The organism is Nonomuraea sp. NPDC049141 (genome assembly GCF_040648415.1).
Classification (GTDB): domain Bacteria; phylum Actinomycetota; class Actinomycetes; order Streptosporangiales; family Streptosporangiaceae; genus Nonomuraea.
The window spans coordinates 509208-621842 of the sequence record NZ_JBEZDR010000004.1 but is presented as its reverse complement, the minus strand read 5'-3'; the positions used below and the strand labels follow the sequence as shown (position 1 = coordinate 621842).

Genomic DNA, 112635 nt, shown 5'->3' with positions numbered 1-112635 from the left:
CCGGGAAGCCAGCCCCGCTCACGCGCGTCGTCGAGCACGTCCTGGAACGTCTCGGCGACGATCGAGGAGACGGGGATACCCTCGGGGTCCACCACGGTCATCTCGTGGCGGCCGGGGTAGGCGCGGATCCTCTTCTCTGCGGCGGCGCTGATGTGCTGGCCGAGTCGGACGCTCACGGGCAGAGGACCGTCAGCGGCGGCCTGCTCGTACAGGGTGCCGTCGAGGAGAGCGCTCTCGATGGCGCGGTAGGTGTGCGCGGCCCGCTCGTACCAGGTGTCGGCGGTGGCGGCGGTGAGGAGCCGGAGGGCGTGCGCGCGGACGGCGGCGGTGGGGATGAGGGGGTGGTGGTGATCCTGGACCTCGATGATGAGGGCGTCGGCGACTTGCTGGATCTGCTGGGCGGGGGTGGCTCCTTCGGCTTCGGCCTGTTCGCCGATTTCGGCGGGGGCGGTGCAGTCGCCTGCGATGTGGTACTCGGGGGTGGACAGGTTCACGGGGTCTCCTTGATGGGGCGTTTTACCTGGTCACTGCCTTTTTGATCTTGCGTGCTGCCACTTCAAGTCTACCTCTTTACGCACGTATATATATGTAAGGGATCGGCGCAGTTCAGTGCCGTTTGACTCCTTAACGATCTTGTCTGTATGCGATCCTGAGCCAAGATCATCATTGGCGGAACCGACAACACCAGACGACGGCCGTTCGCCTGCGAGCGGCCACCATGAAGACCATTCTTGACGTGCTGGCACGACCGCGCCGACGCGCGCAACCATCCCGCTGGGAAGCCGGGCGAGCCCCGCGCCTTTACTAGGTAGATCTGATCTTGTCGCGCGACATAAGTGGGTCATCTCCAGACGTTCCAGGTGACGCCACAGTCCGGCTCCAGGCACGCGTAGGTCTCGCTGATGGCCTCCAGGTCGGCGACCGCGTGCCTGCCTACTATCTGGTTCCGCTCGCTGCCACACCCTTCGCACGACACGGCAGCGGCCTCCTCCTCGGCCGCGCGAACCGTGCTGGGGTTCCTGCTCACTAGGCCACCACCCGCACGCCCGCCGACGCCAGCGCCGTCAGCTCGGCCGCCGACAGCATCGCGCCCTCCTGCACGAACACCACCCGCACGCCGAGCTCCTCCAGCGCGCCCGACGACATCGTGTGCGTCTCGGCCAGCGACAGCGGCAGCCCGGCGCTCTCCGCCATGACGTCCGTCACCTGCCGCCACTGCCCGTCCGTCAGCGTCCCGGCCCGGAACGCCTCCACGGGCACGCCGGCCAGCGTCGCGATCAGCCAGAGCCGGAAGTCGTTCAGCGGGGTGGGCGTCACCAGGCACGCCGAGGTGCCTTCCGCCCCGGCCGCCAGCCAGGCGTCCACCATCGCGTCACCCGTCGCCGCCGGTGACGCCGTCTGCATGTTCTCCAGCATGTTCATCGTGGCGTTCTCCTTCTGTCTCGTTGATCGATTCAGGGGTCTCATGCTCGGCCCCTGGCGTGAGCGGGAAGCGTGCTTACTCGGCCGCTCGCAGCCGGGGTTGGTGAACCTCCGTCATCACCCGGCCGGACTTGGTCACGCATGGGCGGCCGGGTACCGCTCGGCACGTCGAGCACGCCTGCCGGTACGCGGCGACCAGACGTTCGCGCTGCTCGCGTGTGGAGCTCGACCTCCAGACACGAGAGGACACGTACGGCTCGGCCTGGGCCGCGCTCCTAACTCCGTCCAGATAGGGGATGCTGTCCTCGCTGCGGTGCCGCGACCCCGCCAGGGCCAGCAGCTGGTGCAAGGTGAGCACCGCGCCAGGCTCGGCCGCGTCACCCCACGGCATCCCGTCGTGAAGGGTACGCGCCACCGGCTGGCCCTCCCGGATCACCCGGTCGGCCTTGCTGATCTGGTCGGCGAACGTCTCCAGGAGCTGCGCGGACTCCTCCACCTTGTAGCAGACCGGGCCCAGCTCCAGCGGGGAGGTGACCACCTCGGCTTGTAGTACCAGCTCACGCAGCCCGACTGCCGCCATCATCAGGTTGCTGGCCAGGTCGGGCAGGTTGGTTGCTGTCATGCTCTCGCTCATTGTGCGCTCCTTCACCGTCTCGTTGCCGGTCAGCGCGGTCGGCCTTCTCCTGCCGCGCCCGGTCTCGTGCTCGGGCCAGCGACGTGGCCCGCCGCAGCGCCTCCTTGGCCGCCTCGATCTCCGCCTGCCTCGGTTCGACCACCGCCTCGGGTTCCGTCACCCACTCGGCTCGTGCCAGGGACTCATCGGCCTCCAGGTCAGCCCGCATCCACCGCCACGGATCGCTAGGCCGCGACGTACGACGACGCCTGGCGGCCTCCTGCTCACGCTCCCGCATCGCGCGAGCCGCCCCCGGCACGAGGCTGCCAGCCGCTCACGCGCCAGCTCCGACCACTCGCGGGCATCCGCCATCACGACGCCCTCCCCGACCGCCGGACGACGAGCATCTCCAGTTCGGCCGCGTCCCGTACGCGACGGCGCTCCATCTCCGCCCGCACCCGCCGAAACTCCTCGTTCGGCCCCACCGCACGCCCGGCGGGCGCCACCACGGTCTCGAAACCCGCCACCGCGGCGTCCTCGGCGTGCGTGGCCGGGCGCGGCGAGTCCAGCCAGCCGACCGCCGACCGCATCCTCTCCCACTCCCGGCGCCGGGCCTCCTGCTCAGCACGACGCCGAGCGTCGGCCGCCGCGCGACGCTGCGACGGCAGCGGCAGCACCTGGCCGTCCGCCCCGATCCACGCCGACAGCCGGTGCCGCACCCAACCCGCCGGGTGCCGGATCTCCCGCGCGCTCTGCCACGCGTAGGTCCACCGGCTGTCGTCCTCGCGCACGTCGAGCCCGTGCAGCACGTCCGCCGCCGTCCCCCCGGCGTCGATGATGGGTTTGAGCAGCCAGCGCAGATACCACGGGGTCATCAGCCGCAGGACGGGTGACTCCTGCCGGAGCCGCTCGCACATCGAAAGTCGATCACGTTTGGTCCGTGGCGTCGCGTGCAGGCCCCATGTCGGCGAAATACGTGGCCTGCCTGGTCTGCTTGGTGATCTTCTCTCGCGCGCGTGCGTGGGATAGTCGGTTTCTTCCCTACGGGAAGAAACCGTTAGGGGTTCACTTGTCTGTTCGCGCTGGTCAGAGGCTTGACCTTGGCTTTCTTGATCACGCTTGTGGTGGTCGTACACGCGGCGGTTCCTCACGGATCGGCGCGGCACGCACAGCACCCACACCGCCGCGCGATTGCCCAGCGTTTCGGACGCGCGGCCCTGCTGGACCACGCCGAGCCAACCTCGCTCCCGCAGCCAGCGCACCCACCGCTTCACAGTCGGCTTGGACAGGCCGGTCCGTTTAACGATGCCGTCGATGGTGGGGCGGGAGGTCTTGGTCTCCCAGTTCATGTGCCAGACGATGTCCCTGGCGACAAGCATGAGGTTGGCGTAGCCGTCACAGCGCAAGTCCAGGACGTCGGCGTCCTCTTTGAGGGTGCGCAGGAAGGTGCGCTGATCCGGGGTGCGGCACATCCGGCGCGGCACGCTGGCCAGGATGACCGCCTTCGACGGCGGCACGAGCATGTCGGGCAGGTCCGACATGCCGGTGACGCGCCGCCAGGTGTGTGTGCTCTCCCCCACGGGCGCGGGCCGATCTGGTGTGTCGCGCTGGAGCTGTCGTGATCGGCCCGCGCCGGCCGCCATCACCGCCCCGCACCCATAGACGCGGGCGTCAAGATCATTCCGCAGGCATTCCGCAACCAGCGGCACGCACAGGCACCGACTGGCACACGTTGGCATACGCCAAACGTGGACGGGCTGCCGTTACCGCAGGCCAGGTGGGCGATTCTGACTGGTGCGGCGGGTACACACGACGTGATCAAACCCCACACCAGCCGGATAGTCTGTACCAGTGGCTCTGGAGGAAGAGCTGGCGGGGATCGCCGGCGCTTATGGCGGCAGGGGCGACCTCGTGCGTCACCCGACGCGTACGGACGTGGTGGTTCTGCGCCGGGGCGAGGTGGTGGTGAAGGCGCACTCGGTGCGCGACCAGGTGGAGTCGCTTCGGCCGAGGCTGCGCGCGGCCGCGTCGGCGGCGTTGAGCGGCCTGATGCTGGCGCCGCTGGACCCCGAGGTGCTGACGGTGGCGGGCCGCGCCGTCACAGTGTGGCCCGCGGGCCGTCCGGTATCCCAGGACGACCCCGACGCCGCGCCCTGGGAAGAGGGCGCCAGGCTGCTCGCCCGGCTGCACGCCGTACCCCTGACGTTCTTACCGGCGCTGCCCGCGGCGGGAGGGCCGGCGCGGGCCGCCCGGGCGGTGCGGCGGATGCCCGGCGACGGTCCCGTCGAGCAGCTCATACGGCGAGCGTTCAGTGAGCTTCCCGAGCCCGAGCCGGGGCCGGGGCTGCTCACCCACGGCGACTGGCACCTGGGTCAGCTCGTCTGCCGCGACCGCTGGTTACTCATCGACGTCGATGACCTCGGCGTCGGCGACCCCGCCTGGGACCTGGCCAGACCGGCCGCCTGGTACGCCGCGGGGCTGCTCGACCCGGTCATCTGGGACCGGTTCCTCGGCGCCTATCTCGCCTCCGGCGGGCCCGCGCTCGGCCGGGGCGACGACCCGTGGCAGTGGCTGGACCTTCCGGCGCGGGCGCTGACCGTCCAACTGGCCGCCGTGGCGGTGCTCAACGCCGAGCGGGAGGGTCGGGAACTGGACGAGGTGGAGCATTCGTTGGTCGAGTCGTGCAACAGAATCGTCCGAGCGTGACGGGGTCACGCGCGGTAGGTTCTTCCCTAAACTCCAAAGCCGAGGAGAGCGCGACATGCAGTGCCCGAAGTGCCGCGGCAATATGCGGACATATGAGCGTAATGGCGTCCACATCGAGCAGTGCGACAACTGCCGTGGGATCTTCCTCGACTACGGCGAGCTCGAGACGCTGACCCGGATGGAGTCGCAGTACCACGCCGCTCCCCCGCCCGCGCCCGGCCCGGCGTGGGGCGCACCCCACGGCGCTCCTCACGGAGGCCACTACGGCCACCACCGCGGCCAGCGCAGCTGGGTGGGCATGCTGTTCTCGACCTGATCCGGTTCGAGCGCCTTAAACGGCGGGCCGCGCACTCCAGGTGCGCGGCCCCGGCCTGTTCAGCTGGGGAACTGCTCCGGATCCACGTCGGAGGTGCGGGCGTTGCCGCCGGAGATGGCGTGCAGCGTGACCCGCCAGTCGTGCCAGAGGATCTGCGTCGAGGTGAACGTGGTCTTGAACTTCACCGACTTCTGGAACCGCTCGAAACTGCACTCACGGGTGAACGACTTGCTCTTGCCGTCCCAGTCCACGCCGTGCGTGAAGAAGATCTTGTACGTGCCGTCGCGCACGCCCCTGACCTTGAACTTCGACTTCTTGCGCACGTACACGCTGAACGCCCTGGACTTGCCCTTCATGACGGAGACGACGGCGTCGCGGGTGCCGCCGTTGTCGATCTGCAGCGAGCTACGACCCGTCATGCTGCCCTTGCGCAGGTAGTGGCCGTTGCCGAGCCGCCTCGTCTGCTTGCCCTTGGCCTTGACCGTGACGACGTCGGCCGGATAGCCGCCGGCGCCCTGGAGCGCCTCGCCCGCCTTGTCGAGGGCGTTGAGCCGGCTGCCCAGGTCGGTCAGCACGGCCGACGAGGTGCACAGGTTGCGGCTGCCGACCTTGCCCGCGGTGGTGCCGAGCTGGGTGGCGAACTCGCGCAGGCTGCTCACGTACGCGTCGTGCTGGGCGCGCACCTCCTGGGGCGGCGTCATGGCGGCCAGCTCGTTGGCGGCCCCCAGCAGCTGCTCTTGGGCGCGCTGCACACGCTGGTCGAGCGTCTTGAAGGTGCGTGCGCCGGCCATGGCGTTGATCGCGTCGAGCATGGCCTTGTGCTTGGTGCCCAACTCGCTCTTGTACGCCTCGGCGGTCAGCGCGGTGGGGCCGGTGCTCTGGGGGGTGGCGGGGCCGGAGTTCGCGGTGATCGAGCCGGTGCCGCCGCCGACACCGCTCACGCTGGCCTCGCCGCCACTCGGCCGCTGCGGCGTGGCGGAGCACGCGGCCAGCGTGAGGGTCGCGAGCGCGAGCGCGGAAGAGATCAAGCGAGGGGCAGCCACCTGCCACACTATCGCCGGATTGATCCCCGCCCGTCAATCACGATTCAGTCAGTCCCTCGTCGCGGTCCTGGCGCAGCCACCTGGTCAAACCAAGCATTTCCAGGAATGGCAGATCATGGCTGGCCACGATCAGCGCGCCCCGGTAGGCGGCGAGTGCCTGCGCGAGCTGGCGGACGCTGGGCAGGTCGAGGTTGTTGGTCGGCTCGTCGAGCAGGAGCAACTGCGGCGGGGGCTCCGCCGACAGCAGCGCCGCCAGGGTCGCGCGGAACCGCTCCCCACCCGACAGCGTGCCCGCCGGCCGCGAAACCCGGTCACCCCTGAACAGGAACCGCGCCAGACGACCGCGCACCTCGGGCACCGGGGCGGCCGGCGCCAAGGCGCGGACGTTGTCGAGCACGCTGAGTGAGTCGTCGAGCAGGTCGAGCCGCTGTGCCAGGTAGCGGACCGGGACGTTCGCACCATGCTCGGCGATCCGGCGCAGCAGGGTGGTCTTGCCGGACCCGTTCGGGCCGAGCAGCGCGATCCGCTCGGGGCCACGGACGACCAACTCCTCCAGCGCCCGGCCCGGCCCGCCGCCGGCACCTTCCGGACCAGCGCCTGCCGGATCGGTGCTGGTCCGGAAGGTGTCACGCAGCGGGAGTTCCAGGACCACGCGGCCGGCGGGCACCGCGGTGCCCGGCAGTTCGATGCGGATCTCCGCGTCGTCGCGGACGGCCTGCTCGGCCTCGGTCAGCCGGTCACGGGCCTCCTCCAGTTTCTCGATGTGCATGTTGCGGTGCTTGCCGGCCGACACCTGGGCCTGACGTTTGCGCGCCTGCATGATGATCTTCGGTTCGCGCTTGTTCGCGTACATCTTCTTGCCGTACCGCTGGCGGCGGTCGAGCTTGGTGCGGGCCTCGACGAGGTCGCGTCGCTGCCGCTTGACGTCGGCCTCGGCGACCCGGACGCCGCGTTCGGCGGCCTCCTGCTCGGCGGCGAGCATCTCCTCGTAGTCGCTCAGGTTGCCGCCGTAGCGGCGGACCGCGCCCTCGCGCAGGTCGGCGATCTGGTCGACGAGTTCGAGCAGCGCCCTGTCGTGGCTGACGATCAGCATCACGCCGGGCCAGGCGGCGACCGCGGCGTAGAGCCGCCGCCGCGCGTCGAGGTCGAGGTTGTTGGTGGGCTCGTCGAGCAGCAGGACGTCGGGCCGCTTGAGGAACTGGGCGGCCAGCGCGACCATGACGGTCTCGCCGCCCGACAGCGTGGCGACGGTACGGTCGAGCCCGACGTGGTCGAGGCCGAGCCGGTCCAGTTCGGCCCGGGCGCGTTCCTCCACGTCCCAGTCGTCGCCGACGGCCGCGAAGTGCTCCTCGGCGACGTCACCGGCCTCGATGGCGTGCAGCGCCGACCGGGCCGCGCTGATGCCGAGCAGGTCGGACACGGTACGGGTGGCCTTCAGGGAGAGGTTCTGCGGCAGGTGGCCCACCTCCCCCACGACGGAGACCGACCCGGTACGCGGGACCAGCTCGCCGGCGATGATCCTGAGCAGGGTGGACTTGCCGGAGCCGTTGGCCCCGATCAGGCCGGTACGCCCGGCCGGGAAGGCGGCGTCGAGGCCGTCGAGCACAGGGGTGCCGTCGGCCCAGGCGAAGGACACGCCGTCGACGACAATGGAAAAAGACATGAGGTGGCTCCCGTCACAAAGATCGAAATTTCGTGACTTGGCGGGAAAACACCGCTGAATACGCCAAAGGATCGTACGCCGAAGGAATCGGCCAGGTGCGGTGCCCGCGACCTCAGATCCTCACGTCAACTGCCCCCAGGGCTCGGCGATACGTCGCAGAGGAGAGTACCCTCCCCGAACCTACCCGGCAAGGCCCCTGGCCCGATGGGCCGCCACGTTCACCCTGTTGGAGCAGGCCAGCGAGCAGAACCGGCGGCGCCCGTTGCGCGAGGTGTCGACGTAGACCGTGTCGCACCCGGCCCTGTCGCACCGGCCGAGTCGGCGCCCGTCGGAGAACGAGATGGCCATGGCCAGCCCGCCCGCGGTGGTGTCCTTCGTCCTGCTGACGATGTCGGCGTCGACGGAGAAGAAGTGCAGGTGCGGCTCGCGGCCGTCGTGCGCGCTCACGTACGGCTTGGAGGCGGTGATGTCGAGCAGGTCGTTGATCAGCTTGATCTGGGTGTCCTGGTCCCGCTCGCCGAAGAGGGGAGCCAGCCGGTGCCGCCACTCCGCCAGCTCGCGCGCCTGACCGGCCGTGACCTGCGGGCGGAGCATGCCGTGCTCCGTGAGCATCGGCTCGATCGCCTCCGGCCGGAAGTCGGTGCCGTTGACCAGAGCGGCCGCCAGGGCGGCGCCGTTGCCTCCGTAAGCATTGAAATGCATAAGACCATTACATCAGGCTGGAGTCATGCCTTCCAGCCATGTTCACGATCCGCTGGCTCTCGCCGTCGTCTCCTCCCACTCCACTTCCGAGGGTGTCGTGTCCTACCTGCGCTGCGCCTGCGGAGCGTGGGAGGTGCGGACCGCGCACATGGTCGCCATCACCCGGCCGCGTGGGGACGTACGGCGGGGCTGAAGGGCATCGACTGGCGTGGGGCGCGGGATCTAGAGTCGGCAGCATCACCCCCACCAGGAGGTCAGGCATGTCCAGCATCCCCGCCCTGCTACGCGACCGGGTCGCGGCCACTCCCGACGCGGAGGCCTATCGGGTGCCGTCGGAGGCTGGCTGGACCTCGCTGACCTGGCGGGACGTCGGCGAACGCGTACGCGGGCTCGCGCTCGGCCTGGCCGCCCTGGGCGCCGGTCCGGGCACCCGCGTGTCGATCCTCTGCTCCACCCGGCTCGAATGGGTGCTCACCGACCTCGCGGTGCTGTCCACGGGAGCCGCGACCACCACGATCTACCCGTCCAACACCGCCGCCGAGTCGGCCTTCGTCATCACCGACTCCGGCAGCACGATCGTCGTCGCCGAGAACGACGACCAGGTGGCCAAGCTCAGGTCCGTACAGAAGGAGCTGCCCGACGTCACCCACGTGGTCGTCATCGACGGCGCGCCCGCCGACGACGGCTGGGTGGTCACGCTGGACTCACTGACCACCCAGGACACACAGAGCGACTATGACGCGATGGTCGACGCCATCGGCGAGCACGATCTGGCGACGCTCATCTACACCTCCGGTACGACCGGCCGCCCCAAGGGCGTGGAGCTGACCCACGACAACTGGCTGTACGCCGCCGACGCGGTCCGCAAGATCGACCTGATCTCCGAGGCCGACCTGCACTTCCTCTGGCTGCCGCTGTCCCACTCGTTCGGCAAGCTGCTGCAGGTCGTGATGATCGACCTCGGCGTGGCCACCGTGATCGACGGCCGGCTCGACCGCATCGCCGAGAACCTCGGCACGCTCAGGCCGACCATCATGGCCGCCGCGCCGCGCATCTTCGAGAAGATCCACAACACCGTGGTGTCCACCGTGCAGCGCGAGGGCGGCGTCAAGGCGCGCATCTTCGCCTGGGCCCGGGAGACGGGCATCCGGGTCAGCAAGGCCCGCCAGCGCGGGGCGGCGATCCCGCTCACCACCCGGCTGGAGTACGGGCTGGCGGACCGGCTGGTGTTCGCCAAGCTGCGGGCGAGGTTCGGCGGCCGGATCCGCTACTTCATCTCCGGCTCGGCGCCACTCAACCAGGACATCGGCGAGTTCTTCGACGGGGCGGGCCTGACGATCCTCGAAGGTTACGGACTCACCGAGTCGTCGGCGGGCAGCTTCCTGAACCGGCCGAACTCGGTGCGGTTCGGCACGGTCGGGCCGCCGCTGCCCGGCACCCGGGTGCGGATCGCCGACGACGGGGAGATCCTGATCGGCGGGCGCGGCGTCATGCGCGGCTACCACGGCCTGCCGGAGGAGGCGGCCGCCACGCTGTCCGACGGCTGGCTGCACACCGGCGACATCGGCGAGCTCGACGAGGCCGGGCGGCTGATGATCACCGACCGCAAGAAGGAGCTGATCAAGACCTCAGGCGGCAAGTACGTGGCCCCCACCTACCTGGAGGGCCGGATCAAGGCCGCCTGCCCGTACCTGTCGCACGTCTTCATCCACGGCGACCGGCGCAACTACGTCACGGCGCTGGTGACGCTCGACATGGAGGTCGTCAAGCCGTGGGCCCAGGCCGAAGGGCTGCCCACCGACCCGGAGCAGCTGCGCGAGCATCCGCGCATGCGCGCCGAGGTCGAGAGCGCGGTCAAGCAGGTCAACGCCGACCAGGCCAGCTACGCGACGGTCAAGAAGTTCGCCATCCTGGCCGTGGACTTCACGGTGGAGACGGGCGAGCTCACGCCGAGCCTCAAGGTCAAGCGCAAGGCCGTCGAGGAACGCTATGGCGACACGCTCGACTCGTTCTACGACGGCCCCGCGTAGACCTGTCACAGCACCCGTTTGGCGCCCGGCAGCGACCGCACCAGGTAGGCCAGCCCCCAGCAGACCGGCACCGCGATGACCGCCGCCACGGCGAACTTGACGACCGCGATGGCCTGCAGCCCGGCCAGCGCGTAGGCGATCGGCACCAGGACCAGCGGGTGGATGATGTACACGGTGAACGCCTGGGCCGACAGCCACTTGCCGCGCGGCCCCTGGTGGTTGAACCGCTCCCTGAAGATCACGGTGAGCCCGATGATCAGGCTGACGGCGAAGGCCGACTCCCAGGTGGCGGTCACGGCGGTCGACAGCAGACCCGTGGTGAGCTGCCCGAGCGGCAGCAGTACGACGGTCACCAGGCCCGCGCTGACCAGCCCGAGCACTCCGGCCTTGGCGGGCAGGGCCAGGAACCAGCCGCGCCTGAAGGCGATGAGGCCGACCACGAACATGGCCGCGTACTGCGGCAGGTAGTACGGCGTGGGCAGCCCGAGCACCGGCACGTAGGAGCCGACGGGCACCGGGATCCGCCACAGGGTGGTCGCCACCGCCAGGCCGACGGTGAACAGCACGATCCAGCGCAGCCGCAGCCCAGAGTCCCGCGCTCCGACTTCTACCTCCGCCGGTGCGCGGAAGCGCCGCCACAGCGCGTAGAGCGCGGCGAACACGATCAGCACCTCGACGAACCACATCGGTCCCGGGTCCCACGACCCGAGGTAGTACTGCCAGTACGGCACCGAGGCGTATTCGGACTTGTAGGAGCCGAACGTCACCAACGGCCGCAGCAGCAGCAGGAACACCAGCAGCGGAATGCCCAGCCGGACCAGGCGGTCCCGCAGGAACGCCCGCCCGCCCTTGCGGTCGTAGGAGCCGGGTGTGAAGAAGCCGGAGATCAGGAAGAAGAAGCCCATGAAGAACGCCTGGTTGAACACCACGAGGATGTCCAGCATGACCCCCGACGGGTCCTTGGCGGGCTCGGTGTAGTACCAGAGCGGGATATTTCCGTACGTGACCGCGACATGATGGATGACCACCAGAGCGGTCAGCACGATGCGCAGGTTGTCGATGGCGAAGAGCCGGGTGGTCGTCCTCAGCTCGGTCTTCAATGAACAGCCCTCTCGAATAGGTCGGCCAGCTCTCTGGCGTGCGCGTCCAGGTCGTGGTCGGGGTAGGTCACCCAGTAGCCGAACATGCTGTCGATGGCCGACGACATCGTGACGGCCATCACCCGCACGTCGAACTGCCGGAACTCCCCGCTGCCCTGCCCGGCGAGGTAGATCCGCTCCAGCGCCGCGTAGGTCTCCTCATTGGCCTTGATGCCGTAACGCGGCTGGCCGTCGGCGGTGCGCAGGTTGTAGAAGATCTGGCCGAGCGCCCTGAGCTGCGTCCGATGCGCCCTCATGTGCTCGGCGATCGACAGGATGTACGTCCTGAGCAGGCCCGTGGCCGATTCCTCACCCTTCATCTCGGCCAGCACGTGCTCACCGATCCCGGTGTAGACCTGGTTGACCACCTCCTCCATCAGCTCGTCCTTGCCGGCGAAGTGATAGGAGATGACGCCCTTGCTGATGCCGGCGTGCTTGGCGATCTGGGCCAGCGACGCCGCGGCGAACCCCGACTCGGCGATCACCTCGATCGCGGACGCGACGATCTGGGCCCGCCGCGCCTCCTCGATGAACGAGCGCGCCTTCTGGCCGCCCGACTCAATTTCTGACCGCATGGCCAAAATTTAACACATGCGGCCAGAATGCGCGCATCGCTCTGGTCAGAGCGGGAGCCAGCCCGCCCGGACGTACCAGTTGCCGCCCGTGGCGAGGTGGTCGGCGATGGCCCGCTCCAGCCGGGTGCGGCGGGGCAGTTCGGTGGCGGCGGCCTCGGACCCGAAGACGAAGTCGAGCACGTCACGGGAGTCGGTGCGGTGCAGCAGGTGGAAGCGGCGCTGGAAGGCGACGATGTTGGAGTCCGCGGGCAGGTATCCGGCGAGCTGCTCGTCGAGCAGCCACGAGTGGCACGTCGCGACCGCGAACCGCTCCTCCGGGAAGCAGCGCGGGAAGAACTCCCTGGCCTGCTCGAACGACGCGTCGCAGGCCGCGGGCGTGATGGAGCCCTTGAAGTCGGGAATGTGCACGCCCAGCGCCAGGTCCCCCGGCCCGGCCACCCGGACGCCCTCGCCGGTCCTGCCACCCATCCTGGTGCGTTCGAACTGCAGCCGGCCCAGCTCGTACAGGAGGCCGCGGGCGTGCCGCATGAACCACTTGGGCACGTTCAGGCCGCCGGTGCCGTGCCGCTTGCGGTGCACGGCCAGGTTCCGGCCCAGGTCGGCGAGGGTGGCCCGGGAGACCTCCGCGGGGACGCCGCGTTCGCGGTGATACTCCCTCGTGTACGGCAGGGCGGCGACGAACACGTGCACGAAGAAGTACGGGCCCAGCTCGGGCACCTCGGGAAAGGGCGGGGGCGACACGTCGAGGCTGCCCATCGCCGACACCAGCGAGCGGACGCAGCGCTCCGCCAGCCACCACAGCGGGCCGCCCGGCTCCGGCAGCGCGGCCAGGACGGCGCCGATGTCCTCGTGCGGCACGGCGAGCCTGACCAGCTCGTCCGCGAGGTCTTCGGGGAAGGCGATCGCGATGCCGCCCCCGGACTCGAGGTGGCCGAGCCAGTCGGGGTGGCCGCGGAGCAGGGTCTCGATGTCCATCGGCCTCAGCGTACGCGCGACCGGTAGACCGCCCTGGCCTGTCGCAGCACGGCCAGGTGGTCGGCGAGCTGGTCGCGGCCGGCCAGCCTGGCGTGCTGCCTGATGAGCCCTTCGAGCAGGTCGAGCCAGTCCAGGCACCACCGGACGTCGGCCTGCCTGGCGACCCGCTCGCCGTCGACGTCCACGTGCACGGGGCTGGTCAGGGCGTAGCCGGTGTGGTTGAGCGTGCGCGGGTGCGGGTCGCACAGGGCCTCGGCGATCACGTACGTGGGATCGCCTGCCTCCAGCTCGACCGTCACGCTCAGCACCTCCTCCTCGCCGCGCCGGTGGAGCGTCGGCGGGCGGCCGCCGGCCTCGGCCCAGTCGCCGGGGCTGGTCGCGGGCTCCAGGCCGCGTACCTCGCCGCCCCAGCGCTCGCCCGACGGGAGGCGCTCGGCTCCGGCGTGGACGCCTTCGGCCGTGCGGACGCGGACCGCCGTGACCTCCGGGCCGATGGCGGTGGCGGTGACCGTCAGCCGGTCGCCGGGGCGGGCGTCGATCGTGTCGCCCGGCCCGTACCCGTCGACCGACAGCTCCAGCCAGGGTCCGGTGGTGGCGAACGTACGGCCGGCCCGCACCGCGTCGGCGAACGACGCGGCGGTCAGCGTGCCCTCCACCTGCGCGTAGACGCGGGCCCAGCCCGGCGGGTTCGACTGGTTGCCGGCCCGGGTGAAGGAGATCATCGAGTCGGTGCCCGCGGTGACGGCCAGCCGGTTGCCCGCCCCGATCAGCCGCCGGTACACCGCCGCGGTCCCCGTGATCGAGGAGTGGGTCAGCACGTCGAGGCTGTCGACGAGCCCGAGCGCGGCGTCGGCGACCAGCTCCCTGGCCGCGCAGTTGCGGGGCGCGGGCCACACGATGGACTTGGGCGAGTCGCCGTCGCCGATCGGCTGGTGGAACGGATGGCTGTAGCCGACCAGCGCCCCCAGGCCGCGCAGCTCGCGCAGCCCCTCGGCGTTGGGCGGCCAGTCGGCGTCGCCGTCGAACCCGGTGTGGAAGCGCTCCGGCGCCGCCCGCGGCGCGAAGGCGTAGACATGGCCGAGCAGGTCGTTGCGGTACTCGGCGCCCATCCTGGCCACGTGGGTCGCGTCGGACCAGGGCAGATCTTCGCCGCCCCAGTGGTCGAGCGCCGCCCGGTCGTAGACGCGGGCGCCCGACACGTTGCCGGCCAGCAGGTTGAGCACGTGCAGGTCCTCGCCGTGCTGCGCCGCCGCCGCGTCGGACGGGCCGCCGACCACGTCGCCGGCCCAGTTGAGGTGTACGTGCAGGTCGCCGCCGTACCAGCCGAGGGCCGCGGCGTCGTAGATCCGTTGCGGGACCAGCCGTACCAGGCGCTCCTCGCCCGGTTCCGGGGTGAGCTCCGTGGTGGCCTCGCCGTACTCCATGCCCCTCGTCACCGTGATCGTCAGCGGCTCGGCCGGGACGCGCAGGACGAGGTCGTCGCCGTGGAAGTACGGGCGGCCGTGGAAGTCGTGGCGGTGCGGGACCGCCTCGGGGAACCAGCCCTGGCCGTCGGCGCCGGTGACGCTCCACCGGCAGGGGAATCCGGCGCTCAGCCGTACCGTGGCGGCCGGGGCCGTCCTGACCAGCCCGTCGATCGGCACGGGCGTTCCGTCGACGGTGACCGTGCTGTCGCGGTCGATCTCGACCAGCCAGGCGCCGCGCGGCGCGACGACCCGTTCCGCGCCGTCCACGACGACGGTGCCGGCGGCGTCGCGGCGCGAGTCGACCAGCAACGCGATCCGTGTCCTGGCGTGGTCCACCACCGTCATCGGTTCGCAGTCCAGGACGGCGCCCATGGCCGTCAGGCGCAGGGCGGCCAGGTGGGCGGGCAGTTCGCCGTCGAGCGTGTCACGCAGGAGCTCGTCGAAGTCCGGCTCCGCCAGGCGGGTGGCGAGCTGGTCCAGGGCCTCGCCGGGGTGACGCTCGGCGAGGCGGCGGAAGGCCAGCCGCCAGAACAGGTCCATCTGGGCGGGAGCCAGGATCCTGCGCCTGGCGAAGAGCTTGACGTAGGGAATCTCCGGCTCGCCCCACGTGATGCCGTGCTCGCCGAGCAGCCGCTCGTACTCCTCCAGTGCTCCTGTGACCGCCTGCGGCAGCTCCGATTCCATGGGCCCCTCCCCGCGTTCGATGTGCGCCATGGTGGCATGGATCACGTCACTGATCGGTTACGGCGCGTAGGAGCGGATGGGATATTCCACTCAGCGGAGGAGGAATCTCAACCCGAGGATCACTCACCTCAGCCGGTCGTCGGTCAGGGGCGCTGGAAAGCCTTCAGCAGGCGATCGGCGGCGAGCGAAGGGGTGAGGGTGCCCGCGAGGACGTCCCGTTCGACCTCGTCCGCGATCGCCGCCACCTCCGGCGCGTCCCGGAGCTCGGTGAGCAGCCGGTCGCGGACCAGTGTCCACGTCCACTGCACCTGCTGGCCGCGGCGCTTGGCGGCCAGGTCCAGCGACTTCTGGTGGGCGAGTACCTTCCGCCACAGCTCGTCGAGCCCCGCGCCCGTGAGGCCGCTACACGTCAGGACCGGCGGCGGCGCGGAGTCGGAACGCAGCATGCGCAGCGCCCCCGCGAGCTCCCGCGCCGCCTTACGCGCCGCCAGCTCGTGCTCGCCGTCCGCCTTGTTGACCGCGATGACGTCGGCCAGCTCCAGCACGCCCTTCTTGATGCCCTGCAGCTGGTCCCCGGTACGCGCCAGGCTGAGCAGCAGGAACGTGTCGACCATGTCGGCCACCGCCGTCTCCGACTGGCCGACGCCCACGGTCTCGACGAGCACGACGTCGAACCCGCCCGCCTCCACCACGACCAGGGCCTCCCTGGTCGCCTTGGCGACCCCGCCCAGAGTGCCCGACGTGGGCGAAGGCCTGATGAACGCGCCAGGGTCCACCGAGAGGCGGGCCATGCGCGTCTTGTCGCCCAGGATGCTCCCGCCGGTCCGGGTGGAGGAGGGGTCCACGGCCAGTACGGCGACCTTGTGGCCCTGGCCGGTCAGCATGGTGCCGAGGGCGTCGATGAAGGTGGACTTGCCGACGCCCGGCACCCCGGACACGCCCACCCGGGTGGCATGGCCGGACAGCGGGGTGAGCTCGACCAGCAGCCGCTGGGCGAGCGCGATGTGGTCCGCCCTGGTCGACTCGACGAGCGTGATCGCGCGGGCGATCCACGTACGCGACCCTTCTCGCACGCCGCGGGCATAGTCCTCCAGCGAACGCACTCGTCCCTCCTTTTCTACGCTCGGTAAGCGTAACTTCCACAAATCCTGACTTTTGGCGCTAGGGTGCTGGACGTCTATTCTCGCCTGTCACAGGAGTCACTCCCCTTATGCCCAATGTCGAACCCTTGCGTGCGGGCGACCCGGCAGTGGTGGGGCGCTACCGGCTCGTCGGGCGGCTGGGCGCGGGCGGTCAGGGTGTGGTCTACCTCGGTCAGGCGCGCAACGGGGCGCCGGTCGCGATCAAGGTGCTCCGCGAGGACATCGCGGGCGACGACCGCTTCGCCAAGGAGGTCGCCGCCGCGCGGCGGGTGGAGCCGTTCTGCATCGCGCAGGTGCTCGACGCCTCGACGTCGGGCCGGCCGTACATCGTGACCGAGTACGTGGACGGGCCGTCGCTCCAGGACGCGGGCCGGCACAGCGGGGCGGACCTGCAGCGGCTCGCGGTCGCGACGGCCACCGCGCTGGCCGCCATCCATCAGGCGGGCGTCGTCCACCGGGACTTCACGCCGTCGAACGTGCTGCTCGGGCGGGACGGCCCCCGCGTCATCGACTTCGGCATCGCCCGCGCGCTCGTCTCCGGGGTGACCTCGACGAGCAGCATCGTCGGCACGCCCGCCTACATGGCGCCCGAGCAGCTGGCCGGCCAGGTGGTGGGGGCTCAGGCGGATGTGTTCGCGTGGGCGTCGGTGATCGTGTACGCGGCGTCGGGGGTGCCGCCGTTCGGCGACGACTCGCTGCCCGCGGTGATCAACCGCATCGTGCACAGCGAGCCACAGGTGGGAGAGCTGCCGGAGCCGCTGCGTTCGGTGGTGCTGAGTTGCCTGACCAAGGATCCGGCGCGCCGCCCGTCCATGCAGGACGTGCTGCTGCACCTGCTCGGCGGCCAGTCCCGCCCGGCGACACCGCCGCCGGGCCAAGCCGCGCACGGCGCTGAGGCGAGCTATGCCGGGTACGGCGCCGAGCCTGGCCAAGTCGGGTACGGCGCCGCTCCCGGCCAAGCGGGGCATGGCGCCGAGCAGGACCAGACCACCGCACAAGGGCAGGCGGCCGGGCGCGACGGCGGGCCGGGAGCCGGGCGGGCGCGGCGGCGAGGGAAGACCGCCGTCATCGCGGGCGCCTCCGGCATCTCGGTGCTGGCGCTGGCCGGGGCGATCGTGTGGCTGACCCCGTCGACCCCGCAGCCGAAGAACAAGAACCAGTCGGGCAGCTCCACCAGCACACCGAGCCCGTCCGCCTCGCCGACACGTACGCCACGCCCGAAGAAGACGGACACCTCCCAGCCGACCATGGACCCGGCGAGCCAGAACGGCACCGCCACCGCAAGCCCCGCGACCACGTCCGGGCAGCTCAAGGTCCGGTACGTCCGCGTCGGCGGCGCGCTCGGCAACGGGTGCTACACCGGCGGCCAGGTGACGCTGACCGGCCTGGTCCAGCGCCAGGGCAAGGCGGTGAACTTCGGTTTCACCTGGATCATCGACGGCAAGCCGGTGTCGCGGTCGACGGCCGTCATCCCGAAGGACGGCGAGCTGTACCTGACCTCGCCCCGCACCCTCAAGGGCACCGGCGGCACCCACTCCGCGACTCTGCGGATCACCTCTCCCGTGGCTAGGCAGCGGAGCGTCTCCGTCACGTTGTGCCCGCGTGAGACGCCCTGATGCCGCGCGTCGAACCGCTCCTGCCGGAGGATCCCGGCGCCGTCGGCCCGTACCGGCTGGTAGGGCGGCTGGGTGAGGGCGGTCAGGGCGTGGTGTACCTGGCCGAGGCGCCGGGCGGCGGGCCGGTCGCGGTCAAGGTGCTGCAGGACGGGCTGGCCGGGGACGACCGCTTCGCCAAGGAGGTCGCGGCCGCGCGGCGGGTGGAGCCGTTCTGCATCGCGCAGGTGCTCGACGCTTCGCTGGGCGCCCGGCCGTACATCGTGACCGAGTACGTGGACGGGCCGTCGCTCCAGCAGGCGGGCCGGCACACCGGCGGCGACCTGCAACGGCTGGCCGTGGCGACCGCCACGGCGCTGGCCGCCATCCATGCGGCCGGGATCGTGCACCGCGACTTCAAACCGGCGAACGTGCTGCTCGGGCGGGACGGGCCGCGCGTCATCGACTTCGGCATCGCCCGCGCCACGGACTCCGCGCTGACGGTCACCAGCAGCATCGTCGGCACCCCCGCCTACATGGCGCCCGAGCAGCTTGCCGGGGCGGCCGTCGGGCCGGCGGTGGACGTGTTCGCGTGGGCGTCGGTGATCGTGTACGCGGCCGGCGGGGAGCCGCCGTTCGGGCAGGACGCGCTGCCCGCCGTCATCAGCCGCATCCTCAACAACGAACCCCAGCTCGGCGACCTGCCGCACGGCTTACGGCCGATCGTGTACGCGTGCCTGTCCAAGGACCCGACCCGCCGCCCGACCATGCAGGACGTCCTGCTCGGCCTCCTGGGCGGCCAGCCATCCGGTACTACAGGCGCCGGACCGGGCTTCCCGGCGCCCGCAGCGCATGAACCGCCGGGCACCGGACCGGGCTTCCTGGGATCCGCCGCCCATGGGCCGCTGGGCCCCGGCCATGGCACCCAGCCCAGCGGGCCGATCGGGCCCGGTTCGCCAGGCGGGCATGGACATGGCGCGTCGGGCGGGTCCGAACCCGGCGCTCCGGGCGGGTCCCGGCACGGCGCGCAGCCTTGGGGGCCGGTTCCGGTTGGGGCCGGGCCGGGCACGCAGCCGGGCAGGCGGGCGGCCGGGCACGGGCATGGTGCGGAGCAGGGGCAGGCGGCGGGACGTGGGCGGGTGCTCATCCCGTTACTCGCCGGTGGGGGCAGTGTGGCGATCATGGCGTCCATCGCCACCGCCGTGACGCTCGCTTTCCCGCCGGGCACGGGGACCCAGCCGCCGGCCGCCGCCCCCTCCTCCAGCACCTCCGTGACCGAGGCAGACGTCCCCACCTCGGACGGCACCCCGTCGAAGAGCCACCGGCCGCGCCCGCGCAAGACCACCCACAAGCCCACGCCGAAACCCAGCGCGACCCCCACCCGGACACCCACGACGAGCCCCACGCCCTCCCCCGAACGCACGACACCCACGCCCACCCGCACCACGAAGAAGCCCACCACCACGAGGGCCAACCTCTCGATCCTCGCCATCACCGTCCACGGCGCCCATCCCACGAACGGCTGCCTCATGCCGCCGGTCAACTTCGAAACCCAGGTGGAGACGGACAAGACGCCGGCGGGCGAGTACGGCACTCTGAAGTACAACTTCGCCTGGGTCATCGACAGCAAGACCGTCATGCGCCGCGGGGGCCTGATCGGCCATGGCGAGTACACCGGCTGGGAGGGCTCGCTGGGCTACATGGTGTCGGCCGGCACGCACACGGTCACGTTCAAGCTGACGTCGCCGGTCGCCAAGAGCAGGTCCACCTCGTTCACCGTCTGCTCCATCGAAGACTGATGACGCAGGACGATCCCACCGAGATCGGCCCGTACCGGCTGGCCAGGCGGTTGGGCGCGGGCGGTCAGGGCGTGGTTTACCTGGGGTACGCCCCGGACGGCACGCAGGTGGCCGTCAAGGTGTTGCGGACGGGTTCGGCCCACGACGACCGGCTGGCCAAGGAGATCGCGGCGGCGCGGCGGGTGGAGCCGTTCTGCATCGCGCAGGTGCTCGACGCTTCGCTGAGCGGCCGGCCGTACATCGTGACCGAGTACGTCGAGGGCCCCTCGCTCCAGGAGGCCGGCCGGCACACCGGCGCGGGCCTGCAACGCCTCGCGGTCGCCACGGCCACGGCGCTGGCCGCCATCCACCGTGCGGGCGTCGTGCACCGCGACTTCAAACCGGCGAACGTCCTGCTCGGCCCCGGCGGCCCCCGGGTCATCGACTTCGGCATCGCCCGTGCCTCCGGCGCGGCGCTCACGGTCACCAGCGGCATCGTCGGCACTCCTGCCTATATGGCGCCCGAGCAACTGGGCGGGATGGCTGTCGGGGCTGCGGCGGACGTGTTCGCGTGGGCGTCGGTGATCGTGTACGCGGCGTCGGGGGTGCCGCCGTTCGGCAACGACGCGCTGCCTGCCGTGATCAACCGCATCCTCAACAACGAACCCCAACTCGGCGACCTGCCGCACGGCTTACGGCCGATCGTGTACGCGTGCCTGTCCAAGGACCCCGCCCGCCGCCCTACCATGCAGGACGTCCTGCTGCGACTGCTCGGCGGTACGGCGAACCCGTTGCCAGGCGGTCACGCACCGGGTGCCGGGAGCGGATTCCCGACCCCCGGACCGGCCGGGACCGGCCGCGCGGGCCCCGAGCCGGCCGGAAACGGATATCCAGCCGCATACGGCCTACCCGGCCAACCCCGCTGGCCCAATGCGGCCGGTGCGCCCAACGCGGCGGCACCGCAGGCCGAAAGCGGGCCGTCCAGCGGAGGCGAGCAGTGGAACGGGGGCGGGCCCCAGAACGCGGCCGGGCCGTGGAACGGGGCCGGGCCGTCCAGTGGAGGCGGGCCGCACCGGGGGCGCAACCGGGCGCTGCTCGTGGGCGGTGCGGCGGTGGCCGTGGCGGGAGTGGTGGTGACGGCCGTCGTCTGGGTGGTGCCATCCTTACGCCTCCCGAACATCATCGGCGCCTTCACCACCCCCACGCCCAGCCCCACAGGCCCCTCCCCCACCGGCGCGTCTCCCACCAAGTCCACCGGAGCCAAGAGCAGGCCGTCCACCACGCCCTCCCCCGGACGCAAGCAGCCCACCCGAGCCACGACGACCACCCCGCCGACGACCAAGCCCTCCACCAAACCGAGCGCCAAGCCCAGCACCACCGCGACCGCCACCAAACCCACCGCCGAGCCGACGACCGCGAGCGGCGGGGTCCGGTCCGTGAGTCTGCGCACGGAAGGCGTCGACCTGGGCGGCTGCTGGCGTAGCGACCTCAACGTGTACGCCGTCATCGACGGCCCCAAAGGCCACGCCTTCACCTACCGCTGGCTCGTCGACGGCCAGAACCTGGGCCGCACCCCGGCCGTGACGCCCCACAAGGTCTACCTGCCGGCGGGGTCGTTCAAGACGCAGGGCACGCACCGGGTCGCCTTCAACGTGGTCAGCGGGGGCAGCCGGCAGAGCGCCATCTCCGTGAAGATGTGCGCCCTCGACCGGATGGAGTGAGCCCGGCTCAGTGCCCCAGGCGGGACGCGAGCTCCTCCAGCAGGTCCATGGCGGCGTCGGCGATCACCGTACCGGGAGGGAAGATCGCCGAGGCGCCGGCCGCGCGCAGTTCGTCGAAGTCGCCCGGCGGGACGACGCCGCCGACCACGATCATCACGTCGTCGGCGCCCAGCCCGGCCAGGGCCTCCCGGAGCGCGGGCACCAGGGTCAGGTGGCCGGCCGCCAGCGAGGACACGCCGACGATGTGCACGTCGGCCTCGACGGCCTGCCGCGCCACCTCCTCCGGCGTCTGGAACAGCGGGCCGACGTCCACGTCGAACCCCAGGTCGGCGAACGCGGTGGCGATCACCTTCTGGCCGCGGTCGTGGCCGTCCTGGCCCATCTTGGCCACCAGGATGCGCGGGCGACGGCCCTCGGCGCGCTCGAAGGCGGCGCACGCGTGCCGTACGCGCTCGATGTTGGCGGTCGGGCCCGCCTCGTCGCGATACACGCCGGAGATGGTACGGACCTGCTCGGCGTGGCGCCCGAAGACGCGCTCCAGCGCGTCGGAGATCTCGCCGACGGTGGCCTTGGCGCGGGCGGCGTCGACCGCCAGCTTGAGCAGGTTGTGTTCGAGGCCGGGGGCGGGGTCGCCGGCGGCCTTGGTCAGGGCGTCGAGCGCGTGGGTCACGGCGCCCTCGTCGCGTTCGGCCCGGAGTCTGCGGAGTTTGTCGAGCTGCTGCGCCCGTACGGAGCTGTTGTCGACCTTGAGCACCTCGATCGGCTCGTCGGCGTCGCTGCGGTACTTGTTCACGCCGATCACGGGCTGGCGGCCCGAGTCGATGCGGGCCTGGGCGCGGGCCGCGGCCTCCTCGATGCGGAGCTTGGGCAGGCCGGCCTCGATGGCGCGGGCCATGCCACCGGCGGCCTCGACCTCCTGGATGTGGGCCCAGGCGCGTTCGGCCAGGTCGTGGGTGAGGCGTTCGACGTAGTAGGAGCCGCCCCACGGGTCGATCACCTTGGTGGTGCCGGACTCCTGCTGGAGGAGGAGCTGGGTGTTGCGGGCGATCCGGGCGGAGAAGTCCGTGGGCAGCGCGAGCGCCTCGTCGAGGGCGTTGGTGTGCAGGGACTGGGTGTGGCCCTGAGTGGCGGCCATGGCCTCGACGCAGGTGCGGGCGACGTTGTTGAAGGGGTCCTGCGCGGTGAGGGACCAGCCGGAGGTCTGGGAGTGGGTACGGAGACTCAGCGATTTCGGATTTTTCGCGTTAAATCCGGAAACGAGGTTGGCCCAGAGGAGGCGGGCGGCTCTCAGCTTGGCGACTTCCATGAAGAAGTTCATGCCGATGCACCAGAAGAACGACAGCCGGGGCGCGAACCGGTCGACGTCCATCCCGGCGGCGACGCCCGCCCGCAGGTATTCGACCCCGTCGGCCAGGGTGTAGGCCAGCTCAAGGTCACAGGTGGCCCCGGCCTCCTGAATGTGGTAGCCGGAGATGCTGATGGAATTAAACTTCGGCATCTTTTCACTGGCAAAAGCGAAAATATCCGAAATTATGCGCATTGATGGGGCCGGGGGGTAAATGTAGGTGTTGCGGACCATGAACTCCTTGAGGATGTCGTTCTGGATGGTGCCGGCCAGTTGCTCGGGCGCCACCCCCTGCTCCTCGGCCGCCACGATGTAGAGCGCCAGCACGGGCAGCACCGCGCCGTTCATGGTCATCGACACCGACATCCGGTCCAGCGGGATCCCGTCGAACAACTGCCGCATGTCATAGATCGAGTCGATCGCCACCCCGGCCATGCCCACGTCCCCGGCGACCCGCGGATGATCGGAGTCGTAGCCCCGGTGCGTGGCCAGGTCGAACGCCACCGACAGCCCCTTCTGCCCAGCGGCGAGGTTGCGGCGGTAGAAGGCGTTGGAGTCCTCGGCCGTGGAGAAGCCCGCGTACTGGCGGATCGTCCAGGGCTGGTTGACGTACATGGTCGGATAGGGGCCACGCAGGTACGGCGCGGCGCCCGGATATGTCCCCAGGAAGTCGAGCCCGCCGAGGTCGTCGGCCGTGTAGACGGGCTTGACCGCGATCCCCTCGGGTGTCTCCCAGACCTGGCCCTCACTGACCCCGGCGGGCTCGTCGGGGTCAGGGCCGGTCAGCGGGATGGCCGAGAAGTCCGGGATCATCGCGTCACCTCCAGGTCGTCGAAGGTCGTGCGGAGCACGGCGAGTGCGTCGCACCCGGCGTAGAGGCGGTCGTCGACGCCCTCGTAGTCACCCTTCCCCGCCAGCCAGACCTTTCTCGCGCCCGCCCGTCTCAGCGCGGCGGCGACGGCCTCGGCGTGCAGGCCGTACATCTTGGCGCTGGAACACAGGCAGGCGACGGTCGAGCCGCTGACGGCGAAGGCGGTGGCGATCTGGTCGGGGTCGGTGCCCGGCCCTGCGGACTCGGTGGCGAGGCCGCCAGCCTGGAACAGGTTCGCGGCGAACGCGGCACGGGCCGTGTAGGCGGCGACGGGGCCGATGGTGGCCAGGAACACCACGGGCCGCTCCGGCCGCGCGTCAGCGAGGTCCCGCAGCGCCTCGAACTCCTGGGCGTACCGGATCTCCGGCAACCCCTCAAGGCCCGCCTCGCCCTCGGAAACCCGTTCACGCGAGGGCTGCCCGCCCGCGCCGGCGCTCGGGACGGGCTGTCCGCGGACCGGCTTCTCGGCGAGGTCGGGGAACTCGCTCACGCCGGTGATCGGGAAGCGCCGGTGGGCGATGTCATCGGCACGGCGCTGCCTGGTGTCCGCGATCCGCCCGGCGACCAGCCCGGACGCCGCGCCGATCCCGCCGGCCGCCTCGATCTCCTGGAACCAGGCCCAGGCACGGTCGGCCAGGTCGGCGGTGCGGCGCTCGACGTACCAGGAACCGCCCGCCGGGTCGGCCACCCTCCCGGCTCCAGCCTCCTCCAGCAGCAGCGCCTGCGTGTTGCGCGCCATCCGCCGGGCGAAGGCGTCCGGCGGACCCAGGCACGCGTCGAACGGCTGCACGGTCACCGCGTCCGCACCCCCCACCCCGGCGGCGAAGCAGGCGATGGTGGTGCGGAGCAGGTTCACCCAGGGGTCGCGGGCGGTCATCATGGCGGAACTCGTCACCGCGTGCTGCCGCTGCCCGCCGTCCGCCGCCCCGCACACCTCGGCCACCCGCGCCCAGAGCGTACGCGCGGCCCGCAGCTTGGCGATGGTGGCGAACTGATCGGCGGTGGCGGCATAGCGGAACTCCAGCTGCCCGAACGCCTGCCCGACACTCAGGCCCGCGCCGGTGAGCGCCCGCAGGTGCTCGACCCCCAGCGCGATCGAGCAGCCGAGCTCGTCGGCGTCGCTCCCGCCCGCGTCGTGGTAGGGCGTGGCGTCCAGCATGACGGCCCGCATCCCGGGGAAGCCCTCCGAGCACCGCACCGCCAGCTCGACCGTCGCGTCCCGTCCCGCCGTACCGATCGAGGCGCCCAGGTTGCCCATCGGCGAGACCTCGCGCTCCGCCGCCAGCCCGAACAGGACCTCGGCGGCCTCCCGGGTCTCGGCCCCGGCCTGCAGAACGATCGGCGCGAGGTCCAGATAGACCTCCCGCAGGACGTCGGGGAGCCGCCCGACCGGGATCGCGCCGTCACCCAGGACCAGCCAGAGCGAGGTGACCCCGTGCTCCAGATCGGCCAGCACGGCCTCGGGGTCGGCCATGGAGTGCCGCTGCCGCACGTCCCACCCGGCGCCCGCCGCCCGGCGAGCGCACGGCAGGTGCTCGGGCAGGTCGGCGGCGTCGTAGAGCGGAGCGAGCGTCACCCCGTCGTAGGTGAGGCCGGCCAGCGCCTCCTCCGGCGACCCGGCCTCGACACCCGACTTACGCAGAACCTCGAGCGCCAGGGCCCGCCAATCGTCCCGGTTCGTGGTAGGAAAGCCCGCTGCGAGATGCATGTTTCGGATAGTAGGCGTTGCCCGCCGAACCCAGGAACCCCGGGCTCGCCCCTGACCGACCCCACCATCAGGTCAGCGGTGCCTCCCATGACAGCCGCCAGGTGGTCGGCCCGACGATGCCGTCGTCGTCGATGCCCTGTTCACGCTGGAAACGGAGGCATACGTCGCGGGAGCCGCTGCCGTAGGCGCCGTCGACGTCGATCTCCATGCCGCGTACCTTCATCTGCTGCTGCCACGTACGCACGTCTTCGCCACGCATCACGGGCGGGTACTTCAGCAGGCGCCCGGGGAACGGCGGCGCCGTCGGCGGGTTGGGCGGCGGGGTGGTGTCACCCGGCCGGGGCGCGCCGCGCTTGACCCACGCGTAGAGGGGTTCGCCCGGGCAGTCGGTCGAGTAGCCGTCCCGGTGTCCCTTGATCTCCTTGCCGGCGTTGCCGCGTTCGCGGACGTACTCGACCGCGTCCAGGATCGCGTGGAGCACTCCGTCGGGCGGCTCCACCAGCCCGGCGTTGCCGACCAGGCCGAGCACGGCGTAGTGGCCGGAGTTGAGCCCGGCCCCGTTGGCCGCGGGTAAGTGGTGGAGCCCCCGCCCCTCGAACACCTTGCGATGCGGACACGCCACGAACGAGTAGCCGATGTCGATCCAGCCGTTGCCGTCCATGTGGTAGCCCTGGATCGACCGCACCAGCGACACGCAGACCGCGTGGTCGCCGACGATGCCCGGATCGACCCGGCCGCCCGTGTAATGGACCTTGACTCCCTTGGTGGAGTCGAGCTGTGTGTAGTCGCCGTGCCGCTCACGGGCCTGCCAGTCGCGCCGTAACACGAGGTCGATGGCCACCTTGTGCTCTCCGGGGGTAGGGGAAATGTGACCACTGAGCGTAGCCCGGAGTGCGCGGAAAGGTGGGTAGATCTGGTTATTTTGGCACCTATACCGGCTTAAGGCCTGATCACCCGCTTGTCGGTGACGATCGCGGTGATGAGATCGTGCGGGGTGACGTCGAACGCCGGGTTCAGCGCCCGCGTGCCTTCCGGCGCCACCCGCCGACCCCTGATGGTGACGATCTCGTCGGCGCCTCTGTCCTCGATCTCGATGTGCTCGCCGGACGGGGTGGCTTGGTCGATGGTGGTCTCGGGCGCGACGACGATGAACGGCACCCCGGCCCGCTCCGCCCCGAGCGCCAGCGCGTACGAGCCGATCTTGTTGGCGGTGTCGCCGTTGGCGGCGATGCGGTCGGCACCGATGAGCACCGCGTCGATGCCGCCCTTGGCCAGCAGGTACGGTCCGGCGGAGTCGGCGATGAGCCGGTGCGGCGCGCCCATCCTGGCCAGCTCCCAGGTGGTGAGCCGGGCGCCCTGCAGCAGGGGCCGGGTCTCCAGGGCGAGCACCTCGGCCAGCCGTCCGCGCTCGTGCAGGGTCTGGACGACGCCGAGCGCGGTGCCCCGTTCGACGGCCGCCAGCCCGCCCGTGTTGCACACGGTCATGATGCGCAGCCGGTCGCCTTCGAGGAGGTCGGCGCCCCGCTTGCCCATGGCCTCGCAGGCCGCGATGTCGTCGTCGCGGATCCGCAGCGCTGCCTTGAGCACGGCCTGCCGACCTTGGGACAGGTGGGCGGCGGCCTGGTCGACGCCCCAGGCGAGGTTCACGGCGGTGGGCCTGGCGGCGCGCAGCCTCGCCATGGCGTCCTGGTCGCCGGCCGCCAGCACGACGCCGAGCGCCCCGGCCACGCCGAGCGCGGGCGCCCCGCGCACGGCCAGTCGCCGGATGGCGTCGATCAGGTCCGCGACGGTCTCGATCCGTACCATGACGCACTCGTCCGGCAACCGCGTCTGATCCACCAGCTCGACCGCGCCGTCTACCCAGTCAATCGTCCTCACGCCCAAACCGTAGCCGTCCGCGCGGGGTGCCGGTATGGCCCGGTTCGCAGAGCTGTGTCCGCCGTCGCTGCCGGCCAGGTGATAAAACGTGCGTCACTCGGTGAGTTGACGTGAGGGAGGGTCATGGAGCTGCGTGACATCGAGATCTTCCTGACGCTGGCCGCAGAGCTGCACTTCGGCCGGACCGCCGAGCGGCTCCACGTGACTCCCGCCCGGATCAGTCAGGCGATCAAGAAGCAGGAACGCCAGATCGGCGCCCTCCTGTTCGACCGGACCAGCCGGACGGTCCGGCTGACACCGGTCGGCGAGCAGCTACGCGACGATCTCCGGCCCCTCTACGCGGGACTGATGGACAGCATGCGGCGGGCCAAGCTGGCCGCCCAGGGCAAGACCGCGCGGCTCCGGATCGGCATGATGCCGGTCAACACCCACGACCTGCGTCCCTACTGGGCGACCTTCCGCACCCACCATCCGTACTGCGAACTCCAGCTCCGCCACGCCGCCTTCGTCGACCCCTTCGGCGTCCTGCGGCGTGGCGAGGCCGACATCCTGGTCACCTGGCTGCCCGTCGAGGAGCCCGACCTCACGGTCGGCCCGGCCCTGTTCGCGGACCCCCGCCTGCTGGCCGTCGCCGCCGACCACGAACTGGCCGGGCGATCGGCGGTCTCCGTGGAGGACATCGCCCACTTCCGGCACTCCGGAGCCAGGCCCGTTCCCGCCTACTGGGAGGACGGCTTCGTCCCCTTCCAGACCCCGCGCGGCTACCCGATCGAACGCGGCCCGCTCGTCACGAACATGGACGAGCTGCTCTCCCTCGTCAGCATCAGCGAGATCGTCAACGTCCTGCCCGCCCACTCCGCCCGTTACTTCTCCCGTCCCGACATCACCTGGTTGCCCATCACCGACCTGCGGGCTCTCACCTTCGGCCTGGGCTGGCGGACAGAGGCGGAGAACGACCTCATCCGGGCCTTCGCCCGGGTCGTCACCGATCTCGGCACCCTCCCTACCCGCCTCTGACCCGACCGGCCGCACGCGGGCCAGGGAGGGGACCAGGGTGTCCCACGGGTGCCACCTGCCGCCTTGTGCGCAAACCTGAATCAGACGGCGCGGACGCCGGCCTCGGACGGGAGGAGCGATCGATGGCGAAGCTACTTTTCGTGGTCACCGGAGCCACGTACCTGACGTTGAAGGACGGCACGAGATACGCGACGGGTTACTGGGCCGAGGAGTTCGCGAACCCGTACAAGGCGATCACAGAGGCAGGCCACGAGGTCGTGGTCGCGACACCCAACGGTGTGACGCCGAACGTCGACATGATGAGCCTGCGTCCGGAAATGGCGGGCGGTGTGCAGGGCGCCCTCGATCTGGAGGCCATCATTCGTTCCGCGGAGACGATGCGGCGGCCGATCAGGCTGTCGGACGTCCGCCTCGAAGACTACGACGCGGTCTACCTGCCCGGCGGCCACGGTCCGATGCAGGTGATGAGGAGGAGGGTGTCGGGCTGGCCTCCAGGACGCAGTGGCTGCTGGAGGACGAGCTGAAGGAGAAGGTCGGCGTCGAGTTCAGCCGCGGCGCGATCTGGGAGCCGTACATGGTGGAGGACCGCAACCTGATCACCGGGCAGAATCCCCATTCGGCCGCGGTCCTGGCGGAGCGGCTGTTGAAGGCATTGAAGTAGCCCGGGGAAGAGCATCGCGCAGTTGCCTGCGGGAGGTGATCGACAGCTTGGTGAAGATCTTGCGCAGGTGCCACTCGACCGTCCGCGGGCTGAGGAAGAGCCGGGTGCCGACTTCCGGGTTGGAGAAGCCGTCCCGTACGAGCAGCGCGATCTGCTTCTCCTGCGGCGTCAGCTCGTCACTGGACGACGCCTCGTTCGTGCGCTTGCGGACGGTTTCCCCTGTGGCGAGCAGTTCGTGGCGGGCGCGTTCGGCGAACGCCTCCATCTCGATCGACACGAACATCTCGTACGCCGTACGCAGGTGATCCCGCGCCTCGATCCGCTGACGCTCCCGGCGCAGCCACTCGCCGTACAGCAGGTGAGCACGCGCGAGTTCGGGACGCAGCAGCGTGCGTGCCAGCCGCTCGATCGCCCCGCGATAGAGGCGGTCCGCAGGCGCTCCGTCGCTCAGCAGCGCCCGGGAGCGGGCCAGGATTCCCTGCGCCCAGTCGGTGTCGCACGGCTCCGCCGCGTCCGCCAGTCGTTCGAGCGCGTCACGGGCGACCTTCTCGTCACCGACGCGCGCCGCCGCCTCGACGAGTTCGGGCAGCGCCCAGACCGAGATCCACGGCTGCGCGAGCCGCGTACTGGCCTGGGCGGCCGGCATCGCCTGCTGATAGCGGCCGAGCCCGTTGTAGAGGACCGCGGCCGCCCACTGGGCGACCGCGACCCCCATCGACGGGCCACCCGCACCGGCCTCCTCGATCGTCTCGGCGATGAGCGCCTCGGCCTCGGCGCTCCGGCCCCGCAAGGCGCTGAGCCGGAGCCTGACGTGCGGCGCGCCGGGAACGCCGGTTGCCGCCGCGATGGCTTCGGCCTCGGCGACGGCCGCCGCCGAGGCGGAGAAGTCGCCGGTCCACGTGGCCGCCATCCCCAGCGACGCGAGACAGAGCGGGAGATCGGTCAGGGCCCCCGCGGCGCGTACCACCTCGACCGCCCGGCTGCCCATCATGCGCATGGCCTGGTCGTCCCAGACGGCCGAGCCGACAACGTCGGCCACCCAGCCCCACTTCAGGACGTCGCGCGCCGGAAGGTCCGCGAGCGCGGTCGCTGCCCGCCGCAGTACGGGAACGGCAACGGCCCGGCCGTCGGTGACGAGCAGCGCGCAGCCCTCGATCACGAGATCGAGGGCGTGAGGGGCTCCCGTCGCCGCCGGAAGAGCTCTCATCGCTTGGGAGATCGCCTTGAGGCTGTCCGCGTCCGCGAGCAACGCCGAGGTACCCCAGGCGATCAGGTAGGTCTCGCGCGCGAGGTCCCTGTCGAAGGGCTCCAGCCGCCGCGCGGCCGTCAGCAACGTGCGCGGCGCCTCACTGTCGAGGTCGGCCGCGAACGCGATCCGGCTCCGTACGAGGTGGGCTCGCGCCCGCTGGAACTCGCTCCGGGCGTCCCGCTCCGCGATGTCGGCGAATCTCCGTGCGGCGTCGAGGTCGCCGGCCTCGAAGGTGGCGTCCGCGGCCGCCACCGCGCGGTCCGCGCGCCGCGAGGTGTCGACGGTCAGCGCCACGGAACGCTGCAGGAACGCCGCCGCGGCGGCCAGCCCACCGCGCGCCTGCGCACGGCCAGCGGACCGTTCGAGTTCGGCGGCGACGGACTCGTCCGGCTCGGCCGCGGCGCACGCGAGGTGCCAGGCGCGGCGGTCCGGGTCGACCTGCCTGTCGGTGACCTCCGCCAACGCCAGGTGGGCCGCCCAGCGCTCCTCTTCCGTCGCCGATCGGTACACGGCCGACCGCACGAGCGGATGACGGAACGTCACGCGTACGTCGAACGACAGCAGCCCGTCCGTGCCGCCGGCCAGGGCCGTCGCGGGCGTCACGCCGAGCCGGCCGGCGGCACGCCACACCAGGACGGGGTCGCCCACCGGCTCGGCGGCGGCGATCAGCAGGAGCAGCCGGGTCTGCTCGGGCAGCTCTTCGATCCGGCTCAGGAAGCTCTGCTCGATCCGGCCCGGCAGCGTGTCGGCGTGCAGGAGGCCGAATCCGCCGGCCAGCTGGGTGACGGTCAGGCCGCGAGGCAGTTCCAGCAGGGCGAGGGGGTTGCCTTCGGTCTCCGCGACGATCCGATCGCGGATCTGCCGGTCGAGCCGGACGTGCGTGACCGAGTTCAGCAGGGTGTCCGCGGCGGCGTCACCGAGCCCGGTGACCTCCAGTTCCGGCAGTCCGAGCAGGTCCTGAGCCCGCTCGCGGGCGCCGAAGACGAGGGCGACCGACTCCGCCAGCAGCCGGCGCGCGACGAAGCCCAGGGCCTGCGCCGAGGCCCGGTCCATCCACTGGGCGTCGTCGACCACGCAGAGCAGCGGGCGTACCTCCGAAGCGTCCGACAGGAGACCGAGTACCGCCAGCCCGATCAGGAAGCCATCGGGCGCGGTCCCCGCTCGTATCCCGAACACCGTCTCGAGCGCGGTGCGCTGCGGTGCGGGCAGATTCCGCAGCCGATCGAGCAACGGCACGCACAACTGATGCAGCGTGGCGAACGGCAGCTCCATCTCGGATTCGATGCCGACCGCACGGAGCACGCGCAGGCCGTCGGCCGAATCCTTCACGTAGTCGAGCAGCGCCGACTTTCCCACGCCAGGCGGGCCGCGGACCACGAGCGCGCGGCTCTCCCCCGTGCGGACGGCGCTGATCATCCGGTCGAGGAGGGCGCACTCGATCCGGCGCCCGAGTAGGTCTACTTTTTCCCCGTTACCTGAGCTATGCACCGGATATGCCACCTTTGCCCGCCTTTGTCGCGGTTTGGCCCCCGTACACGCTACAACGGCGTTATCGAGGCCCGCATCTTCGCCCGACAAAGGTTTGCTCAAAGCGAGCACACGATCACGCGTTGGCGTCCGACCGGCGCACGACCAGGGCTTTTCCCTGGCTCGACCGACCGCCGAACGCGGGACAGTGGCCACCAGGCCCCAGACGACACGATCTCGATTCCGAAGGGCGTATTCCGAGATACTCGCCGTGCCCGGCGATCTGGCTCGGCGGGGCACCGGCGCCCAGGTGGTCGAGCGGGCACTGGCCCGGTTCGGCCGGATCGACACGCTGGTCAACAACGCCGGGATCTTCATCGGCAAGCCGTTCACCGACTACACGGACGCGGACTACGACGCCGTGACCGGCATCAATCTGTACGGCTTCTTCGACATCTCGCGCAGCGCCGTCGCCGCGATGCTCGCCCACGGCAATGGCGGCCACCTCGTGAACGTATCCTCGTCCCTGGCCGACTACGCCGACTCCCAGGTGCCCTCGGCACTCGCCTCACTGACCAAGGGCGGTCTGAGCGCGGTGACCAAGGCGCTGGCCATCGAGTACGCGACCCGTGGCATCCGGGCCAACGCCGTGGCACTCGGCGTCATCCGCACCCCGATGCACCCGCCCGAAACGCACGAAACCCTCGACGGCCTGCACCCGATCGGGCGGATGGGGGAAATCGACGACGCCGTCGAGGCCATCGTCTATCTGGAGCAGGCCCAGTTCGTCACCGGCGAGATTCTGCACGTCGACGGCGGCCAGAGCGCCGGACACTGAACACGGCCCGGAGGTTTCGATGGACAGCACGACGCGCGACGTCGACCTCACCTTCACCTTCACCTTCACCGACCAGCCGACTCGATCGATGTACTTGTCCATGCTGGTGGTGGAGTCGCCCGGCCTCAATCAGATCAACCATTACCAGGTGTCCGAACTCGACTAAGCAGGCTCCTGCGGGTGGAACCGCTCGCCCTGCGTGCTGGTGATGGCCTGCTGCACGCCCGCGTGGATGTTCAGGGTCATCCACACGCCGGTGAGCTTCAGGAGGCGGGCCGGTGTCTCGTGCACGGCCGCCAGATGGAGCGCTCCGCCTTGTTCGCGCAGTGCCGCGTTGAGGCGTATCAGCACGTACAGGCCCAAGCTGTCCAGGAAGGTGAGCCCGCTGAGGTCGAGCAACAGCGGCTCCCCGGGCCGGATCTGCTGGGCGAGGTAGGTCTCCAGCCGGGCGGCGTTGGTGGCGTCCACCTCACCGGCCACGGTGGTCAGTGTGCCGATGATCAGGCGCCGGCTGTTCAGGCTCAAGGGCGGCATGGTGGCTTGGCGAGCTGCTCAGCGGGCCGGCGGCGGCACGACGGTCATGGCGTCCTCTCGGGGTTGGACCGGGGGTCTGCCGAGTGCAGGAGGAATGCCTTCCTCGCTTCTAAACTGTAATCCCCGAAGGCGGTTACCGGAAAGGCACTTCCGTATAGGATCTCCTGAAAGAGGGTTCGGTCCGCCCCGCCGCCGCTGACAACCGCGCCGGGGGCGGAGAAGGTGAGACCCGTGAGCGCATCCGACGACCGTTCGTCCGCCTGGACATTCCTCACCCATCACGCCCGCGTGCTGCTGGAGATCGCCCGCAACCCGCAGGCGCGGATGCGCGACATCGCCGACGGCATCGGCATCACCGAACGCACCGTGCAGGGCATCGTGACCGACCTGCATCAGGCCGGCTACCTCACCCGCGATCGGGTCGGGCGACGCAACCACTACAAACTCAACCTTGATGAGCACTTCCGCTATCCGACCGAGGCCGGCCTGCCGATCCGGCTGCTGATCGACATGGTCACCCGCCACGACCAGCCGGATCCCGACACCAGTCCACCCCCGCGATAACCGGGAGTGCGGTGCTGCAACGGCCGCCGGGCGAGGTTCCGCTCGGCGGCCGGGTCGTGCCTGTCAACGCTTGACGGACAGCCCCGCCGTGGGGAACAGGACGAGCGGGGACGACGCCTGCGACGTCCTCGCGCCGCTCTGGCCGCACAGCGCCAACAGCACATGATCCACGAGGGCGTAGTCGATCGGGCTCGGTTCGATGTTTCCGTTGTCGTCGAGGTGCTGGTACTTGGCCAGGTTGAGCCCGAAGGACAGCTGCCGCTTGCCGTCCGGGCTGGACAGCGACTGCGTGAGCATGCCGAACACGCCACCGTCGTGCCCCCAGAACCGTCCGCAGGGCAGGTCGATGGAGTAGATCCCGAGGCCGTAGTCGATCGCCACGCCGCCCGCCAGGACCGGCACCGTCTTCCGCATCTCGGTGAGCTGGGCGTCGCCGATCAGTTCGCCACGCAACAGCGCCCGGTAGAACCGGTTGAGGTCGTCCATGGTGGACACGACCGCGCCCGCGGTGCTCGCCCACGACATGTTGTAGACGCTGTAGTCACGTGGCGGGTCGATCCAGCCGAACAGGGACTCGTAGGCCTTGGAATGCGGTCCGGGGATCTGCGGCGTGCGGGGGAAGGAGGTGTGCCGCAGGCCCGCCTTGCGGATCACGTTGCGGGTGATGTACTGCTCGGCGCTGATGCCGGTCACCTTCGCCAGCAGCAGGCCCGCGATCACGTAGTTGGTGTTGGAGTAGGACCCGGGCGTCGTGCCCGGCTCCCCGGTCGGCGGCGCGGCGAGACCGAACTTGACCAGCTCTTCCGGGGCGATCTCACGGAACCGGTTGTCGTCCAGGCTGGCGGCCGAGCCCTCCAGCAGCGAGGGGAACGCACCCGCGATGTAGTCGCCGATGCCGCTGGTGTGGTTGAGCAACATCCGTACGGTGGTCTTCTGGCCACGGTCGCCGGGGATGAGGCCGGGCAGGTAGCGGTTCACCGGCGCGTCCAGCTCGATGGCGCCGCGCGCCACCTGCTGGAGAATCGCCACCGAGGTGAAGGTCTTGGTGATGCTGCCGATCCGGTGGACCATGTCGGGTCGCACCGGCCGGCGGGTCACCACGTCGGCGACGCCCGCCGCTCCCTGCCACGTCTTGTCTCCGTCGCGTACGCCGGAGTAGATGCCGAACATCCCGGCCTGGTGGACGGCATCGAGGGACTGCCGGAGCGCCTGCCGGTCGAGCCCTGGGTCGGGCGCCGCCGAGGCTGTGCCGGGCGTGGCCAGAACCCCTGCCACGACCAGCGCGGTCACCGCGGCCATGACCCGCTTCGTGCGGCGCGCCGCCGCAGGTAACTTGTCGATCTGTCTGGGATGGCGAGAAATCATAGCCATCAGCCTGATCCAGGAGCGCCAACAGCGTCAGTCGGCATTGTCACCGGCTCGGGATGACACCAATCATGCGAAACCGATGACAGAGGCGCCCACATCGCCAAACCACCCGACCGAGGCCCGTCCCGCCTCGGCCAAGGGACCTCGCGCGTGGGCGTCCACCCGCCGGTTTGGGGGTCCACCGTCCGGGGCGGAGGTCCACCGTCCGGGGTGGGTCACCGTCCGGGGTGGGAGTCCGCGTCGTTATCCGCCTGCCTTCGGCAAGCTCTCCCTTCCTGTACGGCACAGCCAACCTGCCCCCACCCGCCGCAGCGGGCGGGCGTCTGTCCAGGGAGACGGCCGCTGAACCGGGTGCCACGTCCCGCCGTTACGGCCCGCGCTGCGACGCCTACGTGGTTTTCCGGAACCGTTCAGCGTTCGGCCAGGACGATGACCGCGTCCTGCCGGTTCAAGACGATGGGCTCGGACTTCGGTGGGTTGAGGACGATGCCGTAGTGCGGCGGGATGTTGATGGCCGAGGTGTTGCGGTACCCGATGGCGGTCTCCCCCCGGCGGCGCGCCGCTTCGATGACCGTCGAGAACGTGACCCGCGTCCCCGACGCGACGTAGGACCCGGCGGGGCGCGGATAGATCTCCGACCCGTGCGAGTCGAACAGGTAGCCGAACACGTCCGCCAGGTGGCGGTTCTCCGCGAGCTGGGCCAGCAGGAGACCGATCACCGTGTCGCTGATCACGATGTCGTCGGCCTCCGTCACCTCCGCGAGCGCGCGGTTGTTCTCGTCGTGCATCTCGCTGACGATCGAGTAGTGCTCGCCCAGCGCGCTCTGCATGTCGCGGAGCTGCAGCAGCGTCATGAGCGTGCGGGTGTCGGCGTGGTGCGGCTTGTAGCGGTCGTCCGACAGGACGATGACGTGCTGGAAGAGGCCGACGCCGAGCGACTCGAGCGCGTACCGGTCCGTGGTGTCGCACTCCTTGACGTTCACGGTGAGGTTCGCCAGGTCCGACAGGCCGGACCCGGCCTTGGGGTGGTCGGCGGCGATCTCCAGGACGGAGCCGGGAGCGACGTAGGCGTCGAGGTAGTGGACGATCTGGCCGGCCCGGCCGTTCCAGTTGAGCAGCAGCGTGCGCTCGGGTTCGGCCTGGGGGCTGTCGGCGACGGCGATCGCGGTCTCGTCGAGGGCGGGCGTGCCGGTGGCGAGCCGGATGGCGGAGTCGTCGTGCGCGATGACGACGACCTGGTCGCCGGCTTCGATGACGGTGTCCATGGGTGGGTTCAGCACGACTCCGGTGGGTCTGCGTAGCCCGATGACAGTGGCCGTCTCGTAGGCGTGCAGCGCCTCGCCGTACGTGCTGCCCGCGAGTTCCGTTCCGGAGCGCAGGTAGATCTCGCCGCCGTCGAAGTTCAGCAGGTCCATGCAGACGACGGACATGCCCGACTGGCGCGACGACTGGACGATGAGCCGGGCGGCGGTGTCGTCGGAGTCGACCAGGTGCACGTCCTTGCCGCCGGCCAGGCGGGCGGCGGCGATGTTGCGGCTGGCGGCGATGGCGGCGACGACCGGCGGGCGGATTCCCGGGCGCTTGGCCAGGGCGAGCAGGATCTTGATGACGTGCGCGTCGGGGTCCTCGCCCTCCGGGGAGAGCACGACCACGGACCTGGCGGCGGCCAGGTTCATCAGGTTGAGGTCACGCGACTCGGTGGGACGTCCCGTGCGGCAGACCAGGCGGGTCTTGCCCAGGTCGCCGATGTGCTCGCGGATGTCCTCCTCCATGGCCAGCTTGTCGTGTTCGGCCAGTACGGCGATGATCGAGCCCGGCTGGCTGGCGTGTGCCTTGACCAGCTCGGCGACGATCGTGAACACCTGGTCCGACCAGCCGAGCACCACCGTGTGCCCGGACTCGACGATGCGGGAGCGGCCCCTGCGCAGCCGGTCGACCTTCTGCTTGAGGCCGTTGGACAGCAGGCCGACGAGCATGCTGACGATGAAGATGCCGCCGAGCGACCCGGCGAACATCACCGCCATATAGGCGACCGACCCCTTGTCGCTGGCCACTTTGCTCGGGGTGAGCGCGTGCATGAGCGCGATCCACAGCACCTGGCCCGGGCCGCCGACCCCGTCGGGCTCCTCCGGGGCCAGCCAGAGTGTGAGCCCGGCGACCACCGCGATGAGCCCGAACGACACCACGGCCAGCCAGCCGATCAGTGAGACCGTGCCCCTCGACATGGTGTTGTCGAACCAATACCGCGCCCGCTCGCGGAACGTCACCCTCGCCACTCCGAATACCTCCACGTTGGTGTCAGTTGACCAAGGAGACAAGGTACCGGCCCAACCGGGCGCAACGCATGGTGAGCGGTAACGTAGCCGCCATGGCGACCCCCCTGGCCCCGGACGATCCCCTATCGCTCGGTGCGTACCGCCTCGCCGGGCGGCTCGGTAAGGGCGGGCAGGGCGTCGTCTATCTGGCGCACTCCCGCGACGGCGAGGCGGTCGCGATCAAGCTGCTCAGCACCGGCGACGAGGAGACCCGCGCGCGGCTGGCGCGGGAGCTCGACGCGCTGGAGAGCATCGCCTCCTTCTGTACGGCGCGCGTGCTGGACGTCTCGATCGAGGGGCCGCGGCCCTACGTGGTGAGCGAGTTCGTGGAGGGACTGTCGCTGGCCGACCGGGCTCGCGAACGCGGCCCGTTGCGCGGCGGCGAGCTGGAACGCCTGGTGGTGGGCACCGCCACGGCCCTCGCGGCCATCCACGCGGCGGGCGTCGTGCACCGGGACTTCAAGCCGGCCAACGTCCTGCTCGGCCCCGACGGCCCCCGGGTGGTGGACTTCGGCATCGCCAGGGCGGAGGGCGCGGCGACGATGACGTCGGGGCTGATCGGGACGCCCGCCTATCTGGCGCCCGAGCAGATCGCCGGCTCGCCCGCCGCCCCCGCGTCGGACGTGTTCGCGTGGGCGGCGACGATGGTGTTCGCGGCGACGGGCCGCAGTCCGTTCGGCGCGGACACGGTGCCCGCGGTGCTGCACCGGGTCCTGCACGCCAACCCGGACCTGTCGGAGCTGCCGCCCCGGCTGCGGGGGCTGCTGGCGTCGTGCCTGTCGAAGGACCCCGCGCACCGGCCCACGGCCCGGGACCTGATGGTCTCCCTGGTCAACCCCACCTCGACACCGCCCGCCCCTTCGCCGGGCCGCCCCGCCGGAGCGCCGGGCGGCGTCCCCCATACGGGCGCCGGGGAGCATACGGGGCCGCGAGCCGCGGCGCTCACCACCGACGTCTCCACGCGTAACCGCTCGCGTGGCCTGCTGATCGGCGTGCTGGCGGCCGTGCTCGCCCTGGGCGCCGCGGCAGGCACCCTCCTCTGGATCAACCGCGCCCCGACCGGCACCGGAGCCCAGACGTCCACCAGCCACACGCCAAGCGCGCGCACCACCGCCGGGAAGACCGCCGACCAGGCGACCGAACCAACCCACGCCACCACCGATCCGACACACACCACGGGCCCGGCGACCACCACGGAGCAGAAGTCTCAAAGCGGCTCGCTGAAGATCCCCGCCGCGTTCGCCGGCACGTGGTCCGGCCGCACCACCTCCACGAACCCGATCGACGCCGACGGCGCCACCAACACGATCAAGCTGACGAGCGGCCGGTCCAGCGCCCGGTGGGAGGAGAAGGACAGCAGCGACAGCTGCACCGGCAAGATCACACTGACCAAAGTGGCCGGTACACGGCTGACCTTCACCCTCCAGCCCGAAACCGGCGGTTGCATCCCGGGCACGGTCTCGCTCACCCTCATCGGCGACAAGCTCACCTACCTCTGGCGCGACGTACCGGGCCTCGGCTTGGTGGAGGAAACCGGAGAGCTCAGCCGGAGCTGACACCCGGAGCGCCAGCAATACCTCCGGAATTGCGCAAATCCCGTCGACAGACCGGGCCGCGAACCGGGATCATTACTGTTATGTCTGTGATTAAGGAGGTTCCGTTCCCCAGTCCGGACTCCCCCGAGCTTCCGATGAACATCTGGATCGACGACGCCGACTCCGCCATCGACGTCATCGACGCTCTGGCGCTGTCGCCGTTCGCGACCGGGGTGCAGCCCTGGTCCCGCCTGGCCAACTTGGAGCGCGTACGCCCCGACGCCGCGCTCCGTCCCGAGCAGGGCCGGATCGTCCGCACCGCGCAGGTGCAGGACGGTTCCGAGTCGCGCCTGATCTGCGGCGAAGGCTGGACCTTGCGGATCATCCGGCACCGCAACCGCACCGCGACCGTCAGCGTCACGGCCGTCAGCGACGAGCTGGCCCGGTCCGTGCTGAAGGAGTGCACCGACGGCGCCGAGGAGCCGGAGCCCGACACCGACCACGTCGAGATGGGCTTCTGGTGGCGCGGCGCGCACGGCGGCACCCGCTCCGAGAAGCCGATCACCGCCTCGCCGTGGGACGAGATCAGCGGCAACTACTCCGCCCGGGTGCGCCGGTCGCTCGACGGCCTGATGACGGTCACCCCGGCCGACATCGGCGGGCGCCTCATCCTGCTGCACGGCCCGCCCGGCACCGGCAAGACCACACTGCTGCGGTCGCTGGCCAAGCAGTGGCAGGACTGGTGCCAGGTCGACTGCGTACTCGATCCGGAGCGCCTGTTCAACGAGCCGGGCTACCTGATGGAGGTGGCGGTCGGCTACGACACCGATGAGGACAAGCAGCGGTGGCGGCTGCTCGTACTGGAGGACTGCGACGAGCTGATCAGCTCGTCCGCCAAGGCCCAGACGGGTCAGGGGCTGTCGCGGCTGCTGAACCTCACCGACGGCCTGCTGGGGCAGGGCCGTGACGTGCTGGTGGCGATCACCACGAACGAGGACCTGACCCGGCTGCACCCCGCCGTCGTCCGGCCTGGCCGATGCCTGGCCCAACTCGAGATCGGCGCGCTGACCAGGGACGAGGCGGTCCGCTGGCTCGGCTCGTCACAGGGTGTCGGGCCGTCGGGGGCGACGCTGGCGGAGCTGTACGCGCTCCGCTCGGGCCGCACGATCCCGCCGCCCACCGAGGGCGAGTCCACCGGCCTGTACCTCTGACCGACCACACCGCCTCACCGGCCGGCACCTCTGACGGACTCCACCGCCTCACCGGCCGGCACCACTGACGGACTCCACCGCCTCACCGGCCGGCACCTCGGACCGCCGAGCCGCCGGCTGGGCAGCGGCCCGCCGGGCGGAAGCCGGTCAAGGCGACGTGCCCCGGCCGGCGGACCCACTCAATGAGCCGGGCGGACAAGCGGATCAGGCGAGCCGAGCGGGCAAGGGATCGGCCGAGCCTGACGTGCAAGCGGATCAGCTGAGCCAGGCGTACAGGCGGATCAGCTGAGCCGAGCGTGCAGGCGGCGCGCCTCACGGACGAAGCCGCTGCTCCCCTTGCGCCGCGCGATCTCCGCAACGCACGGCAGCTCACCCCGGGCCCCTGCCCATGCCGCCACCCGTACGGCGAAACCGAGCGCCTGCGTGTGGGCGGTCCGCGGACTCTCCCCCGGCCCCGGCAGGTAGACGGCCAGGAACCCGGCCACCACCTCCCACACCTCCACGTGCGCCCCGTGCCGAGCCGCGCTCTCCAGCGACTCGACCACCGCGCCCAGCTTGAACCAGGCCCTGCGCAGCAGCAGCGCGAGCTGCCGCCCCACCTCGGCGGCGGGCAGGTCGCCCCGCTCGGCCATCCCGACCAGCGCCCGGACCCCCGCGTTGGGCTGAGTCCCGCCCAGCCGGGAGTCTCGCTCGACCAGGAAGTACGCCAAGAGCAACGCCACCCCCTCCCCCGCCACCCCGTCCGCCCGAACCAGCGCCCGCAGGATGCCGGACTCCACCCCGAGCGCGTTCCACTGGTAGAGCAGGAACGGCAGGCAGTGCAGCGCCACCACCTCCCGGTCCGACGGCAGCACGGCGGGCCACCACGGCATGTAGACGCTGTGGCCGTCCCACCGATGCCGGTCCGGGTCGGAGAACAGGTCACGGAGCGGACCGGCCTCGCCAGACGAGAGGTCGAGCGGCAGACCGGACTCGCCGTGCCGGAGGTCGAGCGGCAGACCGGACTCGCCGTATCGGAGGTCGAGCGGCAGACCGGACTCGCCGTATCGGAGGTCGAGCGGCAGACCGGACTCGCCGTGCCGGAGGTCGATCCTGGGCACGAGGTCGGGATGCTCCCCGCCGGAGGGCTCGCGGTCGCCGGCGTAGGGCGTGATGCCGCGCGTCCACCCGACGGCGGTCACCGGCGAGGGCCGGTCGCTCATCCAACGCGCCGCCGTGCCGCCCGCCCCGGACGTCAGCCCGCCCGCACGCGCCGCCACCTCGGGCGCGACCGATCGGGGCAGCCGCAGGAGCGCCTGCCACAGGTCGGTGTCCATGGCCTTGGCACCGGTACGTTCGTAACCTTCGAGCCGGTCGACCAGCACGCCGGGATCCAGGTGCCCGGTGCCGCTCGTCGGGGTGGCCAGCAGGTACGGCGGCAGCGTGCCCGCCCGCAGCGCGGCGTGGACCTCGGCCCACCGCCGCAGCAGGAACAGGTGCTGCGGCGACACCCTCGCGGGCAACGGCAACCGCGACGACAATGACGGCGACGGCAACCGCGACGACGACGGTGACGGTGACGGCACCGACGAGGACAGCGAGGGCGGCGGGCCGAACCGGATCTCGGGGGTGACGATCTGCCTGGCCATCGCCTCGGACCATTGGTCGAGGTAGCGCCACTCCGGCTGCACGTCCAGGCGCGTCGGCCAGCTCGTCCCGCGCGCCAGTACCGAGCGGAGCAGGTCACGGTCGTCGGCGCAGAACCGGACGAACGCCGCCAGCCAGCGTTCGGCACCCTGCCAGTCCTCGCGGTCGGGGAAGACGCCCAGCTCCCGGATGTCCTCGATCAGCGGAAAGCCGGCGTCCAGCGAAGGAGACTCGGGCAGCGGCACGGGCACGAAGTCGTCGTCCTCGTCGGCCGCCACCTCACCGCCGAACACGGTGACGAGCTGTTCGCCGAGGTCCGGCGGCAGCAGCCCGAGCGCGTCACGGATGACCTCCGCGCCCGCGAGGGTGAACCGCGCGCCGTGCTTGAGCGCCAGCCGTGCGGCCCGCTCCTGGATGTCGGGGGACTCGCAGGCGAAAGCGTACGCCAGGGCCAGGGCGTACTCGTCGGCATTGTCATCGGCGTCGCGGGCGGCCTGGTCGAGCCAGGTCAGTCCGACGGACACCAGCTTCCGCTCGGGCCTGAACAGCAGCGCCTGCAGGGCCTCGGCCACGTCGGCGGGATCGAGGGCGTCGAAGCAGCGCAGGTGCCGCAGCGCCAGCTCGGCGACCACGCCCGGCGCGGCGGGCAGCAGCCGCAGGTAGTCGCGGGCCCGTGAGGCTACCTCGGTGTAGGTGGGTTCGACGAGTTCGTGCAGACGGACGAAGAAGCGCAGGTCACCGGCCGAGCCGCCGCGCAGGAAACGGCGGAGGCAGCCGTCGATCAGCAGCCCCCGGTCGATCGTGCCCTCGCTCTGGAGCACCGCCAGTGACTCCAGCCAGGTGCCGGGCTGGAGTGGCGCGGCCTGTTCCCCTTGCAGCGCCCTGCCCACGCCTTCCGCCTCGAAGATCAGCGGCAGCAGGTGGTCGCGGAGCGGATCCTCGCGCAGGCTCCGCGCGGTGGGCGATTCGCCGACCCAGGCCACCACGAGGGGGTCGTGCGCGGGCGGGACCGCGCCGCTGCGCCGGAGCAGGTGGAGCGCCAGCCACGCCGCCTGCTCGCGGCCCGAGCCTGGGCCTGGGCCTGGGCCTGGGCCTGGGCCTGGGCCTGAGCCTGGGCCTGGGCCTTTGAGCCGCAACGCCATGCGGACCGCCACGTCGGCCTGCCATTCCAGTGGCCGGGCGGCGAGCACCCGGAGCAGCGGCTCCACCGCATCCGGGTCCACCGCATCCGGCTCAACGGCGGCCGGCTCGGCTCGCCGGCCCGCGAACTCGCGGCGGTTGATCCAGGCGGCGACGGCGGCCGCGCCGCCGATGGTGCCCGCCCCTGCAACGCGCATCGGCCCGATCCAGTCATCGTCGACGTCCCCGTGCCAGTCGGATCCGTTCGGGAGCTCGAAGCGCCGCCGGACGGCCGGGAGGTGGCCGGGCAACCGTCCGGCCACCTCCTTCCGGCCTTCGTCGTCGAGCCCGAGTACGGTCTCCGCGACCTTCACCGCGTCACGGGTCGCGATGGCCTCCTCCACGGCCTCCCAAGCACTCACGCCTCGACCTCAGCCTCGGCACGGGCGGCGGACTCGGCCCCGGCACGGGCGCGGGAGGCGGACTCCGCACCAGTACCGGCACCGGCACCGGCGGCGGCCTCGGCGCGGGTCCGGGCGGCGATCCGGGCGGCGAGTACGTGCTTGCACGGGCCGCGCGACCCGGCATGGTCGAACCACCACGGGCAGGTGCAGGACCCCTCGGCGAGGCGGACCAGCCGTACGCCGCCATCGGTTGTCACTTCGGCCGTGTCGCCGGAGAGGCGCACCGCGCCGGAGCAGGCCAGCGCGCGGGCGGCGGTGAGGCGCGGGTTGAGCTCGGCGACCTGCTCCCGGTCGTAGGGGAGCTCGCGGTGGAAGTGGGCGGCCTCGTGCAGGTCGTAGCCGACGCGCCCGGACGTGCCGAGCTGGGTCAGCGCGGCGCGTACCCGCGACGGGGGCAGGCCCGAGCGGTCGGCCAGCAGCCCGAGCTCCACGGCGGGCTCGAAGTTGAGCAGCATCCCCACCACGTCGGCGTCCTCGGCGGCCTCGTCGGTGGCCAGGTCGTCGAGCACCGCGCCCTCTCCGGAGAAGCCGCGCCACGGCTGCGGCGAGATCGCCAGCGTGTAGCGCATGCCGGGCAGCTCCAGCTCCCAGGCGCTCGCCTGATGCTCGGCGCCGCCTGCCGGGCCACTCGTCTGGCGCCCGGCGCCGCCCGCCGGACCGTACACGCGCAGTGCCTTGGCGAACCTGAGCAGCGGCATCAGCGTGGCGACCCGGCCGGCCCCGGACAGGCAGACGCCGCCGGGCGCGGGCGCGGTCGCCACCCGCAGGTCGCGGCCCGCGGGGACCGCCCAGACGGTCGCGTTCGCCCGCTTCGGCAGCGAGCGCAGGAAGCGTACGGCCTGCGGTCCGCGCAGCTCGGCCCGCAGGTCGAAGGCGGCCGCGATCACCTGCACCTCGGCGAAGCCGCGCAGCCACCGTGACGGCAGCGGCACCTTCTTCTCCACGACCGCGCCGTCGAGCGTGGTCACCGCCATCTCGTCGGGCCCGACGCCCAGGTGGAGCGGGTCCCGGCCGCCCACCCTGGCCAGCGCCTCGCGGAGCGGGCCGTTGACGTCGACGTTCGTGGTGCCGCGGTCGAGCACGTCGCCGTCGAGGGCGAGCACGTCGAGCCGGGCGTAGACGCCGCCGCAGGCGGAGAACGACTCGAACCTGAGCCGGTCCCCGTCACAGGTCACCACCGGGTCGCGGGTCCAGCCGGGGCGGGGCTGGTGGTAGCGGGTGAGCGCCACGTCGGCCACGGCCAGCAGGCCCGCGGCGGCCGGCGCCGCCTGGGTGAGCAGGCCGCTGAAGAATCGGGGATGGGTCTGGGGACCGGATAACGCCGTCCCACCGGACGTCGAGAGACCGAGTCTGCCGTCGGCGAGCAGGGAGGGTCCGGCGTAGGAATACGCCTGCACTGCTTGAGTCATGGCCGGAACATTAGAGATCACCACCGACAAGATCACCGCAGTACGTAAACCATCCGATGCGCGACAACCGGTGCGAAACCACAATGGGTTCGGTGCTCACCGTGGACCTGGCTCGCGTCGCCTTCGCCCGCTTCGCCATGCCGGCCACCCCTTTGACCTCATGGACCAGCCCGGAACACCGGATCGGCTTCACCGCCACCCAGCTGGTCCCCTCGTGGACCGCGCTGACCCCGCCCGGCACGTGGATCGAGGTGGAGCTGCAGGTCAGGGTATCGACGGGCGAGCTGTCGAAGTGGTACGTCATGGGCCGCTGGGCCGAGCACGGCGAGGTCCGCACCTCGATTCCCGGCCAGGGCGACGAGGACGGCGACGTGGCCGTCGACACGTTCGTGGCGCGGCGGCCGGTCACGGCCTACCGGGTGCGGGTCACGCACCACGGAGCGGGCGCCCGCGTGGACTGCCTGGGCGTGATGGCCTCCGCCCTCTCCCAGCGTCCGCCCGTCCTGAGCCGTCCCGGTAAAGCCGAGGCCGTCGAACTGGTGGTGCCCCGGCACTCCCAGTACACCCACGCCGGTCACCATCCGGAGCTGGACGGCGGGGGCGCCAACTGGTGCAGCCCCGCCTCGGTGGCGATGGTCGTCGGCTTCTGGGGCCGCGGTCCCGGTCCTGAGGAGCTGGCCTGGGTGGTGGCCGGCGACCCGAGTCCCGTGGTCGACCACGCCGCGCGCGGCACGTTCGACCACAGCTACCAGGGCACCGGCAACTGGCCGTTCAACGTGGCCTACGCGGGCCGTTTCGGGCTGGCCGGGTTCGTGACCAGGCTGCGGTCGGCGGCCGAGCTGGACCTGTTCGTCCGGGCGGGGATCCCGGTGATCGTGTCGCTGGCGTTCAAGGCGCACGAGCTGCCGGGGTCCGGCTACTCCTCGGGCGGGCACATCCTGGTCGTCACCGGTTTCACCGCCGAGGGCGACGTCGTCGTCAACGACCCGGCCGCGCCGAGCGACGCCGACGTGCGCCGGGTCTATCCGCGGGCCGCGTTCGAGAACGTCTGGCTCAGGAGCTCGGGCAGCGGCGGCATCGTGTACGTCATCCACCCGCCCGAGCATTCCTTGCCCCCTTCCCCCGGCAATTGGTGACATATGAGCATTCGACCGATCGATGTGGCCCGTACCGATGGCGGCCCTCAGTGGGTGGAGGCCATCGCCACGCCCGCCGGGCTGGAGGTCTGGTGGGACGAGCCGCGCCCGCACGAGGGCGGCCGGCGCTGCGTGGTGCGCCGCCTGCCGGACGGCTCGCGGGTCGACGCCCTGCCCCAGGGGTGGAACGCGCGCAACCGCGTGGTCGAGTACGGCGGCCGGTCCTGGCGCCCGCTGCCCGGCGGCGGCCTGGTCTTCACCAACTGGACTGACCAGCGCGTCTACCGCCTGGACGGCCCATCCACGAGCGAGATGGCCGGTGAGCCCGTGGCGCTCACGCCTGAGGGGTCGGCGCGCTACGCCGATCTCTACCTGCCGCCCGGGCGGGACGAGGTGTGGGCCGTGCGCGAGCAGGACGACATGCGCGACCTGGTCGCGGTGCCCCTCGGCGGCGGCCCGCTCCGCGTGATCACCAAAGCCCAACATTTCCTGATGAACCCCCGCATCTCCCCCGGCGGCGGATATGTCGCCTGGATCGGCTGGGACCACCCGAATATGCCCTGGGACGGCACCGAACTGTGCGTCGCCCCTCTCGACCAGGACGGCGCCGCCGGACCGTACCAGGTGATCGCGGGCGGCCCGGCGGAGTCCGTCATCCAGGCGGAATGGCGCGACGAGCACACCCTGTACGCGGTCACCGACCCCACCGGCTGGTGGAACATCCACCTCATCGCCCGCGACGGCTCTGGCTCCCGCAACCTCACCCCGATGGAGTCCGAGGTCGGCGCCGCGCCCTGGAAGCCTGGCAGCACCTTCTTCGCGATCGCCGGTGACCGCCTGGTGCTCGTGCACGGCACCGCCGGCCGCCGCCTCCTGAGCGTCCTGGACCCGGAGCGCGGCGACCTGCGCGAGCTCGGCGGCGAGGCGACGTACTGGGCTCCGACGATCTCGGCCGCCGAGGGCAAGGCCGTGTCGGTGTCCGCCACGCCGTACACGCCGGCGGAAGTGACCGTGGTCGACCTCGACAGCGGCGCGCACGAGACGGTGTCGGCGCCGAAGCCGCTGCCCGACCGGGCGCTGCTGCCGACTCCCGAGACGGTCACGATCGAGGGCGTGCACGCGCACCTGTACCACCCGACCGGCGTCGAGGGCCCCGCGCCGTACGTGATCTTCGCGCACGGCGGGCCCACCGGCACCTACACGATGACGCTCGACCTGGAGGTCGCCTACTTCACCAGCCGGGGCCTCGGCGTGGCCGAGGTGAACTACGGCGGCTCCACCGGCTATGGCCGTGCCTACCGCGAGCGGCTGCGGCACGAGTGGGGCGTGGTCGACGTGGACGACTGCGCCAGGGTGGCGCGTGGGCTGGTCGAGCTGGGCCGGGCCGACGCGGCCAGGATCGCGATCCGCGGCGGCAGCGCCGGTGGCTGGACCACGGTCGCGGCGCTGGTGCACAGCGACGTGTTCGCGGGCGGCGTCGCGCACTACGCGATCACCGACCCGGAGAGCTGGGCGGCCGAGACGCACGACTTCGAGTCGCGCTACCTCGACGGCCTGATCGGGCCGCTGCCCGAGACCCGGCAGCGCTACACCGACCGCTCGCCGCTGCTGCACGCCGCGCGGGCCTCCGGGCCGTGCCTGATGCTGCACGGCCTGGAGGACGCGATCGTGGACGTGGGCCAGGCCGAGCGGTTCGTCGCCGAGCTGGACCGGCACGGCAAGCAGTGGGCCCTGCTCACCTTCGCCGGTGAGCAGCACGGCTGGCGCCGGGAGGAGACTATCGTGGCGGTCCTGGAGGCTGAGCTGGCCTTCTACGGATTGATCTTCGGGTTCGAGACGCCCGAGGTGGCACCGCTTGAGCTGAAGGGACGGCCGTGAAGAGCGTCGGCGAGATCTGCTCGGACCTGATCAGGTTCGACACCACCAACCCGGGGTCCGGCGAGCGCCCGGCGGCCGAGTACGTGGCCACGTTGCTGGCCGACGCCGGTCTGGAGCCGGTGGTGTTCGAGTCGGCGCCGAAGCGGACGACCGTGGTCGCCAGGATCGACGGCGACTCCCGCGACGCGCTGCTCATCCACGGCCATCTCGACGTGGTGCCCGCCGACCCGGCCGAGTGGCGGATGCACCCGTTCTCGGGTGAGATCACCGACGGCTGCGTCTACGGCAGAGGCGCGGTCGACATGAAGGGGTCGTGCGCGATGACGCTCTCGACCGTGCTCGGCATGGCGGCGAACGGTCTGCGTCCCAAGCGCGACCTGGTGCTGGCGTTCCTGGCGGACGAGGAGGCGACGGGCGACTACGGCTCGCGGCACGCCGTCACCGAGCACCGAGACCTGTTCGACGGCGTGACGGAGGCGATCAGCGAGTCGGGCGGTTTCAGCGTCGCCGACGGAGACCACCGCGTCTACCCGATCGCCGTGGGCGAGCGCGGCACGGCCTGGATGAAGCTCACCGCCCACGGCGTGGCCGGCCACGGCTCCAGGCCCGCGGTGGACAACCCGGTCGCGACGCTGGTGCACGCCCTGTCGCGGGTGGCCGCCCACCAGTGGCCGGTACGCCTGACGCCGTCGGTCGCGGCGCTGCTCCAGAGCCTGTCGGAGATCACCGGCCGGTCCATCGACCTCGACCGCCTCGACGAGGAGGCGGCCCGGCTGGGGCCGCTCGGCCACCTGTTCAGGGCGCAGATCCGCAACTCGGCCAACCCGACGATGCTCGACGCGGGCTACAAGGTCAACGTCGTGCCGTCCACGGCCCACGCGCACGTGGACGGCCGCTACCTGCCGGGGCTCCAGGAGGAGTTCCTGTCGACCATGGACGAGCTGCTCGGGCCGAAGATCACCAGGGAGTTCGTCAATCTGGAGGACGCGCCGGCCGCGCCGTTCCCCTCGCCGTTCTTCGACTCGCTCGCCGGCGCGCTCGTGGCCGAGGACCCGCTCGCCCGGCCGGTGCCGTACGTCATGAGCGGCGGCACCGACGCCAAGTCGTTCGCCGGCATCGGCATCAAGGGATACGGGTTCGCGCCGCTCATGCTCCGGCCGGATCTGGACTACTTCGGGATGTTCCACGGGAAGGACGAGCGGGTGCCGGTGGAGGGGCTGGAGTTCGGCACCCGCGTGCTGACCCGGCTGCTCACCTAGGGCCGAACCAGGTGTCGAGCGCCTCGGCGAGGCCGTCCCCACCGGCCCAGGCGACGTAGCCGTCCGGGCGTACCAGCAGGTCGGCTTGATCCGGCGCGCCGTCAAGCACGCGGAGGTGGTCTTCACGGCCCTTGGCGGCCGCGCGGGTTTCGGGCGAACCCGTCAGCAGGCCGCGACCGTCCACCAGCAGTTCCCTGATCCAGCCGGCGCCCTCGATCTCCCAGTCCGGCATGAACCGCCCGGCCAGCGGACGCGACGCGTCCGGCGCGTAGTCGATGTCCGTGCCGTTGACCATGTCCATGAAGTGCCGCTTGGCCTCGGGGAGCTCCAGCGTCTCGGACAGCACCTCGCGCAGCGCGTCGACCTGCGGCCCCGGCCGCATCAGGGCGACCTGGGCCCTGGTGTTGCGCAGGACGCGGGCCGCCACCGGGTGCCGTTCGGCGGTGTAGGTGTCCAGGAGCCGTTCGGGCGCCTGGCCGCGGACCACCAGGGCGAGCTTCCAGCCCAGGTTCGCCGCGTCCTGGAGGCCGAGGTTGAGGCCCTGCCCGCCGAGCGGCGAGTGGACGTGCGCCGCGTCCCCGGCGAGCAGAATGCGGCCTCGGCGGTAGGTCTCGGCGTGGCGGGTGTTGTCGCTGTAGCGGATGGCGGCCTCCAGCCTGGTGACGACCGCGTCCGTGCCGCTGGCCCGCCGGATGCTCTCCTGCATCTCCTCCGCGGTGACCGGCAGGTCCCGCTCGACGGGACCGCCGTCGAACTCGATGGTGGCGATCTCCCCCGGCACCAGCGACAGGTTCACCAGGCCGCCGGGGCCGCGCAGGGACGAGGTGATCGCGCCGGGGTCGGCCAGCTCGGCCAGCGCGGTGCGCCCGGTCATGGTCGCGGACGTGCCCGAGAACGGGATGCCGGACCGCTTGCGCACGAAGCTCCGGCCGCCGTCGCACCCCACCAGGTACCCGCCTCGTACGGTCCCGCCGTCCGTGAGCGTGGCCACCACGCCGTCGCCCTCGTCGGCGAGCTCGACGACCCTGCACCCGGACCGCACCGCGACGCCGAGCTCGGCCGCGCGGTCGGCCAGGACCTGCTCCAGCTGGTGCTGCTTGAGCAGGAGCATCTCGGGGGTCCTGTTGCCGGGCTCGCCGACCAGCGGCAGGCCGCTGAAGTGCCCGCTGCTCACGCCCTGCCGGAGGGTGCTCACGAGTCCGGCGACGATGTCGCCCTCCGCCGGCTCCCGATCGGTCGCCAGCTCGTCGAACAGCGCCCACTGCGCCTCGGCCAGCGGCTCCACCAGACCACGTAGCCCCAGCGTGTGCATGGTGCGCCCGTTGAGCGAGCGCATCCCGAGGCTGCGCGTGACCCGTTCCCGGCCGGTGGCCGCCTCCAGCACCAGCGGGTCCACGCCCGCCAGCTTCAGCTCGCAGGCCAGCAGCAGGCCGACCGGCCCACCGCCGACGATCAGTACGTCCGCGTCCACGGCATCTCCCTACTTACGGTGTATGCTTACGCCGTAAGTAGAAACATACACCGTAAGCTCTGTCAACCGGAGAGCTACGGCAAGAGGAGCGACCATGGCCCGGCGCGAGCCGCTGAACAGGGAGAAGATCCTGGACGCGGCCCTGGAACTGGCCGCGGAAGAGGGCCTTGAGGGGCTGTCCATGCGGCGACTGGCGAAGACCCTCGGCGTCGAGGCGATGTCGCTCTACAACCATGTCTCCAACAAGGCCGACATCCTGAACGGCCTGGCGGAGCGCGCCTTCAGCCAGGTGGAGCCGCCCGACCCGGCGCTGCCGTGGCAGCAGCGGCTCCGGGCCATGGCGCTGAGCATGTACGAGGTGTTCGGCCGCACCCCGGTGGTGCCGATAGCCCTGATGACCGACCAGGCGAACCCGACCTCCGCACGGGCGCTGACTCCGCTCGACAGCCTGGTCGGCGCCCTGTACGAGGCCGGTTTCGACGACGCGGGGGTGTGGCGCGCGCTCGGCGCGGTGAACGGCCTGCTCTTCGGGTCGCTGCTGATGTCCACGGGAGGGTTCACCGGCGACTTGAGCGAGTACGCGGGCCGGCAGGAGGTCGGCGTCTACATCCGGGAGATGGACCCGGCCCAGCTCCCCCATTTCAGCAGGCTGCTGCGGAACATCCCGCCGACCGGTCCGGCCAAGGACTTCGAACAGGCCCTGGACATGCTCATCCTAGGACTGGAACAAAGCATTCCGTTCTGATACTATGGAGACATAACAACACGAACGGAAGGATCTCTGATGAGCGGCTGGAACGTCATCGATGCTTCGCACGAGGCACTCCGCCAGGCCGTCCGCGGCGTCCCGGCCGGCGGCTGGAACCTCCCGACGCCCTGCGAGCAGTGGAACGTCACCCAGGTGCTCCAGCACGCCGCGGGCGACCAGGTGGGCTTCGCCGCCTTCCTCACCGGCGAGCCGGGACCCGCCGAGAACCCGTTCGAGCCGTCGGGCGAGCTGACCGAGGACCCGCTGGCGTACGTAGAGGCCGCACTGGAGCGCTCGTCCAGGGCCTGGGCCGGTGTCGACAAGAACGCCGAAGAGGTGCCCGTCCCGGTGCCGCCGAACAAGATGGCGCCCGCGCTGGGCGCGGGCGCCTGCGCGCTCGACGCGGCGGTGCACGCCTGGGACATCGCCCTGGCCACCGGACAGCCCTCGCCGCTGACCCCGGAGCTGGCCGGAGAGCTGCTGCCGGTGGCCAGGAGCATCGTCGAGCCGCTGCGCCAGTGGGGCGCCTACGCCGCGGTGGTGCCCGCCGAGCCGGGCGACGACGAGGTGGCGGAGCTCCTCCGCTACCTGGGCCGCAACCCGGCCTGGACCGCCTGACCGCCCGGGACCGTGCGCGTCAGCGGAGCTTGCCGCGCACGGTCCGCCGCACGACCAGACCGAACATCGCCACCGAGGCCACCGTCAGGATCCCCGCCTCCGTCCACTGGAAGCGCCAGAAGCGGGCCGGCGGGTGGTAATAGACGACGAACCGGTATCCCTTGCCGAACAGGCACCGCTCCCACGCCTCGGCGTTGCGGTTGCTCTGCCCGACGTCCACCCGGCGCGGGCACACCCCGGCGGCCGGGCTCTCCACCTCCCTGCCCGACGGCTCCTCCCACGCCACGCCGACCAGCCGTACGTCGGGATCGTCCATCACGACACCGTTCGTCAGCTCGGCCCGCGCCGGCTCCGCGTAGTAGTCGCTCACCGCGAACAACGTGAACATGCTCGCCACGATCCCGGCCACGACCAGCGCCATGGCGGGCACCGTCCGCCGGAACAGCGACCCGGCCAGCGTGCCGAGCGCGAACGCGAACAGCCACCACGCCGCCGGCGCGACCCCGACCATGTTGAACACGCCGATGTTGCCGAACGACGAGTCGATCCCGCTGCGGAACACCGGCCGCCACAGGCTCACCATCAGCGACAGCACCAGCCCGCCGGCTACCGCCGCCCCGCCCAGCACGGCGAGCTTGACCGCCAGCCAGCGCCCCACCGGCAGCGACTGGGTCCAGGCCAGCCGGTGGGTGCCCCGCTCGTACTCGCGGCCCAGCAGCGGCGCGCCCCAGAACGCGCCGATCAGCGCGGGCAGCACCAGCGGCATCCAGCCGAAGATCGTATAGACCGCGTCGTAGCGCTGGCCCAGCACCACGTCCAGTTCGCCGCAGGCCGCCGCGGGCCCCGGACAGCCGGGCGGGGCGTGGCCGGCGATGTAGAGCTTCGCCTCCACCGCCGAGCCGAGCAGCAGCAGCCCGAGCGCGGCCAGGAACCCGGCGGTGATCACCATCTGCGACCGGTGCTGTCGCCAGGTCAGCCAGATCATCCGCGCACCCCCGCCAGCCCCGGCAGCGCCGCCGACTCGGGACTGCGCAGGTAGGCCATGACCAGCTCTTCCAGCCCGGCCGGCCGTACGTTCCAGCGCGGATCCAGCACGGGCTCGCCCCGCACGAGCAGCGTGGCCTGCCGTCCGGTACGCGTGGCACCGACGACTCGTGCCCTGGCCGCCAGGCCGTCGGCCAGCTCGGCGGGGCCGGACAGCACGCGGTGCTCGGCCAGGAGCTCCTCGACGTCGCCGCTGACCTGCAGCCGCCCGCCGTTCAGCACGACCAGCCAGTCGCAGGTGTCCTCCAGGTCGGAGACCACGTGCGAGGACAGCAGCACGCTCAGCCCGCGGTCCGCGACCTCGGCCATGATCGACCGCATGACGTCGTGCCTGGCCAGCGGGTCCAGGTTGGCCAGCGGTTCGTCCAGCACGAGCAGGTCGGGGTGCCTGGCCAGCACGAGCGTGAGCGCGACCTGGGCCTGCTGTCCGCCGGAGAGCTTGCCCACCTTCCCGTCGAGCCCGATGCCGAGCTCCTGGAGCCTGCTCCGTGCGGCCTCGTCGTCCCAGCCGGGGTTGAGCCGGCGGCCGAACGCGAGCATCTCGGCGACGGTGAAGCCGTCGTACAGCGGCTTGTCCTGGGCCATGAAGGCCGCCTCGCCGTACACCGTGACCGAGCCCCGGTCGGGGGTGATCAGGCCCGCGGTGGCGTGCATGAGCGTGGTCTTGCCCGCGCCGTTCGGCCCGACGAGCGCGGCGACCCGCCCGGCCGGGACGGAGAGCGAGCAGTCGCGCAGCGCCCACGTGCGCCGGTAACGGACGCCCAGTCCCGTCGCCTCCAGCACGGGCCTCACGCCACCCCCTCCTTCATCGCGTCGGTCACGACGACGTTGAACAGCGCCCGAAGATCATCCAGATCGAGCCCCGCCTCGCGCGCCTCCCCCACCCACCCCTCCAGGCTCCGGCGCAGCCGGGTATGGTCGGCGAGCGTCGCCCCGGCGATCGACTGGAGCACGAACGTCCCCTGCCCGGGCCGCCCCTCGACCAGCCCTTCGCGTTCGAGCTCGCGGTAGGCCTTGAGCACGGTGTTGGGGTTGATCGCCAGTTTTTCGACGACCTCGCGCGCGGTGGGCAGCTGGTCGCCCGACCGCAGCGTCCCGAGCCGGAGCGCCTGCTTGACCTGGTGGACAAGCTGCAGGTACGTCGACACCCCCGAGCCGCGGTCCAGAGAGAACTCGATCACCAAAAAACACCCTTTCCCTAATTCAATAGGGAAAGGGTGTTGGACAGAGGCGCTCCTTGTCAACCGAACGCGGCCACATCACATTCCGCCACTACTGCTACCTTTATGCGCTTTAGTCCGTCTATGTAGGTTGAGGTGCAGGGGTGCGGCGGTTCGGGACAGTGATCGGTAGCGTGACGGCGGGATGCCTGCTGGCGGGATGCTCCGCCCTGCCCAGCCTGCCAGGGCTCGGCAAAGCGGCGGAGCCGAAGGCGGCACCGACCTCCGCCACGACCTCACCGGGGGCCGGCCGCTCGGTGTCGGACGAAGAGGGCCGCACGATCATCGCCGAGTACATCAAACGCAACAACGCCGCCAACCGGGCCAGGAGTGAGAAGCTGCTGGCCGGGTTCGAGGGTGGGTCCAGCTTCGCCATCGACAAGGCCGCCTACACCTCCAGCCGGCTGCTGACCAAGCAGGCCGACTACACCTACAAGCCCTTCGCCTACACCAAGCCCACCTACTACGCGCCGCCCGCCGGCGGCGCGTCCTGGTTCCTCACCACCGCGCACTGGCAGCGCGGCAAGGAGACGGCCAAGGAGGTGACGTACCTGCTGTTCGCGCGGGAGGCGGCCGGCTGGCGGCAGGTGTACTCCCCCGACTCCTACGAGGACACGGCCGACAAGCTGCCGAGCCTCAAGACCGACGGCGCGGGCGCCGCCGCCGAGGTGGCCCAGGCGGACGGCAAGGGGCTGCTCATGGCGCCCGGCGACTTCGCCCGGCGCTACGCGGCCCACCTCAGCGGCAAGGGCACCGCGGCCGACAAGACCCTCTTCGCCGCCGACGACATCTCCACCGGCGCGGCGTCGAACCGCGCGAAGATGGCCAGGTACGCGAAGCTCACCGAGGTGGTCCGCCCCGCCACCGGCTACCCGTCGTACGCGCTGCGCACCGCCGACGGCGGCGCGCTGACCTTCACCACGCTCCAGCGGGACAGGCGTTACGACGTACGGCAGGGCCCGGAGCGCAACTACGTCTTCCAGAAGGACAGCGGCCTGCTGCGTGGCCACTACTACAACTCCATGAAGATGACCGAGCTGATCCAGGTGGCGGCGCACATCCCGCCCAAGGACGGGAAACCCGCCCAGGTCCAGGTGGTGGCCGGCTACTCCGGCCTGACGGCCGGCAGTGGCCGCTGATGACCGGCCTCGGCTGAACTCGCTCTTGGGCCGTTCCTGGAACTCGCCGTCTCCCCGGCGAGCAGGATGCGGCCCCGGCGGTAGGTCGCGGAATGCGCCACAATGCCTGATGTGATTGTGGACAAGGCGATCTACTGCAACGGCGTGCGCGAGACCATCAGCGGCGACATCAGTGACGCCTTCGGTGACGCCCGGGCCAGAGGCGACTGCTTCTTGTGGATCGGCCTGCACGAGCCCACCCAGGAGGAGTTCGACCTCATCACCCAAGAGGTGAAGCTACATCCGCTGGCCGTGGAGGACGCCATCCACGCCCACCAGCGGCCCAAGCTCGAACGCTATGACGACACCCTGTTCATGGTGCTCAAGCCGCTGCTGTACGTGGAGGAGAGCTCCGACATCGAGGTCGGTGAGATCAACCTGTTCCTGGGCCGCGACTTCGTCATCAGTGTCCGGCACGGCCAGGCCAACCCGCTGGCCGGGGTGCGCCGGCGCATCGAATCCGATCCCGAACTGCTGGCCGCCGGGCCCTCCGGAGTGCTCTACGCGATCTGCGATCAGGTCGTGGACACGTACTCACAGATCTCCCACGAGATCGAACACGACCTCATCGTCCTGGAGCGACGCGTCTTCAGCGGCGAGCAGGCCGATGTCACCGAAGACATCTACTCCCTCAAGCGCGAGGTGCTGGAGTTCCGCGCAGCCCAAGATCCTCTGGTGCCGGTTCTGGAGGAGATCGTCAAAGGCCGGGTGGAGTTGTGCACGGTCGCCCGTGACCAATTCCGTGACGTCCTGGACCACCTGCTCCGCGTGGACGCCCAGGTCGACGAGCACAACGAACTGCTCACCAGCGCCCTGAGCGCTCATCTGGCCCTGGTGAGCCGTGAGCAGAGCGCGGCGGCCATTCAGCAGAACGTCGACATGCGCAAGATCTCCTCGTGGGCGGCCCTCATCGCCGTCCCCACCATGATCGCCGGGATCTACGGCATGAACTTCGATCACATGCCCGAGCTGCACTGGCTGCTCGGCTATCCCCTCAGCCTGAGCCTCATGGTCATCGTCACGTTCATCGTCCACCGGTTGCTGCGCAAGAGCGGGTGGTTGTGAAGAGGTACTTACGACCGGACATGACAGCCCCGTCAGAGCGTGGTGGCGAGCGATCGGAGCTCGGCGATCACCTCCGCGCCGGTGGGTGAAGCGGATGACTTTCGCCTCGACCTGCCAGATCCACCTGGACCACTGGTCATCCGGCCGGATCACGCTGGTCGGCGACGCGGGGAACTGCGCCGCGCCGACCAGCGGCATGGGCACCTCACAAGCGCTGATCGGCGCGTGGACGCTCGCCCGCGAGCTGGCGTCGGCGGGCGGCACAGGCGTCACCGTGGCCCCTGTGGCGCGCGGGCCGGAGTGACAGGGCGTGGGCTATGAGGGCCTCAGCCGAAATCGCGGTGGCGGAGGGCGAGTAGCCCGCCACCGAGCAACAGCGCCGACAGCGCGACCATGGTGAGGGCGGGCGCCGGGTCGAAGGGGGCTCCGGCGACGGTGTTGGGGATGTAGTGGAAGGGCTCGAAGGGAGTCCCGCCCCAGAGTCCGTACAGGGGGCCGGCGGCCCGTCCCATGACCGCCACCGCGATCCAGATGATCCAGCCGATCACCACGGAGGCCCTCGGGACCAGGCCGTAGGCGAGCACGCAGACCGCCCCGACCAGCCAGGCGGCGGGGATGGTGCCCAGGGTTCCGGCGAGGATGCGGGCGATGTCCACCGCGGGATCGCCGACGAGGAACGCGTAGAACGTACCGAAGACGACTCCGGCGACGGCGAGCAGGGCCGCCGTGCCCAGGCCGGTCACCACCAGTTGCCCGGTGGCCCAGCGCAGCCGGGTCATCGGGGTGGCCTGTACGGCTTCGGCGCGGCCGGCGGTCTCGTCGGCGCGCAGCCGCTGGACCATGAGGACCGGGTAGAGCGCGATGACGTGAGCGAAGATCAGGATGATGGCCCAGAGCGCGAAGTCGACCGCCCCGCCTCCCGGACTGCCGCCGAAAGCCTCCAGCAGGTTGTCGACCGTTACGCCGGGCGCCTCGGTGAACTGGTACACCAGGGTGCTGACGCCGCCGGCCGCAGCCGCGAAGCAGGCGATTCCGGCGGCCCAGGTGACCAGCAGGCCGCGGTGGAGCCGCCAGGACAGGCTGATCGGGCCGCGCAGGCCGGGGGCGGTCGCGGGCCCGCGACGCTCGTGGATCAGTCCGGCGCCGAGGTCGCGACGGCCGGCCAGGCGGTAGGCGATGGCCGTCAGCGCGGCGGTCACCGCTGCTGGAATCGCCAGCAGCCACCAACGATCACTCCAGTACGGCTCCACCAGATGGCTCCAGCCGATCGGGGAGATGTACTTCATCCAGTACTGTCCGGAGGCGTCGCCGGCGTAGCGCAGGATGTAGGCGAGGCCGAGCACGGACAGGCTGATGGCTCTGGCCATACGGGCGGTCTGCGCGAGTTGGGCGGCCACGGCGGCGATGGCGCCGAACACCCACCCGGCCATGGTGACGGCCGCGCCGTAGTCGATCGACCCGGCCGGATCCAGCCCGATCCCGATCAGCGCGATCGTGGTCGACGCGCCACCGGCGAGGCTGACCCCGCCCGCCACCAGCAGGGCCGCGGCCAGGGGAGCCTGGCGGCCGAGCACACCCGCGCGCAGCAGCTCGATCCGGCCGGACTCCTCGTCGGCGCGCGTGTACCGGACGACGGCCATCAGGGCGGCCAGCCCGTTCAGCACGTAGAGGAAACCGCCGCTGCGCCAGGCCGCCATATAGCCCAGGTCAGGCACGACGAAGCCGCCGCCGAGCGCCCGGAAGAAGCTGTTGCGGTTGATCATCGTGGTGTAGGTCGTCATCAACTCGGGGGTGGGCATGGCCCGGTTGATGTAGGAGACCAGCACCAGGGCCAGGGCGACGAGCAGGATGATCCACCACGGCGCGATGCGTCTTTCGCGGCGCAGCGCCAGCCGTGCCGACCGAGCCGTCCCGGTGAGCGCGTTCATCGGACCGCCTCCGCGCGCGTCGCGCCGGCCCTGTCGTAGTACCGCAGGAACACCTGCTCGAGCGTGGGCGGTTGGCTGAGGAGGCTACGGACACCGAGGGAGGCGAGGCACCGCAGCGCCGGGGCGAGCGTGTCGGCCTCGACATCGAAGCGCACGAGCCCGTTCTCCGTCCGCAGATCGTGCACTCCCGGCAGCTCGGCGAGCTCGCGGGGAGAGCCGGCGGGCGCGCCGGGAGCGGCGGAGAGCTCGGCCTGGATGGAGGTGCGGGTCAGGTGGCGCAGGCCGGGCAGGCCGCCGGTGTCGATCGTCCGGCCGTCGCGGATGATGGTGACCCGATCACACAGCTCCTCGACCTCGGTGAGGATGTGGCTGGACAGCAGCACGGTACGGTCGCCTCGCCGCCGCGTCTCACGAACCACGTCGCGGAACACCGCCTCCATCAACGGGTCCAGGCCCGCGGTGGGCTCATCGAGGATCAGCAGCTCGGCGTCGGAGGCGAGCGCGGCGATCAGCGCCACCTTCTGCCGGTTGCCCTTGGAGTAGGCGCGGACCTTGACCCTGGGGTCCAGGTCGAAGCGTTCGATCAGCTCTTGACGTCGGGCACGGTCGGCGCCGCCACGCGACTGCAGGAGAAGGTCGATGACCTCGCCGCCGGACAGGCCAGGCCAGAGCGTGACGTCTCCGGGCACGTAGGCCAGCCGGGAATGCAATCTGGTCGCGTCGTCCCACGGGTCGCCGCCGAGCAACCGGGCGGTGCCCGCGTCGGCGCGCAGTAAGCCGAGCAGGATCCGGATCGTGGTGCTCTTCCCGGCACCGTTCGGTCCGAGGAAACCGTGCACCTCGCCGGTGTTCACGGTCAGGTCGAGCCCGTCCAGCGCCCTGGTGCGGCCGAACGTCTTGACCAGACCGCTCACTGAGATGGGAGCTGTCATCGTGAGCCTTTCTCGTGGGCGCCGATCCTCTGTTCGCGGCGCCGCGTCCCGGATCCGAGCGTCAGCGGCCCGATCAGGGCCGTGCTCCTATCCACACGTATATCTGACTACGCAACGAGAAAGCCTACTATACGCATGTGTAGCCGACCAGCAGCCCTCCTGACAGGCTCAGCAACAAATGCACTATCTGGTGGTATCTTGCCGATGATCGGAGAACCGGCGTGCGGAGACGACAAGGTGGGCCGCCAACGGCGTCCTCGTGGGCGAGCAGTCGAAGGTCGAGACGGACTTCACCGTGCCCGCGCGAGAGGCCGCCTACCGCCTCGTCTTCGAGACCGAGCGCGGTGCGCCCGCGACGCTGTCCACGCGCGTGTCCGCTATGTGGGGACGTTCCGGTCTGAGCCAGAAGCACACTACCGACACGCGCAGCCGCGCGGGCGTGTCGCCCGAGACCTACCACAGGTCGGCGGCCGCCCTACGGCGCCAGGCCGAGATCAACGGGTCGGCGGCCGTTCTAGGGCGCCAGGTCGGGATCAACGGGTCGACCGGAGCCGCTCCAACGGGTCGACCCGGGGCGCGTCAGCCGAACTTGCTCTTCGGCCGCTCCTGGAGCTCGCCGTCGAGGTAGATGTCGAGCTTCTCGTTGTAGAACGCGACCAGCCCCGCGACCCGCTCGCTCTCCGGCAGCGGCGTCCGGTACGACCAGGCGAGGTCCTTGCGGCCGTTGACCGTCCAGTACTCCGCCGTGCCCTTGTACGGGCAGTGGGTGGCGGTGTCGGTGTGTTCGAGCAGGTCGAACCGGACATCCACCTTGGGCAGGTAGTAGCGGGCAGGCAGGCCCGTCTCGAAGAGGATGCGGGGGCTGCGCGAGTCGGCCACCGTCACGCCGTCGACCTCGACGCGTACGTGCCGCGAGCTCGGCAGGATGTCGACCCTGGTGTACGGGTCGCGCGGGTGGAAGAAGACCTCCTCGTCCTCCTCGAACCAGGCGTCCATGGCGTCCCACTCGAAGCGGATGTGCCCGCGGATGTCCTCCAGCGGCGACTCCGGGTACGCCAGGGCCCCCTCCGGGGCCTCCGCGCCTCCCGAGGTGACCGTGTAGACCACGCCGTCCCCCCGGCTGGGCGAGTGCTTGGTCGCGCCCGTCTGCTTGAGCGCGGCCTCCTCCACGTCCGCCAGCGGGAAGTAGTACGTCGGGTAATAGGGGATTTCCCACACCAGGAGGGCGTGAGTGGTGTCGGCCACCACCCGGCCGCCGAGGTAGGTCCTGATCCGCTTGGCGGAGCGCTCGACACGCACCCGGCCGCGGCTCGTGGCTTCCTTCGCTTCCATGCTCGCGGCAACCACCAACCAGTCGCGGCTATTCCACCCGATTACCCGGTAATTGCCCGCCCTCTGGCGCGGGCCCAACGCCACGAAGCTCTTATGACAGGCCGAAAGCCGCCAGCGTCGCCCAAGTCGCCGCCGTGCCCACCAGCGTCCCCGCCGCCACCTGCGCCCACGTGTGGTGGGCCAGTCGTACCCGGGCCCAGCACACCAGCGCCACGACGGCCGCCCCGACGAGCGCGGTCGGCGCCACGGGCAGGACATGGGCCAGCACCACCACGGTCCCCGCGCAGACGGCGGCGTGGAAGGAGATCTTCCAGCGCATCGTGACCGGCACGGTGACGGCCAGGGCGACGAGCATCGCGGTCACCGTGGCCACCAGCAGGGTCGGCGCGCCCAGCGCGACGAGCAGCACCAGGGCGACCAGCACGGCGGCGACGGCGGCCAGCAGCGGCCCGGTGCGGCGGGCCCGGTCGACGATGTGGTGGGAGTCGAGCCGCCCCGACCGGACGCCCAGCGCGATCACCCCGGCGGGCACGCCGCCGCACAGCGCCGAGGCCGCCAGGCCCCACGCGCCACCGCTCCAGCCATGGGCGATCAAGCCCACGGCCGGGGGCATGGTGATCACCAGCACTTGCGGGGCCAGCAGGTCGGTCACCCGCTTCGCCACCAGGTCGGCCGTCATGACAGCAAAGACTAACCGATCATGAAGAGGTCAGCCCATGCCCGCCGCGTTGACGATCCTGGTGGTCGATCGGCCGGGGATGGCCTCCAGCTCCCAGCATTCGGCGCCCAGCAGCGCGGCGGCGGCGCAGCGGCCGCCCGCGTGCGGGTCGCCCGCGGTGTGCGCGAGCGCTCCGGGCCGCATGGGGGCGAGCAGGTCGATGTAGTCCTCCGGGCCGTGCGCCTCCGAGGGTCCGGTCACGATGAACACCCCGCTCACGAAGCGGAGCGCGGCCAGCACCTCGGCGCGCTCGACGGCCGGGTTGACCGGGCGCGTCGGTCCCTTCCACGCGCGTACGCGTGGATCGTCCTCCACGCCGACCACCAGCGGCAGCCCCCGCCCGGCCACGGCACCCAGATAGCGCACGTGCCCGACGTGCAGGATGTCGAAGACTCCGGTCACGAACACGGCCCCCGGGTGGTCGTATGGCTGCACCCAGACGGCCTCCAGGCTGCTCACGCAGGCACCCCTCCTAGTCGACTCGTCGATCGCAGCGTACTCGGTCGGCCGGAACGGGCGCGCAATCGATCGCGGGAAAGGGCATTCCTACCTTTTCGCGATAACCTCTCGCACCCGTCTGACGCGTCTCATGACGCAGCCGTCATCGGGGAGGTCGCCGTGGCACCGCCGGACTTTCACAGCGTCGAAGGGGGCGAGGAGCCCGGCAACGGCACGCTCGTCGTCCGGTTCCCAGGGGCTCCGTCCCAGGTGGCGAGGGTGCGGGGGCTGGTGACGGCGGCGCTCGGCCGCGACCATCCGCTGTACGACGACTGCGTGCTGCTCACCAGCGAGCTGGCCACGAACGCGATCCTGCACTCCCGCTCCGGCGAGGGCGGCTGGTTCACGGTGTCGGTGCTCTCCGCGGGGCCCCTGGTGCGGGTGCTGGTGAAGGACGGGGGGTCGAGCGGGGCGCCGTGCGCGTGCCGTACCGGGCCGCAGGCGACCAGCGGGCGCGGACTGCCGCTGCTCGATGCGCTCAGCCACCGGTGGGGGGTCGTCCGCGAGAGCGGCGCGACGGCCGTGTGGTTCGAGATGCGCATGGTGACGGTCCCCGCGCAACGGTCCGCTGAGGCGGTCTGACCTGCGGTCATGCGATAACCGATATGGAGATGTTCTCGATATCGATATTAGACATCACCTGATCAGATCTGCTGTGCTCCTCTCCTCTGTTGGACGAGAGCAAGGACATGGCATGCGAAACCCCCGCGCCCGCCGCTTCCCGGCCGCGCTGCAAGCGGCCGCGCTGACGATCTCCCTCATCGGCGGCGGCGTCTATGGGACGGGCACCGCCTCGGCCGCGACAAAGGCGGTGAGTGACCTACGGGACGCCTCAAGCGCCCAGAAGGAGCTGCGCGCGCTTGAGGCGTCTTTCAAGGGCCGCATCGGCGCGTACGCCCTGGACACGGGCACAGGGAAGACGATCGCCTACCGATCGGGTGAACGCTTCCCGCTGCTGTCCACCTTCAAGGCGATGATCTCCGCCGCCGCGCTGCACAAGGCCCGCACCTCGGACCCGGGGCTGATGGAGCGGGTCGTGCACTGGACGGCCGACGACCTGAAGTCGAATTCGCCGGTGACCGAGAAGCACGTGGCGGACGGGCTGACCGTCGCCGAGTTGTGCAAGGCCGCGATCACCTACAGCGACAACACCGCCGGCAACATGGTGCTGAAGCAGATCGGCGGGCCGGCGGGCCTGACCCGCTACTTCCGTACGCTGAAGGACCCGATCTCCCGCCTGGACCGCTGGGAGACCGAGCTCAACGACTGGACCCCCAAGGAGCGGCGGGACACCACCACTCCCGCGTCCATCGCCCGCGACCTCCGGAAGGTCACGACCGGTGACGCGCTCGACGCCAAGGACCGGGCGACCCTGAACGGCTGGCTGAAGGCGAACACCACCGGCGGCGCCCGCATCCGCGCCGGCCTGCCCAAGACCTGGACGATCGGCGACAAGACCGGCACCGGCTCGACGTACGGGACGGCCAACGACATCGCGGTCATCTGGCCGGCCAAGGATGCCGCCCCCATCATCATGGCGATCTACACCAACCGCCCGGCCGCCGACGCCGCCAACGACGAGAAGGTCGTCGCCGGCACCGCCACCATCCTCGCCCGCGGCCTGGGCAGACTTCCGTAACGCGGTCAGACGTCGAGACGGCACAGGCCCTCGGCGAGGGCCTTGGTCGTGAGGCGGGTGCGGCTGTCGCAGCCCAGCTTGGCGAAGATGTGCTCCAGATGGGTCGTCACGGTGCGGACGCTGAGCACCAGGGCGGCGGCGATCTGCGGGTTGGAGTCGCCGGCCGCGACCCGGGTGAGCACGTCCACCTCCCTGCCGGTCAGCTCGTACGGCAGGGAGCACGGGCGTTCGGCCACCACCGCGCCCTGGAGCGAGCCCTGGAAGCCGACGCCGGCCCGCACCACCCGCACCTCGTGCCAGCGACCGGCTCGGTCGAGCCAGAGGCCGCGGCGGCTCAGCTCGCGCGAGTCGATGAAGGCACGGGCGAGTCCCGCGATGGCCGGTTCGTCCCACAGGGCGGCGGACTTCGCGACGCCGGGGACCTCGCGCCGGACGCCCAGCCGGTCGAAGGCGGCCGCGAGGAACCCCGGCGGCAGCCCCACCGGATCGATCACGCACCGGGTCAGGTCCGTGACGTGCGCCAGCATGGGCGCCACCGCCGCCACCAGCGGGCCGGTGAGCTCGGGGAACGCCTCCCTGGCCGCCAGGTGCAGCAGGCCCGTGTAACGTCCGTCGGCCAGGAACAGCGGCGCGGTCAGCCCGGCGCGCCACCCGTATGGGGCGAGATGACGGCGGAAATAGCGCTCGGTGCCCGGCTCGGGCATCGGCACCGGCGCCCGCGTGGCCATCGCCGTGCGATAGGCGTCGAGCCCGGCGTACTCCTCCGCGGCGTCGCCGTCGATGCGCCGGTGGCCGTCGGAGACGACGCTGTGGTGCCGCCCGCTGGCCGGGTCGAACGCGACGAACTCGTAGGCGTCCACCGGGACCACCCGGCGCAGCGCGGCCATCGCGCCGCGCGCGCCACCGCCGCCCGCCGCCTGGTAGCCGACCTCGGCGAACGCCTGCAACTGGCGGACGTTCAGGGTGATCTCGGCCACGGTTCTTTATATCAGTGCGCGAACTCGCGCACTGAGACCGCCTGACCACGCCCTGGCACTCCGGAACATTTACCGAGCGCCGTGATCGGCGCGGATGCTAAGGTCGCGGGCATGCAGCGCGCTTACGTCACGACGACGCCGGACACGGTCCCGGCGCGCTGATTCCATGCTCCCCGGGCGAACGCCCGGGGTTTCTGGTCGTTCGCCCTTTCCCGCGAAGGACGATCATGAACGACCACCGCAGGCTCGGCCGTGAGCTGGGCATCTTCGACACCGACCCGATGATCGGCTCCGGGCTGCCGTTCTGGCTGCCGGCCGGCGCGGCGATCCGCAAGGCCGTCGAGGACTACGTGTACGAGCTCGAACGCCGCCACGGCTACCAGCACGTCAACTCGCCCGTGCTGGGCAAGCGCGAGCTGTATGAGAGATCCGGCCACTGGGCGCACTACGGCGACGACATGTTCCCGGTCATGGAGGTGGGCGGGGAGGAGTTCGTGCTGCGGCCGAGCCTGTGCCCGCACCACGCGCTCATCTACCGCTCACGTCCGCGCAGCCACCGCGACCTGCCGCTGCGCCTGGCCGAGCTGGGCGGCATGTACCGCTCGGAGCTGTCGGGCGTGCTGGGCGGCCTGACCAGGGTGCGGGCCATCCAGCTCAACGACGGTCACGTCTTCTGCGCACCGCAGGACGCCGCCGCCGAGGTGTCGGCCGCGCTCGACCTCATCGAGGCCGCGCACGCCCAGCTCGGCATCGAGGCCGTCCGCTACCGGCTCTCGCTGCGGGGCGAGGGCGGCAAGTACGTCGACGACCCGGCCCTGTGGGCCGAGTCGGAGTCGATCCTGCGCGAGGTGCTGCGCGAGCGGGGCCGCGCGTACGACGAGGAGCGGGGCGAGGCCGCCTTCTACGGCCCGAAGATCGACATCCAGATCGCCGACCCACTGGGCCGCGAGGCGACCCTGTCGACCGTTCAGGTGGATCTCTACCAGCCCGGCCGTTTCGACCTCTCGCACGCGGGCGGCGGGCGTCCGGTCATGGTCCACCGCAGCGTCGTGGGCGGCCTGGAACGGCTGGTCGCGCACCTGATCGAGGTGCACGGCGGGGCGTTCCCCGCCTGGCTGGCGCCGGTGCAGGCCGTCGTGCTGCCCCTCACCGACGCCGAGCTGCCGGCCGCCAGGGAGCTGGTACGGAGCGGCGTCGCGGCCGGGCTGCGGGCCGAGCTGTCCGCGCCGGACAAGGGCAGCCTCGGGGCCCGGATCAGGGCGCATCGGCTGGTGCCGTACCAGCTCGTCGTGGGCCCGCGCGAGGCGGCGGGCGGTGAGGCGTCGGTGCGGTTGCGCGACGGCAGCCAGGCGGGCGCGCTGCCCGTCGCCGAGCTGGCCGCTCGATGCCGTCCGGAATTCTGACCGAAGATCGCGAGGGGTCTTCCCAGCCGTGTAAAGGACTCGTAAAGTCCCCTCAAGCGCGCTGTCAGGGAGGACCACTTGACCGAGCTGAGCGACCGTGACGCGGAGCTGGTGTCTGCCCACGAGCAAGAGCGTCCGGCTCGGCAGCTGACCGGCGTGCTGCGGCTCGGCGTGTGGATCGTCGGCGGGCTGCTGTCGGTCTACTCGCTGGTGGTGGTGTTCAGGCCGGTCGAGGCGCTGGAGCATCGGCTGACGTTCCTGGCGGTGGCGCTGCCGCTGGTGTTCCTCTGCTATCGCTCGGGGATCTCGTCGCGTCGCGAAGCCGTCGATCGGCCCGGGGTGGGTGACTGGGCGCTGGCGGCGGCTTCGCTCGCGGTGCTCGTCTATCCGCTGCTCGACATCGACGCGTTCCGCGACCGGGGGTCGGGTTCGGCGCTGACCGAGCTCGACATCGTGGCCGGCCTGGTGCTGACCGTGCTGCTCCTGGAGGCGGTCCGCCGCACGGTCGGCTGGTCACTCACCATCATCTGCCTGCTTTTCCTGATTTATGCCTATTTTGGGGCGTATCTGCCGATTGGCTGGACGATCGGTCATCGGGGCTTCGATCTCGGGCAGATCGTGTCGCAGCTCTACACGGGCACCGAGGGCTTCTTCGGCGTCCCCATGCAGGTCGCCGCCAGCTACATCATCCTTTTCACGATTTATGGTGCGGTGCTGGATTATTCGGGCGCGAGCAAGTTCTTCATCGACCTGAGTTTCGCCGCCTTCCGCAAGTCCCGGGCCGCCCCCGGCCGTACGGTCACCACCGCGGGCTTCCTGCTCGGCACCGTCTCCGGATCGGGCGTGGCCACCACGGTCAGCCTCGGCAGTGTCGCCTGGCCGGTGCTCCGGCGGGCCGGCTACCCCAAGGAGGCGGCCGGCGGCATCCTCGCCTCGGGCGGCATCGGCGCGATCCTCTCACCGCCCACGCTCGGCGCGGCGGCGTTCATCATCGCCGAGTATCTCAAGGTCAGCTACCTTGAGGTGCTCATCTACGCGACGATCCCCACGATCCTGTACTACCTGGGCATCTTCCTGGCCATCGAGATCGACTCGCGCCGCTTCGGCACCCACGCCGTCCCGGTGGACGCGCCGAAGGCGGGCCGGCTGCTGCTGCGCTTCGGCTACCACTTCAGCTCGCTCGTCCTCATCATCGTGCTGATGGCGCTGGACCGGTCGGCGTTCCAGTCGGTGGTGATCGCCACCGCCGTCGCGTTCGTCCTGTCCTTCCTCGATCCCGAGCACCGGATGGGGCCGAAGCGGACCGCGCAGGCGCTGGCCAAGGGCACGCTGGAGGTGCTGCCGGTGACGGCGGTGTGCGCGGCGGCGGGCATCATCGTCGGCGTCATCACCCAGACCGGGCTCGGGCTCAACCTCAGCGGGATCATCGTGGACGTCGCCGCGGGCAACCTCATCCTGACGACGGTCATGTCCGGAGTCGCGGTCATGCTGCTCGGCCTGGCCGTACCGGTGACCGCGAGCTTCATCATCGCGGCGGTGATCATCGGCCCGGCGCTCACCACGCTCGGCGTCACGCCCGCCGAGGCGTACATGTTCGTCTTCTACTACGCGGTGCTGTCGGAGGTGAGCCCGCCGACCGCGCTGTCGGCCGTTGCGGCGGCCGCCATCACCGGCGGCAACACCTACAAGACGATGATGATGACCTGGCGCTACACGCTGCCCGCGTTCCTGGTGCCGTTCGCGTTCGTGCTCACGCCCAACGGCCAGGCGCTGCTCGGCCAGGGACCCTTCGGCACCGTGCTGCTGATGACCGCGGTCTCGGCCGTCGCGGTGGCCGCCCTGGCCATGGCCACCGGCGGGGTGACCGGGTGGCCCGAACGGCTGCTGGCCGCCGCGGCCGCCGTGTTGCTGCTGTTCCTCGAACCCGTCCCCATCGTCGCTGGGCTGGCCGTCCTGGCCGTCGCGGCGGCCGTGCACCTCATCAGGAGAAGGAGAGTCCCAGCGTGAAGCGGATTCTTGCGGTACTCGCCGCGACGGCACTGGCCGCCGGGGTGGCCGCCTGCGCCAGCGTGAGCGGCTCGGGCCACCGGCTGTCGATCGCCACGGGCGGCACGACCGGCGTCTACTACGTGTACGGCGGGGGCCTGGCCAAACAGCTGACCGACAACATCGCCAACACCCAGGCCACCGCGTCCGTCACCTCCGGCTCCGTCGAGAACATCAAGCTGCTGGCCGGCGGCAAGGCCGACATCGGTTTCTCGCAGACCGACACCGCCACCGACGCCGTCAACGGGACCGGGTCCTTCACCGCCAAACAACCGATCAAGGCCATCGCCCGCATCTACGACAACTACGCCCATGTCGTCGTCGCCCCCGGCCTCAACGCGAGCAAGGTCGCCGATCTGGCGGGCAAGCGGGTCTCGATCGGCCCGCCCAACTCGGGCACCCAGGTCCTGGCCAGGCGCCTGCTGGAGGCGGCCGGGCTGAACCCCGACTCCGGCATCTCCAAGCAGCAACTGTCCATCAACGAGTCGGTGCAGGCCGTCAAGGACGGCACGATCGACGCCTTCATCTGGGTCGGCGGGCTGCCCACGGCCGGCATCGTGGACCTGGCCACCAGCAAGCCGGACATCAAGCTGCTCGACACCACCGACGTGCTCGGGCCGATGCAGGCCAAGTACGGCAAGGAGTACGTCGGGCTCGACATCGACATGTCCTTCTACAAGCTGCCGGGCACCATCAAGACGGTCGGGGTGGCCAACGTGCTGCTCGTGCCGGACAAGATGGACGAACAGCTCGCGTACGACATCACCAAGACGCTGTTCGAGAAGAAGGCCCAGCTCGCGGCCGTGCACCCCGAGGCGGCCAAGCTCGACCTCAAGATCGGCCAGCAGGTGGAGCCGGTGGCCCTGCACCCGGGCGCGGCCCGCTACTACAAGGAGAAAGGCTGACTACAGCCAGTCCTTCTTCTTGAACACCACGTACAGCGCGACGGAGGCCACGGCCACCAGCGACGATGACAGCCAGACTCCCCAGGGCTGACCTTCGCCCGGATAGGGCACGTTCATGCCGTAGAAGCCGGTGATCGCGGTCGGCACCGCGATGATCGCCGCCCAGCTGGTGACCCGCTTCATGATCTCGTTCAGCCGGAACCCCTGCTGGGCGAGGCGGGTCTCCCGCATGTTGGCCAGCAGGTCGCGCAGCGACTCCGTCCACTCCGTCACGCGCACCACGTGGTCGTAGACGTCCTCGTAGTAGGGCGCCATCACCGGGTCGGCGATCAGCTCCTGGTCGCGGCGGAGCAGGCCGCCGACCACCTCGCGCATCGGCATGGTGATCTTGCGGAAGCTCGCCATGTTCTTCCGCAGGTCGTACATGGTGCGCTGCAGTTGCCTGCCGTCGATCGGGGTCTCCTCGAACAGCAGGTCCTCCAGGTTCTCCACCCGGCCGTCGAACTCCTGGACGAGGTCGAACTGCTCGTCGACCACGTAGTCGAGCAGCCCGTGCAGCAGGAACGCCACGCCGTGCCCGGCCAGCCGCTTGCCGGCGTCCCAGCGCTTGAGCACCTCGCCGATGTCGAAGTGGTCGCTCTCGCGGACGGTGACCAGGGCGTTCTTCGTCACGAAGGCGTTGACCTCGACCGGGTCGAGCCGCCCGTCGTCGAAGTGCACCCCGTACACGGTGAGGAACAGGTGATTCTGGTAGATGTCCACTTTGGGGCGCTGGTGGTCGGACAGCACGTCCTCGACCGCGAGCTCGTGCAGGCCGAGCTCCTCGCCGACGGCGGCGAGGTCCTCCGGCGTCGGCGAGCACAGGTCGAACCAGACGGTGTTGGCCTCGTCGTCCACGTAGTCGGAGACTTCCTCGATCGGGAAGCCCTCCTTCTCCAGGACACCGTTCCTGTACAGGCGGGTATGCACTAGACGAGTTTGGCAAAGCGTCGCGCGTTGCGCACAGCCGCTCCCCCGACATCGTTGTTGAAGTAGACGTAGGCGTCGCCCCAACCGGCTTCCCCGACCCGCCTGGCCCAGGTCTTCAGCGACGTGTCGCCGTACGACGGAAAGGGGGTGGCCCTGCCCTCGTGCAACCGCACGTATCCCCAGCCGGCGGTGCGCCAGAACGGGTTCTGCGGCCTGCCGAGGCGGTCGGCCCAGCACAGAGCGGCGTCGCGGGCCGCCAGGATATCGCGGACCTCGTCCGTCCACCACGACGGATGCCTGGGCTCGACCGCGACGCGCACGTGCTTCGGGAAGCAGTCCAGGCAGCGGGCGAGCCGGTCCGGATCGGCCTTCAGGGTCGGCGGGAGCTGGACGAGGATCGGGCCGAGCTTGTCCTTGAGCGCCGAGGCGGCGTTCATCAGCCGCTCCACCGGTTCGGCCGGATCGGCCAGCCGCTTGATGTGGGTGAGGAACCTGCTCGCCTTGACGGCCATCACGAACCCGTCCGGCGTGCGGTCCCGCCAGCCGGCGAAGGACTCGGGTGAGGGCAGGCGGTAGAAGGCGTTGTTGCTCTCGACGGTGCCGAACGACTCGGCGTAGGTCTCCAGCCAGAGACGCTGCGGGACCTCCTGCGGATAGAGGATGCCGCGCCAGTCCTTGTACTGCCACCCGGACGTGCCCACCAGCGTCGCCATGCCCGTGCGCCTACCCCGTGAACGCGCCCCTATCCCTGGGCTCAGTCGACCTCGGCGCTGCCGTCCACCCGCAGCTTGCGCCGGGCCCGCTCGTAGAACGTCGTCCCCAGGCGCACCACCATGGCCGCGCCCGGCAGGGCGGCCACCGTGATGCGGTCACCGGGACACAGATGCCCCAGCACCGCCCCGTCCACCTCCACCGCCAGCCGCCCGCTCGACGGCAGCAGCTCCAGCGTCACGTCCTCGTCGGCGGGCAGGACCAGCGCCCGGTTGAACGAGGAGTGGGCGGCGGCGGGCACGACCAGCAGCCCTTCCACCCGCGGCGACACGATCGGCCCGCCCGCGGCGAAGCTGTAGGCGGTGGACCCGGTGGTCGTGGCCACGATCACGGCGTCGGCCGCGTAGCGCACGAACGGATCACCCTCCGGCATGACGCTCACAGCGGCCATGCCGTCGCCCGGGATGCGCACCAGCGCGATGTCGTTGAACGCGATCAGCTCCGCGCCCCCGTCGAGCTTGGTCCGCACGGCCATGCGCGGCTCGACGGTGTAGCGGTGGTCGTCGATGGCGGACAGGGTCGCGGGCAACTCCTCGACGTCGATCTCGGCCAGGAACCCCAGCCGCCCCAGGTTCACCCCGAGCACCGGCGTGGGCCGTCCGGCGATGAGCCGCATGGTGCGCAGCATCGTCCCGTCACCGCCGAGGCTCACCAGCAGATCGGCCCGCTCGACCAGCGTGTCGGCGTCGACCGCCACGGCGCTGCAGTCGATGCGGCCGACCTCCTCGGGCAGCCCCATGACGGTGGCTCCCTTGCCGGCGGCCCAGCTCAGGATGGTGTCGATCGCCTCTTTGGAGTCGCGCCTGGGATGCAACACCAGCCCGACCGTACCGACCATGCCCATGTGGTCAGCTTATGGGTGGCCTCGGATCAGCCTTGACGCGCCTGTTCACGGAGGGGCATCATCTACCTCAATCTGAGATCGATCTCACATGGTGGAGTGGACCACGCTGGTGCGGCCGCGGATCTCGGTGGTCGTGCAGTCCGCCTACGACATGGGACGGGCCGCCGCCGACCAGCTGTTCGCGCAGATCTCCGGCTCTTCGGGGGCCGTACGAGGCCGGCGCACCGTGATCCCGACCCGGTTCCTCGACCGGGACAGCGTGCGCTCCCTCGGATAGCCGGTCCCGTCAGACGATGTTGAGTTCGGGCCTGGCCCCGGCCAGGACGAAGCGGCTCGCGTCGAAGGCGGTGACGTCGACGAACGGCGCCCGTTCCAGGTAGAGGTCGCGGACCACCTCTCCGACGGCCGGGCTCATCAGGAAGCCGTGGCCGGAGAAGCCGGTGGCGTAGATGAACCTGTCGACGTTCGGGGCGGTCCCGATGAGCGCGTTGTGGTCCGGTGTGTCTTCGTACAGGCCGGCCCAGCCGGTGGCGATGCCCGTCTCCATCAGCGCCGGGGCGCGGCGGGCCATGGCCTCGCCCAGCCGCGGCAGCCAGGCGTCGGACCGGTCGAACTTGAACCCCGGCGTCTCGTCCGGATCGGACATGCCCAGGAGCAGGCCGGGACCTTCCCGGTGGAAGTAGAACGTGGTGCCGAAGTCGATGGTGAACGTCATGGGCGGCAGGTCGGGGACCGGCTCGGTGATCAGGATCTGCCTGCGCAGCGGGCTCACCGGCAGGTCGACGCCCACCCACGCGCCTATGGGGCTCGACCAGGCGCCGGCCGCGCAGATCACGGTGTCGGTCTCGATCCGGCCGCCCTCGGTGTGGACGGCTACGATGCGGCCGTCCACCGTCTCGATGCCGGTCGCGGCGCAGTTGGGCAGCAACCGGGCGCCGAGCCGGCGGGCCGCGCCCGCGTAGCCGAGCACCACGGATTCGGGGGTGCAGTGGCCGTCGGTGGGCGAGTAGGCGGCGGCGAGCAGCCCGTCGGTGTCGATCAGCGGCGACAGCTCCGCGGCCTCGCGCACCGAGATCATCCGGCTGGGCACACCCAGGTCGTTCTGGACCGCGACGTTCTTCTCGAACTCCGCGACGGACTCGGGCGAGTCGAGCAGGAACAGGTAGCCCACCTGGTGCAGGTCGATCTCCTGCCCGAACCGGCCGGCGAAGGTCTCGAACGTCTCGAGGCTGCGTACGGCGAGCTCGATGTTGACCCGGTCGGAGAACTGGGCGCGCACTCCCCCGGCGGCCTTCGAGGTCGAACCGGAGCCCAGCGGCCCCTTGTCGAGCAGGACCACGTCGCTGACCCCGGCCGCGGCCAGCGCGTAGGCCGAGCTGACGCCCATGGCGCCGCCCCCGATGATGACCGCTGAGGCCCGCGCGGGCAGCTCGCGTCCGGTTTCGTTCATTGACCGGTTCCCTCCTTCGACAAGTCTAGGATCGCCGAACGCGCGGAGCGGGAGGAAGCGGTCGAGCACGGTCATCTGTGGGCGTAGCCGAAGAGCTTCTTACGCTGCCGTGATCGACGAAGGACCACTCCCTACCCGAAGACCTCGCTGGCCGAGGCCACCGAGGACCAGGTGCGGGAGCTGCTCGTGGAGGTCAGGCGGGACGGGATCGAGCAGCCTGCGCAGGCGGGCCGGCCCACGCGCGCGGCGACCTGCTCCAGCGCCTCGTCGGTATCCAAGCGAGCGCTGAGATGTATGTCCTGTCGCTTCATCTGAGCACCGGGACGCGCGGGTCGTCGAGCCGGATCTGCGACAGCGACACGGCGCTCCTCCAGAGGGGTCGAGGCTGGTCAGCGGGCGTTGTCCCCGGCGGCCGCGATGGCGCGTTCAGCAGCGCGGGCCGGTCGTCGGTGGCGAGCTTGCCGCTGATCTTCTCCTCGAAGATCTTCAGGCAGATCGGATTCAGACGGCTCGTGCCCCGGCCCGGTCGCGAGCGGCGATGGTGCCGAATGTGCGCGCGTTGTCTGCCGCACGTCTCGGTTTGTCGACGGCTGCCACCGTCGGTTGCGGCCGTGACACGACCATGACACGGCGCGGACGAGGCGGGGACACGGCTGGCCGACAGTGGACAGGGTCGGCCGGCGGGCGAGTTACGGAGCGCGCTGCGAAGCGACCCGGCCGCCCGCATCGGGACGACGCTGTACGGCGTGGCCCCGGCGCCTCGACGTCGCCCTCATCGAGCAGAGCGAGACGAACCGGCCGGAGGTTGTGCCCGTCCGTCGGACAGAAAGTCACGGCGAAGGTGATCACGAAAAGGAGAAGACGTGGCTGATGACAGGCAATGGGACCGGCGTTCGCTACTGCGGGGCGCCGCCGTGCTGGCCGGTGCCGCCGCGGTCGCGCCGCTGGGCAACGCGGCCACGGCGGCCACCGCGTTAGCCGGCGGCGGTGACGCCGACGCGCTGTTCAAAGCCGGCAAGTTCGAGCAGGCCGGCCGGGCGTACGAGGAGATCCTGAAGACAGACCCCACGAACCTGCGGGCGGCCCGCCAGCGCGGCTATGTGGGGCTGCTGTCCAACCGGTTCCCCGAGGCTGAAAAGTACCTCAGGATGGCCCTCCATCTGGCGCCCGACGACAAGGACACCAACTACTTCCTGGCTGACTGCTACATGCGGCAGGACAAATTCGCCCTGTCCGCACCATGCTGGCAGGCGGCCGGCGACGCCAGCTACGCCAAGTGGTTCGCGGCGATCAGCGGCGAGGCGTATCAGATCCACGGCGACACCGCGCGGGTGGAGTTCAAGCAGATGGACCCGTTTCCCCTGGTGGAAGCCTCGCTCAATGGCGGACCGGCGAGGCGCCTCCTGCCCTACACCGGCGCCCCGAATCTGAACCTGCGCGGGTCGGTGGCCAAGGAGGCCGGGCTGAGCCCCGTCTTCAGCGAGGAGGCGGATTTCGGGCAGGGCACCGTATGGGCGCACTACGGGATACTGGACTCCTTCAAGCTGGGCGACATCGAACTGCGCAACATCCCTGTCGGCTGGTCGGAGACCGAATCGGGCGAAGACGTCGACACTGACAGCGACGGCCTGATCGGCACGTGGGTGTTCTACCACCTGCTGACCACCTTCGACTACGCGGGCCGGTCGCTGATCCTGCGCCGCCCGACCCCCGCGGCGGCCGGCAAGGCACGCGCCGCCGCCAAACGGGCGGGCGCCGAGCCCCTGCCGCTGTGGCTGGCCCGTGAGCACCAGCTGCACAGCCTGGGCAGCATCGCCGGCATCGCCGACTCCGGCCCACGGGTGGTGGGCGTGAACTTCGGCGGAATCGGGGAGATCGTCGCGGGTATGCACGGGGACACGGCCAAGCAGTTGCAGATCCGCACCGACTACAACCGCCCGGTCGAGACTGCTGCCCACAACCACCCAGTCGTCGCCTACCCCTGCTACCCGAAGGAGATCCGCCTCGGCGACGCCGTAGCCAAGGACGTCTACTGCTTCACGAACCCACAGGCCGCGCTCGCCCCCTTCGGGTTCGACCTGCTGGCCCACTTCGCCCACTGCTTCTGGAAGCCCTACAACATCACCCTCGACTTCACCGACATGAACCTCTACATCGCCCGCGGCGCGGCCGCCTGATCACCGCGACCTCATCCTCCAAGGCCTCCCGGGAGCCCGTCAGGCGCGGTCGAGACGCTGGTACAGGCCGTACACGAAACGAGCTCGATAGTCCGTGCCCTCGTGCACGAAGTCGACCACCCAATGATGCGGAGCCGACCCCTCGCCCTGGGCGGCCCCGGGGAAGCTCGCGGCGACGTCGGCGACCACGCACCCCCACGGCACCAGGTCCGCGAAGGCCAGCGCCTTGTCGCCGTGGGGACGGACGAACCACTGGTTCCACACCGCGCCATCAGGCCCGAGCAGGACCTCGAACTCCAGGTCCGGCCAGGACGGCAGCGCCCAGCGAGCCACGTCGCAGGTCAGGCTCCCGATCATGGTCTTGCCCTGGTACGGGGGCGGGCCGAGCACCGTCCGCAACCCGGCCAGCCCTTTGCGAGTCCGCACGGAGTGGGCCAGCTTCGTCCATTGGGTGTGGGCGGCGCGCAGCTCGGCCCGGGACGCGCCCATCTCGATGAGCGCGTCCTCCACCCGCTCGGCGTTGAGATCACGCATCCGATGCATCAAGGTCAGCTCGAACTGACGAACCCCGAATCCCATAACCGCAAGCCTGTCACGAAGTCCTGCGTCTCAGGGCCAGGTAGAGGGCGGCCGAGATGAGGAAGCCCACCTCGAAGGCGATGTCACCGACCGCCGGGACCTGCTGGGGGATCAGGCCGACGTACTGCTGCTGGTTGGAGAAGAGCCAGACCGACACGACGACCCCGACGATCATCGCGATCGGGCCCGCCCAGTTGGTGTGCCGCTTGTCGAACAGCACCTGAGGGGGCTCCCCGCCGCGGCGCAGGAACAGATCCGTCAGCACCACGCCCAGCCACGGGCCGATCCAGTAGGCGATGACCAGGAGGAACGCCTCGTACTTGTGCCCGGCGTCGGCCAGCCCGGACAGCGCCACGGTGAAGCCGATCGCCCCGCAGGCCAGGGCCATGATGGCTCTGCGGAGGTGCAGCGGAAGCCGTAACCCCAGCGCGAGCAGCGACATCGCGCCCGAGTAGACGTTGAGCGCGTTGGCCGCCACCGCACCGAGAGCGATCGCGAGCAGGGTCAGGCCGGCCACCGGGCCGGGCAGGTGCTGGGTGAACGCGGTGGTGGGCTGGCCGAGCGGGTCACCTCCGCCGATGGTCACGGAGGCCGCGCCGACAGTCTGCAGGATCACGCAGGAGAGGAACACGCCGAGCCCGGCCGAGAGGCCGACCGCCCGGCGAGAGGAGCCTGGCGGCAGGTAGCGGGTGTAGTCGGCGGCGTACGGGTTCCAGCCGGCGGCGTAGCCGAAGGAGGCGCCGACGGCCAGCAGGAAGCCGCCCGTGCCACCGCCCTCGCCCGCGTAACCCAGGTCGGCCTGGGACACGATGATGACCGAGGTGACGAGCAGGATCACGGCGAGCACGGGGAAGGCGAAGCGTTCGAAGGCCTGGACGAGGTTGTGGCCGAAGAAGCCGAGCGCCACCATGGCCGTGACGGCGATGGCCAGGCAGAGCCAGGCGGGCAGGCCGGTCAGCGTGTTGAGGGCGAGCGCGGCGCTGACGCTGTTGACCGCGAACCAGCCGATCCCGGCGGCCACCGAGTTGAACGCGGCAGGCAGGATGTTGCCCCAGTAGCCGAAAGGAAGCCGTCCGAGCACCATCTGCGGCACTCCTGAGGCCGGGCCCTGGGCCGACAGGATGCCGTGCGTGATCGCGCCGAGGCCGCTGCCCACGGCGCAGGCCAGGACCGCCTGCCAGAAGCTGAGCTTGAAGGCGGCCACGGCGAGCACGCCGAGGAAGATCGTGGCGAATTCCAGGTTCGGCGACATCCAGGTCCATAACAGGCCTGAGGGCTTGCCGTGCCGCTCCGACAGGGGGATGAACTCCAACCCGCCCGGCTCGATCGCGGCGACTTTGTCGCCGTAGGTCCCTTCGCGTACGACGGTCATAGCGTGATCGCCCTCAGCTTCTCCATGAGGTAGTCGGATGCGATGACAGGCTCGGCGTCACCGGTGAACGGCACCACCTCGGTGAGAGGGTTGCACTCGTAGAAGTAGATGAGCGACACCAACTCCTCATCGGGGGCCGACGGGTCGGGCGGCAGGACGCGGTGGCGGGTCGAGCGCCAGCGCTCACCGGTCCAGCGGGCCAGCAGGTCGCCGATGTTGATCGTGAGGGCGTCCGGCACGTAGGGGGCGTCGATCCACTCGCCGTCGAGGGTGAAGACCTGGAGGCCGCCGACGCCGAGCTGACGGTCCAGGATCGTGACGGTGCCGAAGTCGGTGTGCGGGCCGATCCTGAACTGGCCCGGCTCGGGCGGCCCGATCTGCGACAGCGGCGGGTAGCGGTTGATGTTCATGGTGAAGGTCGGGTGGTCGGCCCTCGATGTGAAGAAGTCGTCCTCGACGCCGAGGGCCCGCGCGCAGATCAGCAGCAGCCGGTCGGCGAGCGCGCGCATCTGGGCCAGGTACGCGGTGACCAGCGACTCCAGCTCGGGCACCTCGGGGGGCCACACGTTCTGGAGGAACCATTCACGGTCGATGCGTGGGTGGCCGATCGGCTGGTCGGCGCCGACCGCGAAGGTCTCCTTCAGATCCGGTGGGGTGGGCGTGCCTTCGGCGTAGCCGTTGGCCTCCACGCCTGGTGGCAGCCAGCCCCGCTCTCCCACGGTGGCCGCGTACCGCTCCTTGACCTCCCCCGGGAGGGCGAAGAAGCGTTTGGCCGCCCGCCGGACGTCGGAGCGGAGTTCGGCCGGGACGCCGTGGCCGGTGATCAGCAGGAATCCGAACTCGCGGAGGGCAGCGTCCACCCGCTCCGGCACGGACTCGCCTTGAAGGTCGATGACGGGGATCATGTGCCGATGTCCTCATTCCACAGTGCGGGGTTGGCGGCGATGAAGGCGGTCATGAGGTCGACGCATTCCTGGGAGTCGAGCACCACCACGTCCACGCCGTGCCGGGCGAGCCACTCGTGCTGGCCCATGAAGGTCCGGCACTCCCCCACGACGAGATGCGAGATGCCGAACTGACGGATCAGCCCGCTGCAGTACCAGCAGGGCGACAGTGTGGTCACCATGGTCGTGCCCCGGTAGGTGGGCTGCCGGCCGGCGTCGCGGAACGCGGCGGTCTCCCCGTGCACCGACGGGTCGCCGTCCTGGACCCTGCGGTTGCGTCCACGGCCCAGCAGCGTGCCGTCCGCCGCGAACAACGCCGCTCCCACGGGGACGCCGCCTTCGGCGAATCCCTTTCTTGCCTCTTCCAGCGCTACTTCCAGCATGTTCCGACTATCCCCTCAGGCGGGTGACGGTCACCGTGATTTCCTGACGGCTTTCCCGCGGGCCCTGGTAGACGCCCTTCAGGGGAGGGACGTCGGAGTAGTCGCGGCCACGGGCCACCACGACGTGGGCCTCACCGACCGGGGAGCCGTTCGTGGGGTCGAGGGGGAGCCACTCCCCCGCCCAGTACTCCACCCAGGCGTGGCTCTGCCCCTCCACCGGCTCGCCGATCTCGGCGTCGGGCTTGGGATGGAGGTAGCCGGAGACATAGCGGGCGGGCAGGCCGGCGGCGCGGAGCATGCCGACGGTCAGGTGGGCCATGTCCTGGCAGACACCCTTGCCCTGGTCCCACGCCTCCTGCCCGGAGGTCCGCACGCCGGTCGAGCCCGGCATGTAGGCCACGCGGGCGGCGACCACCGCGCAGATCGCCTCGGCGCCCTCATGCGGGTCGCGCCCGCTCGCCTGTACCGTGGCGAGCTCGGCCAGCTCATCGCTGACGGAGGTCGCGGGGGTACACCCGAGCAGCTCGCTCATGGACGGGTCGGGCGTCCCGGCAACGAACCGGGGCCTGCGGGGCCCGTTCGTCTCCACCCGGCTGACCGCCTCGACCGACAGCGAACGGTGCGGATGGGACACGTCGAAGGCGCTCACCGTCGTGCCCCAGTAGTCCTGGTAGGTGTAGATGTGGGCGGCGGGCTGTACGACGATGCGGCTCGACAGCACACCGGTCGCCGGCGTCATCCGCACCTCGTTGAAGGAGGACCGCGCCTCGTCGGCGTACTCCATCAGCGTCAGGTGGCGGACCATCAGGCGCCAACCCATGCCAGCTCCTCCCTCTGCTGGAAGAACCGCTCGCCGATCGCCTCACAAGCGGACGCGCACGCCTCCTGCAGGGTGACGAGCAGCTCGGGCACCCGGTCCTGCAACTGGGCGAGATCCGTGTACTGCAGGCCGGTGCGTACCCGGCCGATCGCCGCCAGCGCGGGATCGGCGACTCCGGCTCTGACCCTGGCGGGCGTCAGGGCCTGCAGGCATTTCTCCGCCGTCAGCAGCGAGTAGAGGACCGAGCGCGGGAACAGGTTGTCCAGCAGCAGGAACTCCAGGGCGTGGTCGGCGTGGGCGCCGTGCGTGCGGGTGAAGGACTCGTCGGCACCGCTGGCCTGCAGCAGCAGCCGCCGGTCTCCGGGCAGGTGTACGGCCAGCAGCCTGGTCGTCATGTCCACCCGCTCCAGGCTCCGGCCCAGCACGATGAACCGCCAGCAGTCGTCCCTGCTCATCGTCGCGTCGGCCAGCCCGAAGAACAGCGCGGCCCGCTCGCGGACGAATGCCAGGTAGCCGTGCGGCGCGACCGTCGGGAGACGGCGGAGCTGGTGCCAGGTGACGTTGAGACATTCCCACGCCTCACTGGAGATCACCTCTCGCACGCCACGGGCGCTGTCCCTGGCCGCTCTGACCGACGCGGCGATCGAGGCGGGTTCGTCCAGGTCGTAGGCGAGCCGCCGGATCATCAGGGTGGCGCTCAACGGCTCAGGCTGCAGGATGCCGAGAGTGGCGCAGATGGAGCGGCACGTCTCGGGCTCGTCCAGCATGCGGTGCGCGGACACGTCGAGGATCCGGGCGGTGTCGTCGGCGCGTTCGATGTAGCGTCCGATCCAGTACAGGGTCTCGGCGATGCGGCTGAGCAACGGGCGGGTCATCGCGGGTCCTCCTCGTACGGGCGGGTCATTGTTCCTCGGTCCCCGCCGCGACCCTGCTCGGGCTCCACTGGGCGACAGGCGAAGCGGTGACCGAGGCCATCGGAGCGTGCGCGTTGCCGAGCACCCACGTGTCCTTGGAGCCGCCGCCCCGGCTGGAGTTGACCACCAGTTCGCCCTCCGGCAGCGCGACGCGGGTCAGGCCGCCGGGCAGCAGCCACACGTCGTCGCCATCGTTGACCGCGAAGGGCCGCAGGTCGATATGGCGCGGCACCGGCCGCTCGCCGATCCAGGTGGGCGAGGTGGACAGCATCACCGGCCGCTGGGCGATCCAGCCTCGCGGATGGTCCCGTACGGCCTGCCGTACGGAGGCGAGCTGGCCCGCGGTGGCCACCGGACCGATCACGATCCCCTTGCCGCCCGCCCCGTCCACCGGCTTGAGCACGAGCTCGGCCGCCGACTCCAGCGCCCAGTCCCGCACGTCGGGATTGTCGAGCCGGTAGGTTTCCACGTTACGCAGGAGGGGCTCCTCACCGAGGTAGTAGCCGATCAGCTCAGGCACGTAGGTGTAGACGAGCTTGTCGTCGGCGACCCCGTTGCCGACGCCGTTGGAGATCGTGACGTTGCCGGCGCGGGCGGCGTTGACCAGGCCGGGGCAGCCCAGCACCGAGTCGCCGCGGAAATGCAGGGGGTCGAGGTAGTCGTCGTCGATCCGCCGGTAGACCACGTGGACGGGCCGCCTGCCGTACGTGGTGATCATCGAGATGCGGTTGCCCTCGCAGATGAGGTCGCGCCCCTCGACCAGCTCCACCCCCATGAGACGGGCGAGCAGCGCGTGCTCGAAGTAGGCGGCGTTGTAGACGCCGGGCGTGAGCACGACGACGGTCGGGTCGGTGACCCCGGCGGGTGCCGCTTTGCGCAACGCGGCCAGCAGCCTGGCCGGGTACTCCTCGACCGGGCGGACGAACTGCTCGGCGAACAGCGACGGGAGCGTCCGGGCCATGGCCAGGCGGTTCTCCAGCACGTAGCTGACCCCGCTGGGGGTGCGGACGTTGTCTTCGAGCACGCACAGGGCGCCCTGCTCGTCGCGGATGAGGTCGATACCGCCGACGTGCACACGCACCCCGTTGGGCGGGCGCCAGCCGTGTGCGACCCGGTGGTAGTGGGGGCTGGAGTGCAGCAGCTGCCAGGGCATCACGCCGTCGCGGAAGACCTGGCGCGGGCCGTACACATCGTCCAGGAACGCCTCGAGCGCGCGGATCCGCTGCCGGACGCCGCGCGCCACGAGATCCCATTCGGCCGCGTCGATCACCCGCGGGATCAGGTCGAGCGGGAAAGGCCGTTCCTCGCCCGCGTAGTCGAAGGTCACGCCACGATCGGTGAACATCCTGGCCAGCTGGTCGGCTCTGGATCTCAGCTCGTCCACGCCGAGCGGTTGGAGGGCGGCGAAAAGCGCCTGGTACTGCGGCCGGGGGATGCCCGACCGCTCGAACATCTCATCCCATGATTCGGATCCGAGGGAGTAAGCGTCGAATATGTCCGCCATGTCCGGAGATTAAGGACAGTATGTTTCGCGCAATCGCTTCGCGTGTTACAGGGCTGCCACCTCGGGGGCCGGGCGCGGGGCTTCGCGCTCGACCCTGCTCTCGAGGGTCGATGCCGGTTCGGCCGAGGAGCGCGCCCGTCCACCCCGGCGAGCGCAGCCACGCGACATCCGTCCATGATCCCCGCCGACTAGACATGTTCATACCCCCGGAGCCCCTTGGCGCGAACCAGCACAGAGAGGATCATTGTCCACATAAACCCCCCGGCTGGTCGGATCCGCTTGCTGAGCCAGTTCGTGGGTGTTATCCACAGTGAGTAGCTCCGTGCAGATATCGAGGAAACCGACGAACCCTCTCCAGCAGATGCCGATACAGTTGAACGATCCTCACGATTTCCGGGAATTCCTTGCCATGAATGTCGACAAACTGGATGTCTCAGGATGAAGTGACGTAGAGCCGTCGATTGACGGGGCCAGATACGGCCAGTTCGCGACATTGAAGAATATCTCAGCTGCTTATGTGAAAAGATGTAGGCGGTCGCAGAGTAGCGATTTGCCGAATTGGGAGCATAAATGCCGACTGCTCGCGGTAGAGGCGACTCGACCGGAATCTCTGGCGAGGCATTGCGCCAATCCGGACCGACGGCGCTGCGGATGCTGGTCGGCGTACGCCTGCGCCGGCTGCGCGAGTCGAGCGGCACCACCCGTGCGGACGCGGCGTCCGCCATCGGCTGCCCGCCTTCCACGATCAGCCACTTGGAGAGCGGACGTACCGAGCTCCCGCTGGACGACGTGGCCGAGCTGCTCAGCCTGTACGACGTCGACGAGGCCGAACGCCAGGTCGTGCTCACCTTGGCCGCGCAGGCCGACGCCCCCGGCAGGTGGCAGGACTACCGAGACGTGATCTGCGACGAGTTCGCGGCGTTTCTCGGGCTGGAGCAGGACGCGACGGTCATCCGCACCTACGAGGTCCAGCAGGTCCCGGCCCTGCTCCAGACCAAGGACTACGCCAAGGCGCTCATAGCCCATAACCGCGAAGGCCAGGCCGAGCTGATCGAACGTTGGGTCGCCTTGCGGATGCACCGCCAGCAGCTTCTGCTGTCCCCCCAGCCACGTAAATTATGGGTGGTCATGGATGAGTCGGTGCTGCGCCGCCAAGTCGGCGACAGCGCGACGATGCGCGCCCAGCTCGAGCATCTCCAGGAGATGGTCGCCCTCCCGCACGTCACCCTCCAGATACTCTCCTTCGGTCCCGGTAAGGGCGTGGACCCCTTCACGATCCTGCGCTTCGCCGAGGCGGACCTGCCTGATGTGGTCTATCTGGAACAGACCGCCGACGCCCGGTACCTCACCAAGGACGCCGACGTCCGGCCGTACCGGCATCTGCTGAATCAGCTCAGCGTCTACGCGCAGCCCGCGACCGCGACCCCGGAGATCCTCCAGCAGGTCATCAGCACGCTGTGGTCGGCGCCTCCGCTGCCGAAATAGGCGAGCCATCCCCGGATCCGGGGATGGCTCGCCTGACGGTTGGGCCTCAGTAGCCCAGCTTCTTCAGATCGGGCTGCTCGAAGCCCGACTGCGGGACGTCGCCCCGGAACGGTCCGGTGATGACCGGCGGGACGAAGGTCTCCTTGATCGTACGGGCGTTCACCCAGCGGATCAGGTTGAAGATCGAGCCCGCCTTGTCGTTGGTGCCCGAGGCACGGGCGCCGCCGAAGGGCTGCTGGCCCACGACCGCTCCGGTCGGCTTGTCGTTGATGTAGAAGTTGCCCGCCGCGAAGCGCAGCCGCTCCGAGGCCGAGGCGATCGCGTAGCGGTCCTGGGCGATGATCGACCCGGTCAGCGCGTACGGCGAGACGCTCTCCATCTGGTCGAGCACCGCGTCGAAATCGCCGTCCTCATACACGTGTACGCCCAGGATCGGCCCGAAGTACTCCTTGACGAAGATCTCGTCGGTGGGGTCGGCGCACTCCAGGATGGTCGGCTTCACGAAATATCCGGTGGAGTCGTCGTACAAGCCGGTGAGCAGGTCGATGTTCGAGGCGCCGCGAGCCCGGTCGATGGCCGCCTTGTGCTTGGCGAAGGCCCGGTCGTCGATGACCGCGCCCATGAACGTCGACAGGTCGGCCGCCACGTCGCCCACGGTCAGCGACTCGGCCGCGGAGACGAGGTCGTCACGCAGGCGCGACCAGATCGACCGCGGCACGTACGCCCGCGAGGCCGCCGAGCACTTCTGGCCCTGGTACTCGAACGCGCCCCTGATCAGCGCGGTCGAGAGCACGGCCGGGTCGGCCGACGGGTGGGCGAGGACGAAGTCCTTGCCGCCGGTCTCGCCGACGATGCGCGGGTAGCCGCGGTAGGTGGAGATGTTCGCGCCGATCGTGCCCCACAGGTGCTGGAAGGTCGCGGTCGAGCCGGTGAAGTGGATGCCCGCCAGCGCCGGGTGCGTGAGCGCCACCTCGGAGATCGCCTGGCCGTTGCCGGTGACCATGTTGATCACACCCGGCGGCAGACCGGCCTCCTCCAGCAGGCGCATCGTGAAGTGCGCCGCGAACTGCTGCGTGGGCGACGGCTTCCAAACGACGACATTTCCCATCAAAGCCGCCGACGTCGGCAAATTTCCGGCGATGGCGGTGAAGTTGAACGGGGTGATCGCCAGGACGAAGCCTTCGAGCGCCCGGTACTCCATCCGGTTCCACACCCCGGGCGAGGACATCGGCTGGTCGGCGTAGAGCTGCCGCGCGTAGGCCACGTTGAACCGCAGGAAGTCGATCAGCTCGCAGGCCGCGTCGATCTCCGCCTGCTGCGCCGACTTCGACTGCCCGAGCACGGTCGCGGCGTTCAGCGTCGCCCGCCACGGCCCGGCCAGCAGGTCGGCCGCCTTGAGGAAGATCGCCGCCCGCTCGTCGAACGACAGCGCCCGCCAGGCCGGAGCGGCCCGCAGCGCGCTGTCGACGGCCTCCCGCACGTCCTGGGCCGTGGCGTCGTGCGTGCGGCCGAGGACGGAGGCGGTGTTGTGCGGCTGCACCACGTCGATCGGAGCGCCGCCGCCGAGCCGCCGCGCGCCGTCGATCGTCATGGTCAGGTCGATCGAGGAGCCGGACAGCTCCTTGATCCGGTTCTCCAGCGTCGTACGCTCCGGGCTGCCCGGCGCGTAGCCGTACACCCGCTCGTTGGCGGGAACGGGCACGTTGCTGATGGCATCCATTTACTTACCCCCAAGGGCACGAAGGAAGAAGGCGACGTTGGCGGGGCGCTCGGCCAGGCGCCGCATGAAATAGCCGTACCAGTCGTCGCCATAGGGAACGTAGACGCGGACGGTGTGACCCGCTCCGGCGAGATCCTCCTGCCGGTCGGTGCGGATCCCGTACAGCATCTGGTACTCGTAGGACCCGAGCCCGCGGCCGAAGCGGTCCGCGAGCAGCTCGGTGATCGAGATGATCCGGTCGTCGTGCGTCGCCACCATGGGGTACCCCTGCCCCGCCATGAGGATCCGCAGGCATCGTACGTACGCCTTGTCGACGTCGTTCTTGCCCTGGTGGGCGACCGAGGCGGGCTCCCGGTAGGCGCCCTTGACCAGGCGTACCCGCGAACCCTCGCCGGCCAGTTCGCGGCAGTCGTCCACGCTGCGGAACAGGTAGGCCTGGATGGCCACGCCGGTCGCCGGGAAGTCCGCGCGCAGCTTGCGCAGGATCCCGAGCGTCGAGTCGACGGTGGTGTGGTCCTCCATGTCGAGCGTCACGGTCGAGCCGTTCGCGTCGGCGGCGGCGCAGATCTCGCGGGCGTGCTCCAGCGCCGTCGCGTCGTCGAGCCGCTGCCCGAGGGCCGACAGCTTGACCGACACCTCGCCCCGGCGGCCGAGCTCCAGCGGGCGCAGCGCGCCGAGCAGCGTGATGTACGCCTTGGCGGTGGCCGCCGCCGCGCCGGCGTCGCGGGTCTCTTCGCCGAGATGGTCGACGGTGACCGCGAGATTGGCGTCGCGCAGCCGTTCGATGGCGGTCCGGGCCTCTTCCACGCCCTCACCGGCGACGAACCTGTCGACGACCTTGCGCGTGAGCGGGAAGCCCGACACAGAGCGGCGTACCAGCGCGCTCCGGGAGGTGGCGAGGAGCAGTTGACCCAGCATGTTCTCAGCCTAAAACCGCAGCTCATAACAGGGCCATCGACGCGCGTAACGGCGGTTGTGGCAGGCTGTCATACAAATGCACAATTCAGCAGATCTACAGGAGACCGTCGACGAGCTCGCCCGCCTGCTGGGGGCGTCCGCGACGCTGGAGGACCGCTCGTTCCGCCTGCTGGCGTACGGTGCGCAGCACGGCGACATCGACACCGTCCGCCAGGAGTCGATCCTGCGCAGGCGCGCCACGGGCGAGGTCCGCGACTACTTCGAACGCTACGGCATCGCCCGGGCGCACGGCCCGGTGAGGATCCCCGCGGACGCCGACCTCAAGGTCCTGGCCAGGGTCTGCTGGCCGCTGCGCCACGGCGAGGTCACCTACGGCTACCTGTGGCTGCTCGACTCCGGCAGCCTCACCGACGAGGTGCTGCTGCGGGCGGCCCCGCTGGTAGCCAGGGCCGCCGCCGCGCTCGCCCAGGAGGCCAGGAGCCGTCAGGACCTCGGCCACGGCCTGCGCGCGCTGCTCTCGGCGGACCCGGAGGAGCGGGCCGGCGCCTCCATCGAGATGCGCGGGCCCGTCGCCGCGATCGCCGTGCGCGAGTCCGAGGAGCGTGTCGCCGCCCTCTGGACGCTGCCGCGCGGCGTCCTGGCCCGCGCCGGCTCGCCCGTCGCGCTGCTCGCCCCGGCGCACCTGGCCGCCGAGGTCGCCCAGACCCTCCAGAACGCCTACGGTACGGCGGCCGGCCTCGGCGCCCCGCGGGCGGACCCGGCGGACGCCTGGCAGAGCTGGCGCGAGGCGCGGCAGGCGCTGCGCGTCGCCGAGCACTTTCCCCGCTTCGCACCCGTCGCCCGCTGGGAGGACCTGGGCGTGCACCGGCTGCTGGCCAGGCTCGGCCAGAGCGACCTGCGCGAGCTGGCGACCGAGACCGCGGCGCTCGACCACGAGCTGGCGCACACCGTGGAGGTCTACCTGGACCACGGCGGCCACGCCCAGAAGACGGCCGCGGAGCTGGGCATCCACCGCCAGACGCTGTACTACCGGCTGGGCAAGGCCGAGCGGGTGCTGCACCGGGACCTGTCGGACGGCGACGACCGCCTGACCGTCCACCTGGGCCTCAAGGCGGCCCGCCTCCTGCCGGTCAGAGATGGCTGAGGGCCGACGAGTCGCCCGGCCCGGCGCGCTCGGTCAGCCCCTTGGCGACCCGCTCCCGGTGGGCGTCGTCCTTGTGACCGTCGTACTTGAACTTGCCGCGGATCTCCTCGATCGCCAGCCGGACCCCCTGGATGCCGGACATCAGCCGCGGCATCCGGGCCGGATCACCGTGCCCGGGTTCGAGGTCGTCGAGCTGTTCACGCAGGATCTCCATCTTGCCCTCGGCCTCGGTGACGACCTCGGCCCGGCAGACGAGCTGGACGGCGGAGTAGTACGTGGTCGGCACGCCGAGCTCGGGTTCGATGCCGGGCTCGGCCCGCCACCGGCCGGGGATGTAGGCCCAGGGACCCGCCACCGACATGATCACCTTGGGGTTCTCGCCGATCGCCGCCCAGACGGGATTGGGCCTGGCCAGGTGGAGCACGATCGTCCGGTCGTCCACGAGCAGGAACTGCGTCGGCACCACGACGGGCACCTCACGACCGCGGCCCGCGGCTATGAGATGCCCGAACTGGTGGTCCTTCACGTACGCCAGGGACTGCTCGTCGGTGCCGGCGTCCCAAGGATGAATCAGCATAAAAGGAACTTTAAGCGCAGGCGAGCTCGTACACCCGCACGAGCTCCTGGCTGACCCGCTCCCACGAGTAGCGCGAACGGGCGCGGTCGGCGCCCGCGTAGCCGAGCGCGGTGCGCAGCGTCGGGTCCGTCAGCAGCTCGCGGGCCAGGCGCGCGGTCCGCGCGGGACGGTCCGGCGGCACCAGCAGGCCGGTGACGCCGTCGATGATCGAGTCGAGGTGCGCGCCGACGGCCGAGGCGATGACCGGTACGCCGCAGGCCATGGCCTCCAGCGCGACGACGCCCGTCGTGGCCTCGCGCGGCACCGACACCACGGCGTCGGCGCTGCGCATGAGCTTGGGCACCGCGGCCCGCTTGACCTGGCCGAGCAGGGTCACGCGGTCGGCCACGCCGAGCTGCTGCGCCAGGGCGCGCAGGCGGCGCGCCTCCCGGTCCTCGTCGAGCAGCTCCGGCTCGGGGCCGCCCGCCAGCACGAGCTCGACGTCCTGGAGGCCCTGCAGCGCGCGGATGATCGTGGGGGCGCCGCGTTCGGGAGTGAGCGGGCCGAGGTGCAGCAGGCGCTTGCGGCTGCCGCGCGTGGCCACCGGGCCCTGGCGGTGGAAGCGCTCGGTGTCCACGCCGTACGGCACGACGGCGATGTTGTGGCGCGGGACGCCGAGCCGGATCAGCGCCGACTCCTCGTCACCTGAGCCGACGATGACCGCTCTGGCGCTCCGGCCGAGCGCGAGCTCCAGCTTCAGGTGCGTGGTGTCGATCGAGTGGAAGGTCTGCGTGACCGGCACCTGCAGCCCTTTGGCGCCGCTGACGGCGGCGAGGCCGCCGGTCCAGGAGTGGGCGTGGATCACGTCCGGCGTCTCCTGGTTCCACCGCCGGCTGAGGTACTGGCCGACGTCCTTGAGGTACGGCATGACGTCGGTGGAGGTGAGATCGCGGAGCGGGCCCACGTCGATGTGCTCCAGCATGACGCCCGGGGCCACCCGCGTCCTGGGCTTTCCCTCGGCACTGTCACGCCGGGAGTAGATCGTGACGTGATGATCGCGTCCCAGCTCACGTGCGACGGAGAGAATCTGGTGACGCTTGTTGCCTGTGGCGGAAGCGACGATCGCGATATTCATGGCACACCTCAGCGTTAAACCAGCCTTCAAGGTGTGCCTGCGTCTTAGGCACGTCGTTCTCTGGTCATGACCTTACCCGTAGATGGCTCATCCGCAAACCCCCGCAGATCAGACACCACGGAGAGCCAGCACCACGATCTCATCCCAAACCTGCCCACCGGAGAACGCGTGCCGGTCCGCCTCGACCGCCTTCACGATCGTCGTCGGCGCCTGACCCGCGCATCTGCCCAGCACATCGGCCAGCCGCTCCTCGCCGTACGGCTCGCCGACCTCGTTCCTGGAGGAGATCAGCCCCTCGGAGTAGAGCACCAGCGTCTCACCCACCGCGACCTTGAGCTCCTCGGCCTCGGTCTCGGCCTCCGGCGAGATGCCCAGCGGCACGCCGCCACCCGCGGCGAACCGGACGCTCCCGTCGGGCAGCAGCAGCGCGGCCGGATGGTGCCCCGCCGACGACAGGCGGATCCTGCGGCCCCGCACGAACCCGGCCACGACCATCACGAACATGCCGGTGCCCTGCGACACCAGAGCCTCGTTCACCTTGCGCAGCACCACGTCGGGATCGGACTCCCAGACGCTGAGCACCCGCACCCCGCCCCTGACCATCGCGCTGACCGACGCCGCCTCCTCGCCCTTGCCCGCGGCGCCGCCGAGCGCGAACGCCCAGCCGTCCGCGACGGGGAAGACGTCGTAGAACTCGGCGCCGACCGACGCGCCGGGGTTGTAGATCGCGGCGGCCTCGTACCCGGGCACGTCCGGCAGATTGCGCGGCGCGACGGTCGCCGACAGCGCGTCGGCGGCCCGTGAACGGCTCTGGAAGCTGCTCTGCGCGCGCACCGCGAGCCCGAGTTGGAGTCCGACCTCCTGCATGACCCCGAGGTCGGCCAGCGTGAACGGCGGCCGGTCGTGCGCCCTGACCAGCGTCAGCACGCCGTCCTCCCGGCCGATGGGCACGCACAGCATCGAACCCGCGCCCATCGCGGTCAGCAGCGGCCCGTCGGCGCAGAAGCCCAGCAGCGTCTCGTCGTCGACCATCTCGTGCACCACGCCGGAGCCGCGCTCCAGGACCTGGGTCACCACCTGGCTCGCGGCCGGGGCGGCGGACTCGACCTGCCGGACCAGATCGCCCAGCGGGTGGTCCTTGGGCGCCACCACGGCCGCGCGGCGGGCCAGCCCGTCGCGCACCATGTCGGCGATCACCCAGTCGGCCCAGCCGGCCGCCAGCAGCCGCGTCGCCCTCGGCAGCGCCACCGGCTGGCTCAGCGCCTCCTCCTCCAGCAGCAGCGTGGTCATCGTGGCCAGCAGGTCCTGGCGCTTGGCCGCCGCCAGCAGCAGCGCGCCGTCCGACTGCTCAGGCCGCCGCGCGCCCGGCTCGGGCAGTTGCACCTCGGTCGGCAGCACCACGGCCGCCACCATCTGCTGCGGCTCGCCGGGCATCGTCAGGCGGGTCAGCGCCACCTGGACCGTGTGGGTCCTGCCCTGGTGCGCCAGCCGTGACTCGAACGCCGCCGGCTGCCCGGTCTGCAGCACCGACGTCAGGTGCGAGCGGAACGCCGCCCGCCGCGACACGTCCACCAGCAACGGGAACGACCGGCCCACCAGGTAGCCGTCAGGACTGCCCAGCATCTGCGAGGTCTCGGGGTTGATCCGCCTGACGACGCCGCCGCCGTCGAGCACGATCACCGGCACGGGGAAGGCCCGGTAGACCTGGCGCAGCAGCTTCAGCTCCCGCTGGGTCCCGTCCTTCTTGCCGCCCTGCCGTTTGGAGGCGTTCTTGAGTGCTTCGCGCGCCTCGGCGAGCAACTCGGCGGCGGTGTCGAGCTCCGCGAGCGCGGCGTCTAGAGTCGGCGCCAGGTCGGAGGGGTAGGCCGCCCGCGCCTCGCGCAGGGAGGAAACACGTCCGGACAGAGCGTCCAGGGCATGTTCGAGGCCGGGCATGGTCATCCTCTGACGCTACGCCACGCTGGATAATGCTAGCCATAAGGGGTAGGGCTTGCTTGCTATGAAATCAACAGCGATGATCACCCCCGGACTTGCCCGTAACCTGGCGACTCTCGGGCGGTTGGGCGAAGACAATTCAACGGAAAGTGTGCTGCGCGGCCTGACGACCGCGCTCGCCGACGGAGTGCCCGGTTGCTCGGGCGGCTCCGCCGAGCACTGGCGTGACCAGCGGGTGCTGGTGTCGGGCTCGCACAGCGAGCTGATCATGCTGGTCGAAGGCGAGCGCGGCATCGGCGAGGGCCCGTCGACCGAGGCCCGGCTGACCGGCGGCCGGGTGGTCGTGACGGACGTGCTGAGCGACACGCGCTGGCCGCGCTACGCCCCGCTCGCCGCCCGCTGGGGCGTGCGCTCGGTGCTGGCCGTGCCGATCCGGCTCGACCCCGTCCTGCTGGTCATCGGCCTGTATTCGGTACGGCCGTCCGCCTTCTCCCCGCAGGCCGCACAGGCGCTGGCCGACATGCTGACCGAGCAGGTGGGCGTGGCCATGGCCAACCTCTGGGACTTCGAGGAAGCGCGTACCGACGCCGCCCAGCTCCACGAGGCCCTGGCCGGACGATCGGTGATCGACCAGGCCAAGGGCATCATCATGAAGACCAGCGGCTGCTCGGCCGAGGGCGCCTTCGAGGAGCTGCGCCGGATCTCACAGCACCATCAGGTCAAGGTGGCGGATCTGGCCAGGCTCCTGGTCGAGGAGCACCAGAAGAAATCCCGCCGCAAGTGATCTCGGATCGCGCTCAGCCAATGGCGGCCAAGGCGTCGTCGAGCGTGTCGTACAGCGGCAGCCGCTGCGCGAGCCCGGTGATCCACATCACCTTCGACTTCGAATATTCCACGCCGACCAGCGCGAACCTGGCCCCCGACGCCAGGCTGGTCTGCCAATGGTGGACGATCAGTCCGAGCGCGCGCGAGTCCATGAACGTCACCCCGGACAGGTCCAGGATCAGCTCGGAGCCCGCCAGCGAGAGGTAGTCGGCGAACTGCTCGCGCGTCGTGGCGTCGAGTATGCCATCGACCTTGATCACCGTGATCTCGTCCACGGTCGACGACGTAAGGCTCAGGGCCGTCACCGCCCCTTCGCCGTTCTCCGGCATTGTCACGGGGCAACCTTACTGTCACCACGCGAAGGAGGAATACTTCCGCCTTCAGGGGGGACACTGGATCCGAAGTCCAGCAGAGGGCTTCCGTCTCGGATGTAGAGCGAGGCATGCCTCTGCCTGGGCTTTTTCTGCAGGTGGAGGCCGCCCTGCGACCCATATGAGGAGCAGCGATGGCTGTGCAGGAATACGTCCTCGAGGAGTTGACCGCCGAAGAACTGCTGGCCGAAATGGCCGGCGAAGCCACTCCCGACAGCCACAAGGAACGCCTGCGGGAACGCATCGTCGAGATGCACCGCTCGCTCGCCATGGAGATCGCCAGACGCTACCGCTACCGCGGCGAGCCCCTGGAGGATCTCCTGCAGGCCGCGTACGTCGGCCTGATGAAGGCCGTCAACGGCTTCGACCCGACCCTCGGCCACGCCTTCAGGGGCTACGCCGTCGTCACGATGACCGGCGAGGTCAAGCGCCACTTCCGCGACCGCACCTGGGCCATCCGGGTGCCGCGCCTCTACCAGGAGCGCCGATCCGAGCTGAACCGGCTCGTCGCCGACCTCAGCCAGGACCTCGGCCGCTCCCCCACCGTGGCCGAACTGGCCGCGAAGATGAACATCAGTGAGGAGGACGTCCTGCTCACACTCGACGCCTCCGCCGCCTACAGCACGCTGTCGCTCGACGCGCCGCTCGGGACCGACGACGACGCCGCCTCGCTCGGCGACGTCATCCCGGAGGACGACGACACGCTGAGCAAGATGGTCGATCGGGAGGCGGTCAAGCCGCTGATCAACGCTCTCCCGTCGCGCGAGAAGCACATCCTGCTCCTTCGTTTCTTTGGGAACATGACTCAAGCCGAAATAGCGGCAGAGTTCGGCATCTCTCAGATGCATGTATCGCGAATCCTCCGTAAAGTGCTGGACCAGCTACGTAGTGAGCTAGTCGGCTGATAAGGCGGTTACCGGGTGAACGGGGATGTCGATCCTCAGGCGGGCTCCATCAGTCCGCCACCTGGCGCGCCGGTGAAAGAGCTGAGCTTCCGGCTGCCGGACCTGCCACGGGTCCGGCAGTTCGCCGCGTCCGAGGCCCGGGGGGTGGGCATGGCGGAGGAGGCGGTGGGCGATTTCGTCATCGCCGTCAACGAGGTGGCCACCAACGCCGTCACGCACGGCACGGTCGACGCGCAGCTCCGCACCTGGGTACACAACGGCGAGCTGGTGGTCGAGGTACACGACGAGGGCACCTGGAAGCCCGGGCCGATGCCCGGCTCCGTGGGCGGGATGGGACTCTGGGTGGCCCGCCTGCTCTCCTCCGACCTGTCACTGCGGGTCGGCGGCGAGGGCAGCACGGTCACCATGCGTTTCCCCAGCAAGACCTGAATGACATCTACGCGCGGCGCCTCGTGACCGAGTGCGCCGCGCGCCTTTCTGGTGTGCTTCGTCCGTCTGACTACCGACGGGTGCGGCCCCGCCAGCCGCCGTAACTCTTGACGCTGCCCGTACCGATGCCGGCCTGGTGCAGCGCCAGCAGCGTCAGACCGAGCAGCATGAACGTCGTGCCCGAGATCCCCGACCCGATGCTCACGTTCAGCAGGTCGAGCAGGAAACCCAGACCGAAAATGATCGCCGCGACTATCGCCAGCATGTCCCGTTACCTCGTTTCGTGGGCCGAGCCGGATTCATGCCCGGACAGGGTGAGCAGCCGCTCCAGCACGACGCGATACTCGCGCAGAGCCAGCCGTAGCTGCTCGGTGTCGCCCGCGCCCTTCCAGCGCTCGCGCAGCTCGCCGGTGCGGGCCGTCAGGCTGCTGGTCAGCTCCTCGACGACCTCGTCGACGAGCCCTTCGGCCCGCTGGACGGCGTCGCCCGGGTCGTCCACGAACGAGGTCTGCAGTTCGCGCCAGCGGGCCTGCACCTCGGCCGGGTCGTGGTCGAACAGCACGACGGACTCGGGAGGCGCCGCGTGGGCCGGCGCGCCTTCCACCGCCACGAGCTCGTGTACGTCGTCGTCCTGTTCGTCGCTGTACTCGGCGTGCGCCGGGTCCGGACTGGGGCTTGGCTCGGGGGCCGCCAGCATGTCGCCGTCCGCAGGGGCGTACGGCTCGTGGTGGCGGGCGCCGTCCTTCTCGCCGTCGTCTCTGGTGAGATCGGCCGTGGGGGTGTCGTTCGCGCGGAACTCGTCCTCCTTTGACGGGTCGTCCGTACGGAAGTCGTCCGCCGGGCCGTACCCGCTGCCGGAGGCGCGCTCGTCGAGGTGCTCACGTGAAGGGTCGTCCTCGCGCTCGTCCTCGTCGTTGGCATGGTCCGCCCGTTGCGACGGCACCTTGAGCTCGTCGCTGCTCGTCATATCTGTCACCGTCCTCGCGTGGTCTCTTGCAGGAGTTCCTCGAAGAGCGCGCGGTAGTGCACCATCGCCTGGCGGAGGTCCTCGGTGGAGGCCTCCTTCCTGGCGGCGCGCCCGCTGATCTCGTGGGCCGTCCGGTAGTGGTCCAGGGTGGCCGCGTGCCCGACCGACAGGTCGGACAGCTGCTGCTCGAATCCCTCCGTCGGGTAGCCCCGCTCGGCCATGACCGACGTGACCAGCTGGTCGGCCTCGGTCACCGCGAACCCGGGGGCGTCGACGAAGCGCTCCTGCACCTCGGTCCACCGGGTGGCGTAGCCGTCCCGCGACTCTTCCGGCAGGGGCCGGATGCCCAGCTCGGAGTGGCGCTGCTCACGGGCGAGCAACTCCTGCTCCGCGTCGTGCCTGCTGTTGTGCTCCGCCATCAGGCGTTCGTACTCGGGGCCGAAACGTGCGCGGAGGCGGCTGCGGCGCTGCTGCTGCACCACCACGTAGCCGACTGCGGCAAGGGCCACCACCGCGATCACGACGACGACCACCCAGATAAAGGTGGACATGTTGTTCGCCTCCGGTCTCTATGGTCGAGACCAGCGACTGCCCTCGTACGAACGTCCGAAACGCCGGTGTCAGCGGCCTTCCAGCGCTTTCCTGGCGCTTTCGAGCACCACTGCGACGTGAGAGCCACCAGGGGCCGCCGCGACCTCCCTGAACCCGCTGACGCTGTCGTAATCGACGTCCAGCCCGGCATCGACAAGCCGCTGCGCCCACCGCAACGCGGTGTTCAACCGCTCGGCCGCCGGCGGCTTCCCCTGGGCGGCGGCGGACAGGTTCCGCAGGTTCGTCGCGGGCCCGGACTGCGCGTGCCCGCGCTCCAGCTTCCACGGCAGGGCCCGGCTGTGATCGAGCATCGGCTTGGCCAGGCCCGCGGCCCGCTTGGCCTGCAACACCCCGGACTCGCTCACCCCGAAATGCGCGGCCAACTCCTGCACGCTCATCCCCTCGGCGACGAGCCGAGCCAGCTCACCACGATCGACGGTCGGCCTGCGCCCCACGAGCCCCTCCTGCCTCCTGCTGAGTACACGTGCGGTTCTGATGTGCGCTAAGGTTATGACGTCTCGCCCCGCAGGGGGTGATCGACACAACCGGGACGTAGCGCAGCTTGGTAGCGCACTTGACTGGGGGTCAAGGGGTCGCAGGTTCAAATCCTGTCGTCCCGACCAGGTTTTCACTGGTCGGTAAGGGTGTCACTCGAATAGGTGGCACCCTTTCGCATTGGTGAGTGACTAGCGGGCGAAGAGATCGTCATCGCCGCAGCTCCTTGCAGGAGTATGGGGCGGATCTGCTTACGGTGGACGGCTTCGGTGACGGCCGACCCCGTGCGGGCCACACCTCACACGGGCCGCAGAATGAGTTGGACGGGCCCTCGTCAACAATCTCGTGAACCAGAAGGACCGCCCCCGCTTCCGTGCGGTCGTCCGCAACCTGGATCACGTCGGAACCGGCACTCTCGTCGAGTACGTTCAGGGCCACCCCTCACAGCCTGAGACCTTGGTCTCCGCACTGCGCGGCGTCACCGCTCTGTTCATCAATCCGAGTGCCGTCGGACATGCCGTCACTGCGCTGGTGGATCTCGCTAGTGAGCACGGCGTGCGGCGCGTGGTGACACTGTCGGCGAGCGTTGAAGACGGCTACGACGGGAAGCCTCTTCGCGATATTGGCGCGTGGAACAGGCAAGCCGAAGAGGCTGTCGTCGCCAGCGGTCTGGAGTGGGTGATCCTCCAGGTCGATTTCCTCGCCACCACTACACGAGCCATATGGCGCGACGAACTCCTCGCCGGGGACGTGGTGCGCGGTTCGTTCGCCGAGTGGCGGACCGCTCCCGTCCACGAGATCAACGTCGCGGCGGTTGTCGCCCGCGCGTTGCTCACCGATGACCTGCTCGGGCAGGGAATAGTGCTGACCGGGCCGAAATCGCTCACGCAGCCCGAGATGGTTGCCGCTATCGGTGCGGCAATGGGGCGATCACTCCGCTTTCAGGAGCTACCGCCGGAGGCAACCCGGGAAGACATGATCGTACGTGGTTTCGACGCCGGATTCGTCGATGCCCTTCTTACGGCGCAGGCCGAGAAGGTGGACCGGCCACCGGTCATCACCGGGGAGGTCGAGCGGATCCTTGGCCATCCGGCCCACACCTATGCCCGATGGGCAGTCGCGCCGCCGTACTCAACCTCCGCCGCCTGATCAACCTCGGACTCACCCACACCAACGGCACCTGGACTCTCGTCCCGATCACTGCATGGCAAGAGGGCGAGCCAGCTCTTGCCGACCCTCTCACCAAGATCTTCAAGACATTTCTAGGGAGGACTTTGTCGCTATTGAAGGTCTTTGCGTGGCTGGCTCTCTAGGGTGGTGGCTCATGAAGATCACGATGTTGGCGACCCTCGTCGCCGCAGCGGCAGTCGTCTCCCTCACTCCCGGCGTGGCCAACGCCGAGCCCGGGCCGTCCGGATGTAGCAGCGGGTACGGCTACCGGCACGAGTACACCTGGGCCCACTGCACGTCTGGAGCGGGATACGTGCAGGCGATCGCCACCTGCTCCAACGGGTCGGCCACCACCAAGGTTCGCGGCCCTTGGAAATATGTGGGCGACCAGTCGGAGGCTCACTGCCCCAGCTCTCACCGCAAAGCTGTTGGGCATGCCTACAGCACCAAGAAGTACTGATTCAACGGCGCCTGGAGGGCTGACTCAGCCTGATACGCAGCCGCCATTCGTTAGATGAGCTGGATATATGCGGCGGTCAGGCGGGTTCGTTGGTGGAACCAGCGGGCGCGTGCTTGGTGACGGCGGCGCCAGGCTGACCAGTGGGCGGTGCGTTCCCGTGACGGTGTGCGGGTGGTGACGGCGTTGAACAGGCGCTCGATCTCGGCGACCGTCAGCGGGATCATGCCGGGCTCGGCGGGTGGTTGCTGGTCGGGACTGGTGGGTGGCGGGGTTTGGGGGTCGTTGTACGGGACTGCCTGAGTCTCGGGGATAACGAGCGGATCGATCGTTATCCGGGGTGGCCAGGGGTTGCTCATCGCGCCACCGCCTTCTTGGCGTGGTGTCTCATGGCATAGCCCAGGTGGACCGTGCCGTGTATCAGCGCGGATCGATGAAAGGACTTCCTGGCACGCTTACCGTCCGAGAGCACCGCCGCCGACTTCGGGTCGTGAGGTATCCATGCCAGCACCGGCAGGTCGAACGACTGTAGATGCCAGGTGCGGCACGGCAGCGGGATCGTCTCCTCGTCGCCCAAGCCCGGCGGTTCCTTGAGGCGGCGTGGAACGTCAGCGTGGGCGGCTGAGGGCGGCCTCGGCCAGATCCGTCCATCGCTCGGCCGAGGAGTGGGGCACGACCACCCAGTCCTTTACCGCCCTGCCCTGCCCCGAGGGGTCGAAGAGAGACGCCCCGGGCAGCTCGAGCGCGGCCGTGTGCTCGGGGGTATCCCTGACCAGCCGGAACACCATCGCGCCGTCGCGCTGCAGGCTGGCGAACACCTTCCCCACTTGATCTTTGAGCGCGGGACTCCCCATCATTCTGGAGATCCGTACACCCAGGTCGGCCAGCTCGGCGCCGACCTGCTTGAAATCCTCTTCTGCGCTCATCGTCAGTCGGTCCAAACTCCATGGCGGCGTGTTCAAGCGGCTCGTCGTGGTCGGGGTTCTTTCCGCGTGACGCGACCGCCTCGGCCCCGCCTTCCGACAGCACGGCGATCAGGCTAGTCGTCTTGACGGCACTGATCAAGGTCGGATGCGGGGTGCCGACCATGCCGAGTCTCGCCGCCGGTCCTCGACCGTACGCGAAGGCATGGCTTCTCGCCGAGGCCTGCGGCGGCGAACGCCCCCGCCCACCGTGGCCGCCGGATATGGGGGCCACGGGAGCGGTTTTCGCGTCCGACCCCGCCGCGGTCTGGAACCTCATCCGCTTCGCCGGCCCGGGGGCCGTCGAACGCAACCACCTCCCGGTACGCGACTATCGCTACCCGCACCTCGAACCGTGAAAGCACTCACCAGGCGATACGCCGGAGTGCTGTGGAGTAGGCAGCCGCCGCACGGTCGATGTCGTCGTCGGTGAGAGCGGTCGACATGTTGATCAGGCCGCGCGGCGCGGTGTAGACCCCTTCCAGCAACAGCGCCAGGTGCAGTGCGGCGAGCAGCGGGGACGCGACGGCGCGTACTCCGGCGGCGTCGGACGGCGCCTCGGCGGCGAAGTGGACGTTGAGGATGGAGCCCGCGCGGGTCACGGTCAGCGGCAGCCCCGCGTCCCGTCCGGCGGCGGTGACGGCCTCGGCGAGCCGTACGGCGTGGCCTTCGAGCGTGGAGATGGCCGGTGCGTCGAGATGGCGGAGCGTCACCGCGCCGGCGACCGCCGCGGCGAGGTGGCCGTTGAACGTTCCAGAGTGGGTGATGGATCCAGGAGTGGTGGAGGCGGCGAGCAGCATGACGTCCGCACGGCCCCCCACGGCGCCGATCGGCATCCCGCCGCCGATGATCTTCCCCAGGAGCGTGAGGTCGGGCGACAGCCCCTGCCTGCCCTGTTCGCCCGCGACGCCGTTGCGGAGCGCCTGGATCTCGTCCAGGACGAACAGCGCCCCGCGGGATCGGGCCAGGTCCTGGACCCCGGCGAGGAAACCGGGCGCCGCGGGCACGACTCCGCCCGCGCCCAGGAAGGGCTCGGCGAAGACGGCGGCGATGTCATCGGTCAACGCCTCGCGGACGGCGTGGAGATCGTTGTAGGGCACGGCGACCACGTCGGGCTCGCCCGGCAGCAGTGGTGGCATGCTGCCGTGGTAGGCCCCGTCGAACATCAGCAGCGCCTTCCGCCCGGTGGCCCGGCGGGCCAGGCGGGAGGCGAGGATGGACGCCTCGGTGCCGGAGTTGGTGAACCGGACGCGTTCGACCGACGGCACCCGGTCCACCAGGAGCTCGGCCAGCTCGATCTGCCGCTGATGCGCGCTGGCGAAGGCCAGGCCGCCGGCGAGGATCGCGGTGACGGCCTCGGTGACCGGCGGGAACGCGTTGCCGTGAACCAGCGAAGTGTAGTTGTTGACCAGGTCGAGGTAGGTGTGACCGTCGACGTCGCGCAGGCGGGCGCCGTGCCCCTCGGCCACGATCACCGGATGGGGCGGATAGGTGGTGATCGACCGGGTCTCCCCGCCGGGCAGCACCCGGGCGGCGCGTTCGTGGGCCGCGGCCGATCGGGGCGTCCGGGCGCGGTACTCGGCGACCAGATCGGCCAGGCGGTCGGCTCCAACGGTGGTCATGATCTTCCTTCTTCCAAGCCGTGCCAAGGCGTCAGCGGCAAACGAGCCGGGCGGGGTTCGCCCGGGTGATGTGGTCGTACTCCCCCGGGTCCAGGCCGGCCCGGAGCAGCTGTTCCCGGAAGCCGCCGGGAACGAACACGTAGCCGCCGCCGTACGCGCGGAGCTGGGAGACCAGGCAGACGTCGTGAGACAGCAGCACCCGGTCGATATGTCCGGCCCGCACCAGGCTCATCACCGTGCGGACCCGGCGCTCGGCCTCTACCGCGCTGTCGGTGTTGATGGTGTCGACACCGACGTAGGCCCCCCGCGCGGCGATCTGCCCGGCGTAGCCGGGGGTGAGCACCAGGTCGCAGTGCCCGATGGCGATCCGCTCCGGGTCCGCGCCCGCGGAGACCAGCAGGTCGAGCTGGGGCAGGCCGACCGGCCATCGCGCCGCGTGCGTGTAGATCGCGGCGCCGGTCTGTCGCTGGGCTCGGGCGGCGGCGCGGAGGGAACGTTCCTCCGCCGCGGAGATGTACCACTTGTCCGCCCCGACCTCACCGATCAGACCGGCGCGGACGTCGGTGCCCGGGAACCCCTCAGTGAGATCGCGTACGATCTCCTCCGCTATCTGCTCGACGCTGTGCCGGTCGATCCACTCCAGGTCGAGGTACGGGTCACGATAGTGGCCGGTGCCCAGGACGACCTGTACGCCGGTGGCCTCGGCGACCCGGCGCACCGCCTCGACGTTCGCCGGATCGCGGGTGGCTCCCGGCGGGTACGGTCGCGCCCCGGCGTCCATCGCCGCCCCATGGGTGAGCTCGGCGCTGGTGAGGTCGAACACCGTGGCGCCGCCGAGATCGCGGAAGGCCCGGACCTCCTCGGCGACGAGGTCTTCGTCGATCAGCAGGCCGTCGGCACGGCGCTCCCGCATCAGGTTGATGAACAGGTGCTCGTGCGGCAGGACGAACCCCAGGTCTTTCTGGTCGATCCGGCCGAGAACAGTCGTCACTGATGACATTCGGCTCCTAACGGTTTTGCCGGGTAAGGGAGAGCAGGCGGGCGGGTGTGGTCCGGGTGAGCCGCCGGATGTCGTCCGGGTCGAGGCCACGTGCCAGCATCAGTGGCAGGACCCGCCGCAGGATGTGGGTGTATCCCTCACCGCCGTGACGTCTCAGCTGGGTTCTGCGGCAGACGTCCTGGGCGATGACGACGCGGTCGCCGTACCCCGAGGCGATCAGCTCCCTGATATGGCGGACGCGGGTGCCGTCGTTGGGCATGTCGAAGCCGGGATCCTGCGGGTAGTAGGCGGATTCGGTGCCGAACAGGTCGAATTCCAGCACACAGCCGGTGTCCGCGAGTTCACGCATGTCGTCCTGCTCGGTCAGCGTCCGGTCGATGTGCGACATGACGGTCCGGGCCGCATCGCCGCCCGCCCCGACGACGACATTCAGGTGTTCCCTGGGGGCATCCACGTGGCGGCCGGGGTGGATCAGCAGGGCGGCTCCGGTCTCGGACTGCGCGACGGCGGCGGCCTTCAGCACCTTGACCTCGTCGGGGTGGGGCGGCCAGGACAGCCCGATCTCGCCGATGACGCCCGCGCGCACCCCGGTCCCGTCCACGCCGTCGAGGATGTCGCCGACGATCTCCTTGGCGATGTCCTCCTCGGTCATGGTCGCGACCGTCGGCGGATGGAAGGCCGCCGTGTAGTAGCCGCTGCCCATGACGATGTGGACACCGGTCCTCTCGGCGATCTCGCGCAACCCTGAGGGATCGCGGCCGAGCCCTCTGGAGGTGGCCTCCACGATCGTCCCGCCACCGGCCGTGCGGAATTCGGCGAGCTCGGCGGCCGCGGTCGCCACATCATCAAGGCGCATGTCCAGCCGGTTACGGCGATCTACCCGTGTCTCGTACAGATTCTCCAGCGTGATCTCATCGTCGCGCGCCTCGCCTTCGCCGAGATAGCGGGTGAGATCGCACAGGAGGTGTTCGTGGGTCTGAACGTGCCCGAGCCGATCCGCGGGGACCGGCCCGAGCACGGTCGAAACGACGCCGCTCTCGCCCACTAGGCGTCCGCGGGGTGATCGGCGAGGCTGACCTTGTTGGTCTCGTGCGCGAGGTAGGCGGCCACGGCGGTGATCAGACAGGACCCGGCCATGAAGACCGAGACGTAGATGGTGTGCGGCGCACCGCCACCCGCCGCGAGGAGGCTGGTGGCGATCAGGGGGGCGAGTCCGCCGCCGAGCACCGAGGCGAGCTGGTAACCGAGCGAGGCGCCGGTGTAGCGGGTCTTCGTGCCGAACAGTTCGGCCATGAAGGCGCCCATCGGCCCGTACATCACCGCGTGCACGGCCAGCGCGAGAACGTACCCGAGCACGAGCAGCGGCACGGACCCGGTGTTGATCAGCTGGAACAGCAGGAACGAGGTGAGCGCCAGGAGGATCGCGCCGGTGATGTAGATGGGACGCCGGCCGTACCGGTCGGACAGCGCGGCGAACAGCGGGAGGCACAGCATCGAGCCCACGGACGCGATCATCAGCGCGTTCAGTGTTGTGGAGCGCTGGTAGCCGGCCCCGGTCGCGTACGCGATCACGAAGGTGATGAGCACCGAGTTGGCGGCGAACGGACCGAATCCGATGAGGGCCGCCAGCACGACCACGCGCGGACGGGTCCGCAGCACCTCGACAATGGGCGGCCGGGCGGGCCGGTCACTGTCGGCGCGGCGTGCCTGCTCGAAGACAGGGCTCTCCGCCACGCCGAGTCTGATCCACAGCCCCACCGCGATGAGGATCACCGTGGCGGCGAAGGGGATCCGCCAGCCCCACGACAGGAACTGCTCCTCGGGCAGTCCTGAGACGAGGGAGAACACCCAGGTCGACAGCAGCAGGCCCGAAGGGGCGCCCATCTGCGCGACGCTGCTCCACAGGCCGCGGCGGTTCCCCTTCGCGTGTTCCAGCGTCATGAGCACCGCACCGCCCCACTCGCCGCCGACCGCGACTCCTTGCAGCAGCCGCAGCACGATGAGGAGGATGGGGGCCCAGACGCCGATCTGATCGTAGGTCGGCAGTACCGCGATGAGCAGGGTGGCCGCGCCCATCAGCAGGATGCTCGTCACCAGCATCCGCTTGCGCCCGAGGCGGTCGCCGAAGTGGCCGAACAGGATGCCGCCGAGCGGCCGCGCGGCGTACCCCACGGCGAGTGTGCCGAACGAGGCGATGAGGCCGACGCCCGGATCGACCGCGGGAAAGAAGATCTTGCTGAAGACCAGGGCCGACGCGGTGCCGTACAGCAGGAAGTCGTACCACTCCACCACGCTGCCCACATAGCTGGAGATGAGGACGCGGCGCTTGACCGCCTTTTCTGTTTGAAGGACATCGCTACGGTTCGAGTCGGGGTTGTCGGTGGTCATGTACGCCTCCAAGGGGTCTGGGTCGCCAGGGCGTTGAATGCGTCCAGCGAGGTCGGGTCGGCCAGGGTGTCGCGGCTCGCCACCTCGGACAGTGCGGCGCCCAGCAGGATCTTCTTCACCGGCAGTTCGAGTTTCTTGCCGGTACGGTTCCTCGGGATGACCGGCACGGTGGTGATCCCGTCGGGCACGTGGCGCGGGGAGAGGGCCTCTCGCAGCGCGATGGTGATCCGCCGGCGCAGGGCATCGTCCAGCTCGACGCCGTCACGTAGGGCGACGAACAGGAGCAGTTGGCCGGGGCCGCCGGTGCTGTCCTCCAGGTGCACGACCAGGCTGTCGTCTATTTCGGGCAGTTCTTCGACGACGCGGTAGAACTCCGCGGTGCCCAGGCGCACCCCGCCACGATTGAGGGTCGCGTCCGAGCGTCCGGCCACCGTGCAGCTGCCCGTCGCCGCGGTGAAGCGCACCCAGTCGCCGTGCCGCCACACGCCCGGGTAGGTGTCGAAGTAGGCGTCCCGGTAGCGGGAGCCGTCGGTATCGCCCCAGAAGCCGATCGGCATCGAGGGCATGGGCTGGGTGATGACCAACTCGCCGAGCACGTCGGTCACCTCGTTGCCCGGCTCGTCGTAGGCGGTGGCGGCGACGCCCAGGCAGGGGCCGGAGATCTCGCCGGCCCAGACCGGCTGCAGTGGGCTGCCCTGCAAGATTGCGGTGCACACTTCGGTGCCGCCGCTGCCCACGTTGAGCAGCACACCGGGGCCGAACTGCTCGTGCACCCAGCGGAATCCCTCGGAGGGCAGCGGGCTTCCCGCGGCTCCGATCTGCCGGAGCCGGGACAGATCGTGGTCCTTGGCCGGGGTGAGGCCTTCTTTGCGACAGGCCATCAGGAATCCGGGGTTGGCGCCCATGAAGGTGGCGCCGGCCTCCTCGGCCAGTCGCCACTGCCAGTCCAGGCCGGGGTGGAGCGGGTTGCCGTCGATCATCACGATCGAGGCGCCCACGAGCAGCCCGGAGACCAGTGCGTTCCACATCATCCATGCGGTGGTGGTGAACCACAGCATGCGGTCGCCGGGGCCCAGGTCCCAGCTGAGGGAGTGGTTCTTCAGGTGTTCCAGCAGGATTCCGCCGTGGCCGTGGATGATCGGTTTGGGTCTGCCCGTGGTGCCGGAGGAGAACAGCACGCACAGCGGGTGGGCGAACGGGACGGCGTCGAAGCCGGGTTCGGCGGGTCCGGCGAGCAGGTCCGCCAAGGCGACCGTGCCGGCGAGCTCCCCCGGCCCGTACGGTACGTGGACGGTGTGACGAAGAGTCGGCAGTCCGGTGCGGATCGCCGCGACTTCGTCGCGCCGGTCGATGTCCTTCGTGCCGTAGCGGTACCCGGTTACGGCGAGCAGGACGGTGGGCTCGATCTGGGAGAACCGGTCGATGACGCCACGGGCGCCGAACTCCGGTGCGCAGCTCGACCAGATCGCCCCCAGGCTCGCGGTCGCCAGGAACGCCACGAGCGTTTCCGGGATGTTCGGCAGGTAGGCCACGACCCGGTCGCCTCGGCCGACACCGAGGCCGCGCAGGCCGGCCCGGGCGCGGGCGACCTGGTCGGCCAGGTGCTCCCAGGACAGCTCCAGTGGTCCGCGGGTCTGCGAATGCGCCAGCACGGCGATGTCGCCGGGCGCGGCTCCCGTCGGCCGCAGGACGTGTTCGGCGTAGTTGAGAGTCGCGCCGGGGAACCACTCGGCTCCGGGCATCTCCCGTCGGCCGAGCACCCGGTCGTAGGGGGTGTGCGCGCGGACGTCGAAGTAGTCCCAGATCGACGACCAGAAGCCTTCGAGGTCCTCGACTGACCAGTGGTGCAGGTCGTGGTAGCCGGTGAAAGCGAGGTCTCGGGTGCGCTCCAGCCAGGTGAGATAGTCGCCGATCGCCGTGGCTCGGCGCGCGTCAGGAGCCGGTTCGCGCAGCATCTCCGGCTCGTTCATGTGATCGCCTCCTTGGTATGGCGGTGTCCCGGGCGCGGACGGTGGTGTCGTCATGTGAGGGGGCTTTTCAGCGTGGTCAGGGCGCCGTCGAGGAGTTCGAGCAGCAGGTCGGTCTCCTCGGCGGTGATGGTCAGCGGAGGGGCGACCAGGACGGCGTCGTTGATCCCGCCGGTCGCCGGGTAGAGGAGCAGCCCGTGGTCGCGGGCCGCGAGCACGATCGCGCGGGTGAGGGAGCCTACGGGCTCGCCGGGGCTTCGGGTCGCGCGGTCGCTGACCAGTTCCAGCCCTTGGAGCAGGCCGAGGCCGCGGACCTCGCCGATGACCTCGTGCCGCCCGGCCAGGTTCTCCAGACCCGCGCGCAGTTGCTTGCCGCGCGTTGCGGCGTTCGCCACCAGATCCCGGGACTCGATGGCCTCCAGGACGGCGAGCCCGACGGCGCTGCCGAGCGGGTTGCCGCCGTAGGTGTGCCCGTTGGTGACCGACGCGGTCCCGGCGGCGATGGTGTCGATGATGTGCTCGCTGACCAGCACCGCCGACACGGGCGCGTAACCGGCGCCCATCCCCTTGCCCAGGACCACCAGGTCGGGTCGTACGCCCCAGTGCTGCGCGGCCAGGATGGTTCCGGTACGGCCCAAGCCGGTCATGATCTCGTCGGCGATCAGCGGCAGCCCGCGCTCGCGGCACAGGCCGGCCAGCGCGGGAAGGTAGCCGTCGGGCGGTGTGATGGCACCGCCGGCCGCGCCACCGACGGGCTCCACCACCACGCCGGCCGCGGCGGGGCCGTGGGAGTCCAGCACGCGAGCCGCCCCCTGGGTGAGGAACGCGGTGAACGCCGCGTCGTCGCGGCCCTGGGCGAACCGGTAGGCGTAGGGCGGCGTGAGCTCGTTGAACCCGTGGAGCAGTGCTTCGGCGACCCACCGGCGCTGCGGATGGCCGGACAGCGACAGCCCGCCGAGGGTGGCGCCGTGGTAGCTCACCGCATGGGAGACGAACCTTGCCCGCTCGGGCTCGCCCCGCTCCCGCCAGTACTGCAGGGTCAGCCGCAGCGCGGTCTCGACCGCCTCGGACCCGCTGTTGCACAGAAAAACATAGGGATAGCCGGTCATGGCGCCCAGCCGCTCCGCCAATTGCTCGGCCTGCGCGTTGTGGAACGTCCCGCGGTGCGCGAAGGTGATCCGTTCCGCCTGCTCGCGCATGGCCCGCAAGACCTCAGGATCGGAATGGCCCAGGCTCGCGGTCACCGCGCCGGAGCATCCGTCGAGGTAGCGGCGGCCGTCGGTGTCGTACACGAAGACCCCACGACCGTGGCTGACGAAGGGCAGCTCCTCGCCGAAGAAGAACTTGATCAGGCGGCTGCCGTCGGGCTGCATCGCGGTGCGTTGCGGAGGCGGCGGGTGGTTCATGGGTGGTGGCTCCTGGAGTCCGAGCACATGCGGGCATTCCTGGATGAAAGATCACAAACAGGACTCTCATCGCTTGTACGAGGTACAGGATGTCTTGTACAACGGACAAGAGCAAGAGGCATGCGTGAACTTCGCGTTTCCCGCCTCGATGCTCAGCGGGGGCAGCCGCCCTTCGGCCGCCTCAGGAGATCTTGGAACGCAGTCCTCTGACCAGCAGCTCCAAAGCCATGGTGAAGCTGCCATCCATGGGCTTGTCCCGCCCGGAGTCCCATCTGGTCAGGAAGGCGTTGTTCTCCAGCAGTGGCAGGTTGCGCGTCAACGCCGGGAACACGTTGGGGTTGACCGCCCGCAGTTCCGCCGCGAAGCCCTTCTGCCAGCCGTCCTTGGCATCGGCGGGTCCTGCGGAAAGTTCCAGGGTGATCCATCCGAGCACGAACCCGATCACCGCGTTGTAGACGTGGACGAGCTCCTCCCCGGCGAATCCGGCCCGCTCCAGAACGCCTACCACGCGCTCCACGAAGGGAACCGCCGTCGTGGTCACCACCAACTGGGAGCCGATGATGGGAGCGAGGTTCGGATGCCGGTGCATCGCCTCTCGGCACAGCCGGGCCATCGCCATCAGCCAATCGTCCCAAGCCGTGCCCTGCTCGGACGGCAGAACGATCTCCTCCAGCACCCGTGCCGAGACCGCTGCCACCAATTGCGCCTTCGTGCCGGTGTGCCAGTACAACGCCGTGGGGTAGACCCCCATCTCCTTGGCGAGCGCGCGCATGGTCAGCGCTTCCAGTCCGTGCTCGTCCACGTAGCGCAGAGCAGCGTCCACCACCTCCCCACGCGACAACGGCGCGCGAGCCTCCCGCCGAGCACGGCTCTGCGGACCACTGCCCTCGCTCATCCAGTTTCCTTCCGTAGACGACCAGTCAAGACGAACCAAACGTTAGCCCGTGTCGACGTTTTGACGATCGAGCTCGATCGTCACCCTCAAGTGGTGTCGCCGGCGACCAATCGCACGCTGGACCTCAAGTCAGGACGGGCGGGCGGGCCATACCCGTTGGTGTCGAGTTCGCGCAGCAACGCCTCCATCAAGCCGGCGGCGGCGCGATCGCCGATCTGCTGACCGGCCGGGTCAACCCCTCCGGCCGGCTGGCCGAGACGATCCCCCTGCGCCTGGCCGACACCCCCGCCCACCTCAACTTCCCGGGAGCCGACGGCTCCGTGCTCTACGGCGAGCGGTTGTACGTCGGCTACCGCTACTACGACGCCAAAGACATGGAGGTCGCCTACCCCTTCGGGCATGGCCTGTCCTACACCACCTTCGCCTACTCCGACCTGCACACCGAGGTGGACGAGGGCGCCGTGCGGGTGCGGCTCACCGTGACCAACACCGGCCCGGTCGCCGGCAAGGAGCACGCGTGATCCGCACGTCCTTCAACGACAACTGGCAGGTACGGCCGAAGGTCAACCCCTTCGCTGAACTGTCCGGCCAGACGGTGCCGTTCCATGAGGTGAGGCTGCCGCACGACGCGATGATCACTGGTGACCGGGTCGATTCCATCGACGGCGGCCCGTCGGCGTATTTCTCCGGCGGCGTGTACGAATACCGCAAGACCTTCTTCGTTCCCGAAGAGCACCGGGGCAAGCGGATCGTCATCGAGTTCGAGGGCGTCTACCGTGACGCGGTCGTGCACGTCAACGGCGACTACGCCGGTCAGCGCCCGTACGGGTATTCGACCTTCTTCATCGACGCCGATCGTTTCCTACGGTTCGGGCAGGACAACGAGATCCGCGTCGAGGCCCGCGGTCATGAGGACTCGCGCTGGTACACCGGCGCGGGCATCTACCGCGACACCTGGCTGCTCGTCGGCGAGGTGGTCCGGATCGCGCCGGACGGCGTCCGCGTCACCACCCCCGACATCGACGCGGAGCGGGCGGTGGTCGAGGTCGCGACGACCGTGGTGAACGACTCGATCGCCATCCGCACGGTGGATCTGGTCACCGAGCTCCGCGACGCGACCGGCGCCGTCGTCGCCTCCGGCACCTCGGCGGTCACGGTGCTGCCCGGTGAACCGGCGACCGCCCGCCAGCGCCTCTACGTACGCGGCCCGGCGTTGTGGAGCGTGAACTCACCCGCCCTGTACACCTGCGACGTTGCGCTCAAGGACCTCGACGCCGAGCGCGTCACGTTCGGCATCCGTTCATTGCGGCTCGACCCCGAGCACGGGCTGCGGCTCAACGGTGAGAGCGTCAAGCTGCGTGGCGCCTGCGTCCACCACGACAACGGGCCGCTGGGCGCGGCCACGTTCGCCCGCGCCGAGGAACGCCGCGTGGGGATCCTCAAAGAGGCGGGGTTCAACGCGATCCGCATGTCTCATCACCCGATGAGCAGGGCCATGCTGGACGCCTGCGACCGGCTCGGCATGCTCGTGGTGGACGAGGCCTTCGACGTGTGGACGTCGGCCAAGAGCCCGTTCGACTACAGCCTGAACTTCCCCGAATGGTGGGAACGCGACATCGAGGCCATGGTCGCCAAGGACTACAACCACCCCAGCGTCATCATGTACTCCATCGGCAACGAGATCCCCGAGACCGGCACGCCCTCCGGCGCCGCGCAAGGACGCAAGCTCGCCGAGAAGGTCCGCGCCCTGGACGGCACCCGCTACGTCACCAACGCGATCAACAACATGCTCGCCGTCATGTCCGACCTGGCCACCCTGCGAGAGCAGGCGACGGGCGTCAACACACTGATGGCCGACGCTGGCGACATGATGAACGCGATCAGCGCCTCCGAGCTGGTCACCCAGCGCACAGCCGAGTCCTACAGCGTGCTCGACGTCGCCGGGATGAACTACTCCGACAGCCGCTACGCGCTCGACCGCGAGAAGTTCCCGGACCGGATCATCCTGGGCACCGAGACCTTCCCCACCCGCATCGACGGCAACTGGGCCCTGGTCCAGCAGCACAGCACGGTGATCGGCGACTTCACCTGGACGGGCTGGGACTACCTGGGCGAGGTCGGCATCGGCCGTCCCCAGTACGCCACGCCGGACGGTGCGCGACCCACGCACGTCGCGCCGTACCCGTACCTGCTGGCGGGCTGCGGCATGCCGGTGCCTGCCTCCTGTCAGCAGCGACCAACTCGGCATGCTCGGTCGCCTCTGACCCCGCGGCTCACCGCTCACGCCGGACGGCCGGTCCCGTCCGGGACCGGCCGGCCTGCGTGGACGCGACGGTGCGCTTGACCGTGGGTTGATCAAGGGTAGGGATGGGGCTCGGGGTTGGTCGCGCCGCCGTAGTCGGCGAATCGCTTGTGCAGCAGGGGCGGCGCGCTGGGCGGGCACAGGCTGAGGGTGTCCGGGGACCAGACGCGGCAGACCGTGAGACCGAGCTGGCGGACGTCTGGAGTGGTGATGTCGACGTAGCCGAGCTGTTTCCCGGTCCTGGCGAAGGCTGCCACCAGCGCTTTCACGCGGGTGCGGAGGTCTGGGGCCGCGTCGGGGGGCAGGTCGCTCGCCGAGGCCTCCACGTGGACGGCGAAGCGCTTGTCGATGATCGCGGCGTTGGCCGGATCCGTGTAATAGGCCACGTTGTCGTCGAGATCGAAGAAGCGGTCCTTGTCGGTGGCGTTACTGTCCTCGATGGCGGACTTGGCAGCCATCCAGTTGGCGTAGCGGAACACCGCGACGGCTTCGAGGAGGGCCTTGTACATCGCCTGACCCAGGCGCTGGTCGCTGCCCAGGCCCGCGACGACCGGCGCATTGCCGGGGTGCTCGTCGCGGTAGACGCAGGCGATGGTGAAGCCGGGCAGGTCGGGACTGGGCAGGAGATGGAACTCCGGGGGCGGCGTGCCTGGCGACCAGTGGCGGTCGATCAACCGGGCGAGGGCCCGCAGCCGGCCGTCAAGAAGGATCTTGATCGAGGGCTGACCGCCGTACCAATGCCCGATCACGCAGTCGAGCTGGATGAGCTCCTCCACCGCGCCGAGCAGGGCTTTGCCCGGGTCGCTGTGGGTCGCGGTGCCGGTGGTCACCGCGGCGTTCACCCAGGGCTCGCCGTCCTTGCGCCGGGGCAGGTAGCCGACCAGCGTGAGCTGGGCGGGCATCCAGTAGGGCTCGTCCGAGGTGAGCGAGTCGGCGGGCAGCCAGCTCATCGGGGCCTCGGGGTCGAAGTGCTCGAAAAGGAAGCCGTCGCGACCGAGCTGCTCTTCAGAGAAGAAGGACAGGCACTGATCGGACGGAATCCCGCGGGCGCGGCTGCTCATGGCACGGTGACTGGCGAACAGGAGCCGGTCGCGGTGCAGGGCGAGGAACGAGTGGTGGCAATAACGTTCGGCCGACTCCCCGAGTGACTTGATGAGGGGCTCGTCGAGCAGGATGCCGGCCCCGCCCAGGTGGTGGCGCTCGGCGGGGATCGGTCGGGCGCCGTACAGGACGTGCACGCCGGTGAGTTCGGCGCCGGCGATGGCGATGCGTGGTTCGCCACGTGAGCGGGCGCTGAACTTCAGCCGCGGTATCAGGCCGCACACCGGGTTCAGCATGCGCCGGGCCAGCACCCGGGTGCCCGTGTCGAAGGGTGTGGTCCGTGGGACGAGGCGCGCGGCCGGCGCGGCGATGCGCTGGTCAGCCATGGAGCCACTCCTTGGCCTGGAAGTAGAGCTCGGCTTCGTCGCGCTGCGCGACCGGCGAGCAGGCCGGGCAGCCGGGGATCTGCAGGACCTCGTTGACTGTCGTCTCCCATGTGGGGAGGTAGATGCACAGCATCTTGCCATGGGTGAAGGAGGCGCCCGTATGGGCAAGGTTGATCGCTTCCAAGGCGAGATGGGAGCAGAGCAGCGAGGACAGCGCCGGCAGCATGGGCGGACGTCCCCCCGACGCTTGTGCGCTGGTGAGCGCGTTTTTGTATCGGTGGTAGCCCGCGCCGTCGGCGAGGTTCATCGTGATGCGCGTTTCCAGACAGGTGTAGCAGGGGCCGCGGCCCGGGTGGAAGGTCGGGCCGACGAACAGGAAGGGCCCATCGATGGTGCCGTGCAGCCAGGGCATGCCGACTTCCAGGGCGATCCGGTTGAACAAGCTCACCGCTACCGGGTCCACCCGCGTATCGGCCCACACGGTGATGCCGCCTTCCCAGGAGGCGAACGTCTCGGCGACTTCGTGAAGCCGCAGCCCGTGCGTGGTCCAGCCGGTGTCGGCGGCGCTGAGCACCCCGAGGACGGGATCGTCGCTGGCGTCGGCCACGTCGAGCTCCGGATCGCTGGCCGCGATCAGCTCCGTGACGCGGGCGGCCATCTCGCCATCGCCGATCACCCGTATCGGGCGGGTGGGTGGCGGCGGCCCGGCGAGCAAGTCGGCGTAGCGGTCGAGGTAGTGGTCGAGCGCGCTCGTCGCACCGTCCTCGATCACGTCGAGCGTCCGCAACTGCTCCAGGAGCGAGGACATCTCCTCCATGCCGATGTTCGCCCGCGCGGCGAGCTCGGCCACGTCCCGGGAGCCGTCCAGAGCGTTCACCACCGGGAACAGCCAGCCGCGCCGGGCGTCGTCGGTGATGGTGTGCGAGGTGGCGCTCCACACGCCCTGCCTGAGCTCGACCGTGTCGGGGTCATGCCCGATGACCGAGAATGACCGCTTGATGCGCGGTGATGCGGACTGTGTCACGTATTCTCCTGCGGAAGCGGTCGGCCGCCCGGCCGGCCGAGGACGATCAGATGCAGCAAGGCGGTCCGCAGGCCGTCGACCCGGAGGACCTCGTGGGCCTCCTCGTCGTAGTAGGTCGACCAGTCCGTGCCGGCCAGGCCGAGCGCGGTCGCGGTGAGATGGACATGCTGGGCCATCGCCCCCACCTCGTGCAGCACGAAGCGCAGCCCGCGCGGGCCGTACTTGCGCATCGAGCGCCAGGGGCGTCCGACGAACAGCACGACGAGCGCCGCTCGGTCGATCGGCAGTAGGTCGGGCAGCTCGTCAAGGCCACAGCGCAGGAGCGCGGCCAGTTGCCGGGGGCCGCCGTGGCGGTCCAGGCAGTCCAGGCGAGGGGCGTATCGGTACAGGCCCGGCTCCAGGTCAGTCACCTCGCGTGCGGCGAGGTGGAGTTCGACCGGGTACAGTCCGCCGCCGCTGGGGACGGCGCGGTGCGGCCGGCCGGCCTCGTGGCCGAAGCACGCTCCGGCAGCCCGTAGCAGCGCGGCGGTCTCGGACAGCGTCACCGGGGCTCCGCTGAAGGAGCGGATGCTGCGCCGGGCCGCGATCACCTCATCCAGCGCCATCCGCGCCGGCGCCGAATCCGGTAGCTCGACGCGGCGCGTCGCGGGGATGCTCTCCTCATCGGTGTGGCTCAGCGTCTCCATGCTCGCGGTCGTGAGGTAGTCGGCCACCGAGCGCTGCAGCTGACGGTCGTGGCGGCGGAGCCGGCCAGCGTACAGGAACTCCTCGGCGGGCGAGGCCGACCGGGAGATCCCGAGATGGGAGTGCCGGAGCTGATTGGTGTGGAAGGCCGTGCTGTCCAGCCACGGGCCGGCCGCACGGAAGAAGTTGGTGCCGAGCGCCGAGCGCAGCACCGGCGAGTTCTCCATCTGTACCGATCCTTGAACGAGGTGGGCGGCATCAGTCATGGCAGGGGTCGGGGGTGCCGTGTCCCGGTCCGCGGACCACCCGGCGGCTGGCCCAGCTGCCGCCTGACACCCGGCCGCTGCCATCGGTGGCCGTCTATGACCAGTTGCTGCGCCGCCGTCC

106 protein-coding genes, 1 tRNA gene and 2 pseudogenes (1 of these 109 cut by a window edge) are annotated in these 112635 nt (G+C 70.4%); 40 read left to right on the top strand and 69 right to left on the bottom strand.

Annotation, left to right across the window (positions count from 1 at the left end; translation table 11 throughout):
• The 5 genes from AB0B91_RS15140 to AB0B91_RS15120 form a co-directional block, all read right to left on the bottom strand.
• Positions 1-494 carry the start of a hypothetical protein gene (locus AB0B91_RS15140; RefSeq protein WP_358318862.1) on the bottom strand. 562 nt of this gene lie to the left of the window's left edge, so 494 of the gene's 1056 nt are visible here — the first part of the coding sequence; it begins with the start codon at positions 492-494; its stop codon lies off the left edge, out of view.
• A gap of 347 nt (positions 495-841) precedes the next feature.
• Complete coding sequence (locus tag AB0B91_RS15135) at positions 842-1027, bottom strand: hypothetical protein (RefSeq protein WP_358318861.1); 186 nt, start codon at positions 1025-1027, stop codon at positions 842-844.
• Positions 1027-1422 (bottom strand): hypothetical protein, encoded by a 396-nt coding sequence (locus AB0B91_RS15130; RefSeq protein ID WP_358318860.1) that lies wholly within the window; start codon positions 1420-1422, stop codon positions 1027-1029. The genes AB0B91_RS15135 and AB0B91_RS15130 overlap by 1 nt, the downstream gene beginning before the upstream one ends.
• 76 nt (positions 1423-1498) lie before the next feature.
• On the bottom strand, positions 1499-2056 hold the full coding sequence (locus tag AB0B91_RS15125; protein ID WP_358318859.1) for a hypothetical protein: 558 nt from the start codon (positions 2054-2056) through the stop codon (positions 1499-1501).
• Between the two features lie 350 nt (positions 2057-2406).
• Complete coding sequence (locus tag AB0B91_RS15120; RefSeq protein WP_358318858.1) at positions 2407-3744, bottom strand: helix-turn-helix domain-containing protein; 1338 nt, start codon at positions 3742-3744, stop codon at positions 2407-2409.
• 142 nt (positions 3745-3886) lie between these two features.
• Between AB0B91_RS15120 and AB0B91_RS15115 the strand changes: the two genes are divergently transcribed.
• Together AB0B91_RS15115 and AB0B91_RS15110 are read left to right on the top strand one after the other, a co-directional pair.
• Positions 3887-4741, top strand: a complete 855-nt coding sequence (locus tag AB0B91_RS15115) for a phosphotransferase (RefSeq protein WP_358318857.1) — start codon at positions 3887-3889, stop codon at positions 4739-4741.
• Between the two features lie 55 nt (positions 4742-4796).
• Positions 4797-5057: a zf-TFIIB domain-containing protein gene (locus tag AB0B91_RS15110; protein WP_214641807.1), complete on the top strand. Its 261-nt coding sequence runs from the start codon at positions 4797-4799 to the stop codon at positions 5055-5057.
• Between the two features lie 59 nt (positions 5058-5116).
• On the opposite strand, the gene AB0B91_RS15105 is transcribed toward AB0B91_RS15110, so the two are convergent.
• The 3 genes from AB0B91_RS15105 to AB0B91_RS15095 form a co-directional block, all read right to left on the bottom strand.
• Positions 5117-6100: a hypothetical protein gene (locus AB0B91_RS15105; protein ID WP_358318856.1), complete on the bottom strand. Its 984-nt coding sequence runs from the start codon at positions 6098-6100 to the stop codon at positions 5117-5119.
• 37 nt (positions 6101-6137) lie between these two features.
• On the bottom strand, positions 6138-7763 hold the full coding sequence (locus AB0B91_RS15100; protein WP_358318855.1) for an ABC-F family ATP-binding cassette domain-containing protein: 1626 nt from the start codon (positions 7761-7763) through the stop codon (positions 6138-6140).
• A gap of 180 nt (positions 7764-7943) precedes the next feature.
• A complete protein-coding gene (locus AB0B91_RS15095; RefSeq protein ID WP_358318854.1) occupies positions 7944-8465 on the bottom strand; it encodes a CGNR zinc finger domain-containing protein in 522 nt (173 codons plus the stop codon).
• A gap of 25 nt (positions 8466-8490) precedes the next feature.
• On the opposite strand from AB0B91_RS15095, the gene AB0B91_RS15090 reads away from it, so the two are divergent.
• Both AB0B91_RS15090 and AB0B91_RS15085 read left to right on the top strand, forming a co-directional pair.
• Entirely contained in the window at positions 8491-8658 is a 168-nt protein-coding gene (locus AB0B91_RS15090; RefSeq protein WP_358318853.1) for a hypothetical protein, read from the top strand.
• Between the two features lie 67 nt (positions 8659-8725).
• Positions 8726-10495 carry a long-chain fatty acid--CoA ligase gene (locus AB0B91_RS15085; RefSeq protein ID WP_358318852.1) on the top strand — a complete coding sequence of 590 codons (1770 nt, stop codon included), beginning with the start codon at positions 8726-8728 and terminating at the stop codon, positions 10493-10495.
• 5 nt (positions 10496-10500) lie between these two features.
• On the opposite strand, the gene AB0B91_RS15080 is transcribed toward AB0B91_RS15085, so the two are convergent.
• The 5 genes from AB0B91_RS15080 to meaB all read right to left on the bottom strand — a co-directional run bounded on the left by AB0B91_RS15080 (position 10501) and on the right by meaB (position 16437).
• A complete protein-coding gene (locus AB0B91_RS15080; protein WP_358318851.1) occupies positions 10501-11595 on the bottom strand; it encodes an acyltransferase in 1095 nt (364 codons plus the stop codon).
• Complete coding sequence (locus tag AB0B91_RS15075) at positions 11592-12209, bottom strand: TetR/AcrR family transcriptional regulator (RefSeq protein WP_358318850.1); 618 nt, start codon at positions 12207-12209, stop codon at positions 11592-11594. The genes AB0B91_RS15080 and AB0B91_RS15075 overlap by 4 nt, the downstream gene beginning before the upstream one ends.
• A gap of 45 nt (positions 12210-12254) precedes the next feature.
• Positions 12255-13184, bottom strand: a complete 930-nt coding sequence (locus AB0B91_RS15070; RefSeq protein WP_358318849.1) for an acyltransferase domain-containing protein — start codon at positions 13182-13184, stop codon at positions 12255-12257.
• A gap of 5 nt (positions 13185-13189) precedes the next feature.
• The gene (locus AB0B91_RS15065) at positions 13190-15334 is read right to left on the bottom strand and encodes a CehA/McbA family metallohydrolase (RefSeq protein WP_358318848.1); all 2145 of its coding nucleotides are present in this window, start codon (positions 15332-15334) and stop codon (positions 13190-13192) included.
• A 143-nt stretch (positions 15335-15477) separates the two neighbouring features.
• On the bottom strand, positions 15478-16437 hold the full coding sequence (gene meaB / locus AB0B91_RS15060; protein WP_358318847.1) for a methylmalonyl Co-A mutase-associated GTPase MeaB: 960 nt from the start codon (positions 16435-16437) through the stop codon (positions 15478-15480).
• A gap of 107 nt (positions 16438-16544) precedes the next feature.
• Between meaB and AB0B91_RS15055 the strand changes: the two genes are divergently transcribed.
• From AB0B91_RS15055 to AB0B91_RS15045, 3 genes are read left to right on the top strand one after another with little or no spacing between them, the layout of a single operon-like run.
• Positions 16545-18092, top strand: a complete 1548-nt coding sequence (locus AB0B91_RS15055; protein ID WP_358318846.1) for a serine/threonine-protein kinase — start codon at positions 16545-16547, stop codon at positions 18090-18092.
• Positions 18092-19867, top strand: a complete 1776-nt coding sequence (locus AB0B91_RS15050; protein WP_358318845.1) for a protein kinase — start codon at positions 18092-18094, stop codon at positions 19865-19867. The genes AB0B91_RS15055 and AB0B91_RS15050 overlap by 1 nt, the downstream gene beginning before the upstream one ends.
• Complete coding sequence (locus AB0B91_RS15045; RefSeq protein ID WP_358318844.1) at positions 19867-21567, top strand: serine/threonine-protein kinase; 1701 nt, start codon at positions 19867-19869, stop codon at positions 21565-21567. Before AB0B91_RS15050 ends, AB0B91_RS15045 begins: the two co-directional genes overlap by 1 nt.
• 7 nt (positions 21568-21574) lie before the next feature.
• On the opposite strand, the gene scpA is transcribed toward AB0B91_RS15045, so the two are convergent.
• The 4 genes from scpA to mtnA form a co-directional block, all read right to left on the bottom strand.
• Positions 21575-23725 (bottom strand): methylmalonyl-CoA mutase, encoded by a 2151-nt coding sequence (gene scpA / locus AB0B91_RS15040; protein WP_358318843.1) that lies wholly within the window; start codon positions 23723-23725, stop codon positions 21575-21577.
• Complete coding sequence (locus tag AB0B91_RS15035) at positions 23722-25491, bottom strand: methylmalonyl-CoA mutase subunit beta (RefSeq protein ID WP_358318842.1); 1770 nt, start codon at positions 25489-25491, stop codon at positions 23722-23724. Before AB0B91_RS15035 ends, scpA begins: the two co-directional genes overlap by 4 nt.
• Positions 25492-25558: 67 nt before the next feature.
• Positions 25559-26332: an N-acetylmuramoyl-L-alanine amidase gene (locus AB0B91_RS15030; protein ID WP_358318841.1), complete on the bottom strand. Its 774-nt coding sequence runs from the start codon at positions 26330-26332 to the stop codon at positions 25559-25561.
• Between the two features lie 98 nt (positions 26333-26430).
• On the bottom strand, positions 26431-27369 hold the full coding sequence (gene mtnA, locus AB0B91_RS15025) for an S-methyl-5-thioribose-1-phosphate isomerase (protein WP_358318840.1): 939 nt from the start codon (positions 27367-27369) through the stop codon (positions 26431-26433).
• Between the two features lie 123 nt (positions 27370-27492).
• Between mtnA and AB0B91_RS15020 the strand changes: the two genes are divergently transcribed.
• Complete coding sequence (locus tag AB0B91_RS15020) at positions 27493-28386, top strand: LysR family transcriptional regulator (protein WP_358318839.1); 894 nt, start codon at positions 27493-27495, stop codon at positions 28384-28386.
• A gap of 122 nt (positions 28387-28508) precedes the next feature.
• Positions 28509-28910 carry a type 1 glutamine amidotransferase domain-containing protein gene (locus AB0B91_RS15015; RefSeq protein WP_358318838.1) on the top strand — a complete coding sequence of 134 codons (402 nt, stop codon included), beginning with the start codon at positions 28509-28511 and terminating at the stop codon, positions 28908-28910.
• A 72-nt stretch (positions 28911-28982) separates the two neighbouring features.
• Here AB0B91_RS15015 and AB0B91_RS15010 read toward each other — a convergent pair whose 3' ends face one another.
• Positions 28983-31784 (bottom strand): AAA family ATPase, encoded by a 2802-nt coding sequence (locus AB0B91_RS15010; RefSeq protein ID WP_358318837.1) that lies wholly within the window; start codon positions 31782-31784, stop codon positions 28983-28985.
• On the opposite strand from AB0B91_RS15010, the gene AB0B91_RS15005 reads away from it, so the two are divergent.
• Positions 31693-32601 (top strand): SDR family oxidoreductase, encoded by a 909-nt coding sequence (locus AB0B91_RS15005; protein WP_358318836.1) that lies wholly within the window; start codon positions 31693-31695, stop codon positions 32599-32601. The genes AB0B91_RS15010 and AB0B91_RS15005 overlap by 92 nt on opposite strands.
• 19 nt (positions 32602-32620) lie before the next feature.
• Complete coding sequence (locus tag AB0B91_RS15000; protein WP_358318835.1) at positions 32621-32767, top strand: hypothetical protein; 147 nt, start codon at positions 32621-32623, stop codon at positions 32765-32767.
• Here the strand turns inward: AB0B91_RS15000 and AB0B91_RS14995 are convergent.
• Positions 32764-33126: an STAS domain-containing protein gene (locus AB0B91_RS14995; RefSeq protein ID WP_358318834.1), complete on the bottom strand. Its 363-nt coding sequence runs from the start codon at positions 33124-33126 to the stop codon at positions 32764-32766. The two genes, AB0B91_RS15000 and AB0B91_RS14995, sit on opposite strands and share 4 nt — an antisense overlap.
• A gap of 240 nt (positions 33127-33366) precedes the next feature.
• Between AB0B91_RS14995 and AB0B91_RS14990 the strand changes: the two genes are divergently transcribed.
• Complete coding sequence (locus AB0B91_RS14990; RefSeq protein WP_358318833.1) at positions 33367-33699, top strand: helix-turn-helix domain-containing protein; 333 nt, start codon at positions 33367-33369, stop codon at positions 33697-33699.
• Positions 33700-33762: 63 nt separating this feature from the next.
• Here the strand turns inward: AB0B91_RS14990 and AB0B91_RS14985 are convergent, their stop codons facing one another.
• Positions 33763-35064, bottom strand: coding sequence for a serine hydrolase domain-containing protein (locus AB0B91_RS14985; RefSeq protein ID WP_358318832.1), 1302 nt, complete (start codon positions 35062-35064; stop codon positions 33763-33765).
• Between the two features lie 413 nt (positions 35065-35477).
• Positions 35478-37343: a TrkA C-terminal domain-containing protein gene (locus AB0B91_RS14980; RefSeq protein WP_358318831.1), complete on the bottom strand. Its 1866-nt coding sequence runs from the start codon at positions 37341-37343 to the stop codon at positions 35478-35480.
• A 92-nt stretch (positions 37344-37435) separates the two neighbouring features.
• Between AB0B91_RS14980 and AB0B91_RS14975 the strand changes: the two genes are divergently transcribed.
• Both AB0B91_RS14975 and AB0B91_RS14970 read left to right on the top strand, forming a co-directional pair.
• Complete coding sequence (locus AB0B91_RS14975; RefSeq protein ID WP_358318830.1) at positions 37436-38938, top strand: serine/threonine-protein kinase; 1503 nt, start codon at positions 37436-37438, stop codon at positions 38936-38938.
• Between the two features lie 80 nt (positions 38939-39018).
• Positions 39019-40128 carry a DUF5925 domain-containing protein gene (locus tag AB0B91_RS14970; RefSeq protein ID WP_358318829.1) on the top strand — a complete coding sequence of 370 codons (1110 nt, stop codon included), beginning with the start codon at positions 39019-39021 and terminating at the stop codon, positions 40126-40128.
• A 281-nt stretch (positions 40129-40409) separates the two neighbouring features.
• Here the strand turns inward: AB0B91_RS14970 and AB0B91_RS14965 are convergent, their stop codons facing one another.
• Both AB0B91_RS14965 and AB0B91_RS14960 read right to left on the bottom strand, forming a co-directional pair.
• Positions 40410-43295 (bottom strand): DUF6493 family protein, encoded by a 2886-nt coding sequence (locus AB0B91_RS14965; protein WP_358318828.1) that lies wholly within the window; start codon positions 43293-43295, stop codon positions 40410-40412.
• Entirely contained in the window at positions 43292-44746 is a 1455-nt protein-coding gene (locus AB0B91_RS14960) for an SWIM zinc finger family protein (protein WP_358318827.1), read from the bottom strand. Before AB0B91_RS14960 ends, AB0B91_RS14965 begins: the two co-directional genes overlap by 4 nt.
• 83 nt (positions 44747-44829) lie before the next feature.
• Between AB0B91_RS14960 and AB0B91_RS14955 the strand changes: the two genes are divergently transcribed.
• The 3 genes from AB0B91_RS14955 to AB0B91_RS14945 are packed head-to-tail and all read left to right on the top strand — an operon-like array spanning position 44830 to position 49019.
• Positions 44830-45882, top strand: coding sequence for a C39 family peptidase (locus AB0B91_RS14955; protein ID WP_358318826.1), 1053 nt, complete (start codon positions 44830-44832; stop codon positions 45880-45882).
• A 3-nt stretch (positions 45883-45885) separates the two neighbouring features.
• Positions 45886-47760 carry a prolyl oligopeptidase family serine peptidase gene (locus tag AB0B91_RS14950; RefSeq protein ID WP_358318825.1) on the top strand — a complete coding sequence of 625 codons (1875 nt, stop codon included), beginning with the start codon at positions 45886-45888 and terminating at the stop codon, positions 47758-47760.
• Entirely contained in the window at positions 47757-49019 is a 1263-nt protein-coding gene (locus tag AB0B91_RS14945; RefSeq protein ID WP_358318824.1) for a M20/M25/M40 family metallo-hydrolase, read from the top strand. Before AB0B91_RS14950 ends, AB0B91_RS14945 begins: the two co-directional genes overlap by 4 nt.
• Here AB0B91_RS14945 and AB0B91_RS14940 read toward each other — a convergent pair.
• Positions 49012-50490: an FAD-dependent monooxygenase gene (locus tag AB0B91_RS14940; protein WP_358318823.1), complete on the bottom strand. Its 1479-nt coding sequence runs from the start codon at positions 50488-50490 to the stop codon at positions 49012-49014. The genes AB0B91_RS14945 and AB0B91_RS14940 overlap by 8 nt on opposite strands.
• A 94-nt stretch (positions 50491-50584) precedes the next feature.
• Here AB0B91_RS14940 and AB0B91_RS14935 point away from each other — a divergent pair, with 94 nt between their 5' ends.
• Entirely contained in the window at positions 50585-51235 is a 651-nt protein-coding gene (locus tag AB0B91_RS14935; RefSeq protein WP_358318822.1) for a TetR family transcriptional regulator, read from the top strand.
• A 39-nt stretch (positions 51236-51274) separates the two neighbouring features.
• Positions 51275-51856, top strand: a complete 582-nt coding sequence (locus tag AB0B91_RS14930; protein WP_358318821.1) for a TIGR03086 family metal-binding protein — start codon at positions 51275-51277, stop codon at positions 51854-51856.
• 19 nt (positions 51857-51875) lie between these two features.
• On the opposite strand, the gene AB0B91_RS14925 is transcribed toward AB0B91_RS14930, so the two are convergent.
• From AB0B91_RS14925 to AB0B91_RS14915, 3 genes are read right to left on the bottom strand one after another with little or no spacing between them, the layout of a single operon-like run.
• Positions 51876-52841, bottom strand: a complete 966-nt coding sequence (locus AB0B91_RS14925; protein ID WP_358318820.1) for a hypothetical protein — start codon at positions 52839-52841, stop codon at positions 51876-51878.
• Positions 52838-53692, bottom strand: a complete 855-nt coding sequence (locus tag AB0B91_RS14920; RefSeq protein ID WP_358318819.1) for an ABC transporter ATP-binding protein — start codon at positions 53690-53692, stop codon at positions 52838-52840. The genes AB0B91_RS14925 and AB0B91_RS14920 overlap by 4 nt, the downstream gene beginning before the upstream one ends.
• Positions 53689-54081 (bottom strand): GntR family transcriptional regulator, encoded by a 393-nt coding sequence (locus AB0B91_RS14915; RefSeq protein WP_358318818.1) that lies wholly within the window; start codon positions 54079-54081, stop codon positions 53689-53691. Before AB0B91_RS14915 ends, AB0B91_RS14920 begins: the two co-directional genes overlap by 4 nt.
• A 143-nt stretch (positions 54082-54224) precedes the next feature.
• On the opposite strand from AB0B91_RS14915, the gene AB0B91_RS14910 reads away from it, so the two are divergent.
• The 3 genes from AB0B91_RS14910 to AB0B91_RS14900 all read left to right on the top strand — a co-directional run bounded on the left by AB0B91_RS14910 (position 54225) and on the right by AB0B91_RS14900 (position 56667).
• On the top strand, positions 54225-55259 hold the full coding sequence (locus AB0B91_RS14910; RefSeq protein ID WP_358318817.1) for a hypothetical protein: 1035 nt from the start codon (positions 54225-54227) through the stop codon (positions 55257-55259).
• Positions 55260-55370: 111 nt separating this feature from the next.
• On the top strand, positions 55371-56363 hold the full coding sequence (locus tag AB0B91_RS14905; RefSeq protein WP_358318816.1) for a magnesium and cobalt transport protein CorA: 993 nt from the start codon (positions 55371-55373) through the stop codon (positions 56361-56363).
• Positions 56364-56457: 94 nt separating this feature from the next.
• Entirely contained in the window at positions 56458-56667 is a 210-nt protein-coding gene (locus AB0B91_RS14900; protein ID WP_358318815.1) for an FAD-dependent monooxygenase, read from the top strand.
• A gap of 22 nt (positions 56668-56689) precedes the next feature.
• Here AB0B91_RS14900 and AB0B91_RS14895 read toward each other — a convergent pair whose 3' ends face one another.
• From AB0B91_RS14895 to AB0B91_RS14875, 5 genes are all read right to left on the bottom strand, one after another.
• Positions 56690-58291 (bottom strand): polyketide antibiotic transporter, encoded by a 1602-nt coding sequence (locus AB0B91_RS14895; RefSeq protein WP_358318814.1) that lies wholly within the window; start codon positions 58289-58291, stop codon positions 56690-56692.
• The gene (locus AB0B91_RS14890; RefSeq protein ID WP_358318813.1) at positions 58288-59223 is read right to left on the bottom strand and encodes an ABC transporter ATP-binding protein; all 936 of its coding nucleotides are present in this window, start codon (positions 59221-59223) and stop codon (positions 58288-58290) included. Before AB0B91_RS14890 ends, AB0B91_RS14895 begins: the two co-directional genes overlap by 4 nt.
• 579 nt (positions 59224-59802) lie before the next feature.
• Complete coding sequence (locus tag AB0B91_RS14885; protein ID WP_358318812.1) at positions 59803-60555, bottom strand: DUF427 domain-containing protein; 753 nt, start codon at positions 60553-60555, stop codon at positions 59803-59805.
• A gap of 91 nt (positions 60556-60646) precedes the next feature.
• Positions 60647-61234 (bottom strand): hypothetical protein, encoded by a 588-nt coding sequence (locus tag AB0B91_RS14880; protein WP_358318811.1) that lies wholly within the window; start codon positions 61232-61234, stop codon positions 60647-60649.
• Positions 61235-61264: 30 nt separating this feature from the next.
• Positions 61265-61732, bottom strand: a complete 468-nt coding sequence (locus AB0B91_RS14875) for an adenylyltransferase/cytidyltransferase family protein (protein WP_358318810.1) — start codon at positions 61730-61732, stop codon at positions 61265-61267.
• A 159-nt stretch (positions 61733-61891) separates the two neighbouring features.
• Between AB0B91_RS14875 and AB0B91_RS14870 the strand changes: the two genes are divergently transcribed.
• Positions 61892-62353 carry an ATP-binding protein gene (locus AB0B91_RS14870; RefSeq protein ID WP_358318809.1) on the top strand — a complete coding sequence of 154 codons (462 nt, stop codon included), beginning with the start codon at positions 61892-61894 and terminating at the stop codon, positions 62351-62353.
• Between the two features lie 112 nt (positions 62354-62465).
• On the top strand, positions 62466-63410 hold the full coding sequence (gene bla / locus AB0B91_RS14865) for a class A beta-lactamase (RefSeq protein ID WP_358318808.1): 945 nt from the start codon (positions 62466-62468) through the stop codon (positions 63408-63410).
• 5 nt (positions 63411-63415) lie between these two features.
• On the opposite strand, the gene AB0B91_RS14860 is transcribed toward bla, so the two are convergent.
• Positions 63416-64387, bottom strand: coding sequence for a LuxR C-terminal-related transcriptional regulator (locus AB0B91_RS14860; protein ID WP_358318807.1), 972 nt, complete (start codon positions 64385-64387; stop codon positions 63416-63418).
• Between the two features lie 227 nt (positions 64388-64614).
• On the opposite strand from AB0B91_RS14860, the gene thrS reads away from it, so the two are divergent.
• The 3 genes from thrS to AB0B91_RS14845 all read left to right on the top strand — a co-directional run bounded on the left by thrS (position 64615) and on the right by AB0B91_RS14845 (position 68741).
• Positions 64615-65790, top strand: a complete 1176-nt coding sequence (gene thrS / locus AB0B91_RS14855; protein ID WP_358318806.1) for a threonine--tRNA ligase — start codon at positions 64615-64617, stop codon at positions 65788-65790.
• 78 nt (positions 65791-65868) lie between these two features.
• A complete protein-coding gene (locus AB0B91_RS14850) occupies positions 65869-67797 on the top strand; it encodes a TRAP transporter fused permease subunit (RefSeq protein ID WP_358318805.1) in 1929 nt (642 codons plus the stop codon).
• Positions 67794-68741, top strand: a complete 948-nt coding sequence (locus AB0B91_RS14845; protein ID WP_358318804.1) for a TAXI family TRAP transporter solute-binding subunit — start codon at positions 67794-67796, stop codon at positions 68739-68741. Before AB0B91_RS14850 ends, AB0B91_RS14845 begins: the two co-directional genes overlap by 4 nt.
• Here the strand turns inward: AB0B91_RS14845 and AB0B91_RS14840 are convergent, their stop codons facing one another.
• The 3 genes from AB0B91_RS14840 to AB0B91_RS14830 are packed head-to-tail and all read right to left on the bottom strand — an operon-like array spanning position 68742 to position 71325.
• Positions 68742-69710 carry a magnesium transporter CorA family protein gene (locus AB0B91_RS14840; protein WP_358318803.1) on the bottom strand — a complete coding sequence of 323 codons (969 nt, stop codon included), beginning with the start codon at positions 69708-69710 and terminating at the stop codon, positions 68742-68744.
• Positions 69710-70423, bottom strand: a complete 714-nt coding sequence (locus tag AB0B91_RS14835; RefSeq protein ID WP_358318802.1) for a DUF72 domain-containing protein — start codon at positions 70421-70423, stop codon at positions 69710-69712. The genes AB0B91_RS14840 and AB0B91_RS14835 overlap by 1 nt, the downstream gene beginning before the upstream one ends.
• A 41-nt stretch (positions 70424-70464) precedes the next feature.
• On the bottom strand, positions 70465-71325 hold the full coding sequence (locus AB0B91_RS14830) for an NAD(+)/NADH kinase (protein ID WP_358318801.1): 861 nt from the start codon (positions 71323-71325) through the stop codon (positions 70465-70467).
• A gap of 88 nt (positions 71326-71413) precedes the next feature.
• On the opposite strand from AB0B91_RS14830, the gene AB0B91_RS14825 reads away from it, so the two are divergent.
• The gene (locus AB0B91_RS14825; protein ID WP_358318800.1) at positions 71414-71602 is read left to right on the top strand and encodes a hypothetical protein; all 189 of its coding nucleotides are present in this window, start codon (positions 71414-71416) and stop codon (positions 71600-71602) included.
• A gap of 9 nt (positions 71603-71611) precedes the next feature.
• Here AB0B91_RS14825 and AB0B91_RS14820 read toward each other — a convergent pair whose 3' ends face one another.
• Together AB0B91_RS14820 and AB0B91_RS14815 are read right to left on the bottom strand one after the other, a co-directional pair.
• Positions 71612-72775, bottom strand: a complete 1164-nt coding sequence (locus tag AB0B91_RS14820) for an FAD-binding oxidoreductase (protein WP_358318799.1) — start codon at positions 72773-72775, stop codon at positions 71612-71614.
• Positions 72776-72906: 131 nt separating this feature from the next.
• Positions 72907-73053: a hypothetical protein gene (locus AB0B91_RS14815; RefSeq protein WP_358318798.1), complete on the bottom strand. Its 147-nt coding sequence runs from the start codon at positions 73051-73053 to the stop codon at positions 72907-72909.
• Between the two features lie 585 nt (positions 73054-73638).
• Here AB0B91_RS14815 and AB0B91_RS14810 point away from each other — a divergent pair.
• Positions 73639-74952, top strand: coding sequence for a tetratricopeptide repeat protein (locus AB0B91_RS14810; protein WP_358318797.1), 1314 nt, complete (start codon positions 73639-73641; stop codon positions 74950-74952).
• A gap of 39 nt (positions 74953-74991) precedes the next feature.
• On the opposite strand, the gene AB0B91_RS14805 is transcribed toward AB0B91_RS14810, so the two are convergent.
• From AB0B91_RS14805 to AB0B91_RS14770, 8 genes and pseudogenes are all read right to left on the bottom strand, one after another.
• On the bottom strand, positions 74992-75486 hold the full coding sequence (locus tag AB0B91_RS14805; RefSeq protein WP_358318796.1) for a hypothetical protein: 495 nt from the start codon (positions 75484-75486) through the stop codon (positions 74992-74994).
• A gap of 58 nt (positions 75487-75544) precedes the next feature.
• Positions 75545-76903, bottom strand: coding sequence for a cytosine permease (locus tag AB0B91_RS14800; RefSeq protein WP_358318795.1), 1359 nt, complete (start codon positions 76901-76903; stop codon positions 75545-75547).
• On the bottom strand, positions 76900-77808 hold the full coding sequence (locus AB0B91_RS14795) for a 2-oxoglutarate and iron-dependent oxygenase domain-containing protein (protein ID WP_358318794.1): 909 nt from the start codon (positions 77806-77808) through the stop codon (positions 76900-76902). The genes AB0B91_RS14800 and AB0B91_RS14795 overlap by 4 nt, the downstream gene beginning before the upstream one ends.
• On the bottom strand, positions 77805-78230 hold the full coding sequence (locus AB0B91_RS14790; RefSeq protein ID WP_358318793.1) for a nucleoside deaminase: 426 nt from the start codon (positions 78228-78230) through the stop codon (positions 77805-77807). Before AB0B91_RS14790 ends, AB0B91_RS14795 begins: the two co-directional genes overlap by 4 nt.
• Before the next feature lie 7 nt (positions 78231-78237).
• Positions 78238-79050, bottom strand: a complete 813-nt coding sequence (locus AB0B91_RS14785) for a transglutaminase family protein (RefSeq protein WP_358318792.1) — start codon at positions 79048-79050, stop codon at positions 78238-78240.
• On the bottom strand, positions 79035-79925 hold the full coding sequence (locus tag AB0B91_RS14780; protein ID WP_358318791.1) for an alpha-E domain-containing protein: 891 nt from the start codon (positions 79923-79925) through the stop codon (positions 79035-79037). The genes AB0B91_RS14785 and AB0B91_RS14780 overlap by 16 nt, the downstream gene beginning before the upstream one ends.
• A gap of 25 nt (positions 79926-79950) precedes the next feature.
• Positions 79951-81468 (bottom strand): circularly permuted type 2 ATP-grasp protein, encoded by a 1518-nt coding sequence (locus AB0B91_RS14775; protein ID WP_358318790.1) that lies wholly within the window; start codon positions 81466-81468, stop codon positions 79951-79953.
• Positions 81469-81702: 234 nt separating this feature from the next.
• Positions 81703-81807: pseudogene (locus AB0B91_RS14770) on the bottom strand (SAM-dependent methyltransferase); the annotation flags it as partial.
• Positions 81808-82089: 282 nt separating this feature from the next.
• Between AB0B91_RS14770 and AB0B91_RS14765 the strand changes: the two are divergent.
• Positions 82090-82953 (top strand): helix-turn-helix transcriptional regulator, encoded by an 864-nt coding sequence (locus AB0B91_RS14765; RefSeq protein ID WP_358318789.1) that lies wholly within the window; start codon positions 82090-82092, stop codon positions 82951-82953.
• Between the two features lie 46 nt (positions 82954-82999).
• Here AB0B91_RS14765 and pruA read toward each other — a convergent pair whose 3' ends face one another.
• Together pruA and AB0B91_RS14755 are read right to left on the bottom strand one after the other, a co-directional pair.
• Entirely contained in the window at positions 83000-84673 is a 1674-nt protein-coding gene (pruA, locus tag AB0B91_RS14760; RefSeq protein ID WP_358318788.1) for an L-glutamate gamma-semialdehyde dehydrogenase, read from the bottom strand.
• Positions 84674-85591, bottom strand: coding sequence for a proline dehydrogenase family protein (locus AB0B91_RS14755; protein WP_358318787.1), 918 nt, complete (start codon positions 85589-85591; stop codon positions 84674-84676). It abuts the gene before it with no gap.
• A 76-nt stretch (positions 85592-85667) separates the two neighbouring features.
• Here AB0B91_RS14755 and AB0B91_RS14750 point away from each other — a divergent pair, with 76 nt between their 5' ends.
• Positions 85668-86735, top strand: a complete 1068-nt coding sequence (locus tag AB0B91_RS14750) for a helix-turn-helix domain-containing protein (RefSeq protein ID WP_358318786.1) — start codon at positions 85668-85670, stop codon at positions 86733-86735.
• On the opposite strand, the gene AB0B91_RS14745 is transcribed toward AB0B91_RS14750, so the two are convergent.
• The 3 genes from AB0B91_RS14745 to AB0B91_RS14735 all read right to left on the bottom strand — a co-directional run bounded on the left by AB0B91_RS14745 (position 86722) and on the right by AB0B91_RS14735 (position 90367).
• Positions 86722-87312 carry an FMN-binding negative transcriptional regulator gene (locus AB0B91_RS14745; protein WP_358318785.1) on the bottom strand — a complete coding sequence of 197 codons (591 nt, stop codon included), beginning with the start codon at positions 87310-87312 and terminating at the stop codon, positions 86722-86724. The two genes, AB0B91_RS14750 and AB0B91_RS14745, sit on opposite strands and share 14 nt — an antisense overlap.
• Before the next feature lie 10 nt (positions 87313-87322).
• Entirely contained in the window at positions 87323-88426 is a 1104-nt protein-coding gene (locus AB0B91_RS14740; RefSeq protein WP_358318784.1) for a glycosyltransferase, read from the bottom strand.
• A 108-nt stretch (positions 88427-88534) separates the two neighbouring features.
• A complete protein-coding gene (locus AB0B91_RS14735; RefSeq protein ID WP_358318783.1) occupies positions 88535-90367 on the bottom strand; it encodes a SpoIIE family protein phosphatase in 1833 nt (610 codons plus the stop codon).
• A 118-nt stretch (positions 90368-90485) separates the two neighbouring features.
• Here AB0B91_RS14735 and AB0B91_RS14730 point away from each other — a divergent pair, with 118 nt between their 5' ends.
• Complete coding sequence (locus tag AB0B91_RS14730; RefSeq protein WP_358318782.1) at positions 90486-91145, top strand: GAF and ANTAR domain-containing protein; 660 nt, start codon at positions 90486-90488, stop codon at positions 91143-91145.
• Between the two features lie 13 nt (positions 91146-91158).
• On the opposite strand, the gene AB0B91_RS14725 is transcribed toward AB0B91_RS14730, so the two are convergent.
• Positions 91159-91515 (bottom strand): STAS domain-containing protein, encoded by a 357-nt coding sequence (locus AB0B91_RS14725; protein WP_358319213.1) that lies wholly within the window; start codon positions 91513-91515, stop codon positions 91159-91161.
• 176 nt (positions 91516-91691) lie between these two features.
• Between AB0B91_RS14725 and AB0B91_RS14720 the strand changes: the two genes are divergently transcribed.
• The gene (locus AB0B91_RS14720) at positions 91692-92462 is read left to right on the top strand and encodes a SigB/SigF/SigG family RNA polymerase sigma factor (protein WP_358318781.1); all 771 of its coding nucleotides are present in this window, start codon (positions 91692-91694) and stop codon (positions 92460-92462) included.
• Positions 92463-92477: 15 nt separating this feature from the next.
• A complete protein-coding gene (locus AB0B91_RS14715; protein ID WP_358318780.1) occupies positions 92478-92891 on the top strand; it encodes an ATP-binding protein in 414 nt (137 codons plus the stop codon).
• Positions 92892-92961: 70 nt separating this feature from the next.
• On the opposite strand, the gene AB0B91_RS14710 is transcribed toward AB0B91_RS14715, so the two are convergent.
• The 4 genes from AB0B91_RS14710 to AB0B91_RS14695 all read right to left on the bottom strand — a co-directional run bounded on the left by AB0B91_RS14710 (position 92962) and on the right by AB0B91_RS14695 (position 94904).
• On the bottom strand, positions 92962-93156 hold the full coding sequence (locus AB0B91_RS14710; protein WP_358318779.1) for a hypothetical protein: 195 nt from the start codon (positions 93154-93156) through the stop codon (positions 92962-92964).
• A 6-nt stretch (positions 93157-93162) separates the two neighbouring features.
• Positions 93163-93858, bottom strand: a complete 696-nt coding sequence (locus tag AB0B91_RS14705) for a hypothetical protein (protein WP_358318778.1) — start codon at positions 93856-93858, stop codon at positions 93163-93165.
• 5 nt (positions 93859-93863) lie between these two features.
• The gene (locus tag AB0B91_RS14700) at positions 93864-94409 is read right to left on the bottom strand and encodes a hypothetical protein (protein ID WP_358318777.1); all 546 of its coding nucleotides are present in this window, start codon (positions 94407-94409) and stop codon (positions 93864-93866) included.
• 69 nt (positions 94410-94478) lie between these two features.
• On the bottom strand, positions 94479-94904 hold the full coding sequence (locus AB0B91_RS14695; RefSeq protein ID WP_358318776.1) for a hypothetical protein: 426 nt from the start codon (positions 94902-94904) through the stop codon (positions 94479-94481).
• Between the two features lie 91 nt (positions 94905-94995).
• Between AB0B91_RS14695 and AB0B91_RS14690 the strand changes: the two genes are divergently transcribed.
• The 3 genes and pseudogenes from AB0B91_RS14690 (at position 94996) to AB0B91_RS14680 (ending at position 96574) form a co-directional block, all read left to right on the top strand.
• A tRNA-Pro gene (locus tag AB0B91_RS14690) sits at positions 94996-95072 on the top strand.
• 202 nt (positions 95073-95274) lie between these two features.
• Positions 95275-96093, top strand: a pseudogene (locus tag AB0B91_RS14685) (NAD(P)H-binding protein); the annotation flags it as partial.
• A 175-nt stretch (positions 96094-96268) separates the two neighbouring features.
• Positions 96269-96574 (top strand): hypothetical protein, encoded by a 306-nt coding sequence (locus tag AB0B91_RS14680; protein ID WP_358318775.1) that lies wholly within the window; start codon positions 96269-96271, stop codon positions 96572-96574.
• A 50-nt stretch (positions 96575-96624) separates the two neighbouring features.
• Here the strand turns inward: AB0B91_RS14680 and AB0B91_RS14675 are convergent, their stop codons facing one another.
• Genes AB0B91_RS14675 through AB0B91_RS14665 form a run of 3 tightly spaced genes read right to left on the bottom strand, consistent with a single transcriptional unit; the run spans position 96625 to position 97497 of the window.
• On the bottom strand, positions 96625-96930 hold the full coding sequence (locus tag AB0B91_RS14675) for a hypothetical protein (RefSeq protein ID WP_358318774.1): 306 nt from the start codon (positions 96928-96930) through the stop codon (positions 96625-96627).
• Positions 96927-97148, bottom strand: coding sequence for a hypothetical protein (locus AB0B91_RS14670; protein ID WP_358318773.1), 222 nt, complete (start codon positions 97146-97148; stop codon positions 96927-96929). The genes AB0B91_RS14675 and AB0B91_RS14670 overlap by 4 nt, the downstream gene beginning before the upstream one ends.
• 31 nt (positions 97149-97179) lie before the next feature.
• Positions 97180-97497 carry a hypothetical protein gene (locus AB0B91_RS14665; protein WP_358318772.1) on the bottom strand — a complete coding sequence of 106 codons (318 nt, stop codon included), beginning with the start codon at positions 97495-97497 and terminating at the stop codon, positions 97180-97182.
• 122 nt (positions 97498-97619) lie between these two features.
• Between AB0B91_RS14665 and AB0B91_RS14660 the strand changes: the two genes are divergently transcribed.
• A complete protein-coding gene (locus AB0B91_RS14660; RefSeq protein WP_358318771.1) occupies positions 97620-97892 on the top strand; it encodes a hypothetical protein in 273 nt (90 codons plus the stop codon).
• A 6-nt stretch (positions 97893-97898) separates the two neighbouring features.
• On the opposite strand, the gene AB0B91_RS14655 is transcribed toward AB0B91_RS14660, so the two are convergent.
• The 7 genes from AB0B91_RS14655 to AB0B91_RS14625 all read right to left on the bottom strand — a co-directional run bounded on the left by AB0B91_RS14655 (position 97899) and on the right by AB0B91_RS14625 (position 106811).
• The gene (locus tag AB0B91_RS14655; protein ID WP_358318770.1) at positions 97899-99155 is read right to left on the bottom strand and encodes an aminotransferase class III-fold pyridoxal phosphate-dependent enzyme; all 1257 of its coding nucleotides are present in this window, start codon (positions 99153-99155) and stop codon (positions 97899-97901) included.
• Positions 99156-99186: 31 nt separating this feature from the next.
• Positions 99187-100146 carry a hypothetical protein gene (locus AB0B91_RS14650; protein WP_358318769.1) on the bottom strand — a complete coding sequence of 320 codons (960 nt, stop codon included), beginning with the start codon at positions 100144-100146 and terminating at the stop codon, positions 99187-99189.
• Positions 100147-100162: 16 nt separating this feature from the next.
• The gene (locus AB0B91_RS14645) at positions 100163-101173 is read right to left on the bottom strand and encodes a phosphotriesterase-related protein (RefSeq protein ID WP_358318768.1); all 1011 of its coding nucleotides are present in this window, start codon (positions 101171-101173) and stop codon (positions 100163-100165) included.
• A 26-nt stretch (positions 101174-101199) separates the two neighbouring features.
• Positions 101200-102543 (bottom strand): MFS transporter, encoded by a 1344-nt coding sequence (locus AB0B91_RS14640; RefSeq protein WP_358318767.1) that lies wholly within the window; start codon positions 102541-102543, stop codon positions 101200-101202.
• A complete protein-coding gene (locus AB0B91_RS14635; protein WP_358318766.1) occupies positions 102540-104513 on the bottom strand; it encodes an acetoacetate--CoA ligase in 1974 nt (657 codons plus the stop codon). Before AB0B91_RS14635 ends, AB0B91_RS14640 begins: the two co-directional genes overlap by 4 nt.
• 50 nt (positions 104514-104563) lie before the next feature.
• Positions 104564-105916, bottom strand: coding sequence for an aminotransferase class III-fold pyridoxal phosphate-dependent enzyme (locus AB0B91_RS14630; RefSeq protein WP_358318765.1), 1353 nt, complete (start codon positions 105914-105916; stop codon positions 104564-104566).
• Between the two features lie 181 nt (positions 105917-106097).
• Complete coding sequence (locus tag AB0B91_RS14625; protein ID WP_358318764.1) at positions 106098-106811, bottom strand: TetR/AcrR family transcriptional regulator C-terminal domain-containing protein; 714 nt, start codon at positions 106809-106811, stop codon at positions 106098-106100.
• A 149-nt stretch (positions 106812-106960) separates the two neighbouring features.
• Between AB0B91_RS14625 and AB0B91_RS14620 the strand changes: the two genes are divergently transcribed.
• Both AB0B91_RS14620 and AB0B91_RS14615 read left to right on the top strand, forming a co-directional pair.
• Entirely contained in the window at positions 106961-107332 is a 372-nt protein-coding gene (locus AB0B91_RS14620) for a glycoside hydrolase family 3 C-terminal domain-containing protein (protein WP_358319210.1), read from the top strand.
• Positions 107329-109155 (top strand): glycoside hydrolase family 2 TIM barrel-domain containing protein, encoded by a 1827-nt coding sequence (locus AB0B91_RS14615; protein ID WP_358318763.1) that lies wholly within the window; start codon positions 107329-107331, stop codon positions 109153-109155. The genes AB0B91_RS14620 and AB0B91_RS14615 overlap by 4 nt, the downstream gene beginning before the upstream one ends.
• Before the next feature lie 11 nt (positions 109156-109166).
• On the opposite strand, the gene AB0B91_RS14610 is transcribed toward AB0B91_RS14615, so the two are convergent.
• Genes AB0B91_RS14610 through AB0B91_RS14600 form a run of 3 tightly spaced genes read right to left on the bottom strand, consistent with a single transcriptional unit; the run spans position 109167 to position 112475 of the window.
• Positions 109167-110540 (bottom strand): YcaO-like family protein, encoded by a 1374-nt coding sequence (locus AB0B91_RS14610; RefSeq protein WP_358318762.1) that lies wholly within the window; start codon positions 110538-110540, stop codon positions 109167-109169.
• Complete coding sequence (locus tag AB0B91_RS14605; protein WP_358318761.1) at positions 110533-111564, bottom strand: TOMM precursor leader peptide-binding protein; 1032 nt, start codon at positions 111562-111564, stop codon at positions 110533-110535. The genes AB0B91_RS14610 and AB0B91_RS14605 overlap by 8 nt, the downstream gene beginning before the upstream one ends.
• The gene (locus tag AB0B91_RS14600) at positions 111561-112475 is read right to left on the bottom strand and encodes a SagB/ThcOx family dehydrogenase (RefSeq protein ID WP_358318760.1); all 915 of its coding nucleotides are present in this window, start codon (positions 112473-112475) and stop codon (positions 111561-111563) included. The genes AB0B91_RS14605 and AB0B91_RS14600 overlap by 4 nt, the downstream gene beginning before the upstream one ends.
• Positions 112476-112635 lie beyond the last annotated feature (160 nt).

Bases quoted from the DNA above. Each gene is read 5' to 3' on its own strand.
- AB0B91_RS15130 (WP_358318860.1), bottom strand. From the start codon at position 1,422: ATGAACATGCTGGAGAACATGCAGACGGCGTCACCGGCGGCGACGGGT.
- AB0B91_RS15125 (WP_358318859.1), bottom strand. From the start codon at position 2,056: ATGAGCGAGAGCATGACAGCAACCAACCTGCCCGACCTGGCCAGCAAC.
- AB0B91_RS15110 (WP_214641807.1), top strand. From the start codon at position 4,797: ATGCAGTGCCCGAAGTGCCGCGGCAATATGCGGACATATGAGCGTAAT.
- AB0B91_RS15100 (WP_358318855.1), bottom strand. From the start codon at position 7,763: ATGTCTTTTTCCATTGTCGTCGACGGCGTGTCCTTCGCCTGGGCCGAC.
- AB0B91_RS15095 (WP_358318854.1), bottom strand. From the start codon at position 8,465: ATGCATTTCAATGCTTACGGAGGCAACGGCGCCGCCCTGGCGGCCGCT.
- AB0B91_RS15090 (WP_358318853.1), top strand. From the start codon at position 8,491: ATGCCTTCCAGCCATGTTCACGATCCGCTGGCTCTCGCCGTCGTCTCC.
- AB0B91_RS15085 (WP_358318852.1), top strand. From the start codon at position 8,726: ATGTCCAGCATCCCCGCCCTGCTACGCGACCGGGTCGCGGCCACTCCC.
- AB0B91_RS15075 (WP_358318850.1), bottom strand. From the start codon at position 12,209: ATGCGGTCAGAAATTGAGTCGGGCGGCCAGAAGGCGCGCTCGTTCATC.
- AB0B91_RS15070 (WP_358318849.1), bottom strand. From the start codon at position 13,184: ATGGACATCGAGACCCTGCTCCGCGGCCACCCCGACTGGCTCGGCCAC.
- AB0B91_RS15065 (WP_358318848.1), bottom strand. From the start codon at position 15,334: ATGGAATCGGAGCTGCCGCAGGCGGTCACAGGAGCACTGGAGGAGTAC.
- AB0B91_RS15055 (WP_358318846.1), top strand. From the start codon at position 16,545: ATGCCCAATGTCGAACCCTTGCGTGCGGGCGACCCGGCAGTGGTGGGG.
- AB0B91_RS15050 (WP_358318845.1), top strand. From the start codon at position 18,092: ATGCCGCGCGTCGAACCGCTCCTGCCGGAGGATCCCGGCGCCGTCGGC.
- AB0B91_RS15045 (WP_358318844.1), top strand. From the start codon at position 19,867: ATGACGCAGGACGATCCCACCGAGATCGGCCCGTACCGGCTGGCCAGG.
- scpA (WP_358318843.1), bottom strand. From the start codon at position 23,725: ATGATCCCGGACTTCTCGGCCATCCCGCTGACCGGCCCTGACCCCGAC.
- AB0B91_RS15035 (WP_358318842.1), bottom strand. From the start codon at position 25,491: ATGCATCTCGCAGCGGGCTTTCCTACCACGAACCGGGACGATTGGCGG.
- AB0B91_RS15020 (WP_358318839.1), top strand. From the start codon at position 27,493: ATGGAGCTGCGTGACATCGAGATCTTCCTGACGCTGGCCGCAGAGCTG.
- AB0B91_RS15015 (WP_358318838.1), top strand. From the start codon at position 28,509: ATGGCGAAGCTACTTTTCGTGGTCACCGGAGCCACGTACCTGACGTTG.
- AB0B91_RS15000 (WP_358318835.1), top strand. From the start codon at position 32,621: ATGGACAGCACGACGCGCGACGTCGACCTCACCTTCACCTTCACCTTC.
- AB0B91_RS14985 (WP_358318832.1), bottom strand. From the start codon at position 35,064: ATGATTTCTCGCCATCCCAGACAGATCGACAAGTTACCTGCGGCGGCG.
- AB0B91_RS14975 (WP_358318830.1), top strand. From the start codon at position 37,436: ATGGCGACCCCCCTGGCCCCGGACGATCCCCTATCGCTCGGTGCGTAC.
- AB0B91_RS14970 (WP_358318829.1), top strand. From the start codon at position 39,019: ATGTCTGTGATTAAGGAGGTTCCGTTCCCCAGTCCGGACTCCCCCGAG.
- AB0B91_RS14960 (WP_358318827.1), bottom strand. From the start codon at position 44,746: ATGACTCAAGCAGTGCAGGCGTATTCCTACGCCGGACCCTCCCTGCTC.
- AB0B91_RS14955 (WP_358318826.1), top strand. From the start codon at position 44,830: ATGGGTTCGGTGCTCACCGTGGACCTGGCTCGCGTCGCCTTCGCCCGC.
- AB0B91_RS14950 (WP_358318825.1), top strand. From the start codon at position 45,886: ATGAGCATTCGACCGATCGATGTGGCCCGTACCGATGGCGGCCCTCAG.
- AB0B91_RS14935 (WP_358318822.1), top strand. From the start codon at position 50,585: ATGGCCCGGCGCGAGCCGCTGAACAGGGAGAAGATCCTGGACGCGGCC.
- AB0B91_RS14930 (WP_358318821.1), top strand. From the start codon at position 51,275: ATGAGCGGCTGGAACGTCATCGATGCTTCGCACGAGGCACTCCGCCAG.
- AB0B91_RS14925 (WP_358318820.1), bottom strand. From the start codon at position 52,841: ATGATCTGGCTGACCTGGCGACAGCACCGGTCGCAGATGGTGATCACC.
- AB0B91_RS14900 (WP_358318815.1), top strand. From the start codon at position 56,458: ATGACTTTCGCCTCGACCTGCCAGATCCACCTGGACCACTGGTCATCC.
- AB0B91_RS14895 (WP_358318814.1), bottom strand. From the start codon at position 58,291: ATGAACGCGCTCACCGGGACGGCTCGGTCGGCACGGCTGGCGCTGCGC.
- AB0B91_RS14890 (WP_358318813.1), bottom strand. From the start codon at position 59,223: ATGACAGCTCCCATCTCAGTGAGCGGTCTGGTCAAGACGTTCGGCCGC.
- AB0B91_RS14885 (WP_358318812.1), bottom strand. From the start codon at position 60,555: ATGGAAGCGAAGGAAGCCACGAGCCGCGGCCGGGTGCGTGTCGAGCGC.
- AB0B91_RS14880 (WP_358318811.1), bottom strand. From the start codon at position 61,234: ATGACGGCCGACCTGGTGGCGAAGCGGGTGACCGACCTGCTGGCCCCG.
- bla (WP_358318808.1), top strand. From the start codon at position 62,466: ATGCGAAACCCCCGCGCCCGCCGCTTCCCGGCCGCGCTGCAAGCGGCC.
- thrS (WP_358318806.1), top strand. From the start codon at position 64,615: ATGAACGACCACCGCAGGCTCGGCCGTGAGCTGGGCATCTTCGACACC.
- AB0B91_RS14835 (WP_358318802.1), bottom strand. From the start codon at position 70,423: ATGGCGACGCTGGTGGGCACGTCCGGGTGGCAGTACAAGGACTGGCGC.
- AB0B91_RS14830 (WP_358318801.1), bottom strand. From the start codon at position 71,325: ATGGGCATGGTCGGTACGGTCGGGCTGGTGTTGCATCCCAGGCGCGAC.
- AB0B91_RS14825 (WP_358318800.1), top strand. From the start codon at position 71,414: ATGGTGGAGTGGACCACGCTGGTGCGGCCGCGGATCTCGGTGGTCGTG.
- AB0B91_RS14820 (WP_358318799.1), bottom strand. From the start codon at position 72,775: ATGAACGAAACCGGACGCGAGCTGCCCGCGCGGGCCTCAGCGGTCATC.
- AB0B91_RS14805 (WP_358318796.1), bottom strand. From the start codon at position 75,486: ATGCGTGATCTCAACGCCGAGCGGGTGGAGGACGCGCTCATCGAGATG.
- AB0B91_RS14800 (WP_358318795.1), bottom strand. From the start codon at position 76,903: ATGACCGTCGTACGCGAAGGGACCTACGGCGACAAAGTCGCCGCGATC.
- AB0B91_RS14795 (WP_358318794.1), bottom strand. From the start codon at position 77,808: ATGATCCCCGTCATCGACCTTCAAGGCGAGTCCGTGCCGGAGCGGGTG.
- AB0B91_RS14790 (WP_358318793.1), bottom strand. From the start codon at position 78,230: ATGCTGGAAGTAGCGCTGGAAGAGGCAAGAAAGGGATTCGCCGAAGGC.
- AB0B91_RS14785 (WP_358318792.1), bottom strand. From the start codon at position 79,050: ATGGGTTGGCGCCTGATGGTCCGCCACCTGACGCTGATGGAGTACGCC.
- AB0B91_RS14780 (WP_358318791.1), bottom strand. From the start codon at position 79,925: ATGACCCGCCCGTTGCTCAGCCGCATCGCCGAGACCCTGTACTGGATC.
- AB0B91_RS14775 (WP_358318790.1), bottom strand. From the start codon at position 81,468: ATGGCGGACATATTCGACGCTTACTCCCTCGGATCCGAATCATGGGAT.
- pruA (WP_358318788.1), bottom strand. From the start codon at position 84,673: ATGGATGCCATCAGCAACGTGCCCGTTCCCGCCAACGAGCGGGTGTAC.
- AB0B91_RS14755 (WP_358318787.1), bottom strand. From the start codon at position 85,591: ATGCTGGGTCAACTGCTCCTCGCCACCTCCCGGAGCGCGCTGGTACGC.
- AB0B91_RS14750 (WP_358318786.1), top strand. From the start codon at position 85,668: ATGCACAATTCAGCAGATCTACAGGAGACCGTCGACGAGCTCGCCCGC.
- AB0B91_RS14745 (WP_358318785.1), bottom strand. From the start codon at position 87,312: ATGCTGATTCATCCTTGGGACGCCGGCACCGACGAGCAGTCCCTGGCG.
- AB0B91_RS14740 (WP_358318784.1), bottom strand. From the start codon at position 88,426: ATGAATATCGCGATCGTCGCTTCCGCCACAGGCAACAAGCGTCACCAG.
- AB0B91_RS14735 (WP_358318783.1), bottom strand. From the start codon at position 90,367: ATGACCATGCCCGGCCTCGAACATGCCCTGGACGCTCTGTCCGGACGT.
- AB0B91_RS14725 (WP_358319213.1), bottom strand. From the start codon at position 91,515: ATGCCGGAGAACGGCGAAGGGGCGGTGACGGCCCTGAGCCTTACGTCG.
- AB0B91_RS14720 (WP_358318781.1), top strand. From the start codon at position 91,692: ATGGCTGTGCAGGAATACGTCCTCGAGGAGTTGACCGCCGAAGAACTG.
- AB0B91_RS14710 (WP_358318779.1), bottom strand. From the start codon at position 93,156: ATGCTGGCGATAGTCGCGGCGATCATTTTCGGTCTGGGTTTCCTGCTC.
- AB0B91_RS14705 (WP_358318778.1), bottom strand. From the start codon at position 93,858: ATGACGAGCAGCGACGAGCTCAAGGTGCCGTCGCAACGGGCGGACCAT.
- AB0B91_RS14700 (WP_358318777.1), bottom strand. From the start codon at position 94,409: ATGTCCACCTTTATCTGGGTGGTCGTCGTCGTGATCGCGGTGGTGGCC.
- AB0B91_RS14680 (WP_358318775.1), top strand. From the start codon at position 96,269: ATGAAGATCACGATGTTGGCGACCCTCGTCGCCGCAGCGGCAGTCGTC.
- AB0B91_RS14675 (WP_358318774.1), bottom strand. From the start codon at position 96,930: ATGAGCAACCCCTGGCCACCCCGGATAACGATCGATCCGCTCGTTATC.
- AB0B91_RS14665 (WP_358318772.1), bottom strand. From the start codon at position 97,497: ATGAGCGCAGAAGAGGATTTCAAGCAGGTCGGCGCCGAGCTGGCCGAC.
- AB0B91_RS14655 (WP_358318770.1), bottom strand. From the start codon at position 99,155: ATGACCACCGTTGGAGCCGACCGCCTGGCCGATCTGGTCGCCGAGTAC.
- AB0B91_RS14640 (WP_358318767.1), bottom strand. From the start codon at position 102,543: ATGACCACCGACAACCCCGACTCGAACCGTAGCGATGTCCTTCAAACA.
- AB0B91_RS14635 (WP_358318766.1), bottom strand. From the start codon at position 104,513: ATGAACGAGCCGGAGATGCTGCGCGAACCGGCTCCTGACGCGCGCCGA.
- AB0B91_RS14630 (WP_358318765.1), bottom strand. From the start codon at position 105,916: ATGAACCACCCGCCGCCTCCGCAACGCACCGCGATGCAGCCCGACGGC.
- AB0B91_RS14625 (WP_358318764.1), bottom strand. From the start codon at position 106,811: ATGAGCGAGGGCAGTGGTCCGCAGAGCCGTGCTCGGCGGGAGGCTCGC.
- AB0B91_RS14610 (WP_358318762.1), bottom strand. From the start codon at position 110,540: ATGGCTGACCAGCGCATCGCCGCGCCGGCCGCGCGCCTCGTCCCACGG.
- AB0B91_RS14600 (WP_358318760.1), bottom strand. From the start codon at position 112,475: ATGGAGAACTCGCCGGTGCTGCGCTCGGCGCTCGGCACCAACTTCTTC.